Origin of the sequence: Acinetobacter sp. YH12140, from assembly GCF_013418475.1 — a bacterium.
Taxonomy (GTDB): Bacteria; Pseudomonadota; Gammaproteobacteria; order Pseudomonadales; family Moraxellaceae; genus Acinetobacter; species Acinetobacter amyesii.
This window is the reverse complement of sequence record NZ_VPBZ01000001.1, coordinates 173,014-288,356: the sequence shown is the minus strand read 5'-3', so window position 1 is coordinate 288,356 and position 115,343 is coordinate 173,014. Positions and strand designations below refer to the sequence as shown.

The 115,343-nt window shown below is 40.7% G+C and carries 110 protein-coding genes, 12 tRNA genes and 1 riboswitch (2 of these 123 only partly in view); of the genes, 56 read left to right on the top strand and 66 right to left on the bottom strand.

What is annotated here, in order from left to right; translation table 11 throughout:
- A protein-coding gene (smpB, locus tag FTU75_RS01410) for an SsrA-binding protein SmpB (protein ID WP_180114827.1) crosses the window boundary here: on the top strand, positions 1 to 338 show its 3' portion. The gene continues 136 nt to the left of window position 1, outside the view; 338 of the gene's 474 nt are visible here — the last part of the coding sequence; the start codon falls outside the window, past its left edge; it ends in the stop codon at positions 336 to 338.
- A gap of 53 nt (positions 339 to 391) precedes the next feature.
- On the opposite strand, the gene FTU75_RS01405 is transcribed toward smpB, so the two are convergent.
- The 4 genes from FTU75_RS01405 to rluD all read right to left on the bottom strand — a co-directional run bounded on the left by FTU75_RS01405 (position 392) and on the right by rluD (position 4,400).
- Complete coding sequence (locus tag FTU75_RS01405; RefSeq protein ID WP_373685838.1) at positions 392 to 1,741, bottom strand: hypothetical protein; 1,350 nt, start codon at positions 1,739 to 1,741, stop codon at positions 392 to 394.
- A gap of 229 nt (positions 1,742 to 1,970) precedes the next feature.
- Complete coding sequence (locus tag FTU75_RS01400; protein WP_078192171.1) at positions 1,971 to 2,522, bottom strand: flavodoxin family protein; 552 nt, start codon at positions 2,520 to 2,522, stop codon at positions 1,971 to 1,973.
- A gap of 40 nt (positions 2,523 to 2,562) precedes the next feature.
- Positions 2,563 to 3,303 carry a peptidoglycan editing factor PgeF gene (gene pgeF, locus FTU75_RS01395; RefSeq protein WP_180005456.1) on the bottom strand — a complete coding sequence of 247 codons (741 nt, stop codon included), beginning with the start codon at positions 3,301 to 3,303 and terminating at the stop codon, positions 2,563 to 2,565.
- Between the two features lie 44 nt (positions 3,304 to 3,347).
- Positions 3,348 to 4,400 (bottom strand): 23S rRNA pseudouridine(1911/1915/1917) synthase RluD, encoded by a 1,053-nt coding sequence (gene rluD / locus FTU75_RS01390; protein WP_078192173.1) that lies wholly within the window; start codon positions 4,398 to 4,400, stop codon positions 3,348 to 3,350.
- A gap of 71 nt (positions 4,401 to 4,471) precedes the next feature.
- Between rluD and FTU75_RS01385 the strand changes: the two genes are divergently transcribed.
- Both FTU75_RS01385 and FTU75_RS01380 read left to right on the top strand, forming a co-directional pair.
- Positions 4,472 to 5,443, top strand: coding sequence for an outer membrane protein assembly factor BamD (locus FTU75_RS01385; protein WP_078192174.1), 972 nt, complete (start codon positions 4,472 to 4,474; stop codon positions 5,441 to 5,443).
- Positions 5,444 to 5,676: 233 nt separating this feature from the next.
- On the top strand, positions 5,677 to 7,605 hold the full coding sequence (locus FTU75_RS01380; protein ID WP_180114825.1) for a DNA primase: 1,929 nt from the start codon (positions 5,677 to 5,679) through the stop codon (positions 7,603 to 7,605).
- A 53-nt stretch (positions 7,606 to 7,658) separates the two neighbouring features.
- Here the strand turns inward: FTU75_RS01380 and hemA are convergent, their stop codons facing one another.
- Complete coding sequence (gene hemA / locus FTU75_RS01375) at positions 7,659 to 8,942, bottom strand: glutamyl-tRNA reductase (protein WP_180023232.1); 1,284 nt, start codon at positions 8,940 to 8,942, stop codon at positions 7,659 to 7,661.
- A gap of 78 nt (positions 8,943 to 9,020) precedes the next feature.
- On the opposite strand from hemA, the gene FTU75_RS01370 reads away from it, so the two are divergent.
- The 11 genes from FTU75_RS01370 to panD all read left to right on the top strand — a co-directional run bounded on the left by FTU75_RS01370 (position 9,021) and on the right by panD (position 15,162).
- Positions 9,021 to 10,733, top strand: a complete 1,713-nt coding sequence (locus FTU75_RS01370) for a hypothetical protein (RefSeq protein ID WP_180005451.1) — start codon at positions 9,021 to 9,023, stop codon at positions 10,731 to 10,733.
- Between the two features lie 9 nt (positions 10,734 to 10,742).
- Positions 10,743 to 11,321: a lipoprotein insertase outer membrane protein LolB gene (gene lolB / locus FTU75_RS01365; protein ID WP_180106153.1), complete on the top strand. Its 579-nt coding sequence runs from the start codon at positions 10,743 to 10,745 to the stop codon at positions 11,319 to 11,321.
- Between the two features lie 28 nt (positions 11,322 to 11,349).
- A complete protein-coding gene (ispE, locus tag FTU75_RS01360) occupies positions 11,350 to 12,189 on the top strand; it encodes a 4-(cytidine 5'-diphospho)-2-C-methyl-D-erythritol kinase (protein WP_180114867.1) in 840 nt (279 codons plus the stop codon).
- A 3-nt stretch (positions 12,190 to 12,192) separates the two neighbouring features.
- Positions 12,193 to 12,267 (top strand) — tRNA-Gln (locus FTU75_RS01355).
- Positions 12,268 to 12,305: 38 nt separating this feature from the next.
- Positions 12,306 to 12,380 (top strand) — tRNA-Gln (locus tag FTU75_RS01350).
- A gap of 28 nt (positions 12,381 to 12,408) precedes the next feature.
- Positions 12,409 to 12,483: transfer RNA gene (locus FTU75_RS01345), tRNA-Gln, on the top strand.
- Between the two features lie 91 nt (positions 12,484 to 12,574).
- Positions 12,575 to 12,649: transfer RNA gene (locus tag FTU75_RS01340), tRNA-Gln, on the top strand.
- A gap of 37 nt (positions 12,650 to 12,686) precedes the next feature.
- Positions 12,687 to 13,640, top strand: a complete 954-nt coding sequence (locus FTU75_RS01335) for a ribose-phosphate pyrophosphokinase (protein WP_078191360.1) — start codon at positions 12,687 to 12,689, stop codon at positions 13,638 to 13,640.
- A 98-nt stretch (positions 13,641 to 13,738) separates the two neighbouring features.
- Complete coding sequence (rplY, locus tag FTU75_RS01330; protein WP_078192179.1) at positions 13,739 to 14,035, top strand: 50S ribosomal protein L25; 297 nt, start codon at positions 13,739 to 13,741, stop codon at positions 14,033 to 14,035.
- Between the two features lie 20 nt (positions 14,036 to 14,055).
- Positions 14,056 to 14,631, top strand: coding sequence for an aminoacyl-tRNA hydrolase (pth, locus tag FTU75_RS01325; RefSeq protein WP_078192180.1), 576 nt, complete (start codon positions 14,056 to 14,058; stop codon positions 14,629 to 14,631).
- Between the two features lie 150 nt (positions 14,632 to 14,781).
- Positions 14,782 to 15,162: an aspartate 1-decarboxylase gene (gene panD, locus FTU75_RS01320; RefSeq protein WP_078191363.1), complete on the top strand. Its 381-nt coding sequence runs from the start codon at positions 14,782 to 14,784 to the stop codon at positions 15,160 to 15,162.
- A 122-nt stretch (positions 15,163 to 15,284) separates the two neighbouring features.
- Here the strand turns inward: panD and FTU75_RS01315 are convergent, their stop codons facing one another.
- On the bottom strand, positions 15,285 to 15,905 hold the full coding sequence (locus tag FTU75_RS01315; protein ID WP_180114823.1) for a GDYXXLXY domain-containing protein: 621 nt from the start codon (positions 15,903 to 15,905) through the stop codon (positions 15,285 to 15,287).
- On the bottom strand, positions 15,905 to 17,746 hold the full coding sequence (locus FTU75_RS01310) for a DUF2157 domain-containing protein (protein WP_180114821.1): 1,842 nt from the start codon (positions 17,744 to 17,746) through the stop codon (positions 15,905 to 15,907). The genes FTU75_RS01315 and FTU75_RS01310 overlap by 1 nt, the downstream gene beginning before the upstream one ends.
- 170 nt (positions 17,747 to 17,916) lie before the next feature.
- Positions 17,917 to 18,070: riboswitch (FMN riboswitch) on the top strand.
- Between the two features lie 103 nt (positions 18,071 to 18,173).
- Here FTU75_RS01310 and ribB point away from each other — a divergent pair.
- On the top strand, positions 18,174 to 18,833 hold the full coding sequence (gene ribB, locus FTU75_RS01305) for a 3,4-dihydroxy-2-butanone-4-phosphate synthase (RefSeq protein WP_180101767.1): 660 nt from the start codon (positions 18,174 to 18,176) through the stop codon (positions 18,831 to 18,833).
- Positions 18,834 to 18,920: 87 nt separating this feature from the next.
- On the opposite strand, the gene FTU75_RS01300 is transcribed toward ribB, so the two are convergent.
- Both FTU75_RS01300 and FTU75_RS01295 read right to left on the bottom strand, forming a co-directional pair.
- On the bottom strand, positions 18,921 to 19,532 hold the full coding sequence (locus FTU75_RS01300; RefSeq protein WP_180114818.1) for a LysE family translocator: 612 nt from the start codon (positions 19,530 to 19,532) through the stop codon (positions 18,921 to 18,923).
- A gap of 62 nt (positions 19,533 to 19,594) precedes the next feature.
- Complete coding sequence (locus FTU75_RS01295) at positions 19,595 to 20,083, bottom strand: DUF1289 domain-containing protein (RefSeq protein ID WP_168378110.1); 489 nt, start codon at positions 20,081 to 20,083, stop codon at positions 19,595 to 19,597.
- A gap of 188 nt (positions 20,084 to 20,271) precedes the next feature.
- Between FTU75_RS01295 and FTU75_RS01290 the strand changes: the two genes are divergently transcribed.
- The 5 genes from FTU75_RS01290 to FTU75_RS01270 all read left to right on the top strand — a co-directional run bounded on the left by FTU75_RS01290 (position 20,272) and on the right by FTU75_RS01270 (position 23,642).
- Positions 20,272 to 21,204, top strand: coding sequence for a rhodanese-related sulfurtransferase (locus FTU75_RS01290; RefSeq protein ID WP_180114816.1), 933 nt, complete (start codon positions 20,272 to 20,274; stop codon positions 21,202 to 21,204).
- Between the two features lie 194 nt (positions 21,205 to 21,398).
- On the top strand, positions 21,399 to 21,695 hold the full coding sequence (locus FTU75_RS01285; RefSeq protein ID WP_180023226.1) for a hypothetical protein: 297 nt from the start codon (positions 21,399 to 21,401) through the stop codon (positions 21,693 to 21,695).
- Between the two features lie 364 nt (positions 21,696 to 22,059).
- The gene (locus FTU75_RS01280) at positions 22,060 to 22,671 is read left to right on the top strand and encodes a DedA family protein (protein ID WP_180114815.1); all 612 of its coding nucleotides are present in this window, start codon (positions 22,060 to 22,062) and stop codon (positions 22,669 to 22,671) included.
- A 20-nt stretch (positions 22,672 to 22,691) separates the two neighbouring features.
- Positions 22,692 to 23,102: an ABZJ_00895 family protein gene (locus FTU75_RS01275; protein ID WP_078192189.1), complete on the top strand. Its 411-nt coding sequence runs from the start codon at positions 22,692 to 22,694 to the stop codon at positions 23,100 to 23,102.
- Positions 23,103 to 23,225: 123 nt separating this feature from the next.
- A complete protein-coding gene (locus FTU75_RS01270) occupies positions 23,226 to 23,642 on the top strand; it encodes an ABZJ_00895 family protein (RefSeq protein ID WP_180076734.1) in 417 nt (138 codons plus the stop codon).
- Positions 23,643 to 23,721: 79 nt separating this feature from the next.
- Here FTU75_RS01270 and FTU75_RS01265 read toward each other — a convergent pair whose 3' ends face one another.
- Both FTU75_RS01265 and FTU75_RS01260 read right to left on the bottom strand, forming a co-directional pair.
- Positions 23,722 to 24,246 (bottom strand): YecA family protein, encoded by a 525-nt coding sequence (locus tag FTU75_RS01265; RefSeq protein WP_078191372.1) that lies wholly within the window; start codon positions 24,244 to 24,246, stop codon positions 23,722 to 23,724.
- Positions 24,247 to 24,313: 67 nt separating this feature from the next.
- Positions 24,314 to 24,523: a PA3496 family putative envelope integrity protein gene (locus tag FTU75_RS01260; RefSeq protein WP_078191373.1), complete on the bottom strand. Its 210-nt coding sequence runs from the start codon at positions 24,521 to 24,523 to the stop codon at positions 24,314 to 24,316.
- Positions 24,524 to 24,922: 399 nt separating this feature from the next.
- Here FTU75_RS01260 and rpoD point away from each other — a divergent pair, with 399 nt between their 5' ends.
- From rpoD to FTU75_RS01230, 6 genes are all read left to right on the top strand, one after another.
- Complete coding sequence (gene rpoD / locus FTU75_RS01255; protein WP_078192191.1) at positions 24,923 to 26,812, top strand: RNA polymerase sigma factor RpoD; 1,890 nt, start codon at positions 24,923 to 24,925, stop codon at positions 26,810 to 26,812.
- Between the two features lie 127 nt (positions 26,813 to 26,939).
- Complete coding sequence (locus tag FTU75_RS01250) at positions 26,940 to 27,227, top strand: YbeD family protein (RefSeq protein ID WP_078191448.1); 288 nt, start codon at positions 26,940 to 26,942, stop codon at positions 27,225 to 27,227.
- A gap of 158 nt (positions 27,228 to 27,385) precedes the next feature.
- Positions 27,386 to 28,045, top strand: coding sequence for a lipoyl(octanoyl) transferase LipB (gene lipB / locus FTU75_RS01245; RefSeq protein WP_180114813.1), 660 nt, complete (start codon positions 27,386 to 27,388; stop codon positions 28,043 to 28,045).
- A 75-nt stretch (positions 28,046 to 28,120) separates the two neighbouring features.
- Positions 28,121 to 28,654, top strand: coding sequence for a hypothetical protein (locus FTU75_RS01240; RefSeq protein WP_180011534.1), 534 nt, complete (start codon positions 28,121 to 28,123; stop codon positions 28,652 to 28,654).
- A gap of 3 nt (positions 28,655 to 28,657) precedes the next feature.
- Positions 28,658 to 29,842 carry an iron-containing alcohol dehydrogenase gene (locus tag FTU75_RS01235; RefSeq protein ID WP_180076732.1) on the top strand — a complete coding sequence of 395 codons (1,185 nt, stop codon included), beginning with the start codon at positions 28,658 to 28,660 and terminating at the stop codon, positions 29,840 to 29,842.
- A gap of 265 nt (positions 29,843 to 30,107) precedes the next feature.
- Entirely contained in the window at positions 30,108 to 31,505 is a 1,398-nt protein-coding gene (locus FTU75_RS01230) for an APC family permease (RefSeq protein ID WP_111885298.1), read from the top strand.
- Positions 31,506 to 31,569: 64 nt separating this feature from the next.
- Here FTU75_RS01230 and FTU75_RS01225 read toward each other — a convergent pair whose 3' ends face one another.
- The 3 genes from FTU75_RS01225 to FTU75_RS01215 all read right to left on the bottom strand — a co-directional run bounded on the left by FTU75_RS01225 (position 31,570) and on the right by FTU75_RS01215 (position 34,261).
- Entirely contained in the window at positions 31,570 to 32,208 is a 639-nt protein-coding gene (locus FTU75_RS01225) for a hypothetical protein (protein ID WP_078192196.1), read from the bottom strand.
- The gene (locus tag FTU75_RS01220; RefSeq protein WP_078192403.1) at positions 32,186 to 32,998 is read right to left on the bottom strand and encodes a DUF6502 family protein; all 813 of its coding nucleotides are present in this window, start codon (positions 32,996 to 32,998) and stop codon (positions 32,186 to 32,188) included. Before FTU75_RS01220 ends, FTU75_RS01225 begins: the two co-directional genes overlap by 23 nt.
- Positions 32,999 to 33,064: 66 nt before the next feature.
- Positions 33,065 to 34,261 (bottom strand): cupin-like domain-containing protein, encoded by a 1,197-nt coding sequence (locus FTU75_RS01215; RefSeq protein WP_180114811.1) that lies wholly within the window; start codon positions 34,259 to 34,261, stop codon positions 33,065 to 33,067.
- A gap of 152 nt (positions 34,262 to 34,413) precedes the next feature.
- On the opposite strand from FTU75_RS01215, the gene FTU75_RS01210 reads away from it, so the two are divergent.
- Both FTU75_RS01210 and FTU75_RS01205 read left to right on the top strand, forming a co-directional pair.
- A complete protein-coding gene (locus FTU75_RS01210) occupies positions 34,414 to 34,809 on the top strand; it encodes a hypothetical protein (RefSeq protein ID WP_180055768.1) in 396 nt (131 codons plus the stop codon).
- A gap of 70 nt (positions 34,810 to 34,879) precedes the next feature.
- The gene (locus FTU75_RS01205; RefSeq protein ID WP_180114809.1) at positions 34,880 to 36,541 is read left to right on the top strand and encodes a PT dipeptide repeat lipoprotein; all 1,662 of its coding nucleotides are present in this window, start codon (positions 34,880 to 34,882) and stop codon (positions 36,539 to 36,541) included.
- A gap of 93 nt (positions 36,542 to 36,634) precedes the next feature.
- Here FTU75_RS01205 and FTU75_RS01200 read toward each other — a convergent pair whose 3' ends face one another.
- From FTU75_RS01200 to rplU, 9 genes are all read right to left on the bottom strand, one after another.
- Positions 36,635 to 37,135 carry a hypothetical protein gene (locus FTU75_RS01200; protein ID WP_218948298.1) on the bottom strand — a complete coding sequence of 167 codons (501 nt, stop codon included), beginning with the start codon at positions 37,133 to 37,135 and terminating at the stop codon, positions 36,635 to 36,637.
- Positions 37,136 to 37,303: 168 nt separating this feature from the next.
- A complete protein-coding gene (locus FTU75_RS01195; protein ID WP_078192202.1) occupies positions 37,304 to 37,783 on the bottom strand; it encodes a tRNA (cytidine(34)-2'-O)-methyltransferase in 480 nt (159 codons plus the stop codon).
- Between the two features lie 255 nt (positions 37,784 to 38,038).
- Entirely contained in the window at positions 38,039 to 39,439 is a 1,401-nt protein-coding gene (cysG, locus tag FTU75_RS01190; RefSeq protein WP_180114807.1) for a siroheme synthase CysG, read from the bottom strand.
- A 73-nt stretch (positions 39,440 to 39,512) separates the two neighbouring features.
- Positions 39,513 to 40,784 carry a serine--tRNA ligase gene (serS, locus tag FTU75_RS01185; protein ID WP_180114805.1) on the bottom strand — a complete coding sequence of 424 codons (1,272 nt, stop codon included), beginning with the start codon at positions 40,782 to 40,784 and terminating at the stop codon, positions 39,513 to 39,515.
- Between the two features lie 117 nt (positions 40,785 to 40,901).
- Positions 40,902 to 41,693, bottom strand: a complete 792-nt coding sequence (locus tag FTU75_RS01180) for an RsiV family protein (RefSeq protein ID WP_111885292.1) — start codon at positions 41,691 to 41,693, stop codon at positions 40,902 to 40,904.
- Positions 41,694 to 41,854: 161 nt separating this feature from the next.
- Entirely contained in the window at positions 41,855 to 42,550 is a 696-nt protein-coding gene (lolA, locus tag FTU75_RS01175) for an outer membrane lipoprotein chaperone LolA (RefSeq protein WP_111885313.1), read from the bottom strand.
- Between the two features lie 232 nt (positions 42,551 to 42,782).
- Positions 42,783 to 44,174 carry a YadA family autotransporter adhesin gene (locus FTU75_RS01170; protein WP_257223674.1) on the bottom strand — a complete coding sequence of 464 codons (1,392 nt, stop codon included), beginning with the start codon at positions 44,172 to 44,174 and terminating at the stop codon, positions 42,783 to 42,785.
- Between the two features lie 183 nt (positions 44,175 to 44,357).
- Positions 44,358 to 44,612: a 50S ribosomal protein L27 gene (gene rpmA / locus FTU75_RS01165; protein ID WP_067764378.1), complete on the bottom strand. Its 255-nt coding sequence runs from the start codon at positions 44,610 to 44,612 to the stop codon at positions 44,358 to 44,360.
- A gap of 19 nt (positions 44,613 to 44,631) precedes the next feature.
- A complete protein-coding gene (gene rplU, locus FTU75_RS01160) occupies positions 44,632 to 44,943 on the bottom strand; it encodes a 50S ribosomal protein L21 (RefSeq protein WP_078191390.1) in 312 nt (103 codons plus the stop codon).
- A 459-nt stretch (positions 44,944 to 45,402) separates the two neighbouring features.
- Here rplU and sdsA point away from each other — a divergent pair, with 459 nt between their 5' ends.
- The 8 genes from sdsA to FTU75_RS01120 all read left to right on the top strand — a co-directional run bounded on the left by sdsA (position 45,403) and on the right by FTU75_RS01120 (position 56,121).
- The gene (gene sdsA, locus FTU75_RS01155; RefSeq protein WP_078191391.1) at positions 45,403 to 46,380 is read left to right on the top strand and encodes an All-trans-nonaprenyl-diphosphate synthase; all 978 of its coding nucleotides are present in this window, start codon (positions 45,403 to 45,405) and stop codon (positions 46,378 to 46,380) included.
- Between the two features lie 31 nt (positions 46,381 to 46,411).
- A complete protein-coding gene (locus FTU75_RS01150; protein ID WP_180114803.1) occupies positions 46,412 to 48,463 on the top strand; it encodes a site-specific recombinase in 2,052 nt (683 codons plus the stop codon).
- A gap of 152 nt (positions 48,464 to 48,615) precedes the next feature.
- Complete coding sequence (locus FTU75_RS01145; RefSeq protein ID WP_180114801.1) at positions 48,616 to 49,212, top strand: phosphatase PAP2 family protein; 597 nt, start codon at positions 48,616 to 48,618, stop codon at positions 49,210 to 49,212.
- Positions 49,213 to 49,254: 42 nt separating this feature from the next.
- On the top strand, positions 49,255 to 50,520 hold the full coding sequence (locus tag FTU75_RS01140) for an efflux RND transporter periplasmic adaptor subunit (protein ID WP_180114799.1): 1,266 nt from the start codon (positions 49,255 to 49,257) through the stop codon (positions 50,518 to 50,520).
- 12 nt (positions 50,521 to 50,532) lie between these two features.
- The gene (locus FTU75_RS01135; RefSeq protein WP_180114797.1) at positions 50,533 to 53,712 is read left to right on the top strand and encodes an efflux RND transporter permease subunit; all 3,180 of its coding nucleotides are present in this window, start codon (positions 50,533 to 50,535) and stop codon (positions 53,710 to 53,712) included.
- The gene (gene adeK, locus FTU75_RS01130; protein ID WP_180034600.1) at positions 53,712 to 55,166 is read left to right on the top strand and encodes a multidrug efflux RND transporter AdeIJK outer membrane channel subunit AdeK; all 1,455 of its coding nucleotides are present in this window, start codon (positions 53,712 to 53,714) and stop codon (positions 55,164 to 55,166) included. The genes FTU75_RS01135 and adeK overlap by 1 nt, the downstream gene beginning before the upstream one ends.
- A 151-nt stretch (positions 55,167 to 55,317) precedes the next feature.
- A complete protein-coding gene (locus tag FTU75_RS01125) occupies positions 55,318 to 55,674 on the top strand; it encodes a YbjQ family protein (RefSeq protein WP_078192212.1) in 357 nt (118 codons plus the stop codon).
- Between the two features lie 3 nt (positions 55,675 to 55,677).
- Positions 55,678 to 56,121 (top strand): YbjQ family protein, encoded by a 444-nt coding sequence (locus FTU75_RS01120; protein WP_168378127.1) that lies wholly within the window; start codon positions 55,678 to 55,680, stop codon positions 56,119 to 56,121.
- Between the two features lie 34 nt (positions 56,122 to 56,155).
- Here FTU75_RS01120 and FTU75_RS01115 read toward each other — a convergent pair whose 3' ends face one another.
- From FTU75_RS01115 to FTU75_RS01105, 3 genes are all read right to left on the bottom strand, one after another.
- Positions 56,156 to 57,172: a hypothetical protein gene (locus tag FTU75_RS01115; RefSeq protein ID WP_180114795.1), complete on the bottom strand. Its 1,017-nt coding sequence runs from the start codon at positions 57,170 to 57,172 to the stop codon at positions 56,156 to 56,158.
- Between the two features lie 74 nt (positions 57,173 to 57,246).
- A complete protein-coding gene (locus tag FTU75_RS01110) occupies positions 57,247 to 58,053 on the bottom strand; it encodes an SDR family oxidoreductase (RefSeq protein ID WP_078191399.1) in 807 nt (268 codons plus the stop codon).
- A gap of 44 nt (positions 58,054 to 58,097) precedes the next feature.
- The gene (locus FTU75_RS01105; RefSeq protein WP_180114793.1) at positions 58,098 to 58,769 is read right to left on the bottom strand and encodes a hypothetical protein; all 672 of its coding nucleotides are present in this window, start codon (positions 58,767 to 58,769) and stop codon (positions 58,098 to 58,100) included.
- 184 nt (positions 58,770 to 58,953) lie between these two features.
- Here FTU75_RS01105 and FTU75_RS01100 point away from each other — a divergent pair, with 184 nt between their 5' ends.
- From FTU75_RS01100 to FTU75_RS01085, 4 genes are all read left to right on the top strand, one after another.
- A complete protein-coding gene (locus tag FTU75_RS01100; RefSeq protein ID WP_180114791.1) occupies positions 58,954 to 61,848 on the top strand; it encodes a valine--tRNA ligase in 2,895 nt (964 codons plus the stop codon).
- 122 nt (positions 61,849 to 61,970) lie between these two features.
- Entirely contained in the window at positions 61,971 to 62,624 is a 654-nt protein-coding gene (locus tag FTU75_RS01095) for an SLATT domain-containing protein (RefSeq protein ID WP_180114789.1), read from the top strand.
- Complete coding sequence (locus tag FTU75_RS01090; protein WP_180114787.1) at positions 62,621 to 63,073, top strand: hypothetical protein; 453 nt, start codon at positions 62,621 to 62,623, stop codon at positions 63,071 to 63,073. The genes FTU75_RS01095 and FTU75_RS01090 overlap by 4 nt, the downstream gene beginning before the upstream one ends.
- A complete protein-coding gene (locus FTU75_RS01085; protein ID WP_180114784.1) occupies positions 63,042 to 63,962 on the top strand; it encodes a nucleotidyltransferase in 921 nt (306 codons plus the stop codon). The genes FTU75_RS01090 and FTU75_RS01085 overlap by 32 nt, the downstream gene beginning before the upstream one ends.
- Before the next feature lie 100 nt (positions 63,963 to 64,062).
- Here FTU75_RS01085 and FTU75_RS01080 read toward each other — a convergent pair whose 3' ends face one another.
- The 6 genes from FTU75_RS01080 to def all read right to left on the bottom strand — a co-directional run bounded on the left by FTU75_RS01080 (position 64,063) and on the right by def (position 69,464).
- Positions 64,063 to 64,437, bottom strand: coding sequence for an endonuclease domain-containing protein (locus tag FTU75_RS01080; RefSeq protein ID WP_180114782.1), 375 nt, complete (start codon positions 64,435 to 64,437; stop codon positions 64,063 to 64,065).
- A gap of 196 nt (positions 64,438 to 64,633) precedes the next feature.
- On the bottom strand, positions 64,634 to 65,677 hold the full coding sequence (locus FTU75_RS01075) for a molecular chaperone DnaJ (RefSeq protein ID WP_180114780.1): 1,044 nt from the start codon (positions 65,675 to 65,677) through the stop codon (positions 64,634 to 64,636).
- 90 nt (positions 65,678 to 65,767) lie between these two features.
- Positions 65,768 to 67,045, bottom strand: a complete 1,278-nt coding sequence (locus tag FTU75_RS01070) for a glutaminase (protein ID WP_180114778.1) — start codon at positions 67,043 to 67,045, stop codon at positions 65,768 to 65,770.
- A 64-nt stretch (positions 67,046 to 67,109) separates the two neighbouring features.
- Positions 67,110 to 67,562 carry a hypothetical protein gene (locus FTU75_RS01065; protein ID WP_180114776.1) on the bottom strand — a complete coding sequence of 151 codons (453 nt, stop codon included), beginning with the start codon at positions 67,560 to 67,562 and terminating at the stop codon, positions 67,110 to 67,112.
- 17 nt (positions 67,563 to 67,579) lie between these two features.
- Positions 67,580 to 68,791 (bottom strand): GGDEF domain-containing protein, encoded by a 1,212-nt coding sequence (locus FTU75_RS01060; RefSeq protein ID WP_180114774.1) that lies wholly within the window; start codon positions 68,789 to 68,791, stop codon positions 67,580 to 67,582.
- Between the two features lie 190 nt (positions 68,792 to 68,981).
- A complete protein-coding gene (def, locus tag FTU75_RS01055) occupies positions 68,982 to 69,464 on the bottom strand; it encodes a peptide deformylase (protein ID WP_078192223.1) in 483 nt (160 codons plus the stop codon).
- Positions 69,465 to 69,840: 376 nt separating this feature from the next.
- On the opposite strand from def, the gene FTU75_RS01050 reads away from it, so the two are divergent.
- Positions 69,841 to 71,121 carry an MFS transporter gene (locus FTU75_RS01050; protein WP_180114772.1) on the top strand — a complete coding sequence of 427 codons (1,281 nt, stop codon included), beginning with the start codon at positions 69,841 to 69,843 and terminating at the stop codon, positions 71,119 to 71,121.
- Positions 71,122 to 71,175: 54 nt separating this feature from the next.
- Here FTU75_RS01050 and FTU75_RS01045 read toward each other — a convergent pair whose 3' ends face one another.
- The 4 genes from FTU75_RS01045 to pnuC form a co-directional block, all read right to left on the bottom strand.
- A complete protein-coding gene (locus FTU75_RS01045; RefSeq protein WP_078192225.1) occupies positions 71,176 to 71,673 on the bottom strand; it encodes a DUF2505 family protein in 498 nt (165 codons plus the stop codon).
- A 165-nt stretch (positions 71,674 to 71,838) separates the two neighbouring features.
- Positions 71,839 to 72,132 carry a hypothetical protein gene (locus FTU75_RS01040; RefSeq protein WP_180114770.1) on the bottom strand — a complete coding sequence of 98 codons (294 nt, stop codon included), beginning with the start codon at positions 72,130 to 72,132 and terminating at the stop codon, positions 71,839 to 71,841.
- Between the two features lie 109 nt (positions 72,133 to 72,241).
- Positions 72,242 to 72,565, bottom strand: a complete 324-nt coding sequence (locus FTU75_RS01035) for a hypothetical protein (protein WP_180114768.1) — start codon at positions 72,563 to 72,565, stop codon at positions 72,242 to 72,244.
- 54 nt (positions 72,566 to 72,619) lie between these two features.
- Positions 72,620 to 73,204 carry a nicotinamide riboside transporter PnuC gene (gene pnuC / locus FTU75_RS01030; RefSeq protein ID WP_168379271.1) on the bottom strand — a complete coding sequence of 195 codons (585 nt, stop codon included), beginning with the start codon at positions 73,202 to 73,204 and terminating at the stop codon, positions 72,620 to 72,622.
- 222 nt (positions 73,205 to 73,426) lie between these two features.
- Between pnuC and FTU75_RS01025 the strand changes: the two genes are divergently transcribed.
- From FTU75_RS01025 to FTU75_RS01015, 3 genes are read left to right on the top strand one after another with little or no spacing between them, the layout of a single operon-like run.
- A complete protein-coding gene (locus FTU75_RS01025; protein WP_180114766.1) occupies positions 73,427 to 74,212 on the top strand; it encodes a crotonase/enoyl-CoA hydratase family protein in 786 nt (261 codons plus the stop codon).
- A gap of 54 nt (positions 74,213 to 74,266) precedes the next feature.
- Complete coding sequence (locus FTU75_RS01020; RefSeq protein ID WP_180114764.1) at positions 74,267 to 75,157, top strand: alpha/beta fold hydrolase; 891 nt, start codon at positions 74,267 to 74,269, stop codon at positions 75,155 to 75,157.
- A 50-nt stretch (positions 75,158 to 75,207) separates the two neighbouring features.
- Positions 75,208 to 75,771: a TetR/AcrR family transcriptional regulator gene (locus FTU75_RS01015; protein ID WP_180114762.1), complete on the top strand. Its 564-nt coding sequence runs from the start codon at positions 75,208 to 75,210 to the stop codon at positions 75,769 to 75,771.
- Here the strand turns inward: FTU75_RS01015 and FTU75_RS01010 are convergent.
- Positions 75,753 to 76,241 (bottom strand): hypothetical protein, encoded by a 489-nt coding sequence (locus tag FTU75_RS01010; RefSeq protein WP_180021233.1) that lies wholly within the window; start codon positions 76,239 to 76,241, stop codon positions 75,753 to 75,755. The two genes, FTU75_RS01015 and FTU75_RS01010, sit on opposite strands and share 19 nt — an antisense overlap.
- 435 nt (positions 76,242 to 76,676) lie before the next feature.
- On the opposite strand from FTU75_RS01010, the gene FTU75_RS01005 reads away from it, so the two are divergent.
- A complete protein-coding gene (locus tag FTU75_RS01005; RefSeq protein ID WP_078191420.1) occupies positions 76,677 to 77,123 on the top strand; it encodes a GNAT family N-acetyltransferase in 447 nt (148 codons plus the stop codon).
- A gap of 143 nt (positions 77,124 to 77,266) precedes the next feature.
- On the opposite strand, the gene FTU75_RS01000 is transcribed toward FTU75_RS01005, so the two are convergent.
- The 5 genes from FTU75_RS01000 to FTU75_RS00980 form a co-directional block, all read right to left on the bottom strand.
- Positions 77,267 to 79,063, bottom strand: coding sequence for a diguanylate cyclase domain-containing protein (locus tag FTU75_RS01000; protein WP_180114863.1), 1,797 nt, complete (start codon positions 79,061 to 79,063; stop codon positions 77,267 to 77,269).
- Between the two features lie 187 nt (positions 79,064 to 79,250).
- Positions 79,251 to 79,589 carry an FKBP-type peptidyl-prolyl cis-trans isomerase gene (locus FTU75_RS00995; RefSeq protein WP_078191421.1) on the bottom strand — a complete coding sequence of 113 codons (339 nt, stop codon included), beginning with the start codon at positions 79,587 to 79,589 and terminating at the stop codon, positions 79,251 to 79,253.
- Positions 79,590 to 79,669: 80 nt separating this feature from the next.
- Positions 79,670 to 80,293: an MgtC/SapB family protein gene (locus tag FTU75_RS00990; protein WP_180005309.1), complete on the bottom strand. Its 624-nt coding sequence runs from the start codon at positions 80,291 to 80,293 to the stop codon at positions 79,670 to 79,672.
- 114 nt (positions 80,294 to 80,407) lie between these two features.
- Positions 80,408 to 80,938, bottom strand: a complete 531-nt coding sequence (locus FTU75_RS00985) for a YaeQ family protein (RefSeq protein WP_078191423.1) — start codon at positions 80,936 to 80,938, stop codon at positions 80,408 to 80,410.
- A gap of 65 nt (positions 80,939 to 81,003) precedes the next feature.
- Positions 81,004 to 82,017: a GTP-binding protein gene (locus FTU75_RS00980; RefSeq protein WP_180114759.1), complete on the bottom strand. Its 1,014-nt coding sequence runs from the start codon at positions 82,015 to 82,017 to the stop codon at positions 81,004 to 81,006.
- 568 nt (positions 82,018 to 82,585) lie between these two features.
- On the opposite strand from FTU75_RS00980, the gene FTU75_RS00975 reads away from it, so the two are divergent.
- The 3 genes from FTU75_RS00975 to FTU75_RS00965 all read left to right on the top strand — a co-directional run bounded on the left by FTU75_RS00975 (position 82,586) and on the right by FTU75_RS00965 (position 85,558).
- Positions 82,586 to 82,807, top strand: a complete 222-nt coding sequence (locus FTU75_RS00975; protein WP_078191424.1) for a hypothetical protein — start codon at positions 82,586 to 82,588, stop codon at positions 82,805 to 82,807.
- Between the two features lie 343 nt (positions 82,808 to 83,150).
- Complete coding sequence (locus FTU75_RS00970) at positions 83,151 to 84,755, top strand: bifunctional 3-(3-hydroxy-phenyl)propionate/3-hydroxycinnamic acid hydroxylase (protein ID WP_180083671.1); 1,605 nt, start codon at positions 83,151 to 83,153, stop codon at positions 84,753 to 84,755.
- A gap of 299 nt (positions 84,756 to 85,054) precedes the next feature.
- Positions 85,055 to 85,558 carry a hypothetical protein gene (locus FTU75_RS00965; RefSeq protein WP_180114757.1) on the top strand — a complete coding sequence of 168 codons (504 nt, stop codon included), beginning with the start codon at positions 85,055 to 85,057 and terminating at the stop codon, positions 85,556 to 85,558.
- Positions 85,559 to 85,733: 175 nt separating this feature from the next.
- Here FTU75_RS00965 and FTU75_RS00960 read toward each other — a convergent pair whose 3' ends face one another.
- Positions 85,734 to 86,342 carry a glutathione S-transferase family protein gene (locus FTU75_RS00960; RefSeq protein WP_180114861.1) on the bottom strand — a complete coding sequence of 203 codons (609 nt, stop codon included), beginning with the start codon at positions 86,340 to 86,342 and terminating at the stop codon, positions 85,734 to 85,736.
- A gap of 215 nt (positions 86,343 to 86,557) precedes the next feature.
- Here FTU75_RS00960 and FTU75_RS00955 point away from each other — a divergent pair, with 215 nt between their 5' ends.
- The gene (locus FTU75_RS00955; protein ID WP_180114755.1) at positions 86,558 to 87,466 is read left to right on the top strand and encodes a DUF4349 domain-containing protein; all 909 of its coding nucleotides are present in this window, start codon (positions 86,558 to 86,560) and stop codon (positions 87,464 to 87,466) included.
- A gap of 120 nt (positions 87,467 to 87,586) precedes the next feature.
- Here the strand turns inward: FTU75_RS00955 and FTU75_RS00950 are convergent, their stop codons facing one another.
- The 10 genes from FTU75_RS00950 to FTU75_RS00905 all read right to left on the bottom strand — a co-directional run bounded on the left by FTU75_RS00950 (position 87,587) and on the right by FTU75_RS00905 (position 99,633).
- Complete coding sequence (locus FTU75_RS00950; RefSeq protein ID WP_078191428.1) at positions 87,587 to 88,480, bottom strand: LysR substrate-binding domain-containing protein; 894 nt, start codon at positions 88,478 to 88,480, stop codon at positions 87,587 to 87,589.
- Positions 88,480 to 89,685: an MFS transporter gene (locus FTU75_RS00945; RefSeq protein ID WP_078192239.1), complete on the bottom strand. Its 1,206-nt coding sequence runs from the start codon at positions 89,683 to 89,685 to the stop codon at positions 88,480 to 88,482. The genes FTU75_RS00950 and FTU75_RS00945 overlap by 1 nt, the downstream gene beginning before the upstream one ends.
- On the bottom strand, positions 89,682 to 90,278 hold the full coding sequence (locus tag FTU75_RS00940; RefSeq protein ID WP_180114753.1) for a TetR/AcrR family transcriptional regulator: 597 nt from the start codon (positions 90,276 to 90,278) through the stop codon (positions 89,682 to 89,684). Before FTU75_RS00940 ends, FTU75_RS00945 begins: the two co-directional genes overlap by 4 nt.
- Positions 90,279 to 90,473: 195 nt before the next feature.
- Entirely contained in the window at positions 90,474 to 90,995 is a 522-nt protein-coding gene (locus FTU75_RS00935) for an acyl-CoA thioesterase (RefSeq protein ID WP_078192241.1), read from the bottom strand.
- Between the two features lie 280 nt (positions 90,996 to 91,275).
- A complete protein-coding gene (locus tag FTU75_RS00930; protein WP_171319286.1) occupies positions 91,276 to 91,452 on the bottom strand; it encodes a hypothetical protein in 177 nt (58 codons plus the stop codon).
- A 386-nt stretch (positions 91,453 to 91,838) separates the two neighbouring features.
- Entirely contained in the window at positions 91,839 to 92,831 is a 993-nt protein-coding gene (locus FTU75_RS00925; protein WP_180114750.1) for a patatin-like phospholipase family protein, read from the bottom strand.
- Between the two features lie 242 nt (positions 92,832 to 93,073).
- Complete coding sequence (locus FTU75_RS00920) at positions 93,074 to 94,549, bottom strand: sodium:alanine symporter family protein (RefSeq protein ID WP_180114748.1); 1,476 nt, start codon at positions 94,547 to 94,549, stop codon at positions 93,074 to 93,076.
- Between the two features lie 63 nt (positions 94,550 to 94,612).
- Positions 94,613 to 95,854, bottom strand: coding sequence for a sodium/glutamate symporter (gene gltS / locus FTU75_RS00915; protein ID WP_180034498.1), 1,242 nt, complete (start codon positions 95,852 to 95,854; stop codon positions 94,613 to 94,615).
- Positions 95,855 to 96,482: 628 nt separating this feature from the next.
- Complete coding sequence (locus FTU75_RS00910; protein ID WP_180114746.1) at positions 96,483 to 97,787, bottom strand: DcaP family trimeric outer membrane transporter; 1,305 nt, start codon at positions 97,785 to 97,787, stop codon at positions 96,483 to 96,485.
- Between the two features lie 643 nt (positions 97,788 to 98,430).
- A complete protein-coding gene (locus FTU75_RS00905; RefSeq protein WP_180114744.1) occupies positions 98,431 to 99,633 on the bottom strand; it encodes a multidrug effflux MFS transporter in 1,203 nt (400 codons plus the stop codon).
- A gap of 135 nt (positions 99,634 to 99,768) precedes the next feature.
- Here FTU75_RS00905 and yccS point away from each other — a divergent pair, with 135 nt between their 5' ends.
- The 4 genes from yccS (at position 99,769) to FTU75_RS00885 (ending at position 106,348) form a co-directional block, all read left to right on the top strand.
- Complete coding sequence (yccS, locus tag FTU75_RS00900; RefSeq protein ID WP_180023177.1) at positions 99,769 to 101,937, top strand: YccS family putative transporter; 2,169 nt, start codon at positions 99,769 to 99,771, stop codon at positions 101,935 to 101,937.
- An 85-nt stretch (positions 101,938 to 102,022) separates the two neighbouring features.
- A complete protein-coding gene (locus FTU75_RS00895; RefSeq protein WP_180004995.1) occupies positions 102,023 to 102,583 on the top strand; it encodes a YcxB family protein in 561 nt (186 codons plus the stop codon).
- Between the two features lie 187 nt (positions 102,584 to 102,770).
- Complete coding sequence (locus FTU75_RS00890) at positions 102,771 to 105,473, top strand: sulfite reductase flavoprotein subunit alpha (protein WP_180114742.1); 2,703 nt, start codon at positions 102,771 to 102,773, stop codon at positions 105,471 to 105,473.
- Positions 105,474 to 105,577: 104 nt separating this feature from the next.
- A complete protein-coding gene (locus FTU75_RS00885; protein WP_180114740.1) occupies positions 105,578 to 106,348 on the top strand; it encodes a YdcF family protein in 771 nt (256 codons plus the stop codon).
- Between the two features lie 54 nt (positions 106,349 to 106,402).
- Here the strand turns inward: FTU75_RS00885 and FTU75_RS00880 are convergent, their stop codons facing one another.
- The 11 genes from FTU75_RS00880 to FTU75_RS00830 form a co-directional block, all read right to left on the bottom strand.
- Positions 106,403 to 106,864, bottom strand: a complete 462-nt coding sequence (locus FTU75_RS00880; RefSeq protein ID WP_180023173.1) for a DUF2750 domain-containing protein — start codon at positions 106,862 to 106,864, stop codon at positions 106,403 to 106,405.
- A 97-nt stretch (positions 106,865 to 106,961) separates the two neighbouring features.
- A tRNA-Val gene (locus tag FTU75_RS00875) sits at positions 106,962 to 107,037 on the bottom strand.
- Positions 107,038 to 107,135: 98 nt separating this feature from the next.
- Positions 107,136 to 107,212, bottom strand: a tRNA-Asp gene (locus tag FTU75_RS00870).
- Positions 107,213 to 107,256: 44 nt separating this feature from the next.
- Positions 107,257 to 107,332, bottom strand: a tRNA-Val gene (locus tag FTU75_RS00865).
- Between the two features lie 31 nt (positions 107,333 to 107,363).
- Positions 107,364 to 107,440 (bottom strand) — tRNA-Asp (locus FTU75_RS00860).
- 13 nt (positions 107,441 to 107,453) lie between these two features.
- Positions 107,454 to 107,529 (bottom strand) — tRNA-Val (locus FTU75_RS00855).
- 21 nt (positions 107,530 to 107,550) lie between these two features.
- Positions 107,551 to 107,627 (bottom strand) — tRNA-Asp (locus tag FTU75_RS00850).
- Between the two features lie 47 nt (positions 107,628 to 107,674).
- A tRNA-Asp gene (locus tag FTU75_RS00845) sits at positions 107,675 to 107,751 on the bottom strand.
- Positions 107,752 to 107,780: 29 nt separating this feature from the next.
- A tRNA-Val gene (locus tag FTU75_RS00840) sits at positions 107,781 to 107,856 on the bottom strand.
- A 462-nt stretch (positions 107,857 to 108,318) separates the two neighbouring features.
- The gene (gene elsL, locus FTU75_RS00835) at positions 108,319 to 108,813 is read right to left on the bottom strand and encodes a cell wall-recycling L,D-carboxypeptidase ElsL (RefSeq protein ID WP_180114738.1); all 495 of its coding nucleotides are present in this window, start codon (positions 108,811 to 108,813) and stop codon (positions 108,319 to 108,321) included.
- Positions 108,806 to 109,240, bottom strand: a complete 435-nt coding sequence (locus FTU75_RS00830) for a YbaN family protein (RefSeq protein ID WP_180114736.1) — start codon at positions 109,238 to 109,240, stop codon at positions 108,806 to 108,808. The genes elsL and FTU75_RS00830 overlap by 8 nt, the downstream gene beginning before the upstream one ends.
- 88 nt (positions 109,241 to 109,328) lie before the next feature.
- On the opposite strand from FTU75_RS00830, the gene FTU75_RS00825 reads away from it, so the two are divergent.
- From FTU75_RS00825 to dapE, 3 genes are all read left to right on the top strand, one after another.
- Positions 109,329 to 110,192: a DUF1853 family protein gene (locus tag FTU75_RS00825; RefSeq protein WP_180114734.1), complete on the top strand. Its 864-nt coding sequence runs from the start codon at positions 109,329 to 109,331 to the stop codon at positions 110,190 to 110,192.
- Between the two features lie 161 nt (positions 110,193 to 110,353).
- Positions 110,354 to 110,503: an entericidin A/B family lipoprotein gene (locus FTU75_RS00820; RefSeq protein WP_078191053.1), complete on the top strand. Its 150-nt coding sequence runs from the start codon at positions 110,354 to 110,356 to the stop codon at positions 110,501 to 110,503.
- 122 nt (positions 110,504 to 110,625) lie between these two features.
- Positions 110,626 to 111,759, top strand: a complete 1,134-nt coding sequence (gene dapE, locus FTU75_RS00815) for a succinyl-diaminopimelate desuccinylase (RefSeq protein WP_180101810.1) — start codon at positions 110,626 to 110,628, stop codon at positions 111,757 to 111,759.
- 69 nt (positions 111,760 to 111,828) lie between these two features.
- Here dapE and FTU75_RS00810 read toward each other — a convergent pair whose 3' ends face one another.
- Positions 111,829 to 112,296: a hypothetical protein gene (locus FTU75_RS00810; RefSeq protein ID WP_078192254.1), complete on the bottom strand. Its 468-nt coding sequence runs from the start codon at positions 112,294 to 112,296 to the stop codon at positions 111,829 to 111,831.
- A gap of 3 nt (positions 112,297 to 112,299) precedes the next feature.
- Positions 112,300 to 115,343, bottom strand: the 3' portion of a protein-coding gene (locus tag FTU75_RS00805) for an Hpt domain-containing protein (RefSeq protein ID WP_180114732.1). Its footprint extends 1,471 nt past the window's final position; only the last 3,044 of its 4,515 coding nucleotides appear in the window; its start codon lies beyond the right edge, outside the window; it ends in the stop codon at positions 112,300 to 112,302.

The following is a 115,343-nucleotide window of genomic DNA, read 5'->3' as shown; positions in this document are numbered from 1 at the left end:
CGGGTCGTATGACTATCGTAGAGAGCTATATTACGTTTAAAAATGGTGAAGCATTTTTATTCGGCGCTCAAGTGCAACCTTTACTGAGTGCTTCGACACATGTAATGCCTGAAGCAACACGTACTCGTAAATTATTGCTGAACCGCCGTGAAATTGAAAAACTACAAGGTGCAATTAACCAAAAAGGCTATTCATGTGTGCCTTTGGCATGTTACTGGAAAGGTCCTCATGCCAAACTTGAAATTGCCCTAGTAAAAGGTAAACAGCTTCACGACAAGCGTGCAACGGAAAAAGACCGTGATTGGCAGCGCGATAAAGCCCGTATTTTTCATAAATAAGTTCAATAAAAAAACCTCCATCTTGGAGGTTTTTTTATTTTTAAATTGCAGATTTAGCAGAATTTCAATCCACCAAAACAGTTGGTCCGAACTTCCTGATTTCCCAATACCTGATTTTTTAACGTTAAATTGGCCGCACCGGCATTACTAAGGTTAATTGAACCTACATTTTTATAAATTGGCAGACCAAATGCTGCACCAACAGCAGAACCTAAGGGAATATAAATTGGTTCATTTGTTAAAATTTGCGATACTTTTTGAGCAACTTGTGGCAAGACGCCTGAGATATCCACTTCAGATGTTGGATTTAATTTGCCAATATTGATCGGGTCTTTAAATGACATCCACCAACCTGTACGTGCAATATCATCTGCATTGGCATCTGGCCAACTGATATCTTGAGATTGAAGCGATAAATAACCAGCTGTGCCATTTAATGGGATGTTATGAATCATATTTAAGGCTTGCTCAAAGGTAATGTTCATTTTCAAACCATCAATTGATGAACCCGAATCCATAAAGAACTGCGCCCCTTCTACCCATAACAAATTACGGTCAAGTTTGACCTGCAAACTACCACTATCACGGTTGAGTTGAATCGACGGTACAGTCGCACTGATATTTTTGGCAACGGCTTGAGTTTGTCGTTTTCCGTTGATGGTAATTTCAGGGACGGTAAATGGCACATTCATTGAAGGAATTTTTAAACCCTTACTATTTTCAGGTTGGCTGACAAAGCTACGATCATTGTTCCAAATCGTGTTAATCACCAAGTTACCGGATAAAGTCTCACTGCTGCTATCACCAAAAATCGCTGCTTGGGTCTTTGCTGTCCCTGTAGTCGGTGCAATTTTCATATAACCGCTCAGTGACTTAATCCCATCTGTCGGCGCACCCGTGTTTTGAATACCAGTGGTCAATAAACCTGTAATTGATTCAGCACTGACACGGAAGCCTTTAACTTCGCGTAAAGCGGCTTGTTTTGGGTTTTTAATTGCAAATTCAATAAACGGATTTTTCAGTTCGGCACTGGTTGACGCTCGATCACCATTAAAGACGGGATTACCGTTGGCATCGGTCGACGTTGCATTACCACTTAGCGCTAGATGACGAATATCAATATCACAGCCATTTGCCCCATTTACCCCACCACAGCCGAGTTGCAAACTTTTGACATTGACGTTCAGATCCATGACGGCATCTAAACTGAGTTTGTAGAAACCAATATTTTCATCGACCATTTGTTGGTTGACCAAAATAGGATCGGTATAGGACATATTCATCAATGCAGCACCATTGATGGCAGACAATTCTTCATCGGCTAATCCCACCAATCCTTCTGCTGCAAAAACAACGTCAGAAACACATAAGGTCAATGCCATTGCGACTATTGTTTTTTTCACGATTATTTAATCCTTTTTAATATTCGTCACTCATCCCGAGTGAAATTTATGAGAAGATTAAATCAATAGCGTTGGCGTAAATGAATGGCAATTTGTGACACGCATCACAACTCAATTATACAAAATGCCAATTTTCACGAATTTTAGGCCAATAAAAACCCCAGCAACATTTCCTTCACTAGGGTTTTCAAAGATTTATAAATGATAGTTCAAACGATTTATTTACAAATTAATTAACTTTATTTAACAACAGTCCCAGATATTCACCAAACCAAATAGCGGTTTCTAAATCACCCGCAGGTGGGGTGACTTCAACAGGCGCATTATCCGATTGTGTCATTAAACCTAAAAAGCTCGACATCCGATTTAAATCTGTTGTGCTTCGTCCAGTTGGCATCAATGGAAGACCGCTCCACAACATGCCGTGCTGCATGGCGAATAAATTGATTTGCTGCAATACTGCCAATTTATCTCCACTTAAGCCGCCACCATTGGTAAAACCAGCGGCTAACTTGCCTTGCCATGTCCGTGCTAACCAGCGTTTAGATGATTGCTCCATGAATAATTTCATTGCCGCACTCATACTGCCCATATAGGTTGGGCATCCAAAAACGATGGCATCTGCACTGTCCAATTCATCCCAATCCACATGCTCTACATTCATGAGATGGACTTTTACACCGGCTTTTTCTGCACCTTGTACAATGAAATTCGCCACTTTGGCAGTGTGCCCATAGGGGCTGTGGTAAACAACAGCAAGAGATTTAGCAGTCAAAGACATAACATTTAAAAGTCGATAGATTCAGTCAAGTTTAGCATTTTCAAAGCATAAAGACGAATGTTGCCATACGTCCTGTTTTCGCTTCGCGGCGATAAGAAAAATATTCTTCAGCTTGCAAAAAGGTACATTGGTCGCCACCTGTTACGGCTTTAACCCCATGTAATGCAAGAATATAACGCGCTATCGCATAAAGATCAGCATAATATTTACCTTCCTTTACACCAGCTTTAAATGCACTTTCAAGTTCTGGATATTTGGAACAAAAGGCAGCTTTGACTTCTGCACCAATTTCAAAACTCTCTTGGCAAATGGCTGCCCCCAACCACGCCCATGTTGGCTGAGTATGCATGGCTGCAATGGTGTTTTCCACAATACCATTAGCCAGACCCTTCCAACCTGCATGCAGATTGGCAACTTCAGTCCCGTCAGCATTACCCAAAACCACGGGTAAGCAGTCTGCGGTCATCATCATCAGGGCATGATGTTTAGACTGCGTGACCATACCATCGCCTTCGGGTGCAACAAAGTTGATCTGTTCATCAATGCGATGGCATAGCGTACTGTGCGTTTGGTTCATCCAGCTGATTTTATTCACGCCATATTTAGCAAAGTCTTTGAGCAATTGCATCCGGTGCTTTTGCACACGCGCTGCATCATCTCCCACATGCAATGCCAGATTAAATCCTGCCAGTTCAGGTTGTTCAGCGGGTTGCGTCTGATCATGATGAACTCGAGTTTGTCCCACAAAAACACCCTGTGGAAGTCCCTGAACAAATTGCATGTTGCCGTCCTTTTCTATCTATGGCGTGTAAATCAGGTTAAAACTTAATACGCTTTGTTTTCGCTACGTAATACTTCAACCAATTGATTAAAGTCTTCAGGCCATGGTGCTTCAAACATCATGTCTTCACCTGTACGTGGATGAACGAGACCCAGTTTAACCGCATGTAAAGCCTGACGTTTAAAGCCACGTAAAGTGTCATCTAATAACACCGACGCGCCTGCAGGCATACGTACACGTGGTACATACACTTGATCGCCCACAAGACCATGACCGATATAAGTAAAATGCACACGAATTTGATGGGTACGACCCGTTTCTAGACGTGCTTGAACGCGGGTAAAGTTTTGGAAACGTTCTTTCACATTGTAGTGAGTCACTGCATCTTTACCGCCCGGCAAGACAGCCATTTTAATGCGATCGACAGGATGACGTTTAATTGGTTCATCGACTGTACCGCCGGCAATAATGTTGCCATATACAATCAAATCGTAAATACGGTAAACCGATTTCTTCGCCAATTGTTTACTTAAAGAAAATTGGGATTCGAGGTTTTTCGCAACAACCAACAGACCTGAGGTGTCTTTATCAATACGATGCACCAAACCTGCACGGGTCAACTCTGAAGATTTTGGGTAATGGTGCAAAATTGCATTCACCAATGTGCCTGTACTGTTTCCAGCGCCCGGATGAACAACCATACCGACAGGTTTATTAATCACCATAATATCGTCATCTTCATAGACAATATTAAGTGGAATATCTTCAGGTAAGCTACGGGTTTGTGCTTCTAACTCGACGTCTAAAGTCAATAACTCTGTGCCTTCGCATTTGTACTTTGGTTTCACAGTGTTACCATTGACCAACAAATGGCCCTCTTTGAGCCACTGTTTTAGCTTTTCACGAGAAAAATCAGTCCAAACCAGTGCTGAAACCTGATCAATACGTTGTCCTAAATAGCTTTCATCCAATTGAAATTGCAACGATAAACGTGTTGCAGTTGAGTCTGAAGTATGGTTATCTGCATCCTCAGAATCTTCAAGTAAATTGAAATCAGTTTCAGGGAAATTAGAATTGGAAGATTGTGCTTGACTCATTTGCTCATTCAGACAAAAGTGGTTTAATAGTTCAATTGTAGCTCATTGCCCGTATTAACAGAGGAATTTTTATGTCGCTACCAAAATATAAAATGACAATGCTTGCTCTAACAATAGGCATTGCATCGGCAATGGTAGGCTGTAGCAGTAATCCAAAGAAAGAAGTGGTCGACACAGGTCCACAATCAAGCGAACAGATTTATATCGAAAAAGCACAAAAAGCGCTTGAACGTAACCAATATACAGATGCAGCAAAACACCTTGAAGCTCTAGAGACCTACTACCCTACAGGTAACTATGCGCAGCAAGCACAACTTGAACTATTGTATGTAAAGTTTCAGCAAAAAGACTATGAAGGTGCGATTGCACTTGCAGACCGTTTTATTCGTATGAACCCACAACATCCGCAAGTTGATTATGCGTACTACGTGCGTGGTGTTTCAAACATGGAGCAAAACTACAACGGTTTGCTTCGCTATACTTCTTTAAAGCAATCGCATCGTGATGTGAGCTATCTCAAAGTGGCTTATCAAAACTTTGTCGACTTTATCCGTCGCTACCCATCGAGCGAATATGCAGTCGATGCCGCACAACGTATGAAGTTCATCAGTCAAGAATTGGCTGAAAGCGAAATGAATGCGGCGCGTTTTAATGTGAAGCGTAAAGCATGGTTAGCTGCTGTTGAACGTTCACTTTGGGTGATCGAACATTATCCGCAAGCACCGCAAGTTCCAGAAGCTCTAGCGACTGTAGCCTATGGTTACGACAAACTTGGTGATAAAACCACGTCTCAGCAATACATTGAAGTACTTAAACTGAACTATCCAAAACTTGTGAAGTCAGACGGTACGGTCAATATGCGTGCTGCACGTAGTGAAGGCAGCTTCCTTAACCGTGCAACTTTGGGTATTTTCGGTAAAGAAGCACAGACGATGTCTGAGCAAACCTCTACAGACGCGGTTGAAACTGATGAAGAAAAACGCAGTTTAACCAATCGTTTAAGCTTTGGCTTATTGGATCGTCCTCATAGCGAAAAAAACTGAGTCGTCAGAATCAGCTGAATAATATAGTCGCAACGAAGGTCGATTTTTCACAAAGGGCAAGTTAGAATACTTGCCCTTTTATCTTTTCAGGATCTACAGATTCGGTTAGATTAAAAGGTATACAATAGTTCGATGGACGATGCTGTACTGCATCCCCACTGAACTTACAGCATTGCTGATTTCAACATATTTCACGAACTGCCCAAATTCAATAGATAGACAGATAAAACAGCATGGCCATTCCTCAACATACAATTGATCAAATTTTAGATCGCACCGATATTGTCGATGTGATTGGTCAATTTGTGAAATTGAAAAAGACTGGACGCACCTACTCAGGATGCTGCCCATTCCATCAGGAAAAATCGCCATCTTTCCATGTCTATCGTGATAAACAATATTTTCACTGCTTTGGTTGTCAGGCCAATGGTAATGCCATCCGTTTTTTAATGGATATTGGTAGCCGTAACTTCATCGAAGTGATGAAGGATTTATCAAGCCAAACAGGGATTGAACTACCGAAAGACAATAACGATTCCAATAAACTCAAATATAAACGCGAATCTAAACCCAAACCTGTACAAAAACCTCCAATCGAAGCAAAAGCTCTGCCACCCAAAACAGGCGAAACCGACACAAATCCTGCTGCAGTAAATTTCGAACACGACCCATTTGCTGAGTTTCAAAATAACGAAGATGCCTTTTATGGGAACGATCCGTTTGCTCACTTTGACCAAGTTACCAATGGATTTGAAGATGTGCCGCAAGACGGAAACTTATATGACTTGCTGGAAAATGTCGCACAGTTTTATGAGCAACAACTTCCGCTCAGTCCAATTGGGCAAGCTTATTTTAAACAACGGGGTCTCAGTGCAGACACCATCGCCTATTGGCGTTTAGGCTATGCCCCCGAAGATTGGCAACATCTGGAAAAAGCCTTTCCACAAGATATCGAAGGACTCAAACTCCTCGGTTTGATTCGCACCAGTGATAGTGGTCGTGACTTTGACCTACTGCGCGAGCGGGTGATTTTCCCGATTCGAGATGCGAAAGGTCGTGTGGTCGGTTTTGGTGGTCGTGCCTTAAATGATGAAATCAAACCAAAATACATCAACTCTCCAGACTCTGAAGTTTTCCATAAAAACCAGTTACTTTATGGTTTATATGAAGGCCGTAAACAAAAAGCCCAAGATTGGTTAATGGTCGAAGGTTATATGGATGTCATTGCCCTACAGCAATATGGCATTCATGGCGCTGTAGCGACTTTAGGGACTGCCAGTAATACTGAACATTTAAACATTTTATTTAAGCAAAATAGCCGTATTACCATTGCATTTGATGGAGATACCGCAGGTCAAAAAGCAGCTCGACGTACGCTCGAAATTGCACTGCCATTACTGAATGATGGACGTGAACTTAAATTCTTTGTATTGCCGAATGACCATGACCCAGATTCATTGATCCGTCGTGAAGGTATTGAAAATTTTCGACGGTTACTGCACACCTCACCGCTTCTTTCTGAATTTGTTTTTGCACATTTAACGCAAAATCATAATGTTGCTTCGCCTGAAGGTAAAAGCAAGGTGATGGGTGAACTCAGACAGCTCACTGAACTGTTGCCGAAAGGTGGTTCATATCGTTATTTGCTACAACAATATTTCCGTGAAAAATTAGGGTTTAGCCGAAAGTGGCAGCCTCAAGTCAATAATGATGCATCATTGAGCTTTAGTACAAAAATTGATGCTGAAGAATATGTGATTGCGATTTTAATCAATCATCCTTATCTTTACATTCATTTTGAGCCTTTACGCGCCTTAGTTTCACAAGACCTATTGCTTTATCATGTGTTAAATATTTTCAATGTGATTTTTGATGAATTGCCTGATGATCCAGAGTTATCCACCTATTATGTACTCGGTGCTTGTGCAGCACATCATCATGAATTACAACATATTTTAGAACATGCCAATATCAGTGACTATACGTCATCACCTGAACAAGCAGATAAACTTGCGGCAGATTTATCGACAAAATTGCAATATCAATTCTTACAACTCAAGATCAAGTCGAATAAGTTTTCTAGCCTTGCTGAAATGCGTAATTTAAAACAACGTATTTATGATATTGATAAAAAAAGATCGCTCACCCTCCTTGAAGATTAATTTTTAACTTCAAGTTCAAACTGTGAATGACCGTTATTCAATGAATAGCTTATTTATTTCTTTGGTTTACGGCGATTTTCAGCCACATTAACTAAATTTTGTTCTAACATTTCAAAATAAGCAGGGTCTTCCGCCATCGCTGCATTGCGCAGCACGATAGAGGTTGGATGCAACAGCTTTTGGGTTAAACGATGCGACATTTCTTGCATAATCTTCGCAGCATCTTCGCCCTTTTGTAGACGATTCAGGGCTAAAGCCAGTTCTTCTTGACGCAATGACTCACCATGTTCACGGTATGCATGAATTGTCGAGCCAGCCAAATTCACTTTTTGCTGTGTGATTAAATCTGTCGCAAGCTGATTAACCATCACTTCGGCTTCAACTGCCGCCTGACGACGCTGAGCCAAGTTTTCTTCTATGACTGTTTGCAGATCATCGACACCATATAAATAAACACCATCTAAACTTTCGACTTTGGCTTCAATATCACGGGGTACCGCCAAATCGACCAACAACATTTGTTTATAACGGCGTTTTTTCAATGCTGCTTTGACATCCGCAAAATAAATCACTTGATGCAAGCTTCCAGTACAACTTGAAATTACATCTGCGCGATGTAAATTGTCTGCCAAATCTGCAAAATCAATTATTTCAACTTCTACGCGATGAGCAATCTCTTGGGATAAAGCTTCAGCACGGGCACGTGTACGGTTACAGATAATAATTCTACCCACACCCATTTCGGCCAAATGCTTCGCAACCAAGCTATTCATTTCACCAGCAGCAACAATCATGACCGTCAATTTTTCAGGCTGACTAAAAACCTGTAAAGCTAGCTGAGCAACGGCATAGCCCATCGACACCGCATGACTTCCTACCGCTGTTTCAGAACGCACTCGTTTTGCCGCATAAAAGGCATATTCAAAAATACGGTTTAAATTTGGGGAGACAGTTTCGGCATCTTTGGCTAAGGACAAAGCCGTTTTAACTTGACCTAAGATTTGAGGCTCACCAAGCATGAGCGAATCCAAGCCGCTAGCCACACGCATGAGGTGTGTCACCGCCTGTGCATTTTCATAACGATACACATGATTTGACAATTGCTTTACATCAATACCATTTGATTGGGCAAGCCAATTCAATACCATGTCTGCATTTTCAGACATCGCATAGACTTCAGTACGATTACATGTAGATACCACCACCATGTCATTGAGTTCAGGTGCATGGCTTTGCTGTTCAAGCAGCGCTGTTAACTTTTCAGGGTTAAATGCAATCTGTTCGCGCAGTTCTACAGAGGCGGTTTGATGGTTGACACCCAATGCAAAGAAAGACATATCAGATCATCATTTCGCTAAATTTATGCTATTGTGCATTATCGGCGTCATAAAAAGCATTACTTGGATCAAGAAAAATTGCGTCTAACAAATAGCCGACTGAACGGCCAGACAATAAAGCAGTATTCTACCACATTCTTACTTGTTGGTAGCATGGCTTCTACTGCCCCAATTCGGGCCGTGGGAGAAGTTTACCATGCAAATTCAGGATATGATGCAATTAAACAAAGTATGATTGCAGAATTTGCCTTAGCTTATAACGACATCCCAACCGCGCTTCATAATTACACCGTGCTTGCAATCAAAAGCAAATCCACCATGGTCAAACAGCGTGCTTTAAACGTTGCTATTGAGCAAAATGATTTACAAGCAGCCTTAGATATTGCTACACATTGGGTTGTGCAAGAACCTGAAGATGTACCAGCATTATTTTATTTATCACATATTGCTTTGAAAGCCCATGAATATGAGCTTGCCGCCGAAACACTTGATAAAATTTTAACCATTGACCCAAATGCAGATTTAGAACAAATTTTGGCGGGTATTTCCCCTGAGTCAGAGGAAGATCGTGCTTATCTGATCCAAGCACTGACCGCCAGCAAAGAAAAAACCAATCCCTCTATTTTGGTCTTAGTCGCAGGTTTACAAGCTCAAAATGGTGCCTTTGCTGATGCCTTAGACACCATTAATTTAGCACTAAAAAAACGCCCGAAAGTGACTGGCTATATCTTAATGAAAGCCAATTTACTTATGTCGTTAGGTGATGAAGAAGAAACCTTAAAATGGTTCGAAAAATCCAGCCGTAAACACCGCAACAATATGGAAGTTCGCTTAGCAGAAGCAAAATATTTAATTAAAATCAATCAGTCAGAATTAGGTCTAGAAAAACTCGAAGATATACTAAAGAAGTGGCCATCTGCTGAAGAACCGCTATTTATGGCAGGTCTGACCAGTATTGACTTAGAGCTTTATGAAAAAGCCGAAAAGTATTTGGTGGAGTTACGTTATTCGAGCAAATACCAAAATGAAGCGTATTACTATCTCGCAGTAAATGCTGAACGCAAACAGCATTATGAAACGGCAAAAGCCTATTATCGCCTTGTTGATGGCAGTCTTTATACAGTTTCACGGCGCAATATGATCAGCATTTTTAGCCAGCAAAATAAGCTGCATGATGCACTGCGCTTTTTAACCCAAGAGCGGGTTAATTATCCTCAACATGCCAGTTTCTTATATCTTGCTCAGGCAGATATTTTAAAACGCATGAACAATAAAAAAGCAGCAGTTCGTTTACTTGATGAAGCGGTAAAAAACTTACCTGAAGATCCAGAGCTCATTTATGCCGAAGTTCTACTGCTCGACGCCCATCAAGATAAAGATAGACTCGACCAATTACTAAAACAATTACTTGAAATTGAACCCAATAGCCCGACCTATTTAAATGCATATGCCTATACTTTGGCGGTACAAAATAGACGCTTAGATGAAGCCCGAAAATATGTCGAACATGCCTTGGAATATGCTCCTGAGCAAGCCTCAATTTTAGATACATTCGGTTATATTTGTTATTTGCAAAATGATTTTAGTACATCTGCATCTGTTTTGGCCAAAGCGTATGAACTGAGTAATAGTTTAAAAATTGGCATTCGCTACGCACGATCAGTCTTCATGCAAGGTGATATGAATAAATTTGACGCGTTGTTACAACAACTCCAACAAAAACATCCGAATGATCCGCAATTAGAGCAACTACATTCGTTATTGTTACCCCAACCCATGAAAAAGAGTTAGAAAAAGTTTATGCAAGTATCTTCAAAATTTGGGGTATCTGCCCTGACCTGCTGCGCTTTATTTTTTACCGGTTGTCAGCAATATGTTAAAACACCCGCTCAACCTAGCCCTGAAGAAGTCGCTGCAAATCAATTCAACTTACAAGGTAAGATTGGTGTGCGCACGCCACAACAGTCAGGAAGTGCTTTTTTTACTTGGGTTCAAGACCGCAATGAATATGATATCGAACTGAGTGGCATATTAGGTGTTGGAAAAACTCAAATCAGCGGTAAACCCGGTCAAGTTCAACTCAATAGTGCAAAAACCGGTTTGATTGAAGCAGCAACACCAGAAGAATTACTCGAACGTGCTACCGGTTGGCAAGCTCCCATTACCCACCTCGTCGACTGGGTACAGGCGCGCCCTGCAACCACACAAGCAAAAATTCAACGCGATACTGCGCAGCGTCCACAACAGATTATTGAAGATGGTTGGACGGTTGACCTGAGTTATAATGAAACTGCAACGGTACCGAACAAGTTAATTTTAAAACAAGCACTTGAATCCGGTCAGGAAAACCGTATTACAATGGTGATTCAAAATCGTTAATTTGCCTAAAAGCTGAACTATGACTTCCGTGATTCGTGTACCTTCTCCTGCAAAACTCAATTTGTTTTTGCACATTACTGGCCGACGTCCTAATGGATATCACGAATTACAAACAATTTTTCAGCTCATCGATTTATCGGATTGGATGGAATTTCACCCACTTGCAAATTCTGCTGATGAAGATTTTATTCAAATTGAGGGCTTAAACAGCGTCAATCTAGAGCAAAATTTAATTTATCGTGCTGCTCAAATACTCAAACCGTTTGCTAAAGCACTGACTGCACAAAAAATCCACATTGAAAAAAATATACCGATGGGTGCAGGGCTCGGCGGTGGTTCATCCAATGCAGCCACCACCCTAATCGTGCTTAATCAACTTTGGAAATGTGGTCTAAATACCGAACAACTTGCAGAACTCGGCTTACAACTTGGGGCAGATGTTCCCGTGTTTGTACATGGTCTAAATGCATGGGCAGAAGGTATCGGTGAACACTTAACATTCATAGATTTAGCTCAAAAACAGTACATTGTATTAAAACCTGACTGTTTTATCAGCACTCAACTGCTTTTTTCACAAAAAACGTTGACAAGAGACTCAAAGCCCACTAAATTTTGCGGCTATCAGGAAACGCCATCTGATTTTGGAAATAACTTTGAGCCTGTGGCACGAAGCTTATATCCCGAAGTCGATGAAGCAATGCGGTACTTAGATCAGTTCGGTACAGCAAAGCTTACAGGTACAGGTGCTTGTGTATTTACTGAAGTGACTGAAAATATGAATATTGATGACATATTGAAAAATGCACCATGTAAATCTTACTTGGTTCGCAGTTTGCAAGAATCACCATTACGTCATTTTGAAGTTTGATATAGGGGCGTCGCCAAGTGGTAAGGCACCGGGTTTTGATCTCGGCATCCGTTGGTTCGAATCCAGCCGCCCCTGCCATCATTTTTCACCTGTAGATGTAATTGCTGTAAAGTATTAGGGGCGTCGCCAAGTGGTAAGGCACCGGGTTTTGATCTCGGCATCCGTTGGTTCGAATCCAGCCGCCCCTGCCATTTACTTTATTCGCTATTTCATCAATTTAGGGGCGTCGCCAAGTGGTAAGGCACCGGGTTTTGATCTCGGCATCCGTTGGTTCGAATCCAGCCGCCCCTGCCATTTACTTCAAAAAAGACAGAGCATAATTTGCAGTATCTTTGTTGTTTCAACTTGACAAAATACTGTAAAAATATTAAAGTTCTGCCGCATTAGGGGCGTCGCCAAGTGGTAAGGCACCGGGTTTTGATCTCGGCATCCGTTGGTTCGAATCCAGCCGCCCCTGCCATCTAATTCCCTAATTTGCCAACCGCCAAGGGTGCTTCATGCCCAATCTTGTCGTTTTTAGTGGATCTGCACATCCACAATTCGCCCAAAAAGTCGTTAGCCACCTTCACATCCCTCTAGGTGCTGCATCTGTAGGTCAATTTTCTGACGGTGAAATCGCTGTCGAAATTACTGAAAATGTTCGTGGTAAAGACGTATTCATCGTACAACCAACTTGTGCTCCAACTAACGATAACCTTATGGAAATCTTAGTTATGGCTGATGCTTTGCGTCGAGCAAGTGCTGGTCGTATCACTGCTGTCATTCCTTATTTTGGTTATGCTCGTCAAGACCGTCGTCCACGTTCAAGCCGTGTGCCAATTACAGCAAAAGTTGTTGCAGATATGCTCACAACTGTTGGTATTGACCGCGTTGTCATGATCGACCTTCATGCTGACCAAATCCAAGGTTTCTTCGATATTCCTGTAGACAACATCTACGGTACTCCTGCACTTTTAGCAGATCTTCGTCAACAGTCACACGACAACTTAATGGTTGTTTCTCCTGACGTTGGTGGTGTAGTACGTGCGCGTGCTGTAGCTAAGCAAATGGGTGATATCGATCTTGCGATCATCGACAAACGCCGTCAAAAAGCGAATGAATCTCAAGTAATGCACTTGATCGGTGACGTTAAAGGCCGTGACTGTGTCATCGTTGATGATATGGTGGATACAGCAGGTACATTGTGTAAAGCTGCTGACGCACTAAAAACTTTCGGTGCTCGCAAAGTTGTTGCTTACGCAACTCACCCTGTACTTTCTGGTAAAGCTTTAGAAAACTTGAAAAACTCTGTGATTGACGAATTGGTTGTAACAGACACTATTCCGCTTTCAGAAGAAGCTCAAGCTCTTGGTAAGATTCGCCAAGTTTCAGTTGCAAGTATGGTTGCTGAAACAATTCGTCGTATTAACAACGAAGAATCTATTAGCGCAATGTTCGATTCTTATCTATAATATAGCGCTAAATTTAAAAGCCCTGCCTTTTGGTGGGGCTTTCTATCACTAGACTGGTCGAAGGTCTAGTTAATTAAACTTAAATAGGAATGTCTATCATGGCAAACTTCGTATTAAATGCAGTAGCACGTGAAGAAGCAGTACAAGGGAAAGGTTCGAGCCGCCGCCTTCGTCTTCAAAATAAAGTACCAGCAATCATCTACGGTGGTGCAGCTGAACCTGTAGCAGTTACTTTGGAACTTCGCGAACTTGTTAAAGCTTTAGAAAACAACGCATTCTTTGAAGAAGTTGTTGAAATCAACATCGACGGTAAAGCTGAAAGCGTTAAAATCCAAGCTTTACAACGTCACCCAGCTAAAAACACTCCTATGCACGCTGACTTCAAACGCGCATAAGTGTTAAATGGTGTAAATGAGTGAGTAAACTTTCACTGATTGTTGGTTTGGGTAACCCAGGTTCTGAGTATGCCCAAACCCGCCATAATGCAGGCTTCTGGTTCGTAGAACGCCTTGCAGAACAATATGGCATCCAACTCAAAGCTGATCCTAAATATAAAGGCATCAGTGGTCGTGGTAATATCGAAGGTCAAGACGTTCGTCTGCTGTTACCCACAACCTTTATGAACCTCTCTGGTCAAAGTGTTGTTCCCTTCGCCAAATTCTATCAAATTGCTCCTGAAGCAATACTTATCGCACACGATGAACTTGATATGAACCCTGGTGTCATTCGCCTGAAAACTGGCGGTGGTCATGGTGGTCATAATGGTTTGCGCGATATCGTCCCGCATATTGGTCCAAATTTCCATCGTTTACGTATTGGTATTGGTCATCCAGGTTCTAAGGAACGTGTCTCAGGCCATGTCTTAGGTAAAGCACCAAGTAGTGAACAAGGCTTAATGGATGATGCTATTGCACATGCCTTATCACGTACTAAATTGTTGGTAAGTGGTGAGATTCAGCAAGCTATGAACCAAATCAACGCTTACAAATAGAACTGACAATTCCACAAATTGTTGAACAATACTTATTGCCATCTGAATGATTTCAGAGCAAAATGCGCTTGCATTTGACTGCTCACCCAGCATTCAAGAGATTGTTCCACCATAAGATACGATCTTAGGTCTACCAAGGAGACGCTAGCCATGCTATCTCGTTTATTAAAAGCTAAAATCCACCGTTGCGTCGTTACACAAGCAGAATTACATTATGAAGGTTCTTGTGCAATTGACGGTATTCTTCTAGATTTAGCCGGTATCCGTGAGTATGAAGAAATTCATATGTGGAACGTGACTAATGGTAAGCGTTTTACCACTTATGCCATTCGTGGTGAAGAAGGTTCTGGCATTATCTCTGTAAATGGCGGTGCTGCTCACCAAGCAGATATTGGCGACTTGTTGATTATCGCAACTTTTGGTGATTTCACAGAAGCTGAAGCAAATGCACATAAGCCACGCTTAGTCTACGCGAACCCAAACAACACGGTGAACCACACAGCGAACTGTATTCCAGTTCAAGTCGCTTAATTCAAGCATTTAAAGATTCTAAAAAGCCCGCAAAATTTGCGGGCTTTTTTATGGCTGAACTATGCATTATTGACTGCAAAAATTCAGTATTAGACGCATATCACTACATATAACTCAACAGCTCAACTTATCTCCCCTGCTCTCGGGCCCTTCCACCATGCTTGGTTTTGTTTACAATCAAAGGGCTGTAAATGCTCTCCGACCAAACCCACCAACAAAGGCTGACCATTTTCTTGTACCTTTAGCTCTGCATATTGCGCATCGCGATAGCACGACTCCAAGCCTTCAGCAAATAAAAAGCTGCTCGCAGCGGGATATAAACCCTCAAATCTATTATCAGGATTTTTGAGCAGCAGTTTTGTGGATGAGCTTGGATACTGCGCTAACAACTCTGGGTTGAAACTGGTTCGAATCACTCTACGCTGTGCATCAAGCTGCACATAACTCACAATACTTTTTTGATCGACAAAATAGTCACGGTGTACATTTTCTTCTGTATTCGCTTTGGCAGCCTGCCCATTGGCAGATTGCTCTTTTGATGGCTGACCACCAAAATAGAGCTGATAATTCAAGACCATATAATCACCTTGAATCAAAGAGCGTGGATCGACAGGCTGCAGCTTTACATAAATACTCTGACTGTTTGCCAGATGCCATTCATGACGTGCAATCATCAGTACAAATAAAAGAATACTAAGTACAGCCAAACCAATAGGAAGCATTTTTTTATTGAGTATGGTCATCACACATCTCCCCCTTGTTTATACTGTATCGTAGATAACATCTTGGTAATGCCAAGTAGCAAAAGGCCAGAAATCAAAATCGTTAAACTTTTCAATAAAAAACTCAGACCCAAATTGTAATACAGCATCCATAAGCTAAAAATGATCAACAAGATGCTCAAGGCTTTAACCAAAGATTGCTGATAGACCTGCGCCCATGCCAATAAAACCAATAACAAGAAAATTCCAAAATAGCCCATCGCAATCAGCACAAGGCCCAATAGCAGTAACGGCCATTTTTCGCTCCCCACCTGTTTTTGCTGATTTGCGATGTAAAGGCCAAGCCAAACCACAGGCAGCAGGTAACCGACAAACAGGTCAAGAACACCATTTTGGGTCTGTTCAAATTGTAGAATGTTATTTGACAACGTCTGCAACACCACACCCACCAATACGATGCATAACATCCACAACACAATGCTTTTTCGATACATCGAGTGCAACCAAGCTGTTGCACTCCCGAGCAAGAAAATCAGTAGAATATAATTCAATCCAATCACAGCTAAGATGACATGTTCATTGCTCATAAAAAGATCGGCATCAAATAGTGTGGCCACTGCAAGGCCGTATCCTGCAATGAGTTGAATAAAAACAATAAACCAATGCATTCGACTAAACAAACAGAGCAATATAACGCCAATTTGCAACACTAAAATAAACGAAATGCTATTGGTTAAGCTCTCTGTATGAATGAAGACCGCAGATTGGCCACATACCCATAAGCAGTAAGCAAATTGGCGACTAAAGATACTTTTAGCTCGTCGAATCAACCACCAAGCCACAGCTACAAAAACTAAGCCCATGACGATCGAAAACGCCTTCCAATAGGTCAGCAATAAGCTCGATAAAATAATTCCTGCCAACCATGCCCCAATCGCTAAAGGAATAACCGCAAATTTAGTCTGTGGCAGAAATTTCATCAGCGCCCAACTGATCACCGCAAACCAAGCAAATATCAGCAAAGCAAAAACCAACAATCCTGCACTCGAGTCAGATAAAATATGTTCTGCCCATTGGAAAATCAAAATACTGAAACTCGCGGCAAGACCCGCAGTTTGTAAACTGGTTTCTAATGCACGCTGTTGTCGATAAAAATAGATAATCAGATAAATTGGAAGCAACAAGGCAAAAATTAAATATTGCCATTGATACTGATCTACCCCATTTCCACAGTATAAAAACATGCAATACATCGACATTAGTGTAATAAATGCAATAAATACTAAGCGCAGTGCAGCATAATATTTCAAACAATAGGTCACACAAATTGCCGTCAATACATTCATACAGAGTAAATACCCCCAAGAATGATCAACGATTAAATAGCTTTGTTTAAAATATAAAAATAATGCCAATTGACTGATCAAACACAGTAACGCAAAGACTCCGATATTCGGTCGATATAACCAAGGTAAAAGCAGCAAAGCCCAGACCAAAAATAACAGATAACTGTCTGCTCCTGTTTGATAGACCTGCCCAATCACAGCTAAACTTAATCCGAGCAACAAAGCACTTAAAGCATCTAAGCTTTGCTGAATCCAAGCATGCCTTACAAAATATACACTCGTCACAGCACTCAGTACCAACAGCAACATTGGAATTGCCAATTGAATAAATTTGGGTAACATCAGCCAGTTTGCCGCGATCAAATACACGAAACTGGCTGCTATCAGTGCAACACCGATCACTTGCAGATACCGAATGACCTGTACATCTTGGAACAGATCTGTTGAAAACTCTTGATCTAACTGTGAATGATGCAGCTTTATATTCTGCTGCTGAGAATGCTGAGGAGCGGTCATTTTTTATCATTATGCAATCATGGTTGATTTATCGGCACGATAGCATGCTTTGACACACTTTATATAAATGCTTACAAATCCAATCTTATAACTTTACTTATCTAAAATTTTGCAAAAGATTCCGAGTATTAACATCCTATTCAGCCTAGAACAGGTCTATAATCATTTCACATCGCTTCAGGGCGGGGTGTAATTCCCCACCGGTGGTAAATTTGTTGGGTTGAACGCCCTGCAAAAAGCCCACGAGCCAATCGTTTAAACTCGATTCGCAGATCAGGTGCAATACCTGAGCCGACGGTATAGTCCGGATGAAAGAAGACGACGTCACATCTCTATATCATTGATCATTTTCAATATATATCGTAACGCCACTATTTCACATGTCCTGAAATGTTCAACCGTATCTAAAATTTACGCGAGCGTTTCAATGTCTAGTTTAATTCAACCCGAAATTTTCTTTTCTGCCCTTCCACCTGCAGAACAGCGCATGCTGCAAGCCTTAGAAGACATTCGTCATGGCAAGCCTGTTTTAGTCATGGACGATTTTGACCGTGAAAATGAAGCCGACCTGATTGTTGCTGCAGAAACACTCACTGTAGAAACCATGGCACGTATGATTCGTGACGGTTCAGGAATTGTCTGCCTGTGTTTAACCGATGCTCAAGCCAATCATTTAGAACTTCCACCCATGGTGTCTGATAACTCTAGCCATTTTAAAACTGCCTTTACCGTAACCATTGAAGCTGCGGAAGGTGTTACTACTGGAGTTTCAGCAAAAGACCGAACAACTACAGTCAAAGCCGCAATTAAAGATGGTGCTGTTGCTAGTGACTTAAACCGTCCGGGTCATGTTTTTCCTTTACGTGCGCGTGAAGGCGGCGTATTGACCCGTCGTGGACATACTGAAGGGACTATTGATTTGGCACGTCTAGCCGGTTTAAAACCTGCAGGTGTTTTGTGTGAATTAACCAACCCAGACGGCACAATGGCCAATGGCGTACAAGTTTTAGCGTATGCACAAACCCATCATTTGACTGTACTCACCATTGAAGAAATTGTGCAATATCGTTTACAACACAATCTCTAGTGCGAATTAATTAAAGCTCTACACATTCATAAAAAGGCTGACTGAATCAGCCTTTTTTATTTTTTACTGCACATTTCAAGTTAAGAATTAAACCGTGAATATGCTATAGATCCCGTAGATGGCAACTACCACTAAAATCAGCCCACACAGTGCCAACAATTTTTTATACCAGCGTGATTTCGACAATCGATGAAAAGACAAATACACCAAAGACAAAGTTGCGAAATCTAAAACAATCCAACTCAGGGTCAACACAATTAAACTCAGATTAAGATGAGGAGTAATTCCTACAAACTGCGGAAAAAATGACGCGAAGAAAATAATATCCTTAGGATTTGAAATCCCCACAATTAGTCCTTGCTTAACCCCCCCTTGTGCTGCTTTTAACTGCAGAGATTGTGCAGTGGGCTGTATAGTTACTTCTTTTAAAATATCAAATCCAATATAAGCAATATATAAACAACCCAGTATTTTGATGCCATCGAGCCAATGAGCATTAACATTTAAAATGCCTTTTAAAATACACACTGACAGCACAATCAAAATCAGTGACGCAAAATTTGTCCCGACAATGGTTTGAAATGCCTTTTTATATCCACCTTGTAAACCTGAACTTGCGACCAACAGCATGACAGGTCCAGGTGTTGCAATCATCACGATGACTGCCACACAATATAAAAAGTACTCCGAATAATTCACGCTGAGATTCCTTCACTTATTTTTTTACATCACGATAAATTTCATACATAAAAAAAGAGGACTTAGTCCTCTTCATCCATGTTTTGCAATAAATGCAAGCGAATGGCATCTGCTCTTAAAAATGCCAAATCATAGCTGGCTGTGGCGAGTGCCAAAACACGACGCTCAAATTCATCCCACAACGGTCGCACCTGTTTGTAATGTATCCCGAGTCCACTTTCATCTGTGAAATGACGGTTTTTTTCGCAGAGCTTGAGTGCGTGATACAGTTTACGGCCTTTGCTTGCATCTGGACGTAAGCGAACTCGCTTAGACAAGACAAAGCCTTCGACATGGATGATATCTGCTTGAGGCAACATCGGTATTAAAATTTGATCTAATTGTGCATCTAAACGACACCAAATGGCCGTGTGTTGCTCTGCTGTATAGGTATTCCATTTTATGACTTCATGGTTAAAACGGCGGCAACCACGACAGACTGAATCACCAAATACCGTAGAACAACGCCCTGCACATGGGGTTAACGAGGCAATTCGACGATCAGTACTCAAAACCGGCTCCATTCAATCAATATTTATGGGATAAAAACAACTCGGCATGACTATACACGCTAAAACTACTGAAATGAAGCTATGATCAAATGTGTGGTTAAAAGCCATCGCTTTACTCGCTTATTCATCCAAATCACGGTAGAATGTGCGCCTTAATTTTTATCCTGTTTATTCATTTGGAGTACTCCATGAACGCTACTGTAGAACAGCTTGCACCTGTAGAACAGCAAGCGACCTCTGGTTGGGTTGTTGCCGCACTTTATCAATTCAAAGAAGTTCAAGATCCTGCCGATCTTCAACAACGTCTTTTAGACTTGGTAAAAACCATCAACCTTTGCGGTACTCTAATTGTGGCAGGTGAAGGTATTAACGGTACTGTTGCCGGTGACCGTAAATCTGTAGATATCATCCATCAATTCCTTCTCAATGAAGGCTTTAATGCGATGGAATACAAAGAATCGCATAGCACGGATAAACCATTCCGTAAAATGAAGATCAAACTGAAAAAGGAAATCGTGACTTTAGGTGTGGAAGTGAAACCACGTGATTTAGTCGGTCACTATCTTGATCCTAAAGAATGGAATGAACTAATTACACGTGATGACGTAATCCTAATTGATACACGTAACGACTATGAATACAAAGCAGGTACATTTAAGGGTGCGATTGACCCGAAAACTGAGACTTTCCGTGAATTCCCTGAATACGTGAAAAAAGAGCTTGTGCAGCATAAAGATAAGAAAATTGCCATGTTCTGTACAGGCGGTATTCGCTGTGAAAAATCAACCTCACTTTTACTTCAAGAAGGCTTTAATGAGGTTTATCACCTTAAAGGCGGTATCTTAAAATATTTAGAAGAAACCCCTGTTGAAGAAAGCATGTGGGAAGGTGAATGTTTCGTATTTGACGGTCGTACTGCTGTCACTCACGGTATGGAAGAAGGCGAAAATATCAAATGTCACGCATGCGGTTGGCCACTGGCTCCTGCTGAAGTTGAACTTCCGAGCTACGAACATGGCGTATCATGCAAATACTGTATCGACAAAACTACGGAACAACAAAAAGCTGGCTTCCGTATGCGTCAATCACAAATTGTGGCAGCAAAACGTAAGCGCCTCTAAGGAAAATTTGTTGTAACGATATATAAATAAAAGCCCTATTTTTAGGGCTTTTTTTACGCATTCTCAACAGTGACTTAATTTTTTTGACAAAATAACTATATCTGGTTATTTACGAGAATCAGTTCGCGCATTTATGCTTATTCTGATCAATTGATCCGAGAAAATCATTATAGATAATTGAAAAGGAAAGCATTATGCCAAAATTAATCAACTCTCCAATTGCAACCTCAAGGCGCCTTGCTTTACCCGCTCCCCGTGTAAAAGAAAGTGTAGGAGAATTAAAACACCTCCTTAACCAACAGTCGCATATTTTGATAGTCAGTGTCGCTACATGCATTGGTGCAATTTTTGCCTTATTTATTGCTTATACATTGCACTTACAACCCACTATGCTCAATATTCTTGGACTTTGTGTGATTCCATTTGCTTTATCTCTAAGCTTACGCCAAGTCTATATTCACACACTGTTAAATATGGAACATGATGATTAATTTACGCACCTTACAACGTCACTTATTGCAACCTAGTCCTACGCTGTTCAGTATATAAAACGATTTTTAAAGCTGCTAAAGCTCCGAAATCTAAATAAAATCCAAACTGAACAGCGTACACTCAATACTATAAAAACTATGATCCAAGCCTTTCAATTATTCAGCCTTATATCATTCAGCATATCTTAATGCCATCACGCATTGATACATTTTCCTTCTAATTCAGCCTACATGCTACTTAATACAAGATGAACTCAATATTTGTTGTTTTTGCTTAGGTGGTTTCAGGAATATTTAAAACGGAACTTTACCCACTGCGCGTTTCAACATAGGATAAATACACCTTTTCTCTGCCTTAGCTACCATGACTTTAACTGAATGGATCATTTCAATCATGGAACAATTGGGTTATGTCGGTATTGCCCTACTCATGTTCCTTGACAATGTCTTCCCCCCAATCCCCTCAGAAATCATTATGCCCTCGGCTGGCTATTCTGCCTCCCAAGGTCAACTACTGCTCATTGGTGTCATTATTTCAGGTTGTGTCGGCTCTTTACTGGCGGCTGCATTGCTATATTGGATTGGTTATAAATTTAAGCATGAATCCATCTTTCACTTCGTCGATCGCTATGGAAAGTATTTATTTATCAAATCGGCAGATGTAAAAAAATCTCTAGCATGGTTTGAGCAATACGGTCACCGCATTGTATTTTTCGGCCGGATGATTCCAGCTGTGCGTTCTCTTATTAGTATTCCTGCTGGAATGAGCCGCATGCCATTTTGGAAGTTTATGTTTTATAGTGGTTTAGGTACGATTATTTGGACCACTTTTTTAGCTTGTATGGGTTTTTATTTAGGTGAAAATCAGCAGTTAATGCAGCAAATATTTAGTAAAGTTGGCCATCTGATTATTCTGATCACAGTCATCATTATTGCTTGGATTTTGTACCGTCGACATCAACGTCGACCTCGTTAATTTTTTGTTTTGGGGCTTAAATGAAACACTATCTCCTACACTTTGCTGCTGTTTATAGCATCGCCTTGGTGCTTTTGATTACCGTATTAATTTTTGGATTAAATCTTGGTGGTATTACATTAATTCCTACATTGGTGGCATGTGCATTAATCAGCGTTGGGCATTTTGTAAAGAAAGAACAACGTGTGCCTAGCAACCATGAAAAGATCCAACTGGTTTGGGGCTCCAGTGCCGTTGCAATCATCATTGGTAGCTTTTTTGTGCTGTTCTTGGTGCTGATGAATCCCAATGCCGAAAGCATTATGAAGTCTGTGGATAATGCAGGCATTGGGCTAACTGCTGTAGTTATGCTCTGCATGGTCGCCATTCATGGCACGATATTTCATATTGCCTACGGTTGGTATGCAGACTACTGCGCTAAAAAATTATAAATTTTTTTAACTTATTCCGTTAGAATTTGAATCAATACCCTTCACTGAAACTTAAAATTCAGTGAAGAAACTTCGGGCAAGCTATACTCGCTCTTTATAAAACGAAAACATGAACATTAAATAATGAAAAAATACATCATCACATTTAGCATTGCTTATGCACTCGCCATGGTTGCTGTCGCAGCCATCGAATCTTTCTTTGATTTACCTGGTGGTTCATCTATTACCTGTCTCATCGTGGGCGGTCTTGCTGCAGCATCTAGCTTTGTTAAAGACCATCAGCGAGTGCCAAATAAGTTAGAAAAGCGAACTTTGATTTGGAGCTGTATTTTAGCTTCCGTACTGATTAGTGTCGTCGCGACTGTCATTTGTCTCTTGATCTTCCCTGAAACCCAAGCCTTTATTCAAATGGCGCTAACGGAATTACCCGCTTGGGTCTGGCTGCTTGCTATCAGCTTTAGCTTATTCATCCATTATCTCATGTTGGCTTTATCTTTTGGATGGATGGCAAAGAGCTTCTTAAAAGCCAAACGTAGTTAAGCCTTTAGACTAACTTTGAATTGAAAAGGTATAGCGCTAAAAAAAGCACCCAAGGTGCTTTTTTTAAATTTCGTCGAAATTAATTTGGTGTGTGATACATCAAATATAATTCGTTCAAATTGGTTGGGATTTCTTCTGCAAGTTCATCCATCAACTGACCATTACGACGGAAAGATTCCATTTGTGGATCTTCTTCATCAATGCCGCTGAACACCATGATTGGCAAAGTTAAATCTACCAATTGTTCTTCAAACTCGTCGGTGAACCATGCATCTTCGTTTAGGAACATGGCATCAACGAAGCCAACACTCCAGTCACCAAGACTTGATTCAACATCGGCTTCTTCAATTTCAAATGGAAATTCAATACCATCTTCATTGGCAAGATTCTGACGAATCGATTCGAGCCATGCTTTTACTTGTGCAATAATTTCAGCAGGTACTTTTTTCTGATTGTTATCAAAAAGTTCGTCTAGCCATTTATCAAAAGCTGGGCCTACTGCAATTGCACATAAAAAACCATGAGTCGCTGCAAAATCTAGACCATGCTCGTTGTCATCGCCGTCTAGATAGTCACTCAAAAGGTCTAAATCTAAAGCACTCATTTCAAATCCAGAGTTAGAAACTTAATGCGTAAGCATAGCATTTTCAAGCGCTATGCTAAATCGCTATTTAGTCTTCTTCGTCATCAAAATCATCGTCATCGTCGATATCGTAATCAAAATCTTTAAGCTCACGTTCAAGACGGCGCTGAGCCAGAAGGTCATCAATAAGTCGGCGCTTTTCTAACGATTCTTTCGCGCTAGTTTTTGCACTGGCCTCATCGAAATTCACATCATCATCACCGTAGTTATCATCTAGTTCAAAATCTGTAGAAGACACCAAAACTACCTCATAATGAAAAAAATTGAAGGGGTCTAGCCGCTATTTATATGGGATATAAAATATTGTCAAGTTTTATTTGTTTTTTTAACAACTAAACTTTAAAAATAGGTCTTTTTTTCTTACCAAAACCTGTGGCATGATATAATCCACCCTGCGTCCTTCATTTTTATGACAGTCAAAGATGACTCGTAAAATAATCGATGCATGGGATGAACTTGAAAACAACAATTTCAGCCCCACCTAAATTACTGAATTTAAATTTTTAATATCTCATTGGACAGCTTGATGCTGTACCGTCCTAATGGGATAAGCCAGCTATTAACAAGATTTAATGAGACGATCGTGCTAAAATGCACGGTTTTTTACTGCCACAGATTCAACGAAGAGTAAGCAAAGATGAGCGATATGACTTCCCCTACTTCTCAAGTAGCGGCTCTGATTAGCCGAGGCAAAGAGCAAGGTTACCTAACTTTCGCCGAGGTTAACGATCATCTCCCGGACTCAATCACTGAAAGTGAACAGATTGAAGACATCATTCAGATGTTGAATGACGTGGGTATTCCGGTACATGATCGTGCACCAGAAACTGACGATACAATGTTTGAAGGTGGCAGCGAAGCGACTGACGAAGTTGCTGAAGAAGAAGCCGCTGCTGTACTTGCATCTGTTGAAAATGAACCCGGTCGTACCACTGACCCTGTGCGTATGTATATGCGCGAAATGGGTACAGTTGAGCTTTTGACACGTGAAGGCGAAATTAGCATTGCAAAACGTATCGAAGAAGGTATTCGTGACGTTTTACATTCTATTGCTTATTGGCCAAATGCAGTCGAAGTTGTATTGCAAGAATATAAAGATTATGAAGCGGGTGAACGCCGTTTAGCTGATATTCTTTCTGGTTATTTAGATCCAGAATCTGACGAAGCCATCCCAGAAGTGATCGATGAAGATGATTCTGAGATCGATGAAGATGAAGCGTCAACCAACAAGCCAACTAAAGATGTCAAACTTGATGATGACGATGAAGAAGAAGAGTCTGAAGGTGATGATGATTCTGAAGGCGAATCTGGCCCAGATCCTGAAATTGCTAAAGCACGTTTCACTGAGCTTGAACAAGCATGGTTAGTCACTAAAGCTGCAATTGAAAAACATGGGCGTAACAGTAAAGAAGCTGCTGCTGCACTTGAAGCACTTGCAACTGTGTTTATGATGTTCAAATTCACACCACGTTTATTCGACATCATCTCTGATTTGATTCGTAATACCCATGACCAAATCCGTACTTCTGAACGTGAAGTTATGCGTTATGCAGTACGTCGTGGTCGTATGGACCGTACTCAATTCCGTACGTCTTTCCCAGGTCAAGAATCTAACTTTGCTTGGTTAGATGAACAAATTGCTAAAGCACCTGCAGAAATGAAAGGCTATCTTGAAAAAGTCCGCCCTGACGTTCTGGCATTCCAACAAAAAATCGCTGACATCGAGAAAGAACTTGGTTTAGATGTTAAAGGCATCAAAGACATTTCTAAACGTATGTCGATTGGTGAAGCGAAAGCTCGCCGTGCGAAAAAGGAAATGGTTGAAGCGAACTTACGTTTGGTAATTTCGATTGCGAAAAAATACACCAACCGTGGTTTGCAATTCCTCGACTTGATCCAAGAAGGTAACATTGGCTTAATGAAAGCGGTGGATAAATTCGAGTATCGTCGTGGTTATAAATTCTCTACTTATGCAACTTGGTGGATTCGTCAGGCGATTACGCGTTCGATTGCTGACCAAGCACGTACTATTCGTATTCCAGTACACATGATCGAAACCATTAACAAGATCAACCGTGTATCTCGCCAACTTCTTCAAGAAATGGGTCGTGAACCGACACCAGAAGAATTAGGTGAACGTCTAGAAATGGACGAAGTGAAAGTTCGTAAAGTGCTTAAAATCGCGAAAGAACCAATTTCAATGGAAACACCAATTGGTGATGATGAAGATTCGCATCTTGGTGACTTCATTGAAGACGGTAATATCACCTCTCCTATTGACGCTGCAACGTCAGAAGGCTTAAAAGAAGCAACACGTGAAGTTCTTGAAAACTTGACTGAACGTGAAGCGAAAGTCTTGAAAATGCGTTTTGGTATCGATATGCCAACCGACCATACCTTGGAAGAAGTGGGCAAACAGTTTGACGTAACACGTGAACGTATTCGTCAGATTGAAGCGAAAGCATTACGTAAACTTCGCCATCCTTCACGTTCAGAGCATTTGCGTTCATTCCTTGAGAATGATTAACCTATAACTAGGACAATGCAGGCTTGAATATGGGGTTTTCCGCCCCATATTATGAGCATGTAGCAAATGATTCCAAATACCTGCTCATTGCAGGTATTTTTAAATAATGAGGTGTCCCATGACTGATATGACTAATCGCGCTCCTTCACGTGAATTGCAAGAGCATCTTTGGGTCTTCCCTATGGACTACCCTATTAAATTGATTGGTAATGCAGGTGAAGAACTTCGCCTTGCAGTGAATGAAATTTTTGTTAAACATTTTCCTGATTTTGATGGCAGTAAAATGACTGTGACTCCATCTCGTACAGGTAAATATCATTCAATTACTGCTCAATTACGTTTCGAAGAGTTAGAACAAGTACATGCGGTCTATGCGGATTTAGCAGCTTGTAAACACATTCGTACCGCGCTGTAATTCTGTTGATTTAAATAAAAAAGCACGCTTTAGGGCGTGTTTTTTTATGTCTAAGTATAATAGTAATACCCTCAAGTAATTCAGTATTTAACCCCCCTTTTGTACGTCTAATTCATTATAATCCATACATGACTTTGATAGAAAAGGACACGAAATACGTGACTGAAACTGTTCAAAAACCCGAATTAATCATTCGTCAATATAACCAACTTACCCCTTATGCAGACCGCTTTTTAGAGATGAAAACTCTCACTGAACAGCGAGATGAAAACTCACCTGATGAGCTGTGGATATTGCAACATCCCGATGTATTAACTCAGGGGCAAGCTGGCAAACCTGAACATATTTTGGTGCAAAGTAACATCCCTGTGATACAAACAGACCGTGGTGGACAAGTCACTTGGCATGGACCGGGTCAGTTGGTCGCTTATTTCATGTTTGACTTAAATCGCTTAGGTTGGAACGTGCGTACGCTGGTTTCCTATGCAGAAAACTTGATGATCGAACTGCTGAAAAAGTACGGCATCGACGCTTATGCCAAGCCTGATGCACCCGGTGTTTATGTTGCAGAACGCAAAATTGGTTCTCTCGGTTTTAAAATTCGTAAAGGCCGCAGTTATCACGGTTTGGCACTGAATATCGATTGTGATCTATTTGGTTTTCATACCATTAATCCATGTGGCTATGCTGGATTAGAAATGGTTCGTATACAAGATTTGGTGCAAGATTACCCTAAATTTGAAAACTTATGCGTCGATATCATTGATACTTTGAAAAACAGTGGTTACTTTAAAGACGTAACAGTCAAACAACTATAAAAGACTTTGCTTTCTCAAATAAAATAATTTAGAGTAAAAGCTCTAAATTAATAATTATAGATAAGGGATGTACACGTGATTGCAACTAAATCCGTTAAACCCGCGCTCCAGCAGGCCTATGTCAAACTCATGATGGATGTGATTGGCAGAGGTCTGGTCATGGCGAGCCAGGTCGATGAAGAAATTAAACAAGAAGTTGCTAAATTTCCAGTTAATTTTATTTTATCTATGAATGTTTTTCCTAATGGTGCTGCATTTGTCGCGCAAGTCACGGAAGACCATCAACTCAAACTCCTCACACCCGGCACTCAAAAGCCTGACTTAACCATTACGTTTAAACATTTGAATCATGCCTTTTTGGTCTTCTCATTTCAAGAAAGTACCGCACAAGCCTTTGCCAATGACCGCATGATCGCCGATGGTGATTTGTCTTATGCCATCCGACTGGTGCGTTGTCTCAACAAAATGGAAGCGTTAATTTTACCTAAATTGGTGGCTGAATTGGCTGTCAAAGAATATCCAACACATTTAAGCCTAAAAGAAAAACTGAGCGGTGCTGCAAATATTTATTTAAAAGTAGCCCAGTCTTATTTAAAACGGAGCGCATAACACATGGCTAAACCATATTACGAATTTTTCTGTCCTGTAAAAGTGATTGCTGGCCATGCTGCTTTAGAACACATTCCATTCGAACTGTCTACTTTGGGTGCTAAACGCCCCATGATCATTACTGACAAAGGCGTTCGCAGTAATCAATTACTTGCACCGATTGAAGCGGCATTTGAAAGTACCGAGACGGTGATTGGCTATATTTTTGATGATGTTCCGCCAGACTCAAGTCTAGAAACCGTACGTAAAGCGGCTCAACTTTACCGCGACAACCAATGTGATGCCATTATTGCCGTCGGTGGCGGTTCAGTGATTGATACCTCTAAAGCAACCAACATCTTGGTATCTGAAGGTGGTGATGACTTACTGAAATACTCAGGTGCGCACAACTTACCAAAACCTTTAAAACCATTTTTTGTGATTCCAACAACCTCGGGTACAGGTTCAGAAGTGACTATGGTCGCTGTGGTTTCTGACCCTGAAAAGAATGTCAAAATGGCTTTTGCATCGAATTATTTGATGCCACATGCGGCAATTCTTGACCCACGTATGACGCAAACTTTGCCACCTCATCTTACGGCTATGACAGCGATGGATGCGATGACGCATGCCATTGAAGCCTATACGTGCATGGCGGCGAACCCGATTTCAGATGCCTATGCAACTGCCGCAATCAAGAAAATTAGCAATAGCTTATTTGGTGTATTAGATAATACTAGCGATGCACATGGGCGCTTAGAACTTGCACAAGCGTCTACAATGGCAGGAATTGCATTTTCGAATTCGATGGTTGGATTAGTCCACTCATTGGGTCATGCTTTAGGTGCTGTTGCTCACCTGCCCCATGGATTATGCATGAATTTATTCTTGCCGTATGTGTTGGAATACAACAAAGAAGTGAATGGCGATAAGATTGCTGAATTACTATTACCACTGGCTGGTCCTGATATTTATGCACAAACACCAGCACATCTTCGTGCAGATAAAGCAATTTCAACGATTTTAACTATGCGTGATCGCTTGTATAGCTTGACCAAATTACCACGTACTTTGAGTGAAACAGGTAAAGTGACTGAAGCTCAATTAGATGAAGTGGCAGAGAAAGCACTGAATGATGGATCTATTATTTATAATCCTAAAGAATCCAGCTTAGAAGACCTCAAAACTATTCTAAAAAAAGCTTGGTAATTGCTGAAAAATAAGCGAATATAGCGAAAAATTAAGCCTGATGTTTTTTTAAACATCGGGCTTTTCACTTGCAGAACGCAATATCAGTTATTTTTTAATCAAACTGGCATAATTTCTGCTAAAAATAATTTCAAAGTTACTGACAAAATGTACCAATTTGGAGTAGATTGGCGCACTTTTGTTTTAAAACGTAGGGGGGATCGTTCGTCTCAAACGATCCTTAGAACATGACTGATCCTTGATCAACGATAAGAGGATAACGCCGTTGACAAATATCTCTGGGACTCAATCGGCAGCTAAACTGCAAAAAACGCTTGGACTCTGGCACATTATTATTATTGGTTTGGCTTACATCCAACCAATGACTCTATTTGATACTTTTGGTTTAGTATCTGAAGAAAGTCATAGACACGTGCCGACTTCTTACATTATTGCCCTTATTGCAATTCTGTTTACCTCGATTAGTTATGGTCATATGATCCGTCGCTACCCTTCTTCGGGTTCTGCGTATACCTATGCCCAAAAATCTATTCACCCGAACGTAGGTTTCATGGTGGGTTGGTCTTCTTGGTTAGACTACCTATTATCTCCAATGGTGAATATTATTCTTGCAGTGATTTACCTTGAAGCACTATTTCCAACAGTAAACCACTGGGTATGGGTCATTGTGCTAACGGCATTCATGACTGGAATTAACTTACGCGGCGCGCGTTTTGTTGCTAACTTCAACAGCCTGATTGTACTTGTGCAGTTATTAGTAATTGGTATTTTCACGTGGATGGTCTACAGCAAGCTTCAAATGGGCTTCAATGCTGATGGCCCGATTTCTGCGGCAGAACGCTACCAATTATGGAGCCTTGAGCCATTTTGGAATGAGCTGACGTCTGTGGGTGCGCTGATTACAGGTGCAACATTACTGTGCTTCTCGTTCACTGGTTTTGACTCATTAAGTTCATTGGCAGAAGAAACCAAAGATACTGAGAAAACACTGCCGAAAGCGATTTTCTTAACTGCTTTAATCGCAGGGATTATCTTCATTATTAGTACCTACTTCATGCAGCTGTTCTTCCCTGCTGAGCCGGGTAACTATTTCAAGAATATTGCTGAAACACAGCCAGAGATACTCTTGCTCGTCGGCGGCTCACTGTTCCAATCCTATGTGTTAACTTTTGCGATTGTGACAGTAATGGCATCAGGTATTTCTGCACATGCTGGCGTATCACGTCTGATGTATGTAATGGGTCGTGATGGCGTCATTAACAAAAAGATTTTTGGTCATATTAGTCCGAAAAACTTCACACCATCGTACAACATCATGATCGTAGGTGCGGTTGCATTAACTGCGGGCTTTATGAATCTTGATATTGTCATTTCGATGATTAGTTTTGGTGCATTGACAGCCTTTACTTTCGTGAACTTATCTGTGATTTCACGTTATGCACTTCGTGATGGCCGCACAAAAACAGCCAAAGATATTTTTAGCTTTGTCGTTATTCCAATGCTTGGCTTTATCAGTATCTTTGCGATGTGGTTAGAAATTGAAGAAACTGCATTGAAATATGGTTTGTGGTGGGCAATGTTCGGTATTTTATACCTTGGTTATAAAACTAAAGGTTTTAAACACCCTGCACCGCAACATAACGAATTTGATGATAAATTCTAAGCAAGTTTATCTCTAAACAAAAAAGGCGCTTAAAGCGCCTTTTTTGTTATTCTAAATATACCAATTAAGGTTGTATGGCTTTTCTAGATTGCTGAAATTGAATTGAAATTTCTTCACACTTGTCTGGTGTATTGCCTTTTAATTCAACCGATGCTCCATCACCGTGTGACCATATACCATCTTCAACAGTCTCTAAATTTACAGCTGCTTCAAATATATGCTGTTGTTGTGGATAGAGTTTGATATCTATAGGTGTATCACATACTTGTTTTGGAAAATATGGTCTAACCTGCTCGAATAATTGCATGGTTAATGGCATATCACATTGCAAATGAATGGTGACTGGTACGCTATTGGTATTTTTTAAGATCAATTGAACATTTTGCGAATTAAGATCCGCTTGGGCAGCAGGTATTTCTACATACGTTTTTGTGTCAATCGACTGACGATCAAATGGATTGAGGAAGGCTAATTTACGTTCCACGCCATAACAAGAATCCTGCACGGAAGCTGAAAACTCTAAATATCGTGTCCCCAAGATAATTGTTCCGCGGCCATCCCCTGCATGACCGATATCAATGATTGGATCACCTGTACCTTCAATTGTAACCCCACCACTTCGAAAAAACTCTATGTCACAACCCGCTAAAACGCTGATCAAGCCACAAAGGGTTAAAGTCTTAAAGTTTAATTTTCGTATCATGTTGATAAACTCCAAAGCGAAATACACGATTTGCTTCAGGATTCCCGTCATCCATTGCGCAACGCTCCGCGGCAAGTTTTAAAAGTTGTAGTGAGTATTTCTGCCAAAGCTCTAAGCTCATTTCATGTAATTTATTAATCGATTCTTCTGTTAATTCGTCAGCACAAATGGCTTGTTCTAAGTATGGCATTTCATCAGGATTCAATAAATTATGCAAACCTGCTTCTAAATGCGCTTGAACGTTTCGCGTTAAAATTTTGCGTGCTTCTAATTGTGAAGGATCTGGAATAAAACGACGCTGTTGTAAATACACCTGCCCATCTTTTTCAGTGGCAATTTCCAAACGAACAAGTTCATTGAGTACCGAACGCGGATGACGTTCTGTTGAAATTCTTTTCACCAGCATTTCAAAGCTATTTTCTGACTCACTGCTAAATGGTAAAGAATCCCCCCAACCTTCTGCTAACCATAAACCAATCACACGTGATGGCACACTAATCGGCTCTGAAACAGTCGCTTCGGTCAAATCCTTACCTTCAGAAATCACTTCTTTATAAGCTGTCACGTCTTTACGGTGTAGGCCTGAAAGTAAACTGATCGCAGAAATCGTGGGTTTTTGATCGATACGCTCTAACTCACGTAAAGCTTGTTGAAAAAATATAGGCTTCAATGCAGCAGTAAACTCAGTATATCCAACACCTGATCGTATCAACCATTGGCTCAACTCATTCATCAGCACCAATACTTGCTGTAAATTTTGATCTGCCTCATTGGTGAGAAGTTTGCTCATTAAATTGCCATGAAAATTAGACTGCATAAGTGAAATTTTCGCATTATTCTTTCTACTACACAATTTTTATCTGATGAGATCTTGAGGGTATTCAGTAAAAAAATCATTCTTTACATTAAAGTGCGTAAACGACACGCTGATCGATATATCCAAACTTTCAACGCTATGCCACCACCCAATCGGTATAAATAATGTTTCTCCCGGATTCAATGTACACTCAATAGGTCTGACCTTTTTCAACGATGGATATTGAGAAAAATTAGCCTTTTTTAAATCTGTAACTTCACTAAATACCCACTGATCGTTATACATATACGGCATTTGCCATGCAGGAATCAAAGTCACTTTCTTACGTCCATAGATTTGTGCCAACATGTTATTGGTCAAGTCATAATGCAGTGGCGTAAATGTGCCTGCAGGACCAAACCATAAAAAATGTCGATCTTTGATCTCTTTTTGACAATAACCATTGGCGAAGTCACCTAGATCTTCACTTATCTTTTGCATGAACTGCTTATTTTGAGCGGCGTTATTCGCAGTTAAATAAATGTCATTGCTGTGCTTAGTGGCTTTAATTTGTGCGACAAAATCTTGCATCAAAATAATACGTTTCAATTGTACCGATTTTTTTTCAAAATCTTGATGCTGCTCACGATGCATCTGGACTTCAACCAACTCATTTTCAAAATGCTGTGCAAAATAATCAGGACTCCATTTATGCAGTGCAGGCCAATGTTGTATCCCACCTTTTAAAATGACCGGTCGCATCTTGCTATAATACCGCTCTATAAATGTTTCAAAATCAGGTGTTTCTATGCGATCGATTGTGGATGGAAAGTGGTCGTTCAATTGATTCAATTGACCCATCACCTGTAATAGCCAACGCTGTTTATTCTGCTGTTGCTGTACTTGCTTCAGTTTTTTAAAAATGACGTTATTGTTTACACGCTTTAGAAACTGAATGATCAAATGATTTGAAATATTTTTTTGCTTAATTTTTTCTAAAATTTCATCTGTCTCTAAGCCCTCAAGACTGTATTCCAAAAGTTCATTTTGCAGCTGTTCTGAAAGTTGGTCTGCATCAGAAAATAAGTATTGATCCGCCCTTGGGCTTAATCCATGTGATTGTAAAATTAGACTTATTTTCTGTACATCGCAACCATTTTCAATATTTTCATTCAACCAATTTTGCCATTCCGTCGGTAAGGACTGATACCAATTTTTACTTTGCTTTAGATGTTCACTCTGGCTTTCTACATTCATTTTCACCACTCCACCCTCTTTACAAGTGAAGTATAAATGATCTATTTTAAAAATGCTAAATTTTCGCATTTTATAATTATTTAAACACCGCGAATGTTATGAATCCGTCAGATATCACGCGGAAAGACATAACAAAGTAAAGGAGAAAGTTCATGAAAATTCGTCATTTAGTCATCGTTAGCAGTCTGTCTTTAGCTTCAATATCAGTATATGCAGGTTTTGCCGATACCATGCGTGATTTAAGAAATACACTGAATCAATTTAATGAAACATCCAAAGAAGTATCGAATACCGCAAAAGAATGGACAGGCAGTCAGGCCACGACTAATTCAAATTATGCTGCAAATGGTTTCAGTATGGGACAGCAACTTAGACCTAAAATTAATAATCTACCGCTTTATAAAACTGCCGATAAATCGAGCCAAGTCATTAATAAACTGTCAAAAAATGCAGATATTATTTTTGCGGGAAACATGACTAAAACAGGTTTGATAGAAGTCACTACAGAACATGGCAATGGCTGGATTGAATCACACCTTGTTCAATAAATCTTGATTTTAAATGTTTATACAACCGCATCAGCCGTACATAACAACTTTACTCTATTGAGCACTAGTCATGAATAATAATCACAAAATCAGCATTATCGCTGCTGTATTTACGACATTGGTGGGCTGTGGTGGATCAAGCTCCAATGATGGTGGCGCGACACCTACACCTACACCTACACCTACACCTACACCTACACCTACACCTACACCTACACCTACACCTACACCTACACCTACACCTACACCTACACCTACACCTACACCTACACCTACACCTACACCTACACCAACGCCAACACCAACGCCAACGCCAACGCCAACGCCAACGCCAACAACTGTAGCGGATAAATTCACAGGAGAATGGATTCAAGGGAACTCTGCCCTCGGTAACGGTAATTGCGATTTACCACAAATTTCAATTCATAAAACCAGTGAAAATTCAGTCAGTTCACTGAACGAAGAACTAAAATATGCGGTACACAATAGTTCAAGTAAAACTTGCAGCGGTGAATTTATTTCCAAACGCTATCAATTACTTCATGACATGGTCATGAGTGAAATACAGCCGGCTGCAACACTAAATAACTTTGAATATCATTCGATTAAGTTTCAACCAGTCAGAGGTGGCGCGACGAGCAACCGTGTCTTAACTTTTTTAAATAATAATTCTTTCTGTGTAATTAACGCGACGATTTCAAATCCAAGCTATATCATCATGCAACGAGGTCTAATTACCGACCCACTCAAGGACAGCCGCTGCTATACAAAAAATTCCAATGAATTCTTCACCAATTTAAAACCGAAAACCAAAATCACAACTGCAGATTTTAAGTCTGAGAATTTTATTAATACCACCGACACAGTAAACTTCTTGGCTCAGCTCAATACAATGGGACAAAGCGGTTATAAGTTAATTGGCTATGATTCTAAAACTTTGGACAATGGTAATGTTAATAGCTACATGAAACTTGCCAATGAAAATACGCGTTTCAATCATATTGTGGCAGACCGTGCAGCACCCTCTACCGCTGACATATATTTTACATGGCGTAATCAGTTAAATGAAAAAGGCAAATCAGGCTATCAATACTTGCATAGCGTCAGACCAACCAATGCCCTGAATTTCAAAGATTATTTCATTAAAAAAGAAAATGATACCGCGACATATACCTACGACAGCGGCTATGTTTCCCCGCTCGTAGACCCAGTGCAACTGGAAACTATGCTCAATACACTGGGTGCCCAAGGCTGCCGTATTATTCAATTCAAAAGCTATTTCACAGGTTTTCGTCCTGAAATTCTGAACGGCAATCAAAACAGTCCTAAAGTTGCAACCTGTATAAATAGCAGCGCACACCATGGCACATACAGCTATCGCTATAAAACTTACCCAACCGGCAGCAATAGTGTAGAGCGCAGCTTAAAATTACAGGAGATGATCGATGAGCAAGCAAAAGACGGTTACCGCATAGTCAGCCGTGCTTTAGATATGAGTTCAACCACCAAAAACGGCATCCTGTTTATGAAAGACAGCGAAAACACTAATGTCGGTGAGTTTAAAGTCTTTAGTGAAACTGTCTTTGCAACGTCGACATTTAACAACGTCTTACTGAAACGTCTTCAGCAGCAAGGTCAATTGGGTTGGTTATACACCAGTGGTCAACTTCTATTTGCAAATAATCCAAAACATCTACAAACAGAACTGAGTGACTTTAATTTAATTGATTAATTCATGAGGTATCTCGAGCTTTTCCATGTCCTTTATTTTTTTACATCAAGGACATGGATCATTCACATAAATCAAAGCAGTGATAAAAATCACTTATTTTAAGCGGCAATTAAAACCCATCTTGGTATCAACGATATTATTTTCATAACCTAAGCTTTGAATAAATTGATTGCGGTCTGATATTTGTTTTTGATCCGCTTGACTCAATCTTGCTTTATTTTTTTGTGCCAACGCATAGGTTTCATTCACTAAACCCTGATAGATCCCGCAAACTTCCTGACGCTTGGACTTTTTCAATTGACGACCACCATACCATGAACGTTCAAAATCGTCGGCTTTTAGTGTTTTTCCCCATTCCTCAATACGCTGATTTTGTCTTTGCTGCATTTCCAGCATGCCCTGCTGGATTTCTGCCTTAGTAAAAGGCTTGATCACCTCAACCTTCGGTACAACTGGAACATTTTCTGTAGTTGCAGTGACGGTCACTGGTGTCTGTTCTGTTGTGTTCGATACGTTTGGATTAGCCCAACTCATTGATGAAATGAATCCGGTCGCAATCACGACACCAAAAGCTTTTAAATTTATAGATTTCAAGTTTTAAGTACCCGTTTTATTTCTTCACAGTGTTCTTATACACATTTTTATATTGATGCTGAAGTTTTTAAGCCCTTATTTTACAAAACTTCATTGCTGTAAATGGTTCACTGTGTTCATTCCCAATAAAAAACCGCTCGATAGAGCGGCTTTTTGAACAGATCACACTTAGACCAATTCTTTAAAGTCTTGCTGACGCCAAGCTTCATATAAAATCACAGCAGTAGCATTAGACAAGTTTAAACTACGCGAATTTGGTGCCATCGGCAGGCGAATCCAATGTTCTTTCGGGAACATCATACGGACATCTTCCGGCAAACCACGTGTTTCTGGCCCCATCAACAGCGCCACAGGACGGTTTAAATCAGAGGTATGCGGTGTTTCAAAACCTTTGGTGGTTAATGGATAAATGGCATCCATCTCAATACCTTGCGCTTTTAAGCCCGCAAGGCATTCTTCAAAGTTTTCCCATACTTTCATGTGTGCCCATTCATGATAATCCAAACCGGCGCGGCGGAGTTTTTTATCATCCAGCTCAAAACCTAATGGCTTGACCAAATGCAACTGCGCTCCAGTATTGGCACATAAACGAATGATATTCCCTGTATTTGCAGGAATTTCTGGCTCGTATAAAACAACATGGATCACAGTTTTTTTCTCTACTCTTTAGTTAAATAATGGCTAAAGCTCAGGCTATAGTTTCTATAGCTGTAGCATAAGTTTAGATGGTACAACAAGCGCTTGCTTATCTACATTGCTTAGCTTTCGCTACACGAGGACAATCCACTTACTCATATCCTTTGTACTTAGCTTTCGCCTTGCAATTGGACAATACAATAACTTGCTTATCCTCTTTGCTCAGGCATAGCCTTCACCTTGCGCTCGGGCAACGCGTTGCGTTGCTTACCCTCGCTCATGCCATTGAAGTTGTTCACGCAGACTCACCACATCACCAATAATCGTCAATGTAGGCGCCTGAATTTGGTATTCACTGACTTTAGATGCAATATCTGCCAATGTACCGACCACGACTTTTTGTTCAGGTGTCGTCCCTTTAGAAACCAATGCGACAGGCATGTCTGGACGCTGCCCATGCGCAATGAGTTTCTCACAAATTTTTTCTAGACCGACCAAGCCCATATACAGCACGAGCGTTTGATTTTGATAAACCAACTCATTCCAAGGTAGCTCCGGTGAACCTTCTTTGAGATGTCCTGTCAAGAAGCGTACACTTTGCGCATAATCACGATGCGTTAAAGGAATCCCTGCATAAGCCGAACATCCAGAGGCAGCAGTAATTCCCGGAACGACTTGGAAGGCAACGCCTGCCGCAAACAGCTCCTGAATTTCTTCACCGCCGCGACCAAAGATGAAGGGATCTCCGCCTTTTAAGCGGCAAACGCGTTTTCCTTCACTTGCATATTTCACTAGTAAGGCATTAATGCCTTCCTGTGGCACTGCGTGATTCGATCGAGCTTTACCTACGTAGATTTTTTCGGCATCACGACGGCAGAGGTCCATAATTGGCTGTGAAACCAAACGGTCATAGATCACCACATCCGCTTGCTGCATTAAACGCAGGGCTTTTAAGGTCAGCAGTTCAGGATCACCCGGCCCTGCACCCACCAAATACACCTCACCTTTCGGCTGTTTCCATTCCAATAAGGCCTGTTCAATCAAACGATTGGCTTCAGTCAAATTGTCATTAAATACCTGCTCTTTGAGCGGGCTTGCATACAAGTCTTCCCAAAAAATACGGCGTTCATCTGGATTGACGATTTTGGCTTTAACGGCCGCGCGCCATTGGCCTGAGAACTCAGCCAGTTTGCCCATGCCATGCGGGATCGAGCTTTCTAACTGGGTGCGTATTTGGCGCGAGAGTACTGGCGATGTGCCATTAGATGCAACGGAGATGACCAGTGGAGAACGGTCAATGATCGCAGGAACCATAAAACGGCAATGCGGCGGATCATCGACACTATTGACCAAGACATTTTCAGCTTCGCAGGCTTCAAATACCGCCTGATTGACTGCTTTGTCATTGGTTGCTGCAATCACTAAACGAAACTGACGCAGCGCAATGGCATTTTCTTGATAAACCGATTCGTGATAAATCGAGTTGAGATATTGACCGTGGGTTTTATTAACCAAGGTCAATAAATCATCTTCAATTTCGGGTGAGCAAACTGTCAGCTGAGCGCCCGCTTTTGCAAGCAGCACAGCCTTTCTATATGCAATTCGACCACCACCAACAATCAGACAAGGTTGCTGCTGCAACTTCAAAGAGATTGGAAAGATATCCACACACGACCTCAATAGTTTAAATCTGATTGTCTTAAGCAATTTTTGTGCACAAATGTATGCACTTTATCGACTATTAATCGATAAATTCAGCACCGCCCATATATGGACGAAGTACTGCTGGAATTTCAATTGAACCGTCTGCACGTTGATAGTTTTCCATCACGGCAAGTAAAGTACGGCCAACTGCCAAACCTGAACCATTTAGCGTGTGTACAAACTCAGTTTTCTTTTGGTCAGTACGGTAACGTGCTTTCATGCGACGTGCTTGGAAGTCACCCATGCATGAGCAAGATGAAATTTCACGGTAGGTATTTTGACTTGGCACCCAAACTTCTAAATCATAAGTTTTGATTGCACCAAAGCCCATGTCTCCGCCACACAGAACGACTTTACGGTATGGTAAGCCTAATGCTTGAAGAATACCTTCGGCATGACCCGTTAATTCTTCCAACGCATCCATCGAAGTTTCAGGTTTTACAATCTGAACCATTTCTACTTTGTCAAATTGGTGTTGACGGATCAAACCACGTGTATCACGGCCATACGAACCCGCTTCACTACGGAAACATGGCGTATGCGCTGCATATTTTAATGGCAAACGTTCTGGATCAATGATTTCATCACGCACGAAGTTGGTTACAGGCACTTCTGCAGTCGGGATCAGGTAGTATTCTTTTTCGCCTTGAAGTTTGAATAAATCTTCTTCAAATTTAGGCAATTGGCCTGTACCACGTAAAGAATCTGCATTAACTAAATACGGTACATACGCTTCTGTATAGCCATTTTCCAAGGTATGTGTATTTAACATAAATTGGGTAATTGCACGCTGTAAACGCGCCAATGGGCCTTTGAGTACGCTAAAACGAGTACCTGTCAATTTGGTTGCGATTTCAAATTCTAAACCGCCCATCATTTCACCCAAGTCAGTATGGTCTTTGATCTCAAAATCAAACTGACGTGGTGTACCCCATTTTAAAACTTCAACATTGTCGTTTTCGTCTTTACCTTCTGGCACAGACTCATGAGGTAAATTCGGAATCGATAAAGATTTGGCTTCAAGTTCAGCCTGAAGCTCAGAAAGTGCAACTTCTGCGGCTTTAATTTCATCACCAATAGCAGACATACGTGCCATGATTTCAGATGCATCACCGCCAGCTTTTTTAATTTGACCAACTTGTTTTGCACCAGCATTACGTTCAGCTTGTAACGACTCAGTTTTAGACTGAATTTCCTTACGGCGCGCTTCAAGGTCTGCCCACTCTGCTACGTTAAGTTGAACACCACGTTTTGCTAAGGCTAAGTTTACAGCCTCAATATTATTTCTGAGTAATTTCGGGTCGATCATAGCCAATCTTAAGTAAAGAAAAAAACTGGCTATAGTGTAAGCTCTTAACACTCAAAAATACAGTGACCGAGCTTACAGCTGCCCCTTATTAGACCAATAATCTTGCTTCAAATTGTCTTATTTGGTGTCGTAATTTGGCAAACTTGGTAAATATTCAGGTTTAAATAGTCCTTTAGCCGTAAAATATGGAAGTTTTAGCTCAGGCATGCCCTCTGCATAACTCGCCAATTCATACAGTGGATAAGCAAATACAATCCCGTTCGCACCATAATAAAAATTATCGCTTAACTGAAGTTTTGAACGTTCAATATCATGACTATCTAACCACATATAGTTGGCATCAAAAAGTGCGCTAATCACTTTCGTATCTGCACCTTTGACCAATACATCTTGTAAAGCCAAACGTTTTTTGGCTTTTAAATCAAAATTGACATATTCAACATGGGACATACCATGAGCCGCATGCGCTGCGTAGGTATAGCTTTCGATTGCAAAAGTTGCGATATGTCCCCACTGACTAATATATCGAACAGAAGTGGTACTTTGACTTAGGCCTGCATCCGTCTTGTCTGATAAATCGATTTTTTGATTCGGCTCAGTTGAAAATGCAATCGGGTCTGCTTTTTTAATCCGATCAATAAAATATTGATTAATCCAATCAACATTGGTTTCAACTGTTTGAATCCTATATTGGGTACAACCTTCCGCATCGCAAGCTTGAGCTTTTGGTAATTGCATCTCGACAGATTTAGATTGAATAAGTGGAATCGCATCAGCGACGACCGCTGGCTTCTGTTCCGTTGTTTCACCTTCAACAGGTTCATTTCGAGGATGGCAGGCCGTTAATGACCCGATTAAAACCACAGCTGAAACAGCCCAAGCTATATTATTCATATGATTTTTTTTCATCCCAAAATTCCCTATAGCAACAGTCAAAACCACAAGTCACTTCATTTAAGCAAACTGTGAATATCAGCATACTACTAAATTTCTCTTATATTCAGCTTGCTGGCTTTACATTTCTCCATAAAAAAAGCAGACCGATGTCTGCTTTTTTTCGATTATGAGAATTATTGATCAATAATGTCCGTACCTTTTGGAGGTACAAAATTAAAGGTTGACGCTGGAATAGACGCATTCACCTTCACATTATTGAAACGTACATGGGTTGTTTGACCTAATGAGTCTTGGAGAATCATTAAAGTCGGCGCATTTTTCGCACCAAAACTAATGGTTAAGCTTTGAAACACACCATCATCACTTTTTGGATATAAAGTGTAATAAGTTTTGGTCTTATTCGGCTGTGTAATACGATAAGACTTCATGATTTGAGCAGTATTACCTGACAATAATAATGCAGGCGTATTCGCAACTTGGTCATCTAAGCTTTGGCGTACTGCTTGTTGTAGGTCTGGGTCATAGATCCAAACTGTTTTACCTGTGGTCGCAATAGTTTGCTTAGATGGGCTGGTTGTTTCCCAATAGAATTTACCCGGACGCTGAACTTTCATGACCCCAGTAAAAGTTTGGTTCATATGCTGCGCACTTAAACCTTTCTTTTGAGTAGCTTTGGGGTTGGTCACTTTTGTAGTTTGCTGAAAGTTAGCTGTAAAACTTTTAATACCCGATAATTGTTTCACCAAATTGGCAGTTGCCTGCTGCTCCGACGCTGCAACTGGTGCCGCGAATACTGTCGTACTCATAACCGGTGCCAGTGTCGCTGCACCTAATGCCATAGCACAGATGGTTTTACGAAGCATTTTCATAGATTCACCTTTTATATTTGCATCAACGCAATTTGTTAGATGGCTCCATCTTAAACCACTTTCATTGACTAAATTTAGAGAAAATAAGAAGTTTTGTATGGTTATTAATGCAAATTGCTGTTTTTTATTCATCATGATGGAGAAATATAAAATAAAAAGGCACTTAATTTGACTCAAATGCCTTTCAAATAATTAAACCATGATTTAGCAATTTTAATAATCCAATATTGAGTTATTTCCATTGCCAACCGATCGATGCACCAGCGCCAAAGTCACCTTCAGAATTCCCTGTTGCAGCCAATTTATACACATATTTATTGGTTTCAGTCACTCCACTGAAACCAACTGCATAGCCTTGTGAACCTTCCCAAGCCCCCATACCTACGCTAAACATGTTGTATCCGGCATCTGTGGGTTGCGGTAAGGAGGCGATTGCAATACTTGAAGCAACAGCACCGTAAACATTATCTTTAAATTTATTGAAATTATGGTTCAATTCATTCACACGTTGATTGGTATAACTATTGGCTTGATTAAGTACATTTGCCCCATGCTGATCTGTATATGCTTTTGAACTATTTAACACTTCTAGATCTGCTTGACGCATTTGTTTCACGTTTACCGCATCGGTGTCTGCCGTACCTGCTGCCACATGAATAATTTGCCGCTCTGCACCAGCCGAGCCAACGGAAACCGTATTATTGCGGTCAGAGCTTGAACCATTACCAAGTACAACAGCATTATTTGCAGAGGTGTTGATATTGTTACCAACCACATAGGTATTATTACCTGTGACTGTGTTATTTGAACCTACAGCACCAGATCCATCACCACTGACGGTATTGTTTACACCGAGGGCAATAGACTGATTACCATCAGCTTTATTACCTGCACCGACTGCAATCGCATCTTGTCCATTCGCAGTTGGTTTAGGTGCTGTATTGGCAACGTTTGATTGTATTTTAATGTACGGATCTGTTCCTTTTAAGCTCAACAACCATTCAACTTCAGTACCGACAAATCCATTTTTTATCGCAAGTTCATATGCACTGAAACCATTTTCACCTGTTAGCCCTTGTGCGCCAACTGCACCATGTAGACTTTCTAGCCATTGGTCTTCATTGCCTTCATAACCATTGTTCACCGCAACTTGATAAGCACTTGCACCATCTAAACCATTGCTACCATTCAGACCGTTCAACCCATCCTTACCATCGATGCCGTCTCGGCCATTTAATCCATCTTTACCAGTAGCACCTGTAGCGCCTGTTGCTCCAGTATCGCCTTTGTCACCTTTAGCTCCAGTCTCACCCTGTGCACCTGTTGCTCCTGTCTCACCAGCAGGACCTTGAGGTCCCATTGGCCCTACTGGCCCAGGAATACCACTATTGCAACGATTACAAGTATGCTCAGGATATGACGAGCCACTCCCACCAGCCCATGCAATTGAGCCTAGAGAAAGTAAAATACTCACAGCAAGTAATTTTGGTACAGCTTTAATAGCGATTGAAGTTATTTCACCAAGTCCTAGTGTCTTTTCAAATGCAATTTGTTGGCTTTTATCAGGACAATTCCTTTTCTGATAGTCAGCATTGATAAAAACTGTATTCAATATTTTATTCATGTCCCTATCCTTTTTTTGTATTTGTACTCCTCTATTACGCTCTTTATTTTTTGTGATTTAAATCACTATTTATGGTGATTTATTGATATATACATCGTTTGTAACAATCTAAAATAATACCTCACATTTTCTTCAGACGAAAAAAAACCCGCAAAAAAATGCGGGTCTTTTTTCTATTCAAGCTTACGCTTCAACAGATACGTAGCGACGACCGAATTGGCCTTTCACTTCGAATTTCACAACGCCGTCAGCAGTTGCAAATAAAGTATGGTCACGGCCCATACCTACATTTACACCAGCGTGGAATTCAGTACCACGTTGACGAACGATGATGTTACCAGCAGTCACAGATTGACCGCCGTAGATTTTAACACCCAACATTTTTGGGTTCGAGTCACGACCGTTTTTAGTCGAACCACCGGCTTTTTTAGTTGCCATGTCTACTTACTCCTCGTAATTAGCCTGAAATAGCTGTAATTTTCAACTCAGTGAACCATTGACGGTGACCTTGTTGTTTACGATAGTGTTTACGACGACGCATTTTGATGATGCGGATTTTGTCGTGACGACCATGGCTAACTACTTCAGCAGTTACTTTAGCGCCAGCTACTACTGGTGCACCAATTTGAATGCTGTCACCGTTAACAAGCATCAACACGTCATCAAAAGTAACAGTTGAGCCAGTTTCAGCTTTCAATAATTCTACTTTAAGGGTTTCACCCTCAACTACACGGTGTTGTTTACCACCGCTTTGGATTACTGCGTACATTTAAGTACTCCAAACATGCCCGTGTTGTCGTGCCGGTAAAGGGATATACCGATCTTAAAACGATCGTCACTGGGGTTTCGCAAAGGCAAAGATTTTAAGGGATAACCCGAAAAACAACAAGTCATTTCCGTAAAATATTAGATGAGTATGCGTTTATTATATAAACAGTGTCATTAAAACCATTAAAATGAGTGCTCTATTTCACTTATCATGCTTTTGGCAAGGTTTGACATAGATTTTTAGCAACAATTCGCTAATATACACTGGACTGACATCAACAACATGCTGTTCAAACAACATGCTAAAGATAAAAGTCTGTTAAAAAATAAGTACAATACTTCCGCTTGATGAAAAAAATCACTTAAGATTAAGTCAATTGAGTAAGTTCTTATCTGTTATTCATATAACAAATTGCTACACTACGTCTGTAATTCAAAAATTATTGAGGTTTCTCTTCATATGACCATCGACTTTAAGCAAGATATTCTCGCGCCTGTTGCTACTGACTTTGCTGCGATGGACAAATTTATTAATGAAGGGATCACGTCTAAAGTTGCCTTGGTCATGGCAGTCAGTAAACATGTAGTTGAAGCAGGCGGTAAACGCATGCGTCCCATTATGTGCTTACTTGCAGCAAAGGCATGTGGCGCAGAAGATTTAGAAAAACACCGTAAACTTGCAGCAATTATAGAAATGCTACATACCGCAACCTTGGTTCATGACGACGTAGTTGATGAATCGGGATTACGCCGTGGTCGCCCAACCGCAAATGCGACATGGAATAATCAAACTGCCGTACTAGTGGGGGATTTTCTAATTTCACGAGCTTTTGATTTATTGGTGGATCTAGACAGCAAAGTATTACTCAAAGACTTTTCAACGGGTACCTGTGAAATTGCTGAAGGTGAAGTTTTACAACTTCAATCACAACACCAACCCGAAACTACTGAACAAACCTATTTAGATATTATTCACGGTAAAACTTCGCGTTTATTTGAGCTCGCTACCGAAGGTGCAGCGATTCTGACTGGTACACCAGAGTACCGTGAACCGCTTAGAAAATTTGCGGGACACTTTGGAAATGCCTTTCAAATTATTGACGATATTTTAGATTACACCTCAGATGCTGAAACATTAGGTAAAAATATTGGCGATGATTTGATGGAAGGTAAACCAACTTTACCTTTAATCTCTGCCTTAAAGAATACCACTGGCGAAGAACATGACATTATTCGCCGCAGTATTGCCACAGGTGGTACGGCAGATTTAGAGCGTGTTATTCAGATTGTACAAAGCTCTGGGGCACTTGATTATTGTAGCCAACGAGCGACTGAAGAAACTGAGGCAGCACTAGCCGCTTTAGCAGCGCTACCAGATACTGAATATCGTCAAGCTTTAATCAACCTCGCAAACTTGGCATTACACCGAATTCAATAATTAACAATATTCATCGTAATCCCCCTTGCCTATGCATATAAAACTCAATGATATCTTTTTGACCATGCAGCAACAGCTCGATACCCCTCGGGCTGTGCTGGATGAAAACTTGCTGATCGAATTGGTCAACCGAATTCGACCAGAAGATACAAAAAATACCGACGAAATTAAGAAAAAATTTCAGGCTTTCATCCAAGCTTTACTCATCACGCCAGATGCAGCCTCTACCCTGCAAAGTTTTGTCCTAAAACTCATTAGCCGATATAAACAAACCAGTTTATATGCGGACACGGGTATTTTGTCTCTCGATGGTTTCTGGGGACAACTGTTCCAACGGCTTGGCGCACATTTTCTTCCTCTGATCAATGACGAAACTCAATTACAAGATTTAGTCCGTCGAGTTTTTTATCGTCATAGCGACAAATATTGGCTGGACAATATTGATGATCAGCAATGGATGCAGCTCTTTCGACTATTTAATCAAGGTCATAGCAATCAGGAAGAAAAAAAGAAAATTCGCCGTGAGTTAATTAAAGCCATTACCGTTTTGTCCTATCGGGTAAGTGGTATTGGCTTATATCCTGAATTTATTAATGCACAGCCTGAACTGACCGAATATGAATCACCTTTTTTGGTGCAAAACCGCGAAATAAACGATTTTATTCAGCAGTATAAAAAGCTCCATCAAAGTGCTGAAGAAATGAGTGCTGTGCTACCGCCAGATGCTTCTCAAGCGTTGGTAATGCTGGAACAATGTCGTGATGTGGTGCTGAAGATTCGGCGTGCGACCAAACGAATTGGTGTAAGTGTCAGCCTGACTTACTTATTGTCGCTTTTAGAACAGTGTTTAGATCGCTTAGAAATCTTACTCAACCTGATTGTTGAAGAAGATGATGTCCGCTATGTGTCTATGGGTAGTTTACTCAGTGATGTGACGTCAGCGATTTATAGCGAGCGCAGTGTGCGCGATTTGCTCGCCACCAATAGTGAATTGGTTGCCCTACAAGTCACCGAAAACGCAAGTAAAACCGGCGAACACTATGTAAGTACGGACAAACAAGGCTTTATGAGCATGTACCGATCTGCGGCAGGTGCCGGTGTGATCATTGCATGTATGGCAACTTTAAAAGTGCTGATGGCCCGTGTCAGCATGGCACCGCTCATGCAAGCCATTTCATATAGTCTGAACTACTCTTTCGGCTTTATGCTGATTCATGTCTTACATTTTACTGTTGCCACTAAACAGCCTGCGATGACAGCTGCCGCCCTTGCCTCGACGGTTCAGCATCGTAAAGGCTCGAAAATGGCGCAGATTGCCGAACTTGCCGCGCTAATTATTAACATCATTCGAACCCAGTTTATTGCAATCTTAGGCAACATCAGTATTGCGATTCCGGTCGCGGCATTGATCGCCTTAAGTTGGGATATGGCTTTACATGAGCCATTAATGAATCATGCAAAAGCAGCTAAAACCTTACACGACCTCAATCCATTTACCTCACTGGCTGTGCCACATGCTGCGATAGCTGGAGTATGTTTGTTTTTATCAGGTTTGCTTGCTGGGTACTTTGACAACATGGCGATCTATCGCAAAGTTGGACCACGGATTCAAGCACATCCAAAGTTAAAACGCATCATGGGTCAAGAGAGACTGGATAAGCTTGCCGCTTACATTGAGCGAAACTTAGGTGCTTTAGCAGGTAACTTCTTATTCGGGATCATGCTGGGCAGTATGGGAACAATTGGATTTATTTTTGGTTTACCTTTAGATATTCGCCATATCGCCTTCGCCTCGGCCAACTTCATTCAAGGCCTCATCAATATTAATGGTTCACCAGACATTGGCTTAATCATTGTGTCATTCTTAGGAGTTATTCTGATCGGTCTGACTAACTTATTCGTCAGTTTCACGTTAACCATTATTGTGGCACTACGGGCACGTCGCGTAAGATTTGAACAATGGAAACCACTGGCTAAATTGGTGATGACTCATTTTCTAACGCGACCAAGTGATTTTTTCTGGCCACCGAAAACCCCACTTGAAGTTGAAGATGGCACACAAGCCTGTAAGAACAATCATTAGCAGATTTGTGTTTTATTTTAGTAAGATGTAAATGAACACAAAAAATAAAATCAGTATGATTTACACATACTTGAAATAAAGTGTACTGATGAGTACACTTTAGTCCATTAATTAACCGAGCTCAAACCGGTTAAAATGACAAGGAATAAAATATGCCACGAACGCTACTGTTTGTTGGTTTTTTTGCATTAATTATCAGTGTGTTGTCGCTTTATTCTAGCTATTTAAATCTATTAGATTTAAATATCGTGGAATGGATGAGTCAGCACCGTATTGCTGTTTTTAATCAAATTGCCATCGGACTTTCGGCGCTAGGCGGCATGCCTTTTGTATTATTTTTCACCACGCTATGGTGTTTACACTTTGCGTGGTATAAAAAATATACAGAGATTGTTTTTATCAGTATAGGGATCTTCGGAAGTATCGGCCTTGCATGGTTGCTTAAATTTACGTTCACCAGACCGCGTCCCCCAGAAATGTACCATCTTGTAGCGCCTTACGGGAGTTCATTTCCAAGCGCGCATAGTTGTTATGCTGCATCGCTTGCGTGTCTGATGATCTTGATTTGCCGACAACATGCTCAACATCGCTTGATCACCATTTTGGCATTGTTATGGATGCTGTGTATGGGTGTTTCGCGAGTATATGTTGGGGTTCATTTTCCGACAGATGTCTTATCCGGTTGGAGCATAAGTTTTATTTGGATCGCGCTACTTTATTTGAGTTACATCAAAATCAGTAAAGCGTAAACAAATGAATAATTTAGATAAATATCTAATTGAGGTGGAACAATGATGTCTGCAAAGCTTTGGGCTCCCGCCCTGACTGCTTGCGCATTGGCAACAAGTATTGCACTTGTTGGTTGTAGCAAAGATCCTAAAAATGCACAGCAAGCTGCTGCTGCACAGCAAATGCCACCAACTGAAGTCGGTGTCATTGTTGCCCAACCGCAAAGCGTTGAACAATCTGTTGAACTTTCAGGCCGTACATCTGCCTATGAAATTTCAGAAGTACGTCCACAAACCAGTGGTGTAGTACTGAAACGTTTATTTGCAGAAGGTAGCTATGTTCGCGAAGGACAAGCCTTGTACGAGATCGACTCGCGTACAAACCGTGCTTCAGCTGACAGTGCTCGTGCTGCTTTAAGACGTCAACAAGCAAATTTAGGCGTGTTACGTGTTAAAGAAGGTCGCTACCGTCAGCTTGTTGGCTCAAATGCGATTTCTAAACAAGAATATGACGATATTGTTGCGCAAGTAAAACTGGCTGAAGCAGACGTTGCTGCATCTCAGGCAGAACTTAAAAATGCAGAAATTAACTTAGGTTACTCAACTGTACGTGCGCCAATTTCAGGTCAAACCAACCGTTCTACAGTCACAGCGGGTGCATTAGTTACTGCATCTCAGGCTGATCCATTAGTCACAATTCAACGTCTTGATCCAATGTACGTTGACATTAACCAATCAAGTGCTGAACTTCTTCGCTTACGTCAACAATTAAGCCAAGGCAACTTAGACAGCAGTAATAACACCAAAGTGAAATTACGTCTTGAAGATGGTAGCGAATACCCAATTGAAGGTCGTCTTGCATTTTCTGATGCGAGTGTAAACCCAGATACAGGTACGGTTACACTTCGTGCTGTTTTTTCTAACCCGAATCATTTATTACTTCCGGGTATGTTTGCCAATGCTCGCATCGTTCAAGGTGTGATTCCAAATGCTTACCTGATTCCACAAGCTGCTATTACACGTACCCCTACAGGTCAAGCGATTGCAATGATTGTGAATGCAAAAGGTGCTGTTGAATCTCGTCCTGTAACCACTGTTGGTACACAAGGTTCGAATTGGATCGTGACTCAAGGCTTGAATACTGGCGATAAAGTTATTGTTGACGGTATTGCGAAAGTTAAGCCAGAACAACAAGTTGTAGCCAAACCATATCAACCTCAGGCTGCTGCACCTCAAGGTGCGCAACAACCTGCTGCAGCAAAGCCAGATGCTAAAGTTGCAGAACAAGCAGCACCTAAATCTGAACAAAAAGCTACTTCAAACGCATAGGGAGTAGACTGAATGGCTCAATTCTTTATTCATCGCCCCATTTTTGCGTGGGTGATTGCATTGGTGATTATGTTGGCGGGTGTACTCACGCTATCTAATATGCCAATTGCACAGTATCCGACCATTGCGCCGCCAACGGTTTCAATCTCTGCGACTTACCCTGGTGCGTCTGCAGAAACAGTTGAAAACACCGTAACCCAAATCATTGAACAACAAATGAATGGTTTGGATGGCTTACGTTATATTTCGTCAAACAGTGCGGGTAACGGTCAAGCATCTATTACATTGAACTTTGAACAAGGGATCGATCCAGATATCGCCCAAGTTCAAGTCCAAAACAAACTCCAGTCTGCGACAGCGCTATTACCTGAAGATGTACAGCGTCAAGGTGTAAAAGTCACCAAATCTGGCGCAAGCTTCCTACAAGTTGTAGCATTCCACTCACCGTCGGGTAAGTTGACTGCGGACGACATTAAGGACTATGTAAACTCGAATATTTCTGAACCTCTCAGCCGTGTGGCAGGTGTAGGTGAAGTCCAAGTATTCGGTGGTTCTTATGCGATGCGTATTTGGCTAGATCCAGCCAAAATGGCAAACCTGAAAGTTACACCGAGTGATGTGGCTGCGGCTATCCGTACACAGAATGCTCAGGTTGCTGTTGGTCAGTTAGGTGGTGCGCCTGCAACTGAAGGTCAAGTACTGAACGCGACAGTTACAGCACAAAGTTTGTTGCAAACACCAGAGCAGTTTAAAAACATTTTCCTGCGTAACAGTAGTGATGGTGCTCAGGTACGTTTAGGTGATGTTGCACGTGTTGAATTAGGTGCTGACAACTATCAGTTCGACTCTAAGTTCAACAACAAACCTGCTGGTGGTGTAGCGATCAAACTAGCAACTGGTGCAAACGCATTAGACACAGCCGAAGCTGTTGAAGCACGTTTAAAAGAACTACGTCCAAACTACCCTGAAGGTTTAGAAGACACGCTTGCATTTGATACGACTCCATTCATTAAGTTATCGATTGAAAGTGTTGTACATACCCTTGTAGAAGCCGTGATTCTTGTATTCTTTGTGATGTTCTTATTCTTACAGAACTGGCGCGCAACGATTATTCCGACATTGGCTGTACCTGTAGTGGTATTGGGTACTTTTGCTGTCATTAACATGTTTGGTTTCTCGATCAACACACTCACCATGTTCGCGATGGTACTGGCGATTGGTCTCCTCGTGGATGATGCGATTGTTGTCGTAGAGAACGTTGAACGTGTCATGGTTGAAGATCATCTTGACCCAGTGACTGCAACTGAAATCTCAATGAAACAGATCTCGGGTGCCTTAATCGGTATTACCTCTGTGTTAACCGCTGTATTCGTGCCGATGGCATTTTTCGGTGGTACAACAGGTGTAATTTATCGTCAGTTCTCAATCACACTGGTAACAGCAATGATTCTGTCATTGATTGTGGCATTGACCTTTACCCCTGCCCTATGTGCGACCATGTTGAAACAACATGATCCAAACAAACCTGAAAGCAACAACATCTTTGCCCGTTTCTTCCGTTGGTTTAACAGCTCTTTTGATAAAGTTGCGCATAAATACCAAGGCGGCGTGAACTTCATGACACACCACAAGATTTTCTCTGGTGTGATTTATGCAGTTGTAATCGGCTTATTAGTGCTTTTATTCCAAAAGTTACCATCATCATTCTTACCTGAAGAAGACCAAGGTGTTGTAATGACACTGGTACAGTTACCACCGAATGCCTCACTTGAGCGTACGGATAAAACTGTCACTGCAATGACCGATTACTTCCTGAAAAACGAAGAAAAATATGTCGATTCTGTATTCAGTGTTGCCGGTTTCTCGTTCACAGGTGTAGGTCAAAACGCAGGTCTTGCATTCATCAAGTTAAAAGATTGGGAAGACCGTACATCACCTGAATCTCAAGTGGGTGCGATTATTCAACGTGGTATGGCATTGAACATGATCGTGAAGGATGCTTCATACATCATGCCAATCCAATTACCAGCAATGCCTGAATTGGGTGTAACTGCCGGCTTCAACTTGCAGTTAAAAGCTTCTGCAGGTCAAACCCATCAACAACTTATCGATGCCCGTAATATGGTGCTCGGTATGGCTGCTCAAGATAAACGCCTCATGGGTGTTCGTCCTAACGGTCAAGAAGATACACCACAGTACAAAATCACGATTGACCAAGCTCAAGCCGGTGCAATGGGTGTGAGTATTTCTGAGATTAACACCACAATGGGTATGGCATGGGGTGGTTCTTACATCAATGACTTCGTTGACCGTGGTCGTGTGAAGAAAGTCTATGTACAAGGTGAAGCTGCGGCACGTATGATGCCTGAAGACCTGAGCCAGTGGTATGTCCGTAACAACCAAGGCACAATGGTTCCATTCTCGACCTTCGCTACTGGTGAATGGACTTATGGTTCACCACGTCTTGAACGTTATAACGGTATCGCATCTGTGAACATTCAAGGTTCACCGGGTGTGGGTGTAAGTTCGGGCGACGCGATGAAAGCGATGGAAGAAATTGTACAAAAACTTCCTTCGATGGGCGTTCAAGGCTTTGACTATGAATGGACTGGTTTATCTCTAGAAGAACGTGAGTCTGGCGCACAAGCACCATTCTTATACGCACTTTCATTGTTAATCGTCTTCCTATGTCTTGCTGCCTTGTATGAAAGCTGGTCTATTCCGTTCTCAGTATTACTGGTTGTACCATTAGGTGTATTGGGTGCGTTATTACTGACTTTCCTTGGAATGGTGTTCTTCAAAAATCCAAACTTGGCGAATAACATTTACTTCCAGGTGGCTATTATTGCCGTCATTGGTTTGTCCGCGAAGAATGCGATCTTGATCGTAGAATTCGCCAAAGAACTTCAAGAAAAAGGTGAAGATCTGTTTAACGCAACATTGCATGCCGCTAAAATGCGTCTACGTCCAATTATCATGACCACTTTAGCCTTTGGTTTTGGTGTACTTCCGCTTGCCCTTTCTTCGGGTGCAGGTGCAGGTAGTCAGCACTCCGTAGGTTATGGTGTATTGGGTGGCGTAATCAGTTCTACCCTACTTGGTATCTTCTTTATTCCTGTGTTCTATGTATGGATCCGAAGTATCTTTAAGTACAAACCAAAACAACAAAATAATCAGGAGCATTTATCGTGATGCAAAATGTATGGTCTATTGCAGGTCGTAGCATTGCGGTTTCTTCACTTGCGCTTGCTTTGGCTGCCTGCCAAAGCATGCGTGGTCCAGAGCCGGTTGTTCAGACCAATATCCCCGAAAGCTACACAGCAAGTGCTTCTGGTACTTCTGTTGCTGAACAAGGATATAAAGATTTCTTTGCTGACCAACGTCTGGTACAAGTTCTTGACTTAGCTTTAGCCAATAACCGTGACCTACGTACGGCTGCTTTAAATATTGAACGTGCACAGCAACAGTATCAAATCACTGCCAATGGTCAATTACCAACCATTGGTGCAAGTGGTAGTGTACTTCGTCAAGACACGTTGAATACACAAAAGCCTATCACCTCTTATAATGTCGGTTTAGGTGTCACTGCCTATGAACTTGATTTTTGGGGTCGTGTACGTAGCTTAAAAGACAATGCTTTGGACAGTTACCTTGCAACTGCAAGTGCCCGTGATGCAACACAAATTGCGTTGATCGGTCAAGTGGCTCAAGCATGGTTAAACTACGCGTATGCCAATTCGAACTTGAAGCTTGCGGATCAAACCTTAAAAGCTCAGCTTGAATCTTACAACCTCAACAAAAAGCGTTTCGATGTCGGTATTGACAGTGAAGTTCCTGTTCGTCAGGCTCAAATTTCTGTAGAAACTGCACGTAATGATGTTGCGAATTACAAGACTCAAATTGCTCAAGCGCAAAACTTATTGAACCTATTAGTGGGTCAACAAGTGCCTGCGAACTTGCTGCCGAACCAACGTGTCAGTCGAATTACTTCGACCAATACCATTGGTTCAGGTATTCCAAGTGACTTGTTGAACAACCGTCCAGATGTACGTGCAGCTGAATATAAACTGTCTGCTGCTGGTGCGAACATTGGTGCAGCTAAAGCACGTCTGTTCCCTACGATTAGTCTGACAGGTTCAGCGGGTTATGCTTCAACGGACTTAGGTGATCTATTTAAATCAGGCAACTTTGTATGGTCTGCTGGCCCTAGCCTAGATATTCCAATTTTCGACTGGGGTACACGTCAGGCAAATATTAAAGTTTCTGAAACTGACCAGAAAATTGCATTGTCTGATTATGAAAAATCAGTTCAGTCAGCTTTCCGTGAAGTGAATGATGCGCTTGCAGTTCGCCAAAACATTGGTGACCGTATTGCAGCACAGCGCCGTTTAGTTGATGCAACCAACACAACGTACAAACTGTCAAATGCCCGCTTCCGTGCTGGTATTGATAGCTACTTAACTGTACTTGATGCGCAGCGTGCATCTTATGCAGCTGAGCAAGGTTTGTTGTTGCTTGAACAAGCAAATCTCAACAATCAAGTTGAATTGTATAAAACACTTGGTGGTGGTATCAAAGCCAACACTTCTGATGCTGTGCAATACCAACCTTCTACTGCTGAACGTAAAGCGGCATCAAAACAATAATTTGATTTAGCCTAGTCCGTAATATTTGAAAAGCTCACTTCGGTGGGCTTTTTCATTTTTAGATCGAAGCCTCAAAATAAAAATGAACATATTGCTTTTTGTTGAAGAGTTTCCTATCTTCAATTCACCTTTTTATATTGATAACTAGAAAATGCTTTTAAGTAATCTTGAATCTGTTCCGGGTCATACCATTACACAACAACTTGATGTCGTTTATGGCAGTACTGTCCGCAGTAAACATGTTGGTCGTGACTTTATGGCTGGCCTAAAAAATATTGTGGGTGGTGAGCTCAAAGGTTATACAGAACTACTCGAAGAATCCCGTCAAGAAGCTATGAGCCGTATGATTGATAAAGCACGTGCCTTAGGCGCGAATGCTGTCGTCGGCATCCGTTTTTCAACCTCAAATATTGCTCAAGGCGCCTCTGAATTATTTGTGTATGGCACGGCTGTTCGCGTAGAAGCCAACTCAGCAAAACTCCCAGACCCATTTCCAACTCAGGACTAAGTCATGGATGCCTTTATTTTTAAAGTCCTGATCTTTGTGGCGCTTTTTTGTATTGGCTGGGGCTTCGGTCGCCATATCGAACAAAAACATCTCAAAGAACTCGAAGCTCAAGAAAAACGTTTAGCGCATATTCAAATAGACAACAACCGTTTTAAAACTACTGAACATTTCGGACAGCTGATTTCGAGTAATGTAGTGATTTCACATGATTATTTTAAATATGTGATTGCCAATATTCAGAACTTCTTTGGCGGACGTTTAACCAGTTATGAAAGCATTGTCGATCGGGCACGTCGTGAAGCCGTGGTGCGTTTAAAGCAAGAAGCTGAAAAGATGGGCGCAACGCAAATTATGGGCCTGCGTTTAAGCACCACTGAGCTGGGTATGCAAGGCGGCATGGTCGAAGTCTTTGCGTATGGAACTGCTATTCAAAAGAGAGACATCTGATCTCTCTACTTCTCCCCTATTCATTTTTTACTATTTAATTTACTTTACACAATGTGTTTTCAAACTCTTCATAACTCACATTTTCATTGCGACAAACTTTAAAACAAACTTCATTAAATTTCTTTTCATCAATATTTGGATCATGATAACTAAATGCAACATCTCCAGCATAAGCACGTGCCAGATCTTGCACCACAATGTCAGCTTTACATCCATATAAAGTTGGACATGCCTCTAATGTTCCTTCGTAATACTCTTTACACTGAGTCGGTTCGACATCCACCTTATTGGGTTTTTGCATCGACACATTTAAACCATTTTCATTCATTAGAAGAAAATATTGAAGTTTTCTAAATGGTTTTAAGTCAATCTCGAGTCCCGAATGATTGATACGAGCCAATTGATCTTTGTAAGAATTATGATCATCTGAGATTAACTCTGCATTACCAGCTTTGTCGATTTTGATAAAGCTATAGTTGACAGGCATATATGCGCCACTCCCCTTATGTGCAATCACTTCGATCAAATGATCTTTCGCAATAAATGCTCCCGTAAATACAGTCGATTCAACACTGGTCAGCAACTTACCTTTCACTAAAACACAATATCCAAAACATTGATCTTTGAATCTAGCCTGATCGCCTTTAAAATCATCAACAGGATGAAATTCAGCTCGCCATTTAAAATCACCAATTTTATTCGAGCTATAAGGTAATTTATCAACATCTGAATCTTGAGGATTTTGACTGTAATACTCAGACTTCAATAATCCTTGTTCATCAAACAGTGTTTCGATCGGTAACCACCCCTCATTTGGTCCTCGAATAACAACTTCTGCACTCGCCGCTTCAACTTTAGGCTCAATCTCAACAGATTCAATAACTGGTTCTGATACAGTTCCTATTTCTTTTTCAGGCTTTTCGAGCGTTGACCTCTGCTCAATTTTTTGAGTTTTCTGTTTAAAATAAAAATATACCACTGTACCGATTGCACCAATGATTGCGCACAAAATGATGGCTATTCCCCATTTGTTAAAATTATTCTTTTTCATTTCTTATAATCTCGTTACTCATTAAAAAAGTCACTGTTAAGAGTGACTTTTAAACTATTTAAACTTGATAAAATTTACTTCACTTTGGTTTTACGAATCATTTTATACAACGTTGTTGGTGATAAACGTGACACCCAAACACCGAGCTTTTCTTTAGAACCACCCACCACGATGTATTCTTCCCCACGTTGCAAAGATTGCACCACCGTTTCGGCAAACTCATTGGCTTCTAGACCATTTTCAATGGCTTCATCCTGATGCCCTTGTGGCTTGCCGGCACCATTGAGTGCATTAAATGAAACATTGGTTTTGACAAATCCGGGGAATATCACCGATACGCCCACCCCTTGATCCGCAACTTCCGCACGTAGACTGTTCGCCCACATATGAATGGCAGCTTTTGCAGCAGAATAGGTCGCGCGGTATTGTGTCCCTAATAAGCCTGCAACACTTGAAACAAAAGCAATTCGACCAGACTTTTGTGCTAAAAATGTCGGTAAAACGGTTTTGGTTAAATAGACTTGCGAGAAATAATCTACTTCCATGATGGCACGTTCAGTTTGCATAGTCGTATCCGTAATCAATGCACGCTGACTCAATCCCGCATTATTGATTAGCCAGTCAATTCGACCTTTATGCGCAAGGACTTGTTCATAAGCATGGCGAACTTGTTCTTCATTGGTAATATCTGCACACACTGAAAGATGCTGATCTGGATGTAATAATGAAACACGGACTTTTTCCAACTCTTCAAAACGACGTGCGGTCAAAATGACCTGCGCCCCTTGCAAAGCACATTCTTTTGCTAAAGCTTCACCCAAACCTGACGATGCCCCAGTAATCCACACCACTTTTCCGTTCAAATCATCACGTTTTGCCATTTTGACATCCTTTTAAATAACTAATTTATTCATTTATATGTATTTTATGCTTTACGTAGTACAGGCTCATTGTTCAAAAACACCATAAAATGATCAAAGTACTGACTCATCGATTGTGCATCATAAATTTTGCCGAGTTTATCGAAGCGTTTATATCCGAGTTGAGTGGTGAGATTGATGACACCGGTTAAAGTTTTATCCACCACCATATTAAATTTCAGCATTTTTTTTGGTTCTCGCACCAAATGCGTCACCCCGGCATCGACCACTTGTGTAAATGCCTTCAATGCGAGTGGGACATATTGATTCTGCCCTTCTTTCATTTGACTGACATAGGCAAGCAAGTCGGTGGCTAAAGAGGCATCGATCGGATAATGCATATAATGCTGACCATCTTCGCTGTAAAAACGTCCATATAAATAATTTACCATCGGTACAAGGCGGTCATTGCCAAAAAAAGACACCGACCACGGCATATATTTACGGGTCGTTTCACGTATTTGCTGAATAATTTTTTCGGATTCATTGTCTCCAGACTTATTCATGCGCGCCATTTGGCCAAAAACTTGATCTAAAATTTCACATGCAATATCCGCTAAATTATCCCCTAAGGCTTTGGACTGACTTTCTGTTTCACCTGCATTGAGTTTTTGATGAATCATCTCAAAACGTTGATATGTCGTAGGTTGAATCTTTAACGAAATAGAATAAGTCATTTGATATTGCTCCTTTTATCTTAGTTTTGGGATCAATGGATACTTCTTATCTTAGGTCCTATCATACGGACTCTTTTATTTACTGCCAAATCCTAAAAGTTAACATTCGCCCAACATCCCTAATTCACCATTTTTTTTGCTACAATAGATCTAATTTTTTATCCACTTTTGATCTGTTTAGACTATGACTGATTCAGCGCAAAATATTGCTACGACCTACGATCCGACCGAGATCGAAAAAAAATGGTACAAGACTTGGGAAGAGAGAGGCTACTTCAAGCCATCTCAAAAAGGTGATTCATTCTGTATTATGATTCCGCCACCAAACGTCACTGGTAGCTTGCACATGGGTCATGGTTTCAACAATGCCATTATGGATGCGTTGACTCGTTATAACCGTATGTCTGGCAAAAATACCCTTTGGCAGCCGGGTACCGACCACGCAGGTATCGCAACGCAAATGGTTGTTGAACGTCAATTGGGTGCTGAAGGCATCAGCCGTCACGACCTAGGCCGTGAAAAGTTCATCGAAAAAGTGTGGGAATGGAAAGAACAATCTGGCGGCAACATTACCCGTCAAATTCGTCGACTAGGCTCATCTGTAGACTGGTCACGTGAACGCTTCACCATGGACGAAGGTCTTTCAAATGCCGTTAAAGAAGTGTTTGTTAGGCTGCATGAAGAAGGCTTAATTTACCGTGGTAAACGCCTTGTAAACTGGGACCCTAAACTACAAACTGCCCTTTCTGACTTAGAAGTTGAGTCTGATAAAGAAGAAGCAGGTTCACTGTGGCACTTCAAATACTTCTTTGAAGATAAGTCACTTCGTACCCACGATGGTAAAGATTACATCGTTGTTGCGACGACTCGTCCTGAAACATTGCTTGGCGATACAGCCGTTGCAGTTGCACTGGATGATGAACGCTATGCAGCGCTTGTAGGCAAAAACATCATCCTACCTATTACAGGCCGTGCTGTTCCTATCGTAAAAGACGAATATGTAGACAAAGAATTTGGTACAGGCTGTGTAAAAATCACCCCTGCGCACGACTTCAATGACTATGAAGTGGGCAAACGCTGTGAACTTCCAATCATCAACATTTTCAACAAAAATGCGGAAGTGTTGGCTGAGTTTGAATATATCGCAAAAGCGGGCGAGCAAATTTCTAAAACCATTCCTGCCCCTGCGGACTACATTGGTTTAGAACGTTTTGCTGCACGTAAAAAATTGGTTGCTCAAGCGGAAGCTGAAGGCTGGTTAGACCAAATTCAACCGTACACATTGAAGCCACCTCGCGGTGACCGCTCAGGCGTGATTGTTGAGCCACTATTAACAGACCAATGGTATGTGAAAATTGCGCCGCTTGCTGAGCCTGCGATTAAAGCAGTTAAAGATGGCGAGATTAAATTCGTTCCTGAGCAATACAGCAACATGTACATGGCTTGGATGAACAACATTCAAGACTGGTGTATCTCACGTCAATTATGGTGGGGTCACCGTATTCCAGCTTGGTACGATGCTGAAGGCAACGTATTTGTCGGTCGCGACGAAGCTGAAGTTCGTGCGAAAAATGGCATTGCACCTGAAGTTGCATTGAAACAAGACGAAGACGTGCTTGATACATGGTTCTCATCTGGTCTTTGGACATTCTCAACTTTAGGTTGGACAGGCGACGAAGCAAAAGATAAAGAAAACTATTTCTTAAATACTTTCCACCCGACTGATGTACTTGTAACTGGCTTTGACATTATCTTCTTCTGGGTTGCCCGCATGATCATGATGACCATGCACTTCATGAAAAATGAAGATGGCACACCGCAAGTTCCGTTCAAAACTGTATACGTTCACGGTTTGGTACGTGATGGCGAAGGTCAGAAGATGTCTAAATCTAAGGGTAACGTGCTTGACCCATTAGATTTGATTGACGGTGTTGATCTTGAAACTTTAGTACAAAAACGTACGACTGGTTTGATGAACCCGAAACAAGCAGCGAAGATTGAAAAATCAACCCGTAAAGAATTCCCTGAAGGTATTCAATCTTACGGTACTGACGCTGTACGTTTCACATTCTGTGCGCTTGCGAACACTGGCCGTGACATTAAGTTCGACATGAAACGTGTTGAAGGCTACCGTAACTTTGCCAACAAAATCTGGAACGCTACCCGTTTCGTGATGATGAACTGTGAAGAGCAAGTGATTGGTCAAGAAGTACGTCAAGACCTTTGGGAATTGCCTGAACAATGGATCGTGAGCCGTCTGCAAAAAGCGGAACAAACGGTGCAAACAGCATTTGCGACTTACCGTTTAGACTTGGCTGCACAAGCGATTTACGAGTTCATTTGGAATGAATACTGTGACTGGTATGTAGAGCTGACTAAGCCTGTTCTAAATGATGAAAACGTATCAGTTGAGCGTAAAGCTGAAGTACGTCGTGTTCTTCTTGCTGTAATGGAAGCATCTTTACGTTTGGCTCATCCGTTGATGCCTTACCTAACAGAAGAAATTTGGCAAACGCTTGCGCCGAAACTGAACATTTCTGGCGAAACAATCATGTTGGCGCATTACCCTGTTGCTGAGCAAGCGTTAATCAACGACCAAGCTGAAGCAGATATGCAATGGCTGCAAGGTTTGATTGGTGCGGTACGTAACATCCGTGGTGAAATGGGCTTAGGTAATGCTCGCTTGTTGCCTGTACTGCTTCAAAACACGACTGATACTGAAAAAGCTCAAATTGCTCGTATTGAACCGTTGTTTAAAGCATTGGCAAAAGTTGAAAGCATTACGTTCCTAGCTGATGCTGAACAACCGCCATTGTCTTCATCAAGCGTTGTAGGTCATGTGTCTGTATTCGTTCCAATGAAGGGTTTAATTGACCCTAAAGCGGAATTGGGTCGTTTGCAAAAAGACTTAGACAAGGTTCAAAAACAGCATGACCAAATTGCAACTAAACTTTCTAACGAAGGTTTTGTGGCAAAAGCGCCTGCGGCTGTGGTTGAAGGCGAGAAAGTGAAACTTGCTGAGTTTGCTGACCAGTTAGCGAAAATTAAAGCGAATATGGAGCAAATTGCAGCGCTTTAAGGTGTTGTTAGTTTGGTTCAAAAAAATCCCCTCTTCGTGAGGGGATTTTTTTGTAAGCATTGGTATTGAAATTGTATAAGTTGTCACCATAAAACATGTAATAAAATAAATATGAGAATTACATGACTAAAGATCAACTTTTAAATGAGATCGCAATAAGTGGTTATTCAACTAGTTATGGAAAAGATAAATGTTATTCAACTTTTGATCTAGCCAATAAAACAATCACACGTGTTGGTCTTGGTTTACTAGTTTTAAGTATTTTTATGCTCGGATACCAAAGTTTAAATGGATTTGTTGCATTAGCTATCGCAGGAGTTGTCGGCGGTGTATTAGTCATGTATATGGAAAAATATAATGATAGCAAATACTTAACCACAGCATCGCAATTACAAGATATTGAGCGTGATCTAAAACAACTATTTTACGATGTAAAAAATGCTTCTCCCACTCAAAATATTTCTACATATGAACAACAATGGATAACTTTGGACAATCATCAAAAAAATTTAGCTATCGAAAAGCAAATTTTTGGAAGTGATTGGTATGCCCATATCAAAATGTTTTGGACTAAAAAAGTTAACACTCAATGGTTTACCGACGAATTAAAACTAAAATTTTTCTTTGATAAACTACCTTTTTCATTTTTTGTTCTCTGTATTACGCTTTGTATTCTGATTCTTTTATTAATTATTGGTTTTTATATTGCTAATCATTTAGTAGCTAATGGTCATGCTCAAACATATCTAGAACTTTTTAAAGGAATCTGCAAATGACAACAGCTGCTTTATTTAAAAAATTTATTGAAAACATCCAAATTCAAAATATTAATGTCATTTCTGAAAACTATAACAAAGTAACTAAAGCGTTAAATGAGTACTACTATGAATCTGAGAGCACTTCTACTCATTGTCGCCAAATTGGGTCATATGGACGAAAAACTGGGATCAATGGCATCAGCGATCTTGATATGGCATTTGAACTACCAAAATCAATTTACGATAAATTCAATGCATATTCATCAGGTGGACAAAGCTCATTATTACAAGATGTGAAGAAAGCCATTCAAAATGTATATGACCATGACCAAGTTAAAGCAGATGGTCAAATCGTGGGAATTGATCTAGATGGTTTCCGCATTGAAGTTCTACCAACATTTTATTTAAACACAAATGATGACGGTACTTTGGATTATGACATCTATACTTTCCCCAGATTCCAATGATGGTGGACGTTGGAGAGAAACCAAACCAAAACTTGAAATAGAAGAGACTCGAAGACTAAATGATGAGTATGGTCATAATACTTATCGGCATTTATGCCGAATGGTACGAGCTTGGAAAAATCATGTAGGGGCTAAATGTTCAGGTCTTTGGATTGATACTTTAAGTTATAATTTTCTAAAACAATCTGAAAACTATAAAAATATTAGCTATAAAAATTATGGTGAATTGGTAAAAGATTTCTTTAAATATCTAGTCGATCAATACGATCTTAAGCCTGATCAAAATATTTGGAAAGCGCCAGGTAGTAAGCAAAATGTTCATGGGTCATGGCAAAATCATAGAAAAATGAAGAAGGCATATCAGCTATGCCTTGAAGCCTTAGAGGATGAATCTGTTGCTAATGAAAAATGGGCAAAAGTATTTGGGGTGAACTTCCCTGAAGAAGAATTAGAGCAACTTCACGAAAGTTTTATTGTGCGTAAGAAAGCTCCAAATGAGCGGTTTATTGAACATGTTTATAATGGGAAAGTTGATATTAGAAACTATCTATCTATTGATTACTCTATTAGTCTGGAATCAAGAACTTGGAAAATGCTTAAGAAAGCTTTGTCTAATTATAAAGTTCCTATAAGTAGAAATTTAGAGTTCCACATCAGGGATACAGATGTCGAACCACCATATCAAGTCAAGTGGAAGGTACGTAATATTGGTCCTGCTGCCGTAGCAAAAAATCAAGAACGTGGTGCATTACAAGATAGCACTTTCGGAAAGCACAAAGATTCTCGCCTTCAGGAAAAGTCTAGTTTCTGTGGTGAACATTGGGTTGAATGCTACATTATAAAAAATGGAGTATGTGTCGCTCGTGATCATGTAAGCGTCCATATCTAGTACCCTCACCCCGACCCTCTCCCAAAGGGAGAGGGAGCGTCTTTTGATTTAATACCTGTATGAATTTCATATTGGAGTTCCCTCTCCTTTTAGGAGAGGGTTAGGGAGAGGTATTTTTTAATTCACAACATCTCTGCCACAAATCCCCCAACACCACATCCGTCCGCCCCAACACATCATAATTCCAATATCGCACAACAGTTAAACCCAAAGCCTCTAAAAACTTAGTTCGCTCAGCATCGTATTCAATCGCATCATTCGTTCCATGCTGACTACCATCCAACTCAATCACTAAACCAATTTCATGACAGTAAAAATCCACAATATAAGGTTGGATCACGTGCTGACGGCGAAATTTAAGGTTCATAAAACGCTTGGCACGTAAAAGTTGCCACATAAAGTTTTCAACGTCAGTGGCTGAGTGGCGCATGGATTTGGCGAATTCTAATAATTGGGGATCGAGCTTTTTGTTCATTGAATTTTGCTTTTTATTATTTTATTTAGATTATCAAATTTTATAACCTCTCCCTAGCCCTCTCCTACAAGGAGAGGGAATATTCATTATTAAGCCAATTGACGGTATTTAATTAGATGCAGCTCCCTCTCCCTTTGGGATGAGAAGCACTGCTTCGCAAGGGGGTGAGGGAAACGTGCTTTTAATGAAAAAAGTATCAAAGCACCCCATTCTCCAATAACACTTCCAACCCTTTCACCTTTTCCATATATTTCAGCCGTTCTTTTTCCCACTTCACTTGCTCTTTCAGCACTGAAACATCGCCATCAATCACCTTATATACATCTTTGACCTGCATATTTATTGGCTTCGCCTTTTCACTCCAGTGGAAACTATCCGTGATGTCATCAATCTGACTTGCAAGGCGTTGGCTTTGTGCCTCTAAAGCCATTTTATAAAACTTTAAATGTTCATCTGTTAAAGCTTTAGGGCTTTTGCCTTTATTGGTTTCAAGCTGTAATTGCAGCTTTAATAAATAAAATAAATCCTGTGCTTCATGGGCTTGGTTCACCACTTGCAGCAACTCGGTTTTTTCCGCTTTTTTAGCTTCATCAGGTTCACGGTCTGGGTGAATCATGGCAGTGATTTTTAAATACACGGTTTTCAGTGATTGGTTCACTAACTTTTCAGCTTGCTCGCGTTTTTGCGCTAAGCGTCTGCGCTGATGCTCTTCTTTCTCACGTTGATATTGTTCGCTGTCCCACGCTTCATAAGACTCGTATTCTTCTTCTGTCGTTTCTTGTTCTATATCAACATGACCTTCTACTTTGCTCTGTTCAGTTTGGGCTGACTTGGCTTTTTTATTTGGCTTTTGATTATGTGCATGATGCTGCTGATAAAAAGCATCGACCTCCGAGACTTTTTCAAGTTCTGCTGTATTTAAATAGTTGGATTTTTTCAGCTGCTTTGCCAATTTCGTGAGTTTGGCATCGAGCTGTGCTAAATCTGCTTTGGCAAAGTCTTCTTGCTGTAGATGCTGCCAAAGCTGTGCAAGCTGACGAAAATACACCGCATGCAAATCACGATAGATCGGCACAAGTTTTAACTGAATATAACCCTGAATCTCACTTTTGGCATTTTGCCAAAGCGTTAAATCTTGTTTTTGCTGTTCAATTTGCTCAATTAGTTTATTCAGCTTTTTATGCTGTGGGGATAAAGCTTCAGCACTCGGGAGTAAACTGACTTTTAACTCAAAAGACATAAGCAAATTTAACGCAAAAAGAAAATTATAGCCGATCTAAGCACTAAACTTATGAGCAAGTTATATGAATCAACAATGGCTTTTGGTCCATTAACGCTCAAACCGTTGTAAATATTGACCCAACTCTTCTCGAACAACCACCTCATGTCCTGCATGACTTCGACTTTGTTCCAAGAGATGCTCTGAGTCGATCACCACCACGCGATGACCATCCGCAATTAAACGATCTACGCCTTCAAAGAGCATTCGAACACCAACATCGTGTATCAAAGAAATATTGGTCAGATCTAAAACGATATGGTTAGTCGCAACAGGTTCATCTTCTAAGATCCGCAGCAACATTTCCGACTCAGTAAATTGCAATACACCACGCAGTTCATACACCACCACAGAATGATCTATCCCGCAGGTATAGCGACTTTGGACGATCGTTTGCGCTGAAGGTGTTCCCTCCATCACATGCAGTCCCATGTCCTTAGACAGTCGTTCAAATATTTCGACGCCTCGAACACTATTCCCATGTGTATCGAGTTTCGGGCTAAAGACTGCCAACCCAACCTGCCCTGGCAAAGCCCCCATGATGCCACCGGCCACACCGCTTTTGGCAGGAATACCGACCGTTGTCAGCCAATCTCCCGCAGCATCATACATGCCGCAAGTCATCATCACACTCAACACTTGACGCACCACCGAACGTGACAGCAATCGTTTACCTGTGGCTGCTTGCACGCCACCATTGGCAAGCACGCTGGCCATTTTTGCCAAATCTTTAACCGTCACTAATATTGCACACTGACGAATGTAACCATTCACCACATCTTCAGGGTCTTCTTCAAGTACACCGACTGTGCGCAGCATGTAACCGATCGACAAATTTCGAAAAGCCGTCTTCACTTCAGACTGGTAAACCGCTTCATCAAAACTTAACTCACGCCCTGCCAGTTCACTTAAAAATTCACGGAGTTTTTCAGCACGAGTGCTGTGCTCGTCATGCGGTAAAAGTGAATGTGTGGTGATTGCACCCGAATTGATCATCGGGTTTTTCGGGGTATTGCTTTGTGGATCGAGCGCAATTTGATTAAACGCCTCTCCCGATGGCTCGACACCGACTTTTTGTAAAACACGATCTAAGCCAAGATGACGAATCGCTAAGGCATAAGCAAAAGGTTTAGACATCGACTGTATGGTGAACTCGACTTCATCATCACCCGTGGAATAAATCGTGCCATCTACGGTAGACAGTGCCAAAGCCAGTCTATTTGGATTGGCGTTAGCTAACTCAGGAATATAATCTGCCAAAGCTCCGTGTTGATTGGCATCGCAGGCATTGAGGACATGCTGTAAATAATCTGGAACAGGCGTTTTCATAAGGGCTATTTTTTGTTGTGTGCATTTTTATTTATAACAAATTGAGCTGCCTCTGTATAAGTCCTTATGGTGAAGTCGTGTTCTGAGCTAAAACCTGTATGTGCTGTATATTCAAATGGTGCATCATTTCTCGAATAAAAACGAAATAACTGAGTTGAATGATTGCCTGTTCACCAAATAGATTTTGATAATATTCGGTATGTTCAATCATTTCATTAAAGCCATGTTCAAAGCTTTGTCGGTCAATGTGGGTCGCATGTTCAAAAAAGCTCTGCGCCAATATATGCAGCATCGCATCATTCGACTGAGCATAGCGCTGCGTCTGATAATCGAGCTGTAATCGTTCTAAAATTTCTTCAATTTCATAGATCAAATATTCAATTGCCAAAGCATCGAAGCGCTGATGTCGGACACATTTTTGCACCAAAGCCGCTAAGCCATGATTAAAATGAATATTCTGTTGCTCGGTCTGAAAGTCGAGCTGCGCTAATCCGAGCTGAAATTGTAATTGCTGCATCGCTATCTTTTAAGTTTTTAATCTTCTGCAAAGTTTAACTCACGAAAGCTACGCACTTGGTTACGACCTTGTTGCTTTGCCATGTACAGCGCTTGATCGGCCATACGCGTGACCACAGCAGACGGTGTCCCCTCAATCGCAGTTGCTACACCGAAACTTGCACTAATCTTCAACATTTGTTGATTGGCTATCATAGTTTCAGCTTCAGAAATGGCCAATCGACAGCGTTCAGCGACCTCTATCGCCTGCTCTAAACTCTGATTTTTTAAAATTAAAATAAATTCTTCACCGCCATAACGTCCAACCACATCTTGTACACGAGTATTGTCATTTAAAATTTGAGCAACACGTTGTAAAACGGCATCTCCTGCATCATGTCCATATTGGTCATTGATCAGTTTAAAATGGTCGAGATCAAGTAAAACCACTGCAAATTCAGGCTGTGTCTGTTTGCTGAGTGTATCAAGTTCATGACTAACATAACGTCGGTTAAACACATTGGTCAGCCCATCGACACGGCTGAGGACTTCCATCTTTTGTTCACGGTGTCGCCACTGTAAAAGCAAAATCTGAAAAAATACTGCGCTGATGATCAATATGGGTAAATACAACTCCGCCATACTCATCAGCCAAAAGGCATTGTCGTAAAACTCACTCTGTTTTAAAGCTGGGCTGAAAATCGGTGCATATTCTAGATGGTCAATCGAAGTTTGATAGCAAATGTAGCCAATAAACAGTGTGATCGGAAATGTAATACTGAGCATAATTGCAGGACGATAAAAAACCAAACCGACCATCAACAAATTGACCGTCCCCGCCATAGTGGCAGGACTATAGATCCCGATCATATAGCCACCATAGATCATGCCGAACCCAAACAGGACGGGCGCAAAATAGCTAAAAAACAGTCTAAAATTTAAATATTTTTTGAAATAAAGACTGAGTACTGCCAATACGCCATAACTGAGTAGGACTATACAAGCGACGATGATCCTCAACTTGAGTTCACTCGGATTAAACCAAATCCGATTGGTCGAATAATAAAAATTCATGATGCACCACTTCAACACGCTAACTTGACTCAGCATGCCAAAGATGAGAAGTAAACGCCCTTTATCATAGTCAGACCAATTGATGATGAGATAGTCGGATTCAAATAAAAGATGCTTCAACTTACGCCATTGTACGCCCCAGTTCGTACAGACAGCATTGCCCCAGTTTTTCCCCATTAATCTACTTTTTTATTTTATTATTTCGCTAGTTATACAAGGTTTTAACTTCAAAAAGAATGCCTATTTTCACAGTTATAACTGCAACATTTGAAGCCTTTAAACTTCACTTGCACCACTATTCAAATTACTTTTCCGCTATTTTTTAGCTCAATTGGTCACTTTTTTATTTTTGAAATAACACGGTTTATTATTCTAAACGCTCGGTGAATAAGATCCCGTTCAGATGATCGACCTCATGTTGTACGATCCGTGCGGGAAAGCCATTCAGGGTTTTCTCTTTGACTTCACCTTGAAGGGTCAAATATCGCACGTGAATTTGCTCGGCTCTCGGGACTTGCCCTCGTGCATTCGGCACACTTAAGCAGCCTTCTTCACCCAAAACCGTGGTCGTAGATCGAGATGTAATCACTGGATTCACCATCACGATCGCCTCCATTTCAGGCGCATCGGGATAGCGTAAATTTGCACGTGAAGCCACGATAATCACCCGCTTTGAAACATAAATTTGCGGCGCGGCAATGCCTACGCCTTGACGCTCAAGCATAGTGGCATGCAGTGTTTCACTTAGTGCAGTTAACCATGCAGAACCTATTTCAGATGCTTGTACCTCTGCGGCAGTGAGCGTCAAAATTGCTTCACCACGCTGTGCAACAGCAGCAACATAACTCATGTTTTTATCCTTTTAAGTCTAGCGGGCTTAAATTACGTAAAAAAAACAATCATGCAATATGCATTATTATCGGTTCTGAGTATAAAACAACAGCATGCTATGGCTTTGAATCTTTTGTGGTTTATATAGAGCACAAAGTAAAATAGTAGATCATACTACCCTATACCATTGATATTTATCATTTATACATCAAGGTACGCCATTATCTATTAGCAATCATTCTTTAAGTTAATGCGACTTTATCTATATTATTTTGTTCTTAATTCACGATTTTTTCATAACTATAAGTTTTTAATAAGGCAAAAAAGTTTGATTATTCAATAAAAACTTGAATCACTAAAATCGCAAATGCTATTTGCTGCTGGAAAATATTTGCATGGAAGCTCAGCCACGCCTGACTCGTCAAGATAAACGTACCCTCGGACTGTCATCCCTCGGTGGCGCACTTGAGTTTTATGACTTCGTTATTTATGTATTTTACGCCAAAATTATTTCGGAACTGTTTTTCCCCACTGGACTCAGTCCATTTTGGGCGATGCTGAATACCTATGGTATTTTTGCAGCTGGATACTTTTTCCGCCCATTGGGTGGTGTGGTGATGGCGCATTTTGGCGATTTGATTGGTCGTAAGCGTTTATTTAGTTTGTCTATTTTACTCATGGCTTTGCCTACGCTGATGATCGGTGTGATGCCAACTTTTGAAAGTATTGGCTATGCAGCACCGCTTCTGCTCCTACTGATGCGCGTGATTCAAGGCATCGCGATTGGTGGTGAAATCCCTGCGGCATGGACTTTTGTTTCAGAGCATGTGCCTGAGCAAAAAATTGGTATCGCCAACGGCCTACTCACTGCCGGCTTATCTTTGGGTATCCTATTGGGCGCACTGATGTCTTTATTTATTTCATTACAATTTACAGAGTCAGAAATCCATGATTGGGCATGGCGGATTCCATTTATTTTAGGCGGGATCTTTGGCTTTGTTGCGCTCTATCTCCGCAGTTATTTAAAAGAAACGCCTGTATTTAAAGCCATGCAAGAAAAGAAACAATTGGCTAAAGAGCTTCCAGTGAAACAAGTACTGCAACATCACAAAACAGGCGTTGTGATTGGTATGCTGTTTACATGGTTCTTAACCGGCTGTGTTGTTGTGCTGATTTTAGCGATGCCAAATTTACTCACAGGCGCCTTTGGTTTTGAACGGGCCGATGCCTTTAAAATGCAAAGTGCCGCTATTGTGATGCAAATGGTGGGTTGTATCTTGGCAGGTCTTTTGGCAGATCGCTTCGGTGCGGGTAAAGTGATGCTGTTCGGTTCCCTCCTTGTCGCGATAATCGCGGGCGTGTTCTATAACAGCTTGGGCCATGTGGCTGCTTCGACCGTGTTTGCGCTCTATATGTTGCTCGGTTTGGCATCAGGTACGGTTGGTATGGTGTCTTATAGTATGGTGAAAATGTTCCCTGCACAGATTCGTTTCTCGGGCATTTCATTTTCATACAATTTGGCCTATGCCATCGCGGGTGGTATCACCTTACCATTGGTTCAATGGTTGAGTTTATACAGCAACATTGGCGCCATGTATTATATTTGGACCGTCTGTTTGGTGACCTTCTTTACTGCGATGCTCTATCGTCAACGTTTTGAAAAAACATCTCATTAAAATAATAAAAAAAGCGGTCAATGACCGCTTTTTTTAAATCTCTTTCAAATCAATTCAGGCTTTTAAATTTTTACGCAATTCATCTTCTACAATTTCAATCTCAAGCTGACTAAAACGACGAATTTCACCTTCTGCATGTTTTTCAAGTAATCCACCAATAAGTGGAACTTTGACTTTCACCGTCCAGTCCAAATTGAAACTCACTTGTGTTGCATCACCACTGACACTTCGTTTACAACTGGCTTCGAGCGGTAGGTTTGGATCTAGTTTGACATCTGATGTTAATGCCGCCAAATTACTAATATCCGTACGTTTCAGACGAAACGCATCTTTTAAAAACTTCTTGGCAATATCTGGAATATTTACATCCAAGTTATAGGCACGTTTTAAGGTATACATATCACCTGTTTTTTTTGATTCTAAAATTTCTAGATTTTCACCCGGTATGCGTTTGCACACCGCTTCATGCAAGCTGATATCTGCGGCTAGTCGTTTAAAATCTTCAAGTGAAACGCCATGAATTGTGGCATTGACGGTAAATTGATGTGCCATTCTCGTAATCCTTCAGGTCAATATTGGTTTTATTGTTTTATTTCGCCCAGTCTACAGTTGCTAAAACTGTGCTTTGAATTAAATCGAAAAGCGTTATGGCTGTCATTGACCTGAAACCAAACTGAAAAAACAGAATTGCCATACTGCAACTCATTGGACTCTGCCTTAAAGGACTTTTTGATAGATTTGCCCATGCTGATCTTTAAACTCGAGTTCAAATTCCCAGCCCGCATCGATTTTTAAATACATCCCTGCATAGGACAACTTTGCGTGCCAATGACCGAAGTCGAGCCTTACAATATCAAAGCTGGCTTGTTCAGGAAGCTGTTGCATTGGTTTTGCATGTATCAAAGCGCTTGGTTCAAAAGACGTGCAGTGCGAGCCATAATCATGAAAAAGTTCGAAACATAGCTGATTAAAAATTTTAAATGTTGAATCTTTTGGGTCAAGTTGCGTCATTGCTTTAATAGCTTCCCATATCTTTTCATTTCTTCTTACGCTTATTTTTATATTTCTATAACAAATCTTTGTGGTACTGCTTTTATAAATCTCAGTTTAATTTAAGTTGTTAATTTAACAGCATGCTATGCACTACACCATCCCGATCACGGTGTACCAATTTGATTACTTGTGAATAATCGATCAAGACGCTTTGGTGTTTATAACTGATTTGGATGCCGTATTCATCTGCACCATCATCCAAACCGCTGATGCTACATTGCGTCCCTTGTGGAAATGCATTGAGCCATTCAGCGTTATACACATCTGCTATTTGTTCAAACTGAAAAAAGCTAGCTTTTTGCTGCAGTAGAAACCCAGCTTGTCGGTCAAAACGTAATTGCTGCTCAAGTTGAAAGTCGATAATTGACGAGCATGCTCTTCTATTGTTCATCGGGTTCTGTCTAGCTGTAATCAGAAAATAAGCTTTGCCATCACCCGATGATCCTTATAGAGCTTTCATCGCCTGTTGCTGCTGTTTATTTTTGACTTGTGTCCATTGCCACCAACCAAATGCCGCCAAGCCCACAAAACCTGCATAGAGCGCCGCAGTGAGATACAGGTCTTTGTATATAAACATACCCACATAGATAATATCGACAAATACCCAAAGCACCCAAGTAGCAATATGTTTCCGGCTGGTCCAATACGTGGCGAGTAAGCTAAACGCGGCCAATTGTGCATCCAAAATTGGCACGGCTGCATCGGTAAAATAGTGCAGGCTTAAACCAAAAATCAAACCGCCCACCGCTGCTAAGAGCATTTGAAAGATCACGAGTTTGGTCGCAATCGGTTCAATACGGATGTCATGATCTTGTTGTTTGCCCTTCAACCAATGATAGAAACCATAGAAGTTCACCACCACAAAGAAAAACTGCAAAATGGTTTCGCCATAAAGTTTGTAGGTATAAAACAGGTAGGCATACAGCAAAAAAGCTGCAAAGTTAAACCACCAACACCACATATTTCGCTTTATGGTTAAAGTCACCCCGATTAAGCTAATAATGACTGCAAATATTTCTAAGTTCGACATGGTTGATTGGGCCTTAAAAAAGCTGAAGCTATTATGGAAAAATTCAGCCTAAAGGCAAGCTATATCCTGCACTATTTCATATCAACTCTGTAAATTTTAAATCAAACCACTCATCCACCAGACGATGATTTTGATGTTTTGAACGCATCAGTTTTGACAGTTTTCTAACAATCATTTAAAAACTTAGCTATGCATAAAGAATAATCAGAAGGAATCATCCAAATGTCAGAACAACAAGGTCGTGTAAGTCGAGAAATTCGTGGTCATCTTTATTTAATCGGTTTGGACCGTGCAGATAAACGAAATGCGTTTGACAGTCATTTAATTCATGACCTTTCACTGGCGCTCACTGAATATGAAGATGATCTAAATTTACGCTGTGCGGTAATTTTTGCTCATGGCGATCATTTTACTGCGGGTCTAGATCTGGTCGAACTACACCCCAAACTTGGCAGCGGGCTGTTTAATTTTCCTGATCAGCAGATTAATCCGTGGGGAACCAACTCACGACAACGAAAAAAACCAGTTGTGGTCGCGATACAAGGGTTCTGTTTTACAGCGGGCATTGAACTCATGCTGAATGCCGATATCGTGATCGCACAGCGTCACACGGAGTTTGCTCAAATGGAAGTGCAACGTGGCATTCTTCCCTTTGGTGGCGCAACAGTTCGCTTTGTGCAAGCAGCGGGTTGGAATAAAGCCATGCGCTATTTACTCACAGGTGAACGTTTCAATGCGCAAACGGCATATGACATGAACTTGGTGACTGAAATCACCGACCAAGCGCCCTTATCTCGTGCCATTGAACTTGCGGAACAGATTGCACAGGCTGCACCATTGGCAGTTCAGGCAACACTCGCTGCAGCACAGCAAGGTGTGCATTTGGGAGCCGATGCTGCCTTTGCGCAATTAGATCAGCACTTACAACCATTACTAAAAACACAAGATGTACAAGAAGGTGTGATGGCCATGCTACAACGTCGTGCAGCCAATTTTCAGGGCAAGTAAGCCTTTATTTAAACTGAGTAAACCCTTTCCGTCCTGCCCATCCAGAGAAAAATTATGCCAACGGATTTAGAACAAGCAACGCAAGAAATACATAGTACACCCGTGAGTTTCCCAGCAACCGATGGCTATACACTTTCAGGCGTTGAATATCGGCCTAATACTGCCGCTAAGGCCAATATTATTATTTCAAGTGCGACAGGTGTACCTCAACAATTTTACCGTCGATTTGCCGAGTATGCCGCAGAACTCGGTTATCAAGTACTGACTTTTGATTATCGTGGTATTGGACGTTCTGCACCGTCAAAACTTAAAGGCTTTAAGATGTCCTACCTCGACTGGGGACGTTATGACCTTTCTGGTGCCATAGCTTATATGCAACAACACGGTCAGGAAACTTTTCTAGTGGGACACTCCTATGGCGGCCAAGCACTAGGACTTACCTCAAATCACGATCAGATACGTGCCATGTATTGTTTTGGCACTGGCGCAGGTTGGCATGGCTATATGCCCTTTAAAGAAAAAATGAAGGTTCATGTGATGTGGAATATCGTTTTTCCGCCAATGGTTGCCGTCAAAGGATATTTGCCTTGGAGCAAACTCAATATGGGCGCTGACCTCCCTGTCGATGTCTATAAACAATGGCGTCGTTGGTGTAAAAACCCAACCTATTTCTTTGCCGACCCTGAGCTGAGTGAGCTGTCTCAACAATATGCTGCAGTTCAAACGCCGATCTATGCGGTCGCTGCACTCGATGATGACTGGGCATTACCCAATTCACGACATGCTTTTATGCAACATTATGCGCAAGCATCAATGCACTATATCAATATTGAAGCGCAAGATTATGGTCTAAAACAGATTGGTCATATGGGTTATTTCCGCAAAGGTGCTGAACTCTTATGGCAGGAAGTGATTGGAAGGTTTAACGAGCTATTAGTCGCCTAGACCAATTTACTTCATACATAGCACATTGAATTATTCGGATAGAGAGATACATGCGTCCACGGAAAAACACCTCTGAACATCTATTGTTACAGTCAGCACACGCCTTTAAACGCTATGGCTATATGGGCTGCAGCATGGGGAAATTGGCTGAAGCCTGTGGACTCTCAAAAGCTGCATTTTATTATGACTATCCGAATAAAGACGCATTGCTGATGGAAATTTTAAACCTGACGCATATAAAGTTACAGCACAGTATTTTTCAGCAATTACAGCAAATTACTACCTCACCTCAACAGGCTTTCTCGCACATCCATCAACTCGCCATACAATTTTTTAGCCAAGGTGGATTAGGTTGTTTAGTCGGGATATTAAGTATGGAGCGGCAACATTTGCCAACTGAGATTTTTGCAAAATTACAATCCATCTTTCACGAGTGGCAACTCGCCTTTGAAGTGTTTTTTAAGCGATGCATGACCATCGAACACGCCACGCAACTTGCCAAAGTCAGCTTGGCGGATTATGAAGGCGCAATTTTAATGGCTCGAATGAGCGATGATTTGAGTTATCTCGATTTAGTCCGAGACCGCATTTTGCTTCAACTTGCAGAGTCTTGATAGCGATATTCAATTTTATGTTCTTCGCCAAAACGGTCGACATGTGTATAAAACTCGCCGTATCGGCCTAAATAATACTCGAGCGATTGATTGTAAAAACTCCAATAAATCGACCATTCATTCAAATCTAATTGGCGTATTTGAGTTTTACAATTGACTGGCATGCGACGTAAAAAAACTTCTTGTAACTGTTCGGCTGCCTGTAGCGAATCTAATTTGTATTGTTGTTGAAAGAAAATTTCCGCAATATCATCAAAAAGTTGCTGTTCATATTCATCTACTTCAATCACCTGATCGACTTGGCGTATAGCATCATCATTTGATGCTAGAGAGATACTGTTCGATTTTTTTGGTGCTTGGTAACGCATATATTTTTGACGATATTTTTCTGTTTTTATCATTTTTTTGACCACGATTCCTGCTGCAGACAACGCAATCAGAATACATATCACAATGAGAAAATTAACCATAATAACAACCTACTGCCGATGACGCGCATGCACATCTTGAATCATCGAATATTTTTATGGACTAATATAACGCACAATAACGTTTAAAATTCATACAAAATTATTTTAAAGCTGAAATCTTGCCTATTTTCTTTGCTAATTTATTTCAAACTATTACACCTGCTGAAATTATTAAGTGTGTATACATTTCTAAAATATCTATTATTACTTTAAAAACAGTATAGTTAGATGCATTTATGTGGTTATTTATCCGTATTTAACGATTAATTTATAAATATACATTTGTAAATTTTGCAACAATTTTGAAATAAAAACCCAACCCAACGGCGCAATGGCTGCAAAAAAACATAAAACGCAACAAGAAGCCTCTTTAAGCACAAGGCGATATCTTCTGAAATGACAGGCTGTTGGAGTTTTCTATAAAAAGAAAAAATTATGATACGCGAAGCACAAATTCAGGATATACCCGAAATTATTCACGTGATTCACAACAGCATTCGTTCATGTATCCAGGACCATCAACGTAATGAAAGTGTGATTCAAACTTGGCTTGAGGAGGCAAATCAATCAAATATCTTAATGTGGATGCTTTATAACGATAGTTGGGTCTACGTCAGTGACAATCGAGTGGTCGGCTTTATTTTAGTCAGTGATCAGGGACAAATTTTACTGAACTATATCTGCCCTGAACGTCAGTACCAAGGCATTGGTAAGGCATTATTGTTAAACATGATGCACTGTGTCAGGAAAAAGAATATTACCGAGATCAGTCTAGAAAGTACTCATACGGCACTCGCCTTTTACCAAAAATATGGCTTTGTCGCACATCAGGATTTTGAGCCTGCCGATGTTCCGCTCAAATTGGTCAAACAGCTCTGTTAGTAGAGAGGCAAACCTCATAAAAAGATAGATTTTCAAATAGGATGATTATGATAGGTGAATTTAAAAAGAGATCAATCTAAATAAGTATTGGCAAAGGATACTAGCGATAGCACCGCAAAGTTTTCACCGTTTATAACTAGGTATCAAGGCTTAAGTTGATCGCGTCCTGCCTGTTTAGCCATATATAAATAATGGTCTGCATGCTTCATTAAGGCTTCGATACTGTCGAAGTCATTCTGCTTATCCATCCATGCCATGCCCAAACTCAGTGTGACATAATTTTTTTCATCACCCCGATTAACATGTTCAAGTTGTTCATTACGCATGGCTTCGAGTACCAATTGTAATTGCTCTTGGGCAATCGCATACGGAACATCATGCATCAATATGGCAAACTCCTCTCCACCGTAGCGAGCCACATAGGCTGAACTTGGCAGAGTATTTTGCATGGTTTTCACGATCTGCTGTAACACCTCATCGCCTTTGAGATGTCCATAGTGGTCATTATAATTTTTAAAATAATCGACATCTAACATGGCAAAGACCAATGTTCGATGACTATGAAAACGGACTTCCGAATATAAGCGTTGAATTTCTGCATTCAAAGCACGACGATTGAATGCCCCCGTTAAGGCATCAATACGAATTTGTAGCTCTAATTTTTTATTCAGCTCATGGAGCTGTAAGGTGCGCTCTTTGACTTTCTGATCGAGTGAACTGTTTAGCTCAAGCAGACTATTATTTAACTGCTCGGTATGCATCGACTGCTGTGCATAATGGTGCGATTGCTGAAACATGATCAACAAGGCATACAAACTGGTTGAAATGAACGATAAATTGACGGAATCAATCAAATTCATCATCAGCAAAAAGTCGTTTAAAAAAGTAATGCATAGGAAAATAACCGCGATTAAATTTAATTTTGAATACGGTTCTTTCTTTTTCAGTGTTACGTAAAAACCATAAGCAAAATTACTTAGAACAACGATCACATAGGCAAAGCTGTAGGTTGCCAAAGGCTGAAAAATTTCAGGCGTCGAAACAAAAGTCACTGAAATATTCAAAGACAATAGCAACATCGCGATCTGATAATTTAAGGTAAATAAATAGCGACGACTGAGCAAGTGGATATAACTTAAAAAGAAAATCGACGCCAAATAGGTAAATAAGTATTCTAATCGCGTACCCCACAACCAATTAATATCGGTAAAAGTTGTATAGGCATAAGGTGCTGAAAATAAATTATGGAGTGCTAAAAAAACAATAAATAAGCCAAACACCAAGTTACTTCGGCTATTGCGACCGCGTAAACCTCGAAAGACTGAAAATAGGATCGTAAATAATCCCACACCCAAGACGGCGCCAGACACCATTCCAATACTCATCATTTGTTGTTGGAATTGGCGGTTTACTGTCTTAGCAATACCAATACGCATCGGGTTTTCAAACCCGCCGTGCATACTGTTAAAACTTGAAGCCTGAATGGTTAATGTGAAATATTCATCTTGTGCCACAAAATAGGCAATTCGCGGTGCATTCTCCGTTTTTTGTTCTGCTTCAGTACGCCCCACCTCGCCCAAACGAACGATCACATCACCATTTAAAAAGACTCGATACGCACCGTACTGATTTGGAATCAATACCGCGATACGTCGGCCAATAAATTGTTTGGGGATTTGGAAATGTCCAGTAAATGTCCCAAAACCTTTACTGTGCCCTGTGATGTCTTTAAATGATGTAGGCAGATAGACCGTTTGACCGACTAGAACCGAACTCGGAGAAGTTAAAAATTGATTTGGATAAAACAACCATTTGCCTTGTAATAAGCTAGTGGTGTCTTCCGTGAAGTAGATTTGGTTAACTTCGTTTTGGTGTTTTAAATAAAACGATTTAGGAGCAGTTTCATACTGTGCTTGAGCAGTCGATACAGTGAATGCCAATGTAAAAAAGATAAAGGTAAGAACCCAGAACAATCTGGTGCAAGGCAACTGTAAAGACAACGGCTTTGATTCCTGCGTTTATACTCGAGCAATTATTCTAATCTACGGTAAAAGACAAAAATAACAACTACTATTTTATCAAATTGATCAATAACTTCCATGTCACTGATCTAAAACTGTCGAAGTCTTAATCGCGAGTTTTTACATCATACAATTCAATCTCAAAAATAAGATTTGAATTGGCAGGAATCACATTGCCCATTTTACGCTCACCATAAGCCAAATGTGATGGCACGATTAACTTACGTTTACCACCGACTTTCATCCCCATGATGCCCTGATCCCAACCTTTAATCACACGGCCTGTACCAATTACCGTTTCAAAATAATTACCACGATCCAGTGATGAATCGAATTTAGTGCCGTCTTCTAACCAGCCTGTATAGTGTGTTGTAATCAAAGCGCCTTTAACCGCTTCTTTACCTTCGCCTACCACTAAGTCAATAATTTCTAATTCCGTGCTCATGCTCTCAACCTCAAATGCCGCAATCAAAATAAAACCCTATTATAAACAGGATTACTTTGGATGCCGTAGTAAATACGCTGTTAAAAATTGAGCTCCAGAATATCCTGATCATTCATTAGATCTTGAGTTAATTTTCTATGGTTTGTCGCAGAGCCAATTAAGATCCAACGCCCACTGATTTTATGTTCAGTTTTATGTCGCACACTACGAACCACTTGCATTTGATAGGTTTTAAACAGCTCTTCATAGTCATCCAGCGTTTGTTGTCGAAAGTGACAAACGATACGATAACTCCGTGCTTGGTTTTTCGCTTCAATCCACGCTTGAATATAAATCAAAACAATTAAAACGATCAGCACAATCACCGTACCAATCAAGCTCAGCATGACATAGCCCGCTCCCGCAGCCATGCCTAAGGCAGCGGTCATCCAAATGGTAGTTGCTGTGGTAATGCCTGAAATTCGATTTTCATCTTTAAAAATTACCCCCGCACCCAAAAAGCCGAGGCCAGTCAAAATATTGGCCGCAATTCGATCATGACTATCAACGCCGATACGTAACGATAAGATAGTAAATAAACATGAACTTAAACTGACCATAATCATGGTGCGCAGACCTGCCGACTTACTTCGGTACTCACGTTCCGCACCAATGACAGCGCCAATCATAAGCGCCACAAATAACAAATAAAAATCAGGGTACATCGGCTGCTCCCCATCTTTAAAATTTTCTCATTGTTTGTAGATATACCGAATTTTATAGTCAGGATGCAAGCCTGAACTCACATCCATCGTGATGAGTTAAATCACATCAAATGCTTATTGCAATTGTGTCCATTCAATCACCGCTTGAGCTTTATCACCAATCAAAGTCCATTCGCCATCCATTACGTTTAATTGTAAAGACATGGTTCGTTCGCATAACTCTTGAATGGCAGCTGTACTCGCTTCAGATAATTGCCAAATTTCAACATTCTTCAGGGTTTTCAGTTTGCTGTTGCGTTTATACCATTCGTCTACTGAAGAACCATAGGTAATCACAGCAACGTGTGGGCAACGAGCACTGGCTTTTTTGACTTTGTCTTCGTCAGGACAACCGACTTCAATCCATTTCACCAATTGACCTGTTAAATCTTTTTCCCACAACGCAGGTTCATCTGTTTCGAAAAGATCTTTGGTAAATTCTAATGCTTCATCTGCATAGCGTGCATATGCCAAGACACGCACCATCAAACGTTCAATCGTTTCAGAAGGATGCAAAGCCATCGTCAATTGATAATCACCATATTGGTGTACATCCATATTGGCAATGTTCAAATCTGCTTTATAAATTGTAGCTTTTAGCGCCATGGTAAAGTCCTCAAATTTGGCGCCTAGCATATAAGATTTAGCAAGCTTTTGCTGCGTTGATTTACTTATCTCTCAGCTTTATCGGCATCGATACGACACTGCATTAAGCGTTCTTCAAATTCGAGCCATTCACGTTCAGTCTGGTAAATAATTTCGACACGATTATCGATACTTTCCTCGCTCGACTGATAATTAAACTGATCGGGATTAAAGTTAAAGGTTTTCCACCCTTGGTCTGTCTGAAAAATACCTTTGATCCGTAGCCAATCTTGCTGCTCACAGAGTAAATCTAACAGCTCAAAAAAGTCGAAGGTCCATCGTTTTGGGAGTTTCCAACCTGCGACACTATAGCCCTGAGCGGATTCAACATAATGATAAGGCAACTGTTTAATTTCTGTGGGCACATCGACCAACGTTTGCTTTTGTATCGCTAATAAAGGCTGAATTTTACGAGGACTTCCCACATAGGCAAGATCAATATTTGTTAGTTTTAAATCACCTTTTACAACATTGATCCATTGCTGCTGATACGGTAAATACGCTTGTTTGAGTCGTTCCAAACCAACTTGATCGGCCTCACTCATACAATCGACATGCGACACCACCACGATTTGTGCCACTTTGAGTTGATCGGCATACAGATTTTGCGAAGTCCACTCTTGATCATGTAAGCGTGAGCCATCAACCACGGTTACCAATGCCCGCATGGCTAAATGCGAATGCCAATGTGGCTCGGTCAATTGCTCCAAAAGTTGCCCAGGATGTCCCAAACCTGTCGGTTCAATAAACAGTCGGTCAGGTTTCACCTCTGACAATAACCGTGACAACGCAATTTGCATCGGCAGTTGGCTACTACAACATAGACAACCACCCAATAATTCCTTCACCGCAAAACCTTGATCTTGCGGCAACATCTGTTGATCGACCCCGATTTGTCCAAACTCGTTCATCAGTACGGCCCAAGTTTCGCCCGCTGGCTTTTGCTTCAATAACTGCTGTAAAACTGTGGTTTTACCCGCACCTAAAAAGCCAGAAATAATATGAACAGGAATCGCACCGTGGGTAGAAACTAATTTCAAAAGTGAGTCACTCAAATAAATAGCCAATGATTGATGGCCTTTACCATAATGATTTCAAAAAAATGCTGCAAGCCTAGTCTTCATATCTCTGTCTTCATTTTCCTAAAGCATAGATCAGTCTCGTATTCCAACGAATTGTATAATCATCTGGCTATTAAGAGCCTGTTTATTCCATTTGCATGAATGCATGACATATCTGGTCACACTTTATTGGCAAAGTTAACTCTTATATTTTAAAAAATGGTTATCTCGAAAAGAATCCTTACATTTGGATTTTAGTGAAATTTCTGGATTCTGCTTATTTACGACATCGATGTAATCATCATGTAAACAATGAATGAATCATGAAGCCGATTTGGTCATTTTTTATTGCAAAGTTAAATGAAGATTCCGATATTTTTTTACATTTAAAACACAGGATGGACGGTTATGTATTCATCCAGTTAACCAGTCTGTTTCACTTTGTTGCTCGCATTGATCACTCGGTTTTCTCGATTTAGCATGAGCTCTCTCCTGATGGACGTGATGATCTTTTCAGGACTTACTAAAATATATAAGGATGCTCAAAATGAAATTAACTCAAATTTTACTTGCTTCTACTCTAGCTGCTGCAGCTGCAACAAGTTTTGCTGCGAGCAAAGATAAACAAGAAGCACCTGAACAAGAAAAAGTAGTGGTTAGCACTCAAGAACAGCCAGCGACTGAAACAACTGCTGCTGAAGGTACTGCTGCTCAACCTGCTTCAGAAGCAAATGCTGAAGGTTCTGCACCAGCTCAACCTGCTCAGTAATAGACGGATAGCGTACTCCACACGCCAAATTCATTTAGTCTGCTGCTCAACATTTATCCCTCACTAATAAAATGTTGTGCTAAATGAATTAAAGTCGCCGGATCATTGAAAAATGGTTCGGCTTTTTTATGCTCAAAGCCACTGATTGATAGATTTTAATGATCGATAAATCATTCAAAATGATTGATGATTTTCGTATAAATAAATATATATCATTCACTTAAAATAAAACCCTGCAAAAAACACGACAATTCGATTCATCGTTTCGACTTATGCCTAGCTTGTTGAAAGTCTCTGTTTAGAACTTAATAGTGGCATATGTGAAGTGATTGGATGTTTACGCATGAGCAATAAAGCAAATTACACAACGGAAGTTGCCATTCTGGGCGCAGGTCCTGTCGGCTTAACCATTGCGAACTACTTAAGTAAGCAAGGCGTCAATGTCACTGTGATTGAACAACTGGACAGCCTGATTGACTACCCACGTGCGATTGGTATTGATGATGAATCATTACGTACCATCCAATCATTAGGTTTAGTGGACCAAGTGTTACCGCATACGACACCGAACCACGCGATGCGTTTCTTAACCCCTAAAGGTCGTTGTTTCGCAGACATTCAACCGCTCACTCGTGAATTTGGTTTCTCACGTCGTAATGCTTTTATTCAACCTCAAGTCGATAATGTACTGCTACAAGGCTTAAAACAGTACGAAACCACAAATGTTTTATTCTCTCGTCAATTGTCTGATTTTAGCCAAGATGCCAATGGTGTAACGCTAAATATTCAAAATAAAGACGGTGAAGCTGAAATAATTCAAGCGCAGTATTTGATTGCTTGTGATGGTGGTAACTCAGTGGTACGTCGTACCCTCAACATAGGCTTCGATGGTAAAACTGCACCGAACCAATGGATCGTGATCGACATCAATAATGACCCACTTGCAACGCCACACATTTACCTATGCTGTGACCCTGTGCGTCCTTATGTATCTGCTGCTCTTCCACACGGTATTCGTCGTTTCGAATTTATGGTGATGCCTGGTGAAACTCAAGAAGAATTAAGTAAACCTGAAAACATTGCCAAACTATTGTCGAAAGTACTTCCAACGACCGATGGTATTGAAGTGATTCGTCAGCGCGTTTATACCCACAATGCCCGTATTGCAGATAAATTCCGTGTAGACCGTATTTTACTTGCAGGTGATGCTGCGCACATCATGCCAGTATGGCAAGGTCAAGGGTATAACAGTGGTATGCGTGATGCATTCAACCTTGCGTGGAAAGTTGCAATGGTTGTACAAGGCAAAGCTGGCCCAGCGCTTTTAGATACATACCAAGTTGAACGTAAAGATCATGCCAAAGCGATGATTGATCTTTCTGTAATGGCGGGTCATGTCCTTGCGCCACCAAAAAAATGGCAAGGTTTCGTGCGTGATGGTATCGCGTATGCGCTCAATTACATCAAACCGATCAAGCAATATCTATTGGAAATGCGCTTCAAGCCAATGCCGAAGTACAACGATGGTGCATTGATCAATAACGGTGTTAAAGACTCACCTGTGGGTAAAATGTTCATTCAACCACATGTTCAACTTGAATCTGGTGAGAAAGTCCTACTTGATGAAGTCATCGGTAACGACTTTGCAATCATTGCTTGGGGCGTCGATCCAAAATGGGGTCTGTCAGATGCGACCATGAAAAAGTGGCAAAAATTGGGCGTTAAATTTATCCAAGTATTGCCTGCTGTTCAACTTAGCAATGAAAATCGCACCAAGTACGACAATGTGATCACGATTGGTGATATTGGTACCGATATTCGTGGTTGGTTTGGTAAAACCACTGAATCTATTACGATTCTTCGCCCAGACCGTTTTGTTGCAGCGATTGCAATTCCACAAACTTTAGACAGCGTGAGCCAACAATTGTTTGCAAAATTGCATGCTTAATAATCCAAATAGATCTGCAAGAATTAAAAATCACCATGCATAAAGCATGGTGATTTTTTTCTATAATCACTATAAACATCGCATGCTATAATCGTTCAACACATAATTATAAGCTTCGCAAAATGCAAAAAAGATTTCAGAAATTATTCATTTATATTTTGTTGGGCTTTATTTTTATCTGTTCACTTATTTTCGTAGAGATACATCATTTTCATGCCAATAGTTGGTTATCTATTTTCGTTTTTTGCCTCTGTTTTCTTATTTCTTTGAATTGCTATTTATTACGCTTAGAAAAAGATGTGAACAAAAACGAAGAATCTAATTTTTTGTCCTTCCATTTATACATTTCATTTTTTTATGCAGTCATTGCCAGCTTTTTTCTCACCACAGTGATTCTTGCTTTATTTGCATTACAAGCCCAATATTTTGGTCAAAATAAAAATATCATTCTAAAAGGCCAAGTCTATTCACCCACATTAACACTAGAAAAGAAGCCCTGCCGAGCTCGCCTTAAATTTCCCGAAAGTGGTTGGTCTACCTTCGCCTATCTCTGTCTAGATACCAAGAAACATAAATTTTCTGGTTATTACAAACTCCATTTGAAAACCAGTTTCGCAGGGGCTGCGGTTCAGCATTATTATTGGATTAATGATCAATTAACATATCAGCAGCATCGTGCCTTAGATATGGATCCACAACAAAAAAGACTACTCGAAATATATGCCAAACTTGAAAGAGATTTAGGCCCACCTCTATCTGATGATGAAGCCCATGATTTTTTAAATAGACCCTACAACGATTGAGTCTATTTAATATAGCGCAATATATGCCATACATTATTTATGGCAATAATTAAAATCGCTTTAGCATCTTATGATTGATATTTAAAACTCTTTCTTTTTAATTCTCAATGAAAGAGTTATATGAATAGACATATAGCAATACCACGTTCAGCCAACAATCAAATAAGCATCCAAGTTAAACCGACTGAAACCAATGCACATCTTTTACCGATTCACGTTGCTGAATCTGCTGAATAAAAGGTTTAAATTCATCTAAATATGGCAATATTTTGAATGAAATTGCATACACCATCCAATAAGCTAAATACAAATCTGCTGCGCTAATTTTATCCCTCAACAGATATGGCTGGGCTTGCGCAAGCCCTGTTTTAATAAAATCTAAAAGTATTTTTTCATTACCAAAACTCAAACTGCCACGTTTCTCATCCATCAACTCTGTGCTAATGCCGACATTTTTCATGTCCATGTATTCAGTCAGCGGACCATGACAGAAAAACATCCATTTCAAATATTCACCCCGTTTTGGATCATCTAAGGCGGGTGCCAAACCTTTGTCACTGAATTTATCGGCTAAATAACTAAAGATGGCTGCGGTCTCACTAATCACGACAATACCATCGACCAAGCAGGGAACTTTGCCCATGGGATTAATCTTGAGATATGCCGCTTGGTGCATCTCTTCATATGGCACTTCAATAATCTCAACTTCTGACTCGATGTCTAATTCTTTCAATAAAGGCAGAATAGTATTACTGCGTGAGCGTGGATTGCTGTAGAGTTTCATTGCTGGGTTCATTGTAGATATCCTTATTTTCATCCTTGTTGTTCTGTCAATTACTATACGCGGCTTTATGTAGAATTATGTTGCGTTCATCCGTGCTTTAAACACTTTCCGATACAATACGCCCGACTAATAATTACGCTAAATTTGAATTTATATTTAAAGCAAAAAGTATTTACTCCGACTTTCTGATAATCAAACAATTGAGCTCTACATCGATGAAAAATAAATATTTAATTGCCATGTTTACGGTGATTTTAATTTCAGGCTGTTCCAAGAAAACCGAAGAAATGGCAACTGAAGCCAGCGCAGATGCACAACCTGCTCAAGTCAGTACACAGCAAGATCAAGCAGGGGAAAGCACTTCCAATGAGCCGTCTACCACGCCTGCAACAACACAAAAACCTGAAACTATTTTAAATGAGCAGGTCAACCCAGCCGAAGCCTCTCGTAAAATGGTTCGAGAAGCCAATGTCAGTTTTGAGTCGAAAGATGTGGTTAAAACGGCCTTAGAAATTGAAAAACTGACGCTAAGTTTAGGCGGCTTTATTGAACAGAAAAATATCGACTTTGTGGTGCAAGAGAGTCAATCCTACCCGATTGCTGACGGCAAAATTAAAATCTTTGAAAAAGTAAATCCGCAAGCTGAAATGATTATTCGTGTGCCAAGTGAAAAAGCTGCACATTTCGTTAATCAACTGTTGCCCCTTATGCATTTTTTGAACCGTCAGCAATATTCGGCAAAACGCTATGAGCTAAAACTACTCGAAGAAAAAATGTCACAAACACAGGTCGTGCCCGACCATGTTGCAGCTGCGCAAGTCAATGAAATCTCACGACTGACCCGCTTAGAAGTTCAAGATCGTGTCCGCTATAGCACGATTGTGATTGGATTTACTCAACCTGCCACTGTCCGTAAACATATCGATATTAACCTTGATGCTGTTGCGCAGTTAAATGGCGATAATTTCTGGCAAAGAGCGTGGTATGGTATTCAAAAAGGTTGGCAATTTGTGTTGAGCCTGCTGGTTATTCTCATTACGATTTGGCCACTCTATCTGATTATTATTATCGGTTTGATTGCCTACCGTGTGATGAAACCCTATTTACAAAAATGGTTTAAATGAATGAGCTGAACAAGCTCCATTCTTCATTTAATCTATGCTTAAAAATACGATAACTAAAAAAATCCCGAAGCGCTTAATTCGGGATTTTTTCATTTAAATCTTAGGGCAATATTTAAAGGCTTAGAAAAAGCCCATATAGAACTGCTCTTTTAATACTTTTAAAATCAACTCGATCGCATCATTTTTACGATCTTTTCGATAGCTCGCATACAGACCAATGGTCGGCAAGGGTTCAACTGTACTTTTAACCAATATTTTATCACCGAGCAATGGAATGACATAAGACGGCACCAAACTCCATCCCACGCCCATACCGACCAAATTGACATTTAACAAAATATTGGTCGAGTGCTGTACCAAGTTCACATTCAGTTTATTTTGCTTAAAGAAATCTTGAATAATTCGGTATAGCTCAGGTGATGAGTGTTCATCGCTAATAATAAAATCCTGATTATTCATGTTTTTAATGCTGATATGCCGCTGTTCTGCAACAGGCGAATTTTTCGGTACAATCAGCGCCAAAGGCTCAGTAAAGATCTGAACAGATTCTATATCAGGGCTTTCTTCGACATAACGAGTAAAGGCAATATCAATCTCCCCTTTACGTACTGCACTGATCTGATCGACATCCATTAAGCTATGAAAATGAATTTTTAACTCAGGAAACTGAGCACGAATATTTGGCATGATATATGGAAAGACTTTCATTTCAGCCACAGGAACAAAGCCGATATTCAGTTGTTCTTTACTGAGCTGCGCAATTTGACGCGCATCTATCATGGCTTTTTCAGCATGCTCTAAACTCAAACGCGCTTCTTTTAAAAAGGCCTGACCTTCTGCAGTCAGCTCAACTTTTCGGTTGGTTCGCATCAATAATTGCACCCCAACTTCCTGTTCTAGGTCTTTAATTTGCTGACTTAAAGAAGGTTGCACAGTACACATTCGCTGCGCAGCCTTGGTAAAATTTAGCTCTTCGGCAACCGCAACAAAATATCGTAGATGTCGTAATTCCATTATTCAGCTCCTAAAGCACTGCGTTTAAATTGGTTTGCCACGAATAGACGATACATCCACGTAGTGAACAGCACCATCACCGCACAAAATAAATAGGTTGCCTGAAATCCAAAGTATGCAATCAGCACACCCATAATGACCGAACCGACAGCAAGGCCAATATCAAACAAGGCAAAAAAGGTGGATATTGCATGTCCCATTCGGGCTTTTTCTACCGTTTGAATCGCGACAGTTTGCAGACATGGGAACACTGAACCGTAGCCGATGCCCATAAAAACTGCCGATATCCAAAGCACCCATTGATTCGTGAGAAAACTCACAACCACCAAACCAATGGCAAAGCAAATAAATGATGGATAGATGACTGCACTCGGGCCTTTACGATCATAGACTTTGCCAACCCAAGGACGGACGAGCAACATCGACACAGCAAAGACAATAAAAAAGATACTGGTATAAGCGAGTAAATGCTTCAACTCTGCATAAGCGGTGATAAAACTCATCACACTCGAATATGCAAATGCGGTCAGCAATGCCACAAAACTGATGGCAAGTACCCGTGTTTCTATCACATCACGCCATTGGATGGCTGCGGATTGGCTCGCTTGATCACTTGATTTATGCTGTACGTGTTCTTGTATTTGAACTAACCACGTAAAAATATAGCCCACTGCAACCAATAAGGCTAATACTGCAAATAAGGTACTAAAACTGCTGAATTGAATCATACTCAGCGCTAAAAATGGCCCGATCACCACGCCTAAGTTGGTCGACATGACAAAGTAGCCCATGCCTTCGCCCTTTCGATGATCTGGGATGTAATCATTTACGATGGGAACATTGACCGTGGTTAATATACTGAACCAAAAACCATGTAAAAAACGAATGACCAACAACGACCACATGCTGTCAATCCACAAATAACTCAGCGCAAAAACGACAAAGATAAAGCCTGAAATACGTACAGAATTGGCTTTACCAAAACGTTCAATGATCATGCCGGAAAATGGACGAATCGCAATGGATGACACCAAAAACAGCGTTAAAGCCATACCCGCTTGCTGAATCGAACCACCCAATTCTTTCATAATATAAATGGGCAATATTGTCAGCAGCGCAAAGTAATAGCTAAATAAAAACAAGTTATTACACAGACAAAAAACGAAAGACTTGTTCCATAGCGATGCCTGATGTTGAGTAGTCATGAGGTCATTGCCTCGCTGCTACGCGTGGCTTGGGACTGCGTAAAAATCGGGTTTAGCGCCAACTGCACCAGTCGCTTGATATAGTCTTCATCTGGCTGGGTATTAAAGAAAATGATCTGATAATGAATCGGGCCATACAACATATCCAACATGAGTTCGAAAGGATAATCTGCGCGAATTTCTCCTCGTTGAATGGCCAATTGGATCAGCTCACGTGTCGCTTCTCGTCGAGGTAACAAATACTGTTTAAAAAACTCACCCGCTGCTTCACGATGCTCCACCAAAACCACGAGCAATGCTCGACCCACGTGCTGATTTAAAGCCCGTGATAGTTTGAGCAATTGTTGATTTAGATTGAACTCTAAACTTTGTGATAAATCAAGTTCAAACACCGACGCGGTGTGCGCTTTAAAAGCATCGAAAACCAGATCGGACTTATGCTTCCACCAACGGTAAATCGTCGATTTTCCCACGCCTGCACGAGCCGCAATATCTTCAATGGTCATGCTTCGATAATCACTTTCCGCTAAAGCATCTGTGACCGCTTGTAAGATACATTGCTTACGCCGAGAAGTTTTTTCAGTTTCACTCATAATTTAAAAACGAAACGCTACGTATCGTTTTATATTAAACAGTATTGGACTGAATGACTATCTTTAACTGAGCTTTGAAGGATAAACTTTAGTCGCACACTCGGAATTCAAATCCCTATTGCACTATCCAAAAGAATTTCAGAATAAAAAAAGATCGCCTAAGCGATCTTTTCAAATATTCAGCCACCAAAGTGATTAGCTTTGTGTCGACTTTTTATAAATACTGCAAGAAGGATGATGATTTTCCTGTAAACGTGCCACTTTACGTTGTTCCGCAGCTTCGAAACGACAACGTTTCCAGTCATTATCTAGATTCAATGCTGGAATTTGTTTCGGTTTACCTTGATCATCAACAGCGACCATTGTGAAATAGCAACTATTGGTATGACGTACTGTACGTTTTTGAATGTTCTGCGCTTCAACACGAATACCAATTTCCATTGAAGTACGACCAACATGGTTCACACTTGCAAGGAAAGTCACTAACTCACCCACGTGAATTGGTTCTTTAAAATTCACTTTATCGACTGATAGTGTCACCACGTAGCTACCAGAATAGCGACTTGCACAAGCATACGCGACTTGGTCTAACAATTTTAGAATCGTTCCACCATGCACATTACCCGAAAAATTCGCCATGTCAGGAGTCATTAAAACTGACATCGATAATTCTGACTGGTCGTCTAGTGCATTCGCAATTTGATCTAATGGGGACATCTTGTTTCTCTAGACTCGTGATATAACAATGATTAATGTGATTATTATATAGATTTTAATCAAAATTAAATGTTCAAATCGGCAAAAAAACCATCATTATTATTTATAGTGATCACACCATCATTCAGTAAAATATATATCGATAACGATATACACCCGATAAACAAGTATTTATCACGCTATCTATCAGTTTTTTGATCAAAGCTATGCTGTGTTTTATATTTAAAACATATTCATTAAAACGCGTTGTTCATCGATTCAACATAGCACGGCATTAAACTTAATCTTCTAAGACTTTTAACATCTCGAAAGATACATTGTCATAGCTGGTTTTTTGCCCAAAATCATTGGTACTTTCTAGCGTGTAAGAATTATCTACATGTACATGAGTGACAATAAATACCCTCTCTTCCATCATCGCAAGCTTTACTTTTTGTCCTACATCAAGCGTTTTCATCTACAGCTACCTTTAAAATATTTATTGGTTTTAAGTATTAATAACCTGATGATATTCTAAACACTTCAACAGTATTGGTAAATGTAAGCACATGAATAAAAACGCTAATATAGGTATATACTCTTAAAATCTACGTAAAACCAATTAATATGATTTTTTTAATTAATTTCAAATAATTAACTGTATATTTTCGTATTATTAAGATTTTTATATTTGGCAAATCTTTTGATTAAGACCTAAAACCAATCAACATCCAAGATATTAATGATTACTAGATACTATTGAGCATGGGAAAAGCTGAGAGCAAAAATTAAAATGCTTTGCTGAAATAAAAATGCACCCTGAGAGGTGAACAAGATGCGTTTAAATTTGCGAATCGTATCAGCCTAGTCTTTGGCTGCCAAATAAGGAATATGATGTCCCTTGCTATATTGATGTTCAGCATAAACCCGAGAAATCTCTCCAAGTTTTTCCAAGGTTGCCTCTTCACCTGCAAGCATCGTCGCTTCACGCCCTTTCACATCAAATATATGTGCTTTTTCACGTAAATCAGGTTGAATCACAATGTCTGCTCGCTTGAGCTCTTCTTGAGCTAAACGATTTTGCATAATATTGATATTTTGGTTAAACAAGCCCCAAACATTCGACGTTTCGGTATGAATCGGTCGTGCCAAAATATCCACCGCAATAATAATATCTGCCCCTAAATCGCGTGCAACGTCCACAGGAACAGGACTGACCAAGCCACCATCGACATATTCTGTATCTTCAATAATCGTTGGAATAAACATACTCGGAATTGACACCGAAGCACGAACAGCCTGCCCCGTATTGCCATAATTGAACACGACTTTTTTGCCATCTTTTAACTCGGTTGCCACCACATACATTGGGGTTTTTAGCAACTCTAAAGGCACATCATCAACTTGCTCATTGATATAATCTTCAACTTTTTTACCATCAAAAAAGCCTTTTTTGTCCAAGCGTATTTCTCGAACATCATTGGCTTTCATATTTAAGGCGATATCTCTTAACTCATTGGCACTTTTACCTGATGCATAGATTGAACCCACAATGCTACCCGCACTAGTTCCAACAATAAAATCTGGGTGTATTCCCTGCTGTTCAAGTATTTGAATGGCGCCAATGTGTGCATAACCACGTGCCCCACCACTCCCTAAAACCAAAGCAACAATCGGACGCTTTTCCTGCTTTTTCACTTTTTTAAAGTCAATGCGGTTATTCGCCACTTGAGCAGGTGCTGCTGTATAAGTTCGAATTTGTGATGTTGTTTCAGCGCTGACCTTTTTTGAGCCCACACTTTGACAACCTACAAGGCTGATTGCGAATGCAGTCATCAAAACAGTTACGCTTTTCATTGAGAGATATTCCAAATGCAACTCGATATTTGAAGAGAAAAAGTAGTCTAATCAGTCCACATTCACGTCACTGTTATTATTCGTTAATGCCTCTGACCGATGCACATTATATTGACATACAACCTAGAAAGTCATTGGCTGTCAAAATTTCAGTGTCTAGCAGAATTTCCACATCAAGATCCAAAACATTGTCTAGCAAAAAAAGCCCCGATAACGGAGCTTTTTAAAGTTAATTTTTGACTTTACCAAATATCGGAATTAACGCGATCCTTATATTTTGGATGTTCATCCATTTTAAATACTGGCTCTTTTACACCCCGTTTTAACTGTGAGGTGTAGTCTTTCATCAGCATCAATAAGAATGGCGTCAGCAATAAAATCGCAAAGAGGTTAATACTCGCCATCACGCCCATGAAGAGATCCGCTAAGTTCCAAATCAGTGGCACACTCATGATTGAGCCAAAGTACACCATCATGAGGACGACTACGCGGAATATAAACATGACCTTAGGATTGTTATTGATAAACTGCACATTACCTTCAGCATAAGCATAGTTACCGATTACTGAAGAATAAGCGAATAAGAACAAGATTATGGCAAGGAAGTCATCTCCCCATGCGCCAATCTGGCTTTCAAGCGCCATTTGCGTCAAAGCAACACCCTCAAAGCCTGCATTTTCATACAAGCCAGATGCCAAAATAATGATCGCCGTACAGGTACACACCACAAATGTATCGACAAAGACACCGAGCATCTGAACTAGGCCTTGATTGACCGGGTGTCTAACATCTGATGCTGCCGCAGCATTCGGAGCAGAACCCATACCCGCTTCGTTTGAGAATAATCCACGCTTAATGCCTTGCATCATCGCCATAGAAACCATAGCACCGAAGAAACCACCAGCTGCAGCATCAAACTCAAATGCTTTGCTGAATATTAACTGGAAGATATCAGGCAAGATTGCAAAGTTAGCAAAAGCGATATAGAGCGCGACTGCCAAATAAAGTAATGCCATAAATGGAACAAAACGTTCTGCCACTTTTGCAATACGCTTAATACCACCAAAAATAATCAGCGCTGTTATAAAGACAAGGAATAACCCTACCCATGAAATTTCAAAACTAAAACTGCCCAAACTCAATACTAGATTGGCTTTATCCCAACCCCAAGCATGTGAAGTTGCACCCGTAATGGCATTGGCTTGTACTGCATTAAACACAAAGCCATAGGTTGAAATCAGCGCAATGGCAAAAACCACACCCAACCACTTTTGCTTTAAGCCTTGCGTGATGTAATATGCTGGACCACCACGGAATTGCTGATTTTGCGTATCACGCACTTTAAAGAGCTGTGCAAGTGAAGACTCCACAAATGCAGAACTCATGCCTAAAAATGCGGTAAACCACATCCAGAACACTGCACCCGGCCCACCAATTGCAATCGCAATTGCAACACCTGCGACATTACCCACACCGACACGACTTGCCAGTCCAGTCACAAAGGCTTGGAATGGTGTAATCCCATGCTCATCATCGCCTTCTTTACGGCTAGATTTCATCACTTTAATACTATGAAAAAATAGACGAATCTGAACTGCACCAGTGATTAAGGTATAAAAAATACCAACCGCCACTAAAAGTACGACTAAGAAATCCCAAAGCGGATCATTAAAAACTTTGACCCAGCTCATCAGGGTTTCGTTTAATTGTTCATTCATATTCAACCCTAGTTTTAAATGGTCAAAAGTATAAAAGGCTCTTTTTTGAAGAGCCTTTCTAAATTAAGCAAAGAATTTAAGAATTAATTGAATAACTGTTGCGTTAATCAAATCAACAAAAAATGCGCCACATAGAGGTACGATTAAGAAAGCCTTATGAGATGGACCATACATATTGGTAATGGCTTGCATATTTGCGACTGCTGTAGGTGTTGCCCCCATACCAAAACCACAATGACCCGCCGCTAAAACCGCAGCATCATAGTTTTTACCCATGACACGGAAAGTGATAAACGCAGCATATAGTGCCATTGTTAATGTTTGGGCTCCCAAAATCACAACTAAAGGTCCTGCAAGATCTGATAGCTGCCATAGTTTCAACGATAATAGTGCCATTGCTAAGTACAGTGATAATGAAGCATTACCAAATACATCAATTGCACGATCAAATATTTGTACGCGGAAAATACCTTCTAATACATTACGTAAAATGACACCACCAGCTAAAGCCCATACAAATGTCGGTAATTCAAACATCGTACCTTTACTGAAAGCCGTCATAAAATCAGCAAATGCTAAACAGCCAGCAAATAGGCCCAAAGTCGTAATTGCATTATCTGCGGTAATTAAACGAACACGATGTGGATATTCAAAAGGTACATATTCTGTTGAATTAATATCAGCTAGTGGTGTGTTATCACTACGCTCAATTTGCTCATTCGTGCGCGGAGTTGCTAGGCGATAACGATTAATTAGCAACTTAGCTAATGGGCCACCAATAATACCACCAATAATTAAACCAAAAGTTGCACTTGCCATACCTAAAGCTAATGCACCTTGTATACCGTGTTCAACTTCAAGAATTTCACCCCATGCACCAGCTGTACCATGACCACCTGTCAACGTAATTGAACCTGCAATCAAACCAATCAGTGGATCAATACCCAATAAAGTGGCAAGACTGATACCAACGACATCCTGCACAACAATGAAAGAAGCAACGGCTACCAGAAAAATAACAAGACCAATTCCACCTTCTTTCAATTTGGCAAAGTTTGCGCTTAAACCAATGGATGCGAAGAAAATCAGCATAAAACTGGTTTGTAATTCACTACTCGTAGTAATGCTATAACCCCAAATGCTATGTACAACCAATGAAATTATTGCAGCAACCAAACCACCAGCTACGGGCTCAGGAATATTGTAACGCCTCAAAAAACTGATTTTATTTACCAGAAAACGTCCTAATAAAAGAACGATCACCGCCGCAATTAAGGTATAAAATGCGTTAAAGCTAAATTCCATAATAATTTGTCCAAAATGGTTAGAATATTTATTAGTCCAATTAATAGAAATTAGTAGCGTTTATTAATTAAAATACAATTCCAATTTGTAAATTTAACCAATAAATCAGGCTACCAGCTATTCATTGCCAATCATAAATATTCATCATCTGATTCAAATATGTATGCCTGAGTTGAAAAAAGTGAAAACTCAATTCGACAAAACAAATCCATAAAAGCAGTTCATGCTTACTAAACCAACACTTACTACAATATTCACATCATAGATGAAATACATAAAATCAAATGCTGATTAGAAAAGTCGCACATTATGCGTGGAGAACAGAGAAATTTCATTAATTTTAATTACAAAAAGTTTTATTTGCTATAATTTAAAGTTATATCTATTTGTTTTTACTAAAATGTATTCGCATTTTTTATCTATATAAAATATTAAAGATTTGAACATAATGCATTATAGGACGTGGTTCAACGCCTGCCTTAACCAGTACGACATCATGACTCAGGCGATTTAGTGAATCCATCTACTTAGTACTGTGAGTTCATTTGCGTTGAAACATCCACCTTTTAAACAAAAAAAGCCTGAACTGAGTCAGGCTTTTTTGATCGATTCTTTTCGATGATTTAGCTTAGAAGCTATATTTAGCCATTAAGCCAACGCGGTTATCTTTATATGTTTTCCCTGTAAACGCTTCACGTTTACCATTCACATATTCAACACCTAAATCAATTGGTTTCACTGGTGTATAAATCACATTTAACCAAGCTTGCTGTACTTCTTTGTTTGCAGAGTTATTTCCAACATCTTTAAATGCTTTTGCATAATCTGTATCTTCATCAGCAAATAATGCACCATAAGCTAAAGTTGAACGCAACTTTTCATTAAACTTATAGGTTGCACCGATTTGTACTGCGGTAAATTTATTCTGCTCAATATCCCCATTAGCATCAACAACATATGCGGTATTTGAGCCATATAAATAGTTGCTGTTCCCTTCTACATAAGATACATCACCATTAATTTTTAGCTGTTTCGTCACATTAAACGTTGTACCAGCTGCCAACCCCCACCCTAATTCATCATCATTACCGCCTTGAACTTTATGATGTTCCACAAGCGCACGTGCAGATGCATTCCCCTTACCATCCGCAAAACCCTGAGTCAGTTTAGCTGTCAAAGCTGGAAGACTATATTTTACTACAGAGTCAGTAACGGAAACACTCGAAATCGCTGATGCTTTACTGTCTCCTTCTTCTGCAGCTACAAATAATTGTGTTTGCGGTGCAAGTTTTACGTTGTAACGCACTTGTGGCAAACGAGTTGTACCACCGCCCACGTTAGTAGCAAAATCAATCATTTCTGGTGCATGGCTAGACAAGAAGTTTGATGTGGTCTGACCAAATAACCAGTTGTTAAAGGTTAAATAACCATGACGTAGACGAATAGTTTCACCACTTCCATTGAAATCGACCTCGATTTTACCGCCCACTTTATCATCACCACCGACAGGTGCTGTAAAATCTAAACCAAAACGTGTGGTTTTTGCAGTTGCGCGAAGTTTATCTCGTGCTTCTTCTTTAGACGTATGTACGTTGTTGAAGTCGTTATCCGCACCTTCGATGATGTAGTTCGCATCACCACGAACAAAACCATAAAGACTTACATCTGCACCTGTTTTAGATTTTAAGCTTGCAGCTGGGGTAGCTGGTGGCGGTGGGGGTGCAACAGGACGCGCTTTAACTTGCTGAATCTCTGTTTGTTGCTGTTGTTGAACTTGCTGCTGCGCTTTAATCAAACTTTTCAGTTCTGCAACTTCTGCACGTAATTGTTCAATTTCAGAAGTATTGCTGCCTGCATGAGTCATTGAGACCGTTGCCAAACTCATGGCAACAACAAGGGTTTTCATTGGGTGGAATACAGTTTGAGTTTTCATCCTAAGCTCTCTATTGTCCTGTCATTGTTGTATACCCTAAATCCGGGTGCTTTGTTATTCAGCTATTTGAGCGGACAAATTTCATGCTGCATATCCGTGCTTTAGTCGCATTAAAGCCTTAACTTTTAGCCCCCAATAACGAAATACTTGAAAGCAAAAAGCACGAAACCTGAATCCATTACTGAAAATAGACTGAAATATTTAGTTAAAATTCGGACTTAGCCGATTCAGATGGCAAAAAATCTCAATATTCATACCTTAAAGGTAAAAATCCATACTCTGTAGGTATGCAATAAAAACGATAAAATCCGACATATTACCGATAGAGACATTCACAATGTATTTATCCAGCATAACGTAATGTATTTAATGCAAATAATACTTATTTATCAGTTGCTCTATTTCATTAGAGTGAGACAACAGCGATCCACCGTATCACTAATTATTTCCAAGTGGATGATTGTTTAGATATAAGTTTCGAGTAAACAGATACTGCCCTCACAATGGGAAAATAGCGCCCTCTTCTAAAGTTATGGATGATGAACATTTATAATGAGTGACGTGGATATTTGATCAATAATACTAGTACGTTGATGACTGACGTTTAAGTAAGACCTGCTAAACGTCATCACCTGCATTCAGCTCAACCCATGGCTGAAGCTTTTAAACTGCGCATAGTAATCATAGCAACAACCACAAATAGCAGCATAATCAGGGCCATATTGATCAGCGCTGACCATACTAAAAAGTTCAAAAACACTCCAGCCAATAGACCACAGGCAAATTGCATACTTCCCATGATTGCACTGGCTGTGCCAGCTCGTGAGCCTTGTTCAGACATCGCCAAAGCCATCGCATTTGGCCCAGTGAAGCCAATTGATGCAACACATAAGAACATGCCCAACATTACAACAACGATAGATGAAAGATAAAATAGCCCCGCCGCCAATAAGATCAGCACACCACACAATTGAAGTGCATTACCCAATTGCAAACGAAGGCGAACATCCAGTCGATTTGCAAGTTTCTTGTTGAGGGTCGAAAACACTATAATCCCTAAAGCATTCGCACCAAATACATAAGCAAATTGCTGTTGGCTCAGACCATAACCATCCATTAAAATGGCAGATGAGCCACTGATATAACAAAATAAAATTGCGCCAGAAAAACAGCCTGTGAGCATCGGTTTACGGAAAGTTTCGTCCTGTAAAATCGCACTATATAAGCCTAAGACTTGTTTCAGACTTAATTTTAAGCGCCGCTCAACAGGTAGGGTTTCTTGAAAGAAAAAATGTACGCAGAAAAGACAAAAAATACCGACAAGCACCAATACCGCAAATATGTATTGCCATTCAAACACCTGTAACACCCATGCGCCTAAAGTAGGTGCAATGATTGGTGCAATTGTTGTCACGATCATCATGCTGGCAAAGGCTTGAGCAGAAGCTTGCATACTTAAGCGATCACGAATTGCAGCACGGGCAATCACTACACCGACACAGCCACCCAACGCTTGCAAAACACGAGCAGCGATCAAACTCCATTCACTATTGGCAAAGACACACAGAAAACCGGCACAAATATATAAAACCAAACCGAAATATAGCGGTGTTTTACGCCCAATACGGTCGCTGACTGGCCCATAAATTAACTGCCCAATCGCCAAACCCAAGAAATACGCTGGAAGACTATTGGCCACTTGTTGTGTCGTGACACCAAAATCTTCAGCCATTTGAGGTAAAGCAGGCAAATACATATCGATTGAAAGTGGCCCCAAAGCAGTCAGCAACGCCAACAAGACAATCCAGCGTTGAGAAAATTCCTTTTGTGATTCGACGCTTTTCATAAGAATAATTCATTTATCGCAAGCAAGTTTTGCAGACAAGTTTACACTGCACATAGTATTATTTCTTGGCTTCAATGTGAAAATTCACACGATACACATTGCTTACTGCCCCATCGCTTTAGCAAAGGAAAAATTTTGAACGCCTGGCTCGCACGACTGAAACAAGCAACCTATAACACGACCTTTATGTATAACTTGCGCATGGTCATTGCCTTCGCAGGAACAGCCTTTGTCCCATATTTTTTAGATCAGCAATTGATGACCATTCCCCTCACCTTGGGTGTGGTTGCCGCTGGTCTAAGTGATATCGATGACCGCTTTTCAGTCCGTGTGCTCAATCAAATTTATACCTATATCGGGTTCTTTGTTACTGCGGTATCCATTTATCTGTTGTTCCCGCATCCGATCTTATTTGCATTGGGGCTGATTGTGTCTTGTATCGGTTGGATTCTTTTGGGTTCATTAGGTCGTCGCTACGCCACCATTTCTTATGGCTGTCTGGTGATCTCCGTGTATTCCATGCTAGGGGTCGAACTTTTTGAAAATTGGTATACACAAGCAGGTTTATTGGTCATCGGTGCGATGTGGTATGGACTGCTTTCGACTTTGAGCTTTCTACTGTTTCCTGTACGTCAAGTTCAGGACAAATTGGCCCAAAGCTATTCGTCTCTAGGTGACTTCTTATTTGCAAAATCTAACTTGTTTGATGTCGATATGACACCGGAAAGTTACCAGCAAAGTTTGATTGAGCTGTCGCTCGAAAATGGCAAATTAATTGGCATTTTCAACGATATGAAAACGGCCTTATTAACGCGTTTAAAAGGCGACCGTGGACAAAAAGATACACGTCGTAGCCTACAATATTATTTTGTCGCGCAAGACATTCATGAACGTGCCGATTCCGCGCATATTGATTATCAAAAATTGACCCGTATTTTTGAACATAGTGATATTTTATTTCGCTTTCAACGTGTGCTTTCGATTCAAGGTAAAGCCTGTAAAGATTTAAGTATCAGCATCTTACAGCGAAAACCTTATCATCATAATCAACGTTTCAAACATGCGTTCCACAATCTAAAACTGTCACTCGAAAAGCTGCGTGAAGAGCAAAAATACGATGAAGTTTGGATCAATTCTTTATTTGCTTTATACCAAAACCTAAAAGGCATTGATGCGCAATTACGCAACGTCGAAACCGAGCGTTATATTGACCGACAAGCCCTGATTGAAAATCGTTTAAAAGATGATGATTTAAAAGGTTGGGACGACATCGTCATTCGATTCAAACAACATTTGAGCCCTGAATCGGTGCTGTTCCGTCATGCTGTGCGTTTATCGACCGTGTTATTTATTGGTTATATTTTTGTCCAAGTGACCAATATCAGTTATGGCTATTGGATTTTATTGACTGCCCTGTTTGTCAGCCAGCCGAACTTTAACGCCACCAAGCGCCGCCTCTATTTACGTATCATTGGCACCTTGGTCGGAATTATTTTAGGTTATGCAATTTTATATTTTGTCCCTTCTGTCGAAGGTCAGTTATTGCTACTCATTTTAAGTGGCGTATTGTTTTTTGAACTACGTAGTAAGCAATATGCACAAGCCACTGCGTTTATTACCATTTTGGCGCTGATTAACTTTAACTTAGATGGCATGGGTTTTGCCGCAGCAATGCCGCGTATGATTGATACACTGATTGGCTGTGCCTTGGCATGGTTTGGTGTGAGTTTCATTTTCCCAGATTGGAAATTCCGTCGCCTGCCTCGAACCATCAGCCGTTCGATTCAAGCGCAGTGTGATTATTTAGCTGAAGTGGTTGAACAATACAAATCTGGTCGTAATAACGGGTTGAATTATCGTGTTGTCCGTCGTGCAGCCCATAATACCGATGCAGAAGTAGCTTCACTGATTTCCACCTTAGCTACCGAACCCGATACCGATCCAACTCAAAAAGCTTTAGCCTTTGAGTTTTTGTGTCTCAATCACACCTTTATTAGTTATATCGCGGCCTTAGGTGCGCATCGTGAAAAAATTCAAGACCAACAGGTCTTAACCTTATTGGATAAAGCCACAGATGACATTCAAGGTGCATTGCTGCGTGACGAAGTTCCAGACTTATCTGCGCAAAATATGTTGCAAGAAATCCGTCAGCGATTGTCACAAAATAGTGAGGAAGATCAAAAATCCTTGATCGTGCTACAACAGCTTTCGTTGATGTTTAACGTGTTGAACCAATTTAGCCAATTGAAACAAAATCTAAGTCATGAGCATGATCAGGCATCGACTGAACTGGCTTCGCTATAATTTGGATGATTTTGGAACAATATACTCACTGAATTGGTATAAATAATGCTAAACTTTTTACAGTTTTAAATCTGTTACTTTCACTATGACCGCAAAAAATTTATACGCCTACACGCTAGAGCCAGTGGCTTATGAAATTTCTGAAGAAGAACAACGTTATGCTCAACTTGTTCTGTCTCGCAGTAACTTCAAAATTGGCAAAAAAGCATGGCTAATTATGGGTGCAATTCTTGCACTGGCACTCTTGGGCCTCATCTTTATTAAGAACTATTCAACAGTATTTTGCTGGGTAGCTATTGTCTGTGTCGTGATTTACTTCCTTGTGCGTAAATTCGGTATCGAATGGTATGCGAAACGCAAACTGAACGAAGTCCCTGTTCAAGAAATTAAAGGCATCCGTATGGGTGTTCAGCCGCATGGGATCTCTATGCAGCAACGTATGGGCGCAAACATGGGGACGATGACTGTCGGTTGGAAAGACATTCATGAATGGTATGACACCAAAGACTTCATCCTTTTGAACTTTAAAGTAAAGGGTCAAGACGGCGCATACATCTTGCCTAAACGTATGGATAGCAAGAAGTTTCCATTTTCGACCATTCGTAAACATTTAAATGAAACTGTAGGCCCTGCTAAACCAATTTAAGCCTAACAGACATTTGTTTATAAAAAGCCTCCTCTCTTTGGAGGTTTTTTATGTGTTTAATTTTTGAATAATTATTGATAATTACAATAATGAGAATGAATATTACTTACTTTTTCCACATTCTCTACTACATCATCGTTTATAATTCGTCGCAATTCAGCAACCTTTTATCAATATTAAATCCATCATGTTTAAGAAAACCCTTTTCCAGACTCACTGGTTCTTGGGGATTAGTGCCGGCTTAATACTCTCGCTCATGGGGGTTACAGGTGCCATTTATTCCTATGAACAGCAAATACTTAAAGCAATCAATCAGGACAGTTATGTGGTTCAGGCTCAACAGCAGCCTAAACTAACCCCTGCTGAGCTTTATCAGCACTTTAGTCAGTCTGATCCTGACATGAAAATTAACAGCATCTCTATTGCCTCAGATGCTACCGCCTCAAGTACCGTGAATATTGTCAAAGAAGGTGCTCGTCGTGGCTATAACATGATGGTTAACCCCTATACAGCCGAAGTCTTACCGGAAATCAAAGGTCAAAAATTCTTCCAGTTTGTACAACAACTTCACCGTAATTTAACTGTTGGCCCTGTAGGTAAACAAATTACCGGCGCATGTACACTCATGCTGATTTATTTTGTATTGAGTGGGTTGTATCTGCGCTGGCCAAAAAGACATTCCGTAAAACAATGGCTTGCAGTTAAACCAAAACTCAAAGGACGTAATTTCCTGTGGGATCTACATGCTGTCGTCGGCACATGGGTGATTATTTTCTATCTCATTTTGGCATGTACAGGTTTGTATTGGTCTTATGACTGGTGGCGTAATGGCATGTTTAAAGTCATGGGCGTTGAACGTCCACAGCCCCAATTACAAGAAGGTCCAAAACCGAATGGACAACCTGCAGAACAGGCGGGTGAAAAGCAAAGCGGTGAAAAACCAGCCACTGAGGCAGAACAAACTCGTGGTGAACACCAAGCACGTTCTGAAAGAAATCCTGCAACGTCAGGCCAATCTGAACATGGCGCTCAAGAAAATAAACATGGTGCTGAAGGTCGCGGAGAAAAACGTGGTCTAAAACCAGAACAAGTGAATATTGCTCTAACACAAAGTTGGAACGGCTTTAATCAAAATATTGGTCGTGAATACTCAAGTGTCACTTTTAATATTCCGAAAAAAGCCAATGGTGAATTAGAAATTAACTTTGTAGATGCCGTCCCTCAACATGAGCGTGCGCGCAACAAAGCGACTTATAACTACCAAACGTCTGCACTCACCGATATCGAGTTATACGAAGATAAAAAGTTAAATGAAAAAATCATGACCAGCATGTTGCCTGTGCATCGTGGTAGTTTCTTCGGACCGATTTATCAGTTCTTTGTGGTTATTGCATCCCTCATGATGCCGCTGTTCTTTGTCACAGGATGGATGCTCTATCTCAAACGTCGTAAACAGAAAAAACTGACACAGCAAGCTCGTCAAAGCTTAGCATCAGTTGCCATCGATCCCAATGCACAGCCTTGGTTAATTTGCTATGCATCACAAACGGGTCTGTCTGAACAATTGGCATGGCGTACAGCAACAAGCTTACAAGAGGCTCGTCAGCCCGTCACAGTGAAAGCTGTTCAGCAACTTTCTGCTGATGACTTAACGCAAGCCGCTCAGGTTTTATTTGTTGCAAGTACGTATGGCACTGGCGAAGCACCTGACCTCGCTTCAAGCTTTGAACGTAAACTGATGACACAAAGCCTCGATTTGAGTCATGTTCAGTTTGCCATATTAGCTTTAGGTTCAGAAGAATATCCTGATACTTTCTGTAGCTTTGGTCATGCGATTCATCGCTGGATGCGAAGTAATGCTGCGAAGCCCCTGTTTGATACAATTGAAGTCAATAATGGCGACACCCAAGCCATTCAAGCATGGAATAGCGCTTTAGCCAAAGCGACTAAACTTGAACTTCAGCACATGCAAATTGAAAAAACTTTTGATGCATGGACATTGACCAAACGTGATTTACTCAACCCGAACAGTTTAGGTGCACCTGCATTTAATATTGAGTTAAAACCGCAACATGAAGCCAATTGGCAAGCGGGTGATATTGCAGAGATTCAGCCGGGTAATAGTGCTGAACGTATTGCAAACTTCATGCAAAAGTATCAGATTCAGAGTCAGCAAGTGGTTGATTCTACTCAGCAACGCATTGAAGATGCATTATGGGATCGTAACCTAAATACGGATGTCGAACCATTTGCCAACCTTGATCACTTGCTCGAACAGCTTCCACCGCTTCCAACTCGTGAATACTCGATTGCCAGTATTCCAAGTCAGCAAGTATTACGCTTAGTGGTGCGTCAGCAATCCAATGCGGATGGTGAGCTTGGTTTAGGCTCTGGTTGGTTAACACAACATGCTGCGATCAATAGCACACTACAACTGCGTATTCGTACCAATGAATCATTCCATCTGATTGCAGATAATCGTCCTGTGATTTGTATTGGTAACGGTACAGGTATTGCTGGTTTACTCAGCCTGTTACATACACGAGTTCGTCAAGACTATACGCAAAACTGGCTGATTTTTGGTGAGCGTCAACGCGCACATGATTTCTTCTATCAAGACATCATTGAAGCATGGCAAAACACAGGCTTAGTTCAACGCATAGACCTCACCTTCTCTCGTGATCAAGCGGAGAAACGCTATGTGCATCATGAGCTACGTGACCATGCGACCTTATTAAAATCATGGGTAGAACAAGGTGCCGTGATCTACGTTTGCGGTAGTATCAACGGTATGGCAACGGACGTTGACCACGCACTGATTGATATATTAGGTGAAGACGTTGTTGCTGAACTGCGTCAAGATGGGCGCTACCGCCGTGATGTTTATTAATAAGATGTTTACTCATAAATAGTCCCAACTAAAAACCAGACCTCGTGTCTGGTTTTTTTCACGCTATACTTAGGCCAAATACGAATACTGCTTTAATTTTTTGCATGAAAAGAATACTACTGCTTTGTGTAGGCTTGTTGCTCTGCCTAGATGCCATTTGGTTACTTACATTAGATAAAATTCATTTAGGCATCCTTTTACCCTTAGTCATTGGGTGTATTTTTATTTTATCCGGACTATTTTCAACCCAAATCCACAATATTTTAGATCAATACCCTAAACTCAAAAGGCTCTGGCGTGCTACATGGTGGTTGTTTTGGCTTTGGCTATTGAGCCTTTTACTGTTTTTTGCGTATTTACACTTCAATAGCCAGCAATCCAAGCCATTTACTTCCGTCCAAGCCATCATCGTTTTGGGTAGTGGTATTGAAAATGGTCAACCCTCTCCGACCTTAAAGGCGCGTCTCGATGCCGCAGCACCGTATGCCTTGAAACAGCCCAATACTATTATGATCATGACGGGTGGTTTAGGCTTTAATGAAAAAATGACCGAATCTTCCGTCATGAAACGCTATTTACTTCAACACTATGACATTTCAGCGGCAGGCATATATGAAGAAAGTAAAAGTACCAGTACAGAACTCAACCTGATCAATAGTAAAAAGATTTTAAAACAACATCAGATTTCTCTTGATGCCCCCATTGCGATTGCCAGTAGTGACTTTCACCTTCCACGTGCAAAAGCAATTGCACGAAAGTTAGGCTATACACAGGTGTATACCATTGCAGCGCCTACACCGCTGTACATCCGCTACAACTCTTGGCTACGAGAATATTTTGCCTTTTTGAGCGGTTTTGTACTCAATGAATATTAAAAAAAGCCCTTGTTTGATCAGTAAACAAGGGCTTTTTATGCTGTGAATAAACAATTAATTTAAACGAATGTTACGTGGCAAAGGAATTTTAAGGTTTTCAAAAATTTCTGGGCGCTGTTGATAAACTTGATATAAATAATTTTTAATATCTAACAGCATCTTTTCAGGTGCAACCAAAATATTTTGTCCTTCTGGGGTTAAATCTAAAGATACTGTAGTGCTCTCGCTGCGTAAAAACGGAATGACTTTTTCGATAAAGTCTTTTAATGAAATTTCCTGAATTTCATAATTGGACCAATTGTCTTTAATTAATAAACGTGCCAAACCACGGTTTTGCCAAATGGCGAAGGAACGTTGACCTGTAGGTGTCGCACAAAGGGCCCAACCATCTTGATATAACGCAATCACGCCACCTTGAGCGACCATATTTTCAATAAATTGTTTATAGGTTTCTTGAGGATTGTAATTTGTAGTTTGAGTTTTAGACGCTGCCTTGCGCTGATATGGATTTCTCATAGATCACATACAATATTAAAATTATTATAGAGCGGATTCTATGTAAATCAGAAAATTTAGGCAAGCTTTTGGGGAAAGAAGTTTCTATAGAAGAATATGGTGGGCGCTGACGGGATCGAACCGCCGACATTCTGCTTGTAAGGCAGACGCTCTACCAACTGAGCTAAGCGCCCTGAGCGAAGAGTAACAAAGCGAAGCTTTGTCTGAGCGCAAGAGAAAAATCGAATATTTTTCTAAAGGCATTCTCTTGAACAGAGATTTTTAAGATAAATGGCGCAGCGGACGGGACTCGAACCCGCGACCCCCGGCGTGACAGGCCGGTATTCTAACCAACTGAACTACCGCTGCATCACGTAGTTTCTTTCGAAACACAACCTATATCTTAAAAGATATGGTGGGCGCTGACGGGATCGAACCGCCGACATTCTGCTTGTAAGGCAGACGCTCTACCAACTGAGCTAAGCGCCCTCAAAGGGTACAACAATTATATTCTTTGTAATGGCGCAGCGGACGGGACTCGAACCCGCGACCCCCGGCGTGACAGGCCGGTATTCTAACCAACTGAACTACCGCTGCATCGCAAAAAATATGGTGGGCGCTGACGGGATCGAACCGCCGACATTCTGCTTGTAAGGCAGACGCTCTACCAACTGAGCTAAGCGCCCTCAAAAGGTCTATCATGTAAATGGCGCAGCGGACGGGACTCGAACCCGCGACCCCCGGCGTGACAGGCCGGTATTCTAACCAACTGAACTACCGCTGCACTTACACAATGTCGCTATTGTGGTTCAAACGAATTAAGATTCAAAGTGGCGCAGCGGACGGGACTCGAACCCGCGACCCCCGGCGTGACAGGCCGGTATTCTAACCAACTGAACTACCGCTACACTCTAAATATCTTAACGCTGAAAAGGTTTGGTGGGCGCTGACGGGATCGAACCGCCGACATTCTGCTTGTAAGGCAGACGCTCTACCAACTGAGCTAAGCGCCCTTTTCAAAACATGTTCATCGTTTGATGAGGTGCATTATAGAGAATCCTCACGGTCTGTCAAACGCTTTTCTAACTCTTTTCCACTTTTTCTGTTTGAGTGATTAAAAAATAAGTTATATTGCGGAAAAATCAGTATTTTTGAACATTTTTTAGCTATAAACCTGTAAATTTATTACTAAAAATATGACTTATATTCTGCATCATTCACATAAAAAACAGTTTTTCGCGTGGACTCATAGCTAATCATTCAGCGAACCGACGATTAATCCACCACACATCCTGCATTCTAAAACAGCCTAGTGTACAAAATACATTCAAACACGACTTTCTGTTAGTTTGCGAGCATTAGTCCTGACAAAAGTCCTGACAAAAAAACGCCTTTCAAACTCACTTTAATTCTTCAAACCCATGGTTTGATGTCATGAAATTCGGTTTTCATGGCTTGTGCTTTTAACGACGTGTTCAATGTTCAGTGATGTAAACCAGCGCATTTAATGGAATCAGTTGATAAAGTTCTATAACATCGCTGTTTCGCATGCGAATACAACCATGTGACATCGGTATACCCATAGGCTCGCGATCTGGTGTGCCATGAATATAAATATAACGTTTATAAGTATCACAGCCCTCACCTGCATTAAAGCCGGGTTCTAAACCACTGAGCCATAATATTCGAGATAAAATCCAATCCCGATCAGGGTGTGATGCAGCAAGTTGCTCGTCGTAAACCTCTCCGGTCCACTGACGTGCTTTAAAAACTGCATTTTGAGGTTGTTGTCCACCAAACTTTTCAGCGACTTGATGCCAGCCACGTGGCGTCTTGCCACTATTTTCCTGTTCACCAATGCCATTTTTACCCGATGAAATCGGGTAAAACTTATTTAGCTTCGGCAAAGTTAAAGTTTGATCTTTCAAGTTAATCAGGATATCTGCTTGATCTTGGGTATATTCAGACATGCTCTTGCTCTTTCTGCTTATCTTTATCTACTGGTTGTGTCTGCTGCGATGTTTCAATAGTCCTAATCTTATTTGGCTCTGGTCGTGTCCATAACCAAATGCCAACAATCAACATGGTTAAGTCAGTGAAAATCTTGACGGTAATCGGTGCTGATGTAAAAAGCATAATCAGACCACTCACAAACATCATGATCGATGCAAACCATTTTGCTTTGCGAGGGACTGTGCCATTTTCGCGCCAAGCGCGTAAGGTTGGCCCATATTTAGGATGATTCAACAACCACGCATCCATTTGAGGCCAACCTTTTGAAGCCGCCCATGCCGCTAATATTAAGAAGACTGTCGTGGGCATTCCCGGCAATAAAGCCCCTATAAAGCCTAAAATGACAAAGACAACCACTAAGCTTCGCCAAAACAACGTCTTCATACCGCTACCCTGAACTTTCAATTCAGGTAGTATAAGATGTTTTTAACAATTATCCGTTGTTATTCTGCATTATTCAAAAGGTTTCAATATGGCTGTAGCCCCGACAACGTCGTCTTATTTTGAGCCATGGTTGCAATTTAAACAGCCCTTAGTTCGCCAATTGGCTTTCTGTATTGCTAGCCCAAATATTCTGCAGCAAATTCCCAATGAACTCGAAATCCGTTATCCCTTTCATTTTCATCCAAACGAGCTTTGGCATAAACATTTTGAAGCCTACCTTCCCCGTTTAAAACAACTCGAACAACACCCAAATGAATTAGTAGAATTTTTACAAAAATTAAAAAGTACTCGCCTTGGTTTACGTTTCGAAATGTTTATATGGTTTTGGCTTCTCGATCACCCATACCATCCATACCAGTTACTCGGACATAGCATTCAAAAAATTGACGGCCCTCGTACAGTTGGTGAACTGGATTTTGTTTTAAAAAATACCGAAAGTGATGAAATTGAACATTGGGAAGTGGCTTTAAAATACTATCTAGCAGAGCGCGATTTTCAATTACCCTATTGGTATGGCTTAAATCGTAGTGATACTTTGGCTCGAAAGCTTAATCATTTTACCCAAAAACAATTCCAATTTGATGAAGCACTTGGGCAGCAGATTCAACAACGCTATTGCGTTTTAAAGGGTCAATTATATTTACCTATTCAGCGTACCAACACATTGCCAAACTGGTTCAATCCTGCGCGTAGAATAGGTCAATGGGGACATGTCATTCCATCTACGAGTCAAGGCTATTATCGCCTACAACGACATGAATGGATCTGCGTGCAGCAGCAACCGACGAGTGCAACCGCACATTGGTGGACAGATGGTTTATATAAAAAGGACCGCGATGAAAGCTATTATATGTATAGATTACCACGCTTGGTTTTGCCGCAAACAATTTAAGACTCAATGCACCATTTAGTAGAAATTTACATTTATTTACTCAACCACCGTAAAAACCACCTACTGTTTGATACGGCTATTTTTTAATCTAAATCTCACAACAGAATAATTTAGTCTTCTAAAAATTATTCTTTCATAATGCATAATGGAGATTACATTCAATGAAAAAAATTTTAGCTGCATCACTTATGGTTGCTTTCGTACTGACAGGTTGTAATACAGTAAAAGGTGTTGGTAAAGACGTATCTAAAGCTGGAGATGCTGTAACCAATACTGCTGAGAAAACTTCGGAAGAAATTCGCCGCAATTAATTTCTTTCCCAAGAATTTATAAAACAGCCCTATTTTTTAAATAGGGTTTTTTTACGTCTAAATTTCCCTTCGCTTGTCGATTCGCCTATTATATTGCGACATTTTTGACTTCTGTATTTAGCATGACCTCAACAGCAACTCTTGATCTCAGCCTAGAACTACTTCGCCAACCGTCGGTAACACCGATTGACCATACCTGCCAGAACATTATGGCGGAACGTTTAGCCAAGATTGGCTTTAACATTGAAAATATGCGTTTTGATGATGTAGATAATCTTTGGGCACGTAAAGGGACTGAAGCACCAGTATTTTGCTTTGCAGGTCATACTGATGTAGTACCTACGGGTAACTTGGATGCATGGGGTTCTGACCCATTTCTTCCTGAAATTCGCGACGGTAAACTGTATGGTCGTGGCAGCGCAGATATGAAAACAGCTTTGGCAGCTATGGTTGTAGCGTCAGAACGTTTTGTTGCAAAGCATCCAAATCATAAAGGTTCTATTGCATTTCTCATTACCTCTGACGAAGAAGGTCCTTCGATCAACGGGACAGTTAAAGTTGTTGAAACTTTAGAAGCGCGTAATGAAAAAATGACGTGGTGTTTGGTGGGCGAGCCATCTAGCACCAACACACTCGGCGATATTGTTAAAAATGGTCGTCGTGGTTCGCTAAATGCCAATTTAACGGTTAAAGGTAAACAAGGGCACGTTGCTTACCCACATCTAGCAATCAACCCAATCCATACTGCTTCAAAAGCACTGGCAGAGCTTTGCGATACCGTGTGGGACAATGGCAACGAATACTTCCCTGCAACGTCGTTCCAAATTTCCAATATTAATGCCGGCACAGGTGCAACCAACGTTGTTCCGGGCACGATGAATTTACTGTTTAACTTCCGTTATTCAACAGAAGTAACGGCAGATGAACTCAAAGCACGTACTTTGGAAATTTTAGATCGTCATGGCGTTGAATATGACATCTCGTGGACGTTATCTGGTTTGCCATTCCTAACCCCAGTAGGTGAGTTAGTAAATGCCGCACGTGATGCCATACGAGAAGTTACTGGGACTGAAACTGAACTTTCGACCAGTGGTGGTACTTCTGATGGTCGATTCATTGCGCCTACAGGTGCGCAGGTGCTTGAACTGGGTGTTTTAAATGCCACGATTCACCAAATCAACGAACACGTCAATGTGGAAGAATTGGAGCCACTTTCTGAAATTTACGAAAAGATTTTAGAAAACCTGTTGGCTTAAATATTCCTTGCATAGTCAAAAAAAAGGAACTCCATTGAGTTCCTTTTTTTATATCGCGTTTTGCAAATATTAAGCCGCTTGAAGCCCAATACTGTTTTGAATATTAGCTAAATTTGGAATATGAAATACCTGATCGGCCATGCGTACATATTGGAAAATATTGGCGTCTTTCACAGCTTTTTCTTCATCAACCACTTCAGAAATACGCAGACGAATGGTTTTCGGCATTTCATTACACATCAGTGCAAAACGCTGTCCAACATCATCGCCTTCAATCACCAAAGCCACACCCTGATTTTTGGCAGGATCATTGACTGAGAAAACAGGCAATTTCAATTCATGCCATTCAACAAAAGGAACCTTGGTTGCACTATCGAGCGCTGATAGCACAATATTTTGTGGCAACAACATTGGCTCTTTACCATGACAATCAATGATATATGCATCGATAAACCCGGTAGATACCGTAATGAGATGTTGCAGTTCCTGTTGATCAATTTTATCGCTGACAATCTGAGAAACAGTATTTTGGCTCATAGATTACCCCTGCTTTTCTGCAATTAAAGCTTCAATATTGGCAAGCAATTCAGCTTCTTGGAATGGTTTACCCATATAGTGAGTCACACCTAAGCTAAATGCACGCTCACGATGTTTTTCACCTGTACGTGATGTAATCATAATGATTGGCAGCTCACGGTGAATGTCATGGTGACGAACTAAGTTTGTCACTTCGAAGCCATCCATACGTGGCATTTCAATATCGAGTAGCATCAAGTCTGGACGGACATTTTCAAGCTGTTCAATTGCATCCACACCATCTTTCGCAGTCACGATGTCATAACCCTGACGTTCAAGTAAACGTGAAGTCACTTTACGTACAGTTACCGAGTCATCGACAATCATCACTAAACGACGCGCATTGGCTTGACGGCCCAAATCACGCTGTTCAGCTGAATGTTTAACACGCTGCGTAGTTTGAATTTGACGTGCAATATTTTGCCCATCCAAAATCAAACATACATGACCATCACCTAGAATCGTGGCACCTGCAATCGCGGCTACACTGGTAAATTGTTGACCAATTGGTTTCACCACGATTTGAGAACGTGAACCCACCAGCTGATCGACCAATAAAGCAATGGTTTGACCACTGTTGCCTTTAATTAGTAGTACAGGCAATGAATGGCCGACATTATTTAAACGTGGAATTGGCTGATTACCCACAAACTCTGATAGATAACGTAGTTTGTAATTGGTGTTGTCAATTTTAAACACGTCATCCTTACTATTGAAGTAAGTTTCGAGTGCCGTAGGTGCAATACGGACAATACGTTCAATTTGCGCTAATGAAATCGCATATTGCTGATCGCCCGCTTTCACCATCAAGGCATCGCTGACCGCTACTGTCGTTGGTACACGAATGGTAAAGGTCGTCCCTTTACCTAACTCAGACTCAACGGAAACATGACCACCCAGGGCTTTAATTTCACTTTGCACCACATCCAGACCAACACCACGACCCGAAATTTGCGTTACCGCTTGTGCCGTTGAGAAACCTGGATGGAAGATCAATTGCAAGATTTCTTGTTTATCGAGGAACTGATCCGCTTTGATTAAACCAAGTTTTAAGGCTTTGTCTTTAATTTTGGTTTCATCAATCCCTTTACCATCATCACTGAAAGACACCAGTACATCAGTACCCTGACGACTAATGTTCAAGACGATGCTACCTACTTCTGGCTTTTTTAAAGCCAAACGGTCAGCAGTATCTTCTAAACCATGGTCGACCGCATTACGCAGCATATGTTCAAATGGTGTCACCAAACGCTCTAAGATCGTACGGTCCAATTCACCTTCTGTATTTTGAACAATCAATTCTGCAGGACGGTTCAAGGTCGAAGAGGTTTGACGCACAATACGTTGTAAACGTGGTAACAAACGATCAAATGGCACCAAACGGGTACGCATCAGACTTTCTTGAATTTCTGACTGAATACGTGATTGTTGTAATAACAAACCTTCCGCATCACGGATTTTTTCTGCCAAAGTACTCTTGAAGTCAACCAAATCCGACGCAGATTCGGCTAGAGATTTTGACAATTGGTTAATCGATGAATATTGGTCCATCTCCAATGGGTCGAAATCCGCATAGCGTGAATTTTCAGAACCATGTTTGGCAATAATTTGTGACTCAAGCTCACCATCCATTCGACGTAACTGGTCAGCAAGTCGCTTAATTGCTAACTCCATTTCATTCAAGGTATTGCCTAGCTGACCTAAGTCCATTTCAATACGTGAACGGTTAATCGAGTTCTCGCCTGATAAATCAATCATCTTCTCGACGAGATCAGCCGAGATACGAATCATCTCATTGCTGTTATCAGAAGAATTGGCTTCAGACCATTCACCCAACATCGATGGCGGTTCAACACCATCACCCTGAATAAATTCAAAGCCTTTACTGACAATACCTTGTTCTAATTCTGCAACACGGTTTGGCAATTGAACCGTAACATCCACATACTGAATGGATTCTAAGCTCAATTTGATGCTGTCAAAATTACTATAGTCATGGTTGAAGATCGCTTCTTTTAACCATGCCAAAGTCGTTTTGAGTAAGCCGTCATATGCATTTGAGTTGAAATGATGAACCGCGAAATGCTCAAACGTTGTCTCAAGTTGATATGCAATTGCAGCAACAGGTTCATTTTCAACCATACGCGCTCCACCTTTAATACTGTGGGCAGCACGTTGTAATTGAAGCAATACGTTACGGTCACTACGTTGTTCAGTCCATTGATTTAATAATTGAACGGCTTGTTCAAGAATTTCCTCAGACTCTTCAAGGAAGGTTTCTTCCATGACAGAACGTAGATCGTCATCTGGATGCTCAACATGTTCAGCAACCGCATGTTCAAGATGTTCAACAGCAGACTCAGTGTGAGCAATCGTTTGAGCTTCAACCACTGCTTCTGCAGTGTCTTCAGCAGCATCCATCGGCTCTGACACCGACACATCTGGCTCTACTGTAGCTTGTAGAGTTTCAGCTGAAATAGGAGCCGAAGCCAATGCAACAGGTTCTGAACGCTCTCCTGCCACAATTGACTGAATATTCCTTAGAATATCGATCACATTATTCGCAGGGTAGTCGATCCCTTGGTCACGAATGGTTTGAATACGATCTGAAATATCATCTTGCACCAAACGAATAATTTGAATTAACGTAGGGGTAATCGAAATTTGCTGACGAATAATGCGCTCATAAATCGATTCCAATTCATGCGAAATTAAACCCACATGAGACGCGGCAATCATATTTGCACCACCTTTTAGGGTATGCAAATAGCGCATTAAATTATTCAAAGCTGAAGTATTGGTTTGATCGTGCGTCCAAGTACTAAGGTCTTGGTCAATACCTACCAATAACTCTTCTGCCTCTTCAATAAAGATCCCTAAAAGATCTTCATCAAAGTCATTATTCGCATCCGCCGCTTGCATCTGTTGATGATCAAGTTGAATACGCTGACTTAATTGTGCAAAGTCTACTGCTGTTGTATTTGCAACAGCGGCTTTATCTTCTACTG

Excerpts from the sequence above, each read along its gene's own strand:
- FTU75_RS01400 (WP_078192171.1), bottom strand. The coding sequence starts at position 2,522 with ATGTCTTTGACTGCTAAATCTCTTGCTGTTGTTTACCACAGCCCCTAT.
- pgeF (WP_180005456.1), bottom strand. The coding sequence starts at position 3,303 with ATGCAATTTGTTCAGGGACTTCCACAGGGTGTTTTTGTGGGACAAACT.
- rluD (WP_078192173.1), bottom strand. The coding sequence starts at position 4,400 with ATGAGTCAAGCACAATCTTCCAATTCTAATTTCCCTGAAACTGATTTC.
- FTU75_RS01385 (WP_078192174.1), top strand. The coding sequence starts at position 4,472 with ATGTCGCTACCAAAATATAAAATGACAATGCTTGCTCTAACAATAGGC.
- FTU75_RS01380 (WP_180114825.1), top strand. The coding sequence starts at position 5,677 with ATGGCCATTCCTCAACATACAATTGATCAAATTTTAGATCGCACCGAT.
- hemA (WP_180023232.1), bottom strand. The coding sequence starts at position 8,942 with ATGTCTTTCTTTGCATTGGGTGTCAACCATCAAACCGCCTCTGTAGAA.
- lolB (WP_180106153.1), top strand. The coding sequence starts at position 10,743 with ATGCAAGTATCTTCAAAATTTGGGGTATCTGCCCTGACCTGCTGCGCT.
- FTU75_RS01335 (WP_078191360.1), top strand. The coding sequence starts at position 12,687 with ATGCCCAATCTTGTCGTTTTTAGTGGATCTGCACATCCACAATTCGCC.
- rplY (WP_078192179.1), top strand. The coding sequence starts at position 13,739 with ATGGCAAACTTCGTATTAAATGCAGTAGCACGTGAAGAAGCAGTACAA.
- panD (WP_078191363.1), top strand. The coding sequence starts at position 14,782 with ATGCTATCTCGTTTATTAAAAGCTAAAATCCACCGTTGCGTCGTTACA.
- FTU75_RS01315 (WP_180114823.1), bottom strand. The coding sequence starts at position 15,905 with ATGACCATACTCAATAAAAAAATGCTTCCTATTGGTTTGGCTGTACTT.
- FTU75_RS01310 (WP_180114821.1), bottom strand. The coding sequence starts at position 17,746 with ATGACCGCTCCTCAGCATTCTCAGCAGCAGAATATAAAGCTGCATCAT.
- ribB (WP_180101767.1), top strand. The coding sequence starts at position 18,174 with ATGTCTAGTTTAATTCAACCCGAAATTTTCTTTTCTGCCCTTCCACCT.
- FTU75_RS01290 (WP_180114816.1), top strand. The coding sequence starts at position 20,272 with ATGAACGCTACTGTAGAACAGCTTGCACCTGTAGAACAGCAAGCGACC.
- FTU75_RS01285 (WP_180023226.1), top strand. The coding sequence starts at position 21,399 with ATGCCAAAATTAATCAACTCTCCAATTGCAACCTCAAGGCGCCTTGCT.
- FTU75_RS01280 (WP_180114815.1), top strand. The coding sequence starts at position 22,060 with ATGACTTTAACTGAATGGATCATTTCAATCATGGAACAATTGGGTTAT.
- FTU75_RS01275 (WP_078192189.1), top strand. The coding sequence starts at position 22,692 with ATGAAACACTATCTCCTACACTTTGCTGCTGTTTATAGCATCGCCTTG.
- FTU75_RS01270 (WP_180076734.1), top strand. The coding sequence starts at position 23,226 with ATGAAAAAATACATCATCACATTTAGCATTGCTTATGCACTCGCCATG.
- FTU75_RS01265 (WP_078191372.1), bottom strand. The coding sequence starts at position 24,246 with ATGAGTGCTTTAGATTTAGACCTTTTGAGTGACTATCTAGACGGCGAT.
- rpoD (WP_078192191.1), top strand. The coding sequence starts at position 24,923 with ATGAGCGATATGACTTCCCCTACTTCTCAAGTAGCGGCTCTGATTAGC.
- FTU75_RS01250 (WP_078191448.1), top strand. The coding sequence starts at position 26,940 with ATGACTAATCGCGCTCCTTCACGTGAATTGCAAGAGCATCTTTGGGTC.
- FTU75_RS01235 (WP_180076732.1), top strand. The coding sequence starts at position 28,658 with ATGGCTAAACCATATTACGAATTTTTCTGTCCTGTAAAAGTGATTGCT.
- FTU75_RS01225 (WP_078192196.1), bottom strand. The coding sequence starts at position 32,208 with ATGATACGAAAATTAAACTTTAAGACTTTAACCCTTTGTGGCTTGATC.
- FTU75_RS01220 (WP_078192403.1), bottom strand. The coding sequence starts at position 32,998 with ATGAGCAAACTTCTCACCAATGAGGCAGATCAAAATTTACAGCAAGTA.
- FTU75_RS01215 (WP_180114811.1), bottom strand. The coding sequence starts at position 34,261 with ATGAATGTAGAAAGCCAGAGTGAACATCTAAAGCAAAGTAAAAATTGG.
- FTU75_RS01210 (WP_180055768.1), top strand. The coding sequence starts at position 34,414 with ATGAAAATTCGTCATTTAGTCATCGTTAGCAGTCTGTCTTTAGCTTCA.
- FTU75_RS01205 (WP_180114809.1), top strand. The coding sequence starts at position 34,880 with ATGAATAATAATCACAAAATCAGCATTATCGCTGCTGTATTTACGACA.
- serS (WP_180114805.1), bottom strand. The coding sequence starts at position 40,784 with ATGATCGACCCGAAATTACTCAGAAATAATATTGAGGCTGTAAACTTA.
- FTU75_RS01180 (WP_111885292.1), bottom strand. The coding sequence starts at position 41,693 with ATGAAAAAAAATCATATGAATAATATAGCTTGGGCTGTTTCAGCTGTG.
- lolA (WP_111885313.1), bottom strand. The coding sequence starts at position 42,550 with ATGAAAATGCTTCGTAAAACCATCTGTGCTATGGCATTAGGTGCAGCG.
- FTU75_RS01170 (WP_257223674.1), bottom strand. The coding sequence starts at position 44,174 with ATGAATAAAATATTGAATACAGTTTTTATCAATGCTGACTATCAGAAA.
- rpmA (WP_067764378.1), bottom strand. The coding sequence starts at position 44,612 with ATGGCAACTAAAAAAGCCGGTGGTTCGACTAAAAACGGTCGTGACTCG.
- rplU (WP_078191390.1), bottom strand. The coding sequence starts at position 44,943 with ATGTACGCAGTAATCCAAAGCGGTGGTAAACAACACCGTGTAGTTGAG.
- sdsA (WP_078191391.1), top strand. The coding sequence starts at position 45,403 with ATGACCATCGACTTTAAGCAAGATATTCTCGCGCCTGTTGCTACTGAC.
- FTU75_RS01150 (WP_180114803.1), top strand. The coding sequence starts at position 46,412 with ATGCATATAAAACTCAATGATATCTTTTTGACCATGCAGCAACAGCTC.
- FTU75_RS01145 (WP_180114801.1), top strand. The coding sequence starts at position 48,616 with ATGCCACGAACGCTACTGTTTGTTGGTTTTTTTGCATTAATTATCAGT.
- FTU75_RS01140 (WP_180114799.1), top strand. The coding sequence starts at position 49,255 with ATGATGTCTGCAAAGCTTTGGGCTCCCGCCCTGACTGCTTGCGCATTG.
- FTU75_RS01135 (WP_180114797.1), top strand. The coding sequence starts at position 50,533 with ATGGCTCAATTCTTTATTCATCGCCCCATTTTTGCGTGGGTGATTGCA.
- adeK (WP_180034600.1), top strand. The coding sequence starts at position 53,712 with ATGCAAAATGTATGGTCTATTGCAGGTCGTAGCATTGCGGTTTCTTCA.
- FTU75_RS01125 (WP_078192212.1), top strand. The coding sequence starts at position 55,318 with ATGCTTTTAAGTAATCTTGAATCTGTTCCGGGTCATACCATTACACAA.
- FTU75_RS01120 (WP_168378127.1), top strand. The coding sequence starts at position 55,678 with ATGGATGCCTTTATTTTTAAAGTCCTGATCTTTGTGGCGCTTTTTTGT.
- FTU75_RS01115 (WP_180114795.1), bottom strand. The coding sequence starts at position 57,172 with ATGAAAAAGAATAATTTTAACAAATGGGGAATAGCCATCATTTTGTGC.
- FTU75_RS01110 (WP_078191399.1), bottom strand. The coding sequence starts at position 58,053 with ATGGCAAAACGTGATGATTTGAACGGAAAAGTGGTGTGGATTACTGGG.
- FTU75_RS01105 (WP_180114793.1), bottom strand. The coding sequence starts at position 58,769 with ATGACTTATTCTATTTCGTTAAAGATTCAACCTACGACATATCAACGT.
- FTU75_RS01100 (WP_180114791.1), top strand. The coding sequence starts at position 58,954 with ATGACTGATTCAGCGCAAAATATTGCTACGACCTACGATCCGACCGAG.
- FTU75_RS01095 (WP_180114789.1), top strand. The coding sequence starts at position 61,971 with ATGACTAAAGATCAACTTTTAAATGAGATCGCAATAAGTGGTTATTCA.
- FTU75_RS01090 (WP_180114787.1), top strand. The coding sequence starts at position 62,621 with ATGACAACAGCTGCTTTATTTAAAAAATTTATTGAAAACATCCAAATT.
- FTU75_RS01085 (WP_180114784.1), top strand. The coding sequence starts at position 63,042 with ATGACATCTATACTTTCCCCAGATTCCAATGATGGTGGACGTTGGAGA.
- FTU75_RS01080 (WP_180114782.1), bottom strand. The coding sequence starts at position 64,437 with ATGAACAAAAAGCTCGATCCCCAATTATTAGAATTCGCCAAATCCATG.
- FTU75_RS01075 (WP_180114780.1), bottom strand. The coding sequence starts at position 65,677 with ATGTCTTTTGAGTTAAAAGTCAGTTTACTCCCGAGTGCTGAAGCTTTA.
- FTU75_RS01070 (WP_180114778.1), bottom strand. The coding sequence starts at position 67,045 with ATGAAAACGCCTGTTCCAGATTATTTACAGCATGTCCTCAATGCCTGC.
- FTU75_RS01065 (WP_180114776.1), bottom strand. The coding sequence starts at position 67,562 with ATGCAGCAATTACAATTTCAGCTCGGATTAGCGCAGCTCGACTTTCAG.
- FTU75_RS01060 (WP_180114774.1), bottom strand. The coding sequence starts at position 68,791 with ATGGGGAAAAACTGGGGCAATGCTGTCTGTACGAACTGGGGCGTACAA.
- def (WP_078192223.1), bottom strand. The coding sequence starts at position 69,464 with ATGAGTTATGTTGCTGCTGTTGCACAGCGTGGTGAAGCAATTTTGACG.
- FTU75_RS01050 (WP_180114772.1), top strand. The coding sequence starts at position 69,841 with ATGGAAGCTCAGCCACGCCTGACTCGTCAAGATAAACGTACCCTCGGA.
- FTU75_RS01045 (WP_078192225.1), bottom strand. The coding sequence starts at position 71,673 with ATGGCACATCAATTTACCGTCAATGCCACAATTCATGGCGTTTCACTT.
- FTU75_RS01040 (WP_180114770.1), bottom strand. The coding sequence starts at position 72,132 with ATGACGCAACTTGACCCAAAAGATTCAACATTTAAAATTTTTAATCAG.
- FTU75_RS01035 (WP_180114768.1), bottom strand. The coding sequence starts at position 72,565 with ATGAACAATAGAAGAGCATGCTCGTCAATTATCGACTTTCAACTTGAG.
- pnuC (WP_168379271.1), bottom strand. The coding sequence starts at position 73,204 with ATGTCGAACTTAGAAATATTTGCAGTCATTATTAGCTTAATCGGGGTG.
- FTU75_RS01025 (WP_180114766.1), top strand. The coding sequence starts at position 73,427 with ATGTCAGAACAACAAGGTCGTGTAAGTCGAGAAATTCGTGGTCATCTT.
- FTU75_RS01020 (WP_180114764.1), top strand. The coding sequence starts at position 74,267 with ATGCCAACGGATTTAGAACAAGCAACGCAAGAAATACATAGTACACCC.
- FTU75_RS01015 (WP_180114762.1), top strand. The coding sequence starts at position 75,208 with ATGCGTCCACGGAAAAACACCTCTGAACATCTATTGTTACAGTCAGCA.
- FTU75_RS01010 (WP_180021233.1), bottom strand. The coding sequence starts at position 76,241 with ATGGTTAATTTTCTCATTGTGATATGTATTCTGATTGCGTTGTCTGCA.
- FTU75_RS01005 (WP_078191420.1), top strand. The coding sequence starts at position 76,677 with ATGATACGCGAAGCACAAATTCAGGATATACCCGAAATTATTCACGTG.
- FTU75_RS00995 (WP_078191421.1), bottom strand. The coding sequence starts at position 79,589 with ATGAGCACGGAATTAGAAATTATTGACTTAGTGGTAGGCGAAGGTAAA.
- FTU75_RS00990 (WP_180005309.1), bottom strand. The coding sequence starts at position 80,293 with ATGTACCCTGATTTTTATTTGTTATTTGTGGCGCTTATGATTGGCGCT.
- FTU75_RS00985 (WP_078191423.1), bottom strand. The coding sequence starts at position 80,938 with ATGGCGCTAAAAGCTACAATTTATAAAGCAGATTTGAACATTGCCAAT.
- FTU75_RS00975 (WP_078191424.1), top strand. The coding sequence starts at position 82,586 with ATGAAATTAACTCAAATTTTACTTGCTTCTACTCTAGCTGCTGCAGCT.
- FTU75_RS00970 (WP_180083671.1), top strand. The coding sequence starts at position 83,151 with ATGAGCAATAAAGCAAATTACACAACGGAAGTTGCCATTCTGGGCGCA.
- FTU75_RS00960 (WP_180114861.1), bottom strand. The coding sequence starts at position 86,342 with ATGAAACTCTACAGCAATCCACGCTCACGCAGTAATACTATTCTGCCT.
- FTU75_RS00955 (WP_180114755.1), top strand. The coding sequence starts at position 86,558 with ATGAAAAATAAATATTTAATTGCCATGTTTACGGTGATTTTAATTTCA.
- FTU75_RS00950 (WP_078191428.1), bottom strand. The coding sequence starts at position 88,480 with ATGGAATTACGACATCTACGATATTTTGTTGCGGTTGCCGAAGAGCTA.
- FTU75_RS00945 (WP_078192239.1), bottom strand. The coding sequence starts at position 89,685 with ATGACTACTCAACATCAGGCATCGCTATGGAACAAGTCTTTCGTTTTT.
- FTU75_RS00940 (WP_180114753.1), bottom strand. The coding sequence starts at position 90,278 with ATGAGTGAAACTGAAAAAACTTCTCGGCGTAAGCAATGTATCTTACAA.
- FTU75_RS00935 (WP_078192241.1), bottom strand. The coding sequence starts at position 90,995 with ATGTCCCCATTAGATCAAATTGCGAATGCACTAGACGACCAGTCAGAA.
- FTU75_RS00930 (WP_171319286.1), bottom strand. The coding sequence starts at position 91,452 with ATGAAAACGCTTGATGTAGGACAAAAAGTAAAGCTTGCGATGATGGAA.
- FTU75_RS00925 (WP_180114750.1), bottom strand. The coding sequence starts at position 92,831 with ATGAAAAGCGTAACTGTTTTGATGACTGCATTCGCAATCAGCCTTGTA.
- FTU75_RS00920 (WP_180114748.1), bottom strand. The coding sequence starts at position 94,549 with ATGAATGAACAATTAAACGAAACCCTGATGAGCTGGGTCAAAGTTTTT.
- gltS (WP_180034498.1), bottom strand. The coding sequence starts at position 95,854 with ATGGAATTTAGCTTTAACGCATTTTATACCTTAATTGCGGCGGTGATC.
- FTU75_RS00910 (WP_180114746.1), bottom strand. The coding sequence starts at position 97,787 with ATGAAAACTCAAACTGTATTCCACCCAATGAAAACCCTTGTTGTTGCC.
- FTU75_RS00905 (WP_180114744.1), bottom strand. The coding sequence starts at position 99,633 with ATGAAAAGCGTCGAATCACAAAAGGAATTTTCTCAACGCTGGATTGTC.
- FTU75_RS00895 (WP_180004995.1), top strand. The coding sequence starts at position 102,023 with ATGACCGCAAAAAATTTATACGCCTACACGCTAGAGCCAGTGGCTTAT.
- FTU75_RS00890 (WP_180114742.1), top strand. The coding sequence starts at position 102,771 with ATGTTTAAGAAAACCCTTTTCCAGACTCACTGGTTCTTGGGGATTAGT.
- FTU75_RS00885 (WP_180114740.1), top strand. The coding sequence starts at position 105,578 with ATGAAAAGAATACTACTGCTTTGTGTAGGCTTGTTGCTCTGCCTAGAT.
- FTU75_RS00880 (WP_180023173.1), bottom strand. The coding sequence starts at position 106,864 with ATGAGAAATCCATATCAGCGCAAGGCAGCGTCTAAAACTCAAACTACA.
- elsL (WP_180114738.1), bottom strand. The coding sequence starts at position 108,813 with ATGTCTGAATATACCCAAGATCAAGCAGATATCCTGATTAACTTGAAA.
- FTU75_RS00830 (WP_180114736.1), bottom strand. The coding sequence starts at position 109,240 with ATGAAGACGTTGTTTTGGCGAAGCTTAGTGGTTGTCTTTGTCATTTTA.
- FTU75_RS00825 (WP_180114734.1), top strand. The coding sequence starts at position 109,329 with ATGGCTGTAGCCCCGACAACGTCGTCTTATTTTGAGCCATGGTTGCAA.
- FTU75_RS00820 (WP_078191053.1), top strand. The coding sequence starts at position 110,354 with ATGAAAAAAATTTTAGCTGCATCACTTATGGTTGCTTTCGTACTGACA.
- dapE (WP_180101810.1), top strand. The coding sequence starts at position 110,626 with ATGACCTCAACAGCAACTCTTGATCTCAGCCTAGAACTACTTCGCCAA.
- FTU75_RS00810 (WP_078192254.1), bottom strand. The coding sequence starts at position 112,296 with ATGAGCCAAAATACTGTTTCTCAGATTGTCAGCGATAAAATTGATCAA.